This window comes from Flavobacterium haoranii, assembly GCF_009363055.1.
GTDB classification, from domain to species: domain Bacteria; phylum Bacteroidota; class Bacteroidia; order Flavobacteriales; family Flavobacteriaceae; genus Flavobacterium; species Flavobacterium haoranii.
In genome coordinates, this window is the sequence record NZ_CP045292.1 from 2018501 (window position 1) to 2133843 (window position 115343).

Annotated in this window: 101 protein-coding genes, 2 tRNA genes and 7 pseudogenes (2 of these 110 running past the window's edge); 64 read left to right on the top strand and 46 right to left on the bottom strand. The window is 31.5% G+C overall.

All coding sequences use genetic code 11. From position 1 onward, the window contains the following. Together GCU34_RS09650 and GCU34_RS09655 are read right to left on the bottom strand one after the other, a co-directional pair. Window positions 1-296 carry the 5' end (the start) of a 1-acyl-sn-glycerol-3-phosphate acyltransferase gene (locus GCU34_RS09650; RefSeq protein ID WP_072782864.1) on the bottom strand. 844 nt of this gene lie to the left of the window's left edge, so 296 of the gene's 1140 nt are visible here — the first part of the coding sequence; it begins with the start codon at window positions 294-296; the stop codon falls past the left edge of the window. Window positions 297-354: 58 nt separating this feature from the next. Continuing rightward, window positions 355-1125, bottom strand: coding sequence for a TatD family hydrolase (locus tag GCU34_RS09655; RefSeq protein ID WP_072782861.1), 771 nt, complete (start codon window positions 1123-1125; stop codon window positions 355-357). Window positions 1126-1277: 152 nt separating this feature from the next. Between GCU34_RS09655 and GCU34_RS09660 the strand changes: the two are divergent. Then, window positions 1278-1714, top strand: a pseudogene (locus GCU34_RS09660) (retropepsin-like aspartic protease). Window positions 1715-1791: 77 nt separating this feature from the next. Here GCU34_RS09660 and GCU34_RS09665 read toward each other — a convergent pair. The 5 genes from GCU34_RS09665 to GCU34_RS09685 all read right to left on the bottom strand — a co-directional run bounded on the left by GCU34_RS09665 (window position 1792) and on the right by GCU34_RS09685 (window position 10530). Next, window positions 1792-2802 (bottom strand): RCC1 domain-containing protein, encoded by a 1011-nt coding sequence (locus tag GCU34_RS09665; protein ID WP_317162536.1) that lies wholly within the window; start codon window positions 2800-2802, stop codon window positions 1792-1794. Continuing rightward, entirely contained in the window at window positions 2757-4421 is a 1665-nt protein-coding gene (locus tag GCU34_RS09670; protein ID WP_152378443.1) for a fibronectin type III domain-containing protein, read from the bottom strand. Before GCU34_RS09670 ends, GCU34_RS09665 begins: the two co-directional genes overlap by 46 nt. 147 nt (window positions 4422-4568) lie before the next feature. After that, the gene (locus GCU34_RS09675) at window positions 4569-6272 is read right to left on the bottom strand and encodes a helix-turn-helix domain-containing protein (protein ID WP_072782852.1); all 1704 of its coding nucleotides are present in this window, start codon (window positions 6270-6272) and stop codon (window positions 4569-4571) included. A 208-nt stretch (window positions 6273-6480) separates the two neighbouring features. Next, entirely contained in the window at window positions 6481-7701 is a 1221-nt protein-coding gene (odhB, locus tag GCU34_RS09680; protein WP_072782849.1) for a 2-oxoglutarate dehydrogenase complex dihydrolipoyllysine-residue succinyltransferase, read from the bottom strand. A 57-nt stretch (window positions 7702-7758) separates the two neighbouring features. Beyond that, a complete protein-coding gene (locus tag GCU34_RS09685; protein WP_072782846.1) occupies window positions 7759-10530 on the bottom strand; it encodes a 2-oxoglutarate dehydrogenase E1 component in 2772 nt (923 codons plus the stop codon). Between the two features lie 116 nt (window positions 10531-10646). On the opposite strand from GCU34_RS09685, the gene GCU34_RS09690 reads away from it, so the two are divergent. Further along, window positions 10647-11192 carry a hypothetical protein gene (locus GCU34_RS09690; protein ID WP_072782843.1) on the top strand — a complete coding sequence of 182 codons (546 nt, stop codon included), beginning with the start codon at window positions 10647-10649 and terminating at the stop codon, window positions 11190-11192. Here the strand turns inward: GCU34_RS09690 and GCU34_RS09695 are convergent. Together GCU34_RS09695 and GCU34_RS09700 are read right to left on the bottom strand one after the other, a co-directional pair. Continuing rightward, window positions 11176-11526: a hypothetical protein gene (locus GCU34_RS09695; RefSeq protein WP_072782840.1), complete on the bottom strand. Its 351-nt coding sequence runs from the start codon at window positions 11524-11526 to the stop codon at window positions 11176-11178. The two genes, GCU34_RS09690 and GCU34_RS09695, sit on opposite strands and share 17 nt — an antisense overlap. Next, the gene (locus GCU34_RS09700; protein WP_072782837.1) at window positions 11519-12493 is read right to left on the bottom strand and encodes a polyprenyl synthetase family protein; all 975 of its coding nucleotides are present in this window, start codon (window positions 12491-12493) and stop codon (window positions 11519-11521) included. The genes GCU34_RS09695 and GCU34_RS09700 overlap by 8 nt, the downstream gene beginning before the upstream one ends. A 179-nt stretch (window positions 12494-12672) precedes the next feature. Between GCU34_RS09700 and GCU34_RS09705 the strand changes: the two genes are divergently transcribed. The 4 genes and pseudogenes from GCU34_RS09705 to GCU34_RS09720 all read left to right on the top strand — a co-directional run bounded on the left by GCU34_RS09705 (window position 12673) and on the right by GCU34_RS09720 (window position 18854). Further along, on the top strand, window positions 12673-13269 hold the full coding sequence (locus GCU34_RS09705) for a TetR/AcrR family transcriptional regulator (protein WP_072782834.1): 597 nt from the start codon (window positions 12673-12675) through the stop codon (window positions 13267-13269). Between the two features lie 3 nt (window positions 13270-13272). Next, a complete protein-coding gene (locus tag GCU34_RS09710; RefSeq protein WP_072782832.1) occupies window positions 13273-14592 on the top strand; it encodes a TolC family protein in 1320 nt (439 codons plus the stop codon). A gap of 5 nt (window positions 14593-14597) precedes the next feature. Further along, window positions 14598-15659, top strand: a complete 1062-nt coding sequence (locus tag GCU34_RS09715) for an efflux RND transporter periplasmic adaptor subunit (RefSeq protein ID WP_072782829.1) — start codon at window positions 14598-14600, stop codon at window positions 15657-15659. Window positions 15660-15666: 7 nt separating this feature from the next. Continuing rightward, window positions 15667-18854 (top strand): annotated as a pseudogene (locus GCU34_RS09720) (efflux RND transporter permease subunit). Window positions 18855-18935: 81 nt separating this feature from the next. Here the strand turns inward: GCU34_RS09720 and GCU34_RS09725 are convergent. Together GCU34_RS09725 and GCU34_RS09730 are read right to left on the bottom strand one after the other, a co-directional pair. Further along, the gene (locus tag GCU34_RS09725; RefSeq protein ID WP_072782824.1) at window positions 18936-19277 is read right to left on the bottom strand and encodes a toxin-antitoxin system YwqK family antitoxin; all 342 of its coding nucleotides are present in this window, start codon (window positions 19275-19277) and stop codon (window positions 18936-18938) included. Between the two features lie 156 nt (window positions 19278-19433). Beyond that, window positions 19434-20429, bottom strand: a complete 996-nt coding sequence (locus tag GCU34_RS09730; protein ID WP_072782821.1) for a TlpA family protein disulfide reductase — start codon at window positions 20427-20429, stop codon at window positions 19434-19436. Window positions 20430-20553: 124 nt separating this feature from the next. On the opposite strand from GCU34_RS09730, the gene aspS reads away from it, so the two are divergent. From aspS to GCU34_RS09745, 3 genes are all read left to right on the top strand, one after another. Continuing rightward, a complete protein-coding gene (aspS, locus tag GCU34_RS09735) occupies window positions 20554-22299 on the top strand; it encodes an aspartate--tRNA ligase (protein WP_072782797.1) in 1746 nt (581 codons plus the stop codon). A 43-nt stretch (window positions 22300-22342) separates the two neighbouring features. After that, entirely contained in the window at window positions 22343-22576 is a 234-nt protein-coding gene (locus GCU34_RS09740) for a hypothetical protein (RefSeq protein ID WP_072782794.1), read from the top strand. 73 nt (window positions 22577-22649) lie between these two features. Further along, window positions 22650-22850, top strand: a complete 201-nt coding sequence (locus GCU34_RS09745; RefSeq protein ID WP_072782792.1) for a cold-shock protein — start codon at window positions 22650-22652, stop codon at window positions 22848-22850. A 75-nt stretch (window positions 22851-22925) separates the two neighbouring features. Here GCU34_RS09745 and GCU34_RS09750 read toward each other — a convergent pair whose 3' ends face one another. Next, window positions 22926-24107: an Lcl domain-containing protein gene (locus GCU34_RS09750; RefSeq protein ID WP_072782790.1), complete on the bottom strand. Its 1182-nt coding sequence runs from the start codon at window positions 24105-24107 to the stop codon at window positions 22926-22928. Window positions 24108-24359: 252 nt separating this feature from the next. Beyond that, window positions 24360-26177, bottom strand: a complete 1818-nt coding sequence (locus GCU34_RS09755; RefSeq protein ID WP_072782775.1) for a TonB-dependent receptor plug domain-containing protein — start codon at window positions 26175-26177, stop codon at window positions 24360-24362. Window positions 26178-26245: 68 nt separating this feature from the next. Here GCU34_RS09755 and GCU34_RS09760 point away from each other — a divergent pair, with 68 nt between their 5' ends. Next, on the top strand, window positions 26246-27742 hold the full coding sequence (locus tag GCU34_RS09760) for an aminotransferase-like domain-containing protein (protein WP_072782773.1): 1497 nt from the start codon (window positions 26246-26248) through the stop codon (window positions 27740-27742). A 45-nt stretch (window positions 27743-27787) separates the two neighbouring features. Here GCU34_RS09760 and GCU34_RS09765 read toward each other — a convergent pair whose 3' ends face one another. Together GCU34_RS09765 and atpD are read right to left on the bottom strand one after the other, a co-directional pair. Next, window positions 27788-28069 carry a F0F1 ATP synthase subunit epsilon gene (locus tag GCU34_RS09765; RefSeq protein WP_072782770.1) on the bottom strand — a complete coding sequence of 94 codons (282 nt, stop codon included), beginning with the start codon at window positions 28067-28069 and terminating at the stop codon, window positions 27788-27790. 74 nt (window positions 28070-28143) lie between these two features. After that, window positions 28144-29655, bottom strand: a complete 1512-nt coding sequence (gene atpD / locus GCU34_RS09770) for a F0F1 ATP synthase subunit beta (protein WP_072782767.1) — start codon at window positions 29653-29655, stop codon at window positions 28144-28146. A gap of 348 nt (window positions 29656-30003) precedes the next feature. On the opposite strand from atpD, the pseudogene GCU34_RS09775 reads away from it, so the two are divergent. Next, window positions 30004-31338 (top strand): annotated as a pseudogene (locus GCU34_RS09775) (ammonium transporter). Window positions 31339-31383: 45 nt separating this feature from the next. After that, window positions 31384-32418: an aldo/keto reductase gene (locus GCU34_RS09780; RefSeq protein WP_072782764.1), complete on the top strand. Its 1035-nt coding sequence runs from the start codon at window positions 31384-31386 to the stop codon at window positions 32416-32418. A 35-nt stretch (window positions 32419-32453) separates the two neighbouring features. On the opposite strand, the gene radA is transcribed toward GCU34_RS09780, so the two are convergent. From radA to panC, 5 genes and pseudogenes are all read right to left on the bottom strand, one after another. Next, on the bottom strand, window positions 32454-33815 hold the full coding sequence (gene radA / locus GCU34_RS09785; RefSeq protein ID WP_072782761.1) for a DNA repair protein RadA: 1362 nt from the start codon (window positions 33813-33815) through the stop codon (window positions 32454-32456). A gap of 2 nt (window positions 33816-33817) precedes the next feature. Then, window positions 33818-35068, bottom strand: a complete 1251-nt coding sequence (locus GCU34_RS09790; RefSeq protein WP_072782758.1) for an alpha/beta hydrolase — start codon at window positions 35066-35068, stop codon at window positions 33818-33820. 33 nt (window positions 35069-35101) lie between these two features. After that, the gene (locus GCU34_RS09795; protein WP_072782757.1) at window positions 35102-36070 is read right to left on the bottom strand and encodes a lysylphosphatidylglycerol synthase transmembrane domain-containing protein; all 969 of its coding nucleotides are present in this window, start codon (window positions 36068-36070) and stop codon (window positions 35102-35104) included. Next, window positions 36070-36420, bottom strand: coding sequence for an aspartate 1-decarboxylase (gene panD, locus GCU34_RS09800; RefSeq protein ID WP_072782754.1), 351 nt, complete (start codon window positions 36418-36420; stop codon window positions 36070-36072). Before panD ends, GCU34_RS09795 begins: the two co-directional genes overlap by 1 nt. A 64-nt stretch (window positions 36421-36484) precedes the next feature. Continuing rightward, window positions 36485-37329, bottom strand: a pseudogene (gene panC, locus GCU34_RS09805) (pantoate--beta-alanine ligase). 107 nt (window positions 37330-37436) lie between these two features. On the opposite strand from panC, the gene GCU34_RS09810 reads away from it, so the two are divergent. The 3 genes from GCU34_RS09810 to glmS are packed head-to-tail and all read left to right on the top strand — an operon-like array spanning window position 37437 to window position 41715. After that, the gene (locus GCU34_RS09810; RefSeq protein WP_072783410.1) at window positions 37437-38243 is read left to right on the top strand and encodes a glycogen/starch synthase; all 807 of its coding nucleotides are present in this window, start codon (window positions 37437-37439) and stop codon (window positions 38241-38243) included. A 3-nt stretch (window positions 38244-38246) separates the two neighbouring features. Continuing rightward, on the top strand, window positions 38247-39860 hold the full coding sequence (locus tag GCU34_RS09815) for a DUF4270 domain-containing protein (protein WP_072782749.1): 1614 nt from the start codon (window positions 38247-38249) through the stop codon (window positions 39858-39860). Between the two features lie 7 nt (window positions 39861-39867). Beyond that, a complete protein-coding gene (gene glmS / locus GCU34_RS09820; protein WP_072782746.1) occupies window positions 39868-41715 on the top strand; it encodes a glutamine--fructose-6-phosphate transaminase (isomerizing) in 1848 nt (615 codons plus the stop codon). A gap of 86 nt (window positions 41716-41801) precedes the next feature. Here glmS and GCU34_RS09825 read toward each other — a convergent pair. The 4 genes from GCU34_RS09825 to GCU34_RS09840 all read right to left on the bottom strand — a co-directional run bounded on the left by GCU34_RS09825 (window position 41802) and on the right by GCU34_RS09840 (window position 45392). After that, window positions 41802-41875 (bottom strand) — tRNA-Asn (locus tag GCU34_RS09825). A gap of 40 nt (window positions 41876-41915) precedes the next feature. Continuing rightward, window positions 41916-41989, bottom strand: a tRNA-Asn gene (locus GCU34_RS09830). A 73-nt stretch (window positions 41990-42062) separates the two neighbouring features. After that, complete coding sequence (gene rseP, locus GCU34_RS09835) at window positions 42063-43388, bottom strand: RIP metalloprotease RseP (protein ID WP_072782743.1); 1326 nt, start codon at window positions 43386-43388, stop codon at window positions 42063-42065. A 78-nt stretch (window positions 43389-43466) separates the two neighbouring features. Next, window positions 43467-45392 carry a M1 family aminopeptidase gene (locus GCU34_RS09840; RefSeq protein WP_072782740.1) on the bottom strand — a complete coding sequence of 642 codons (1926 nt, stop codon included), beginning with the start codon at window positions 45390-45392 and terminating at the stop codon, window positions 43467-43469. 140 nt (window positions 45393-45532) lie between these two features. Here GCU34_RS09840 and serS point away from each other — a divergent pair, with 140 nt between their 5' ends. The 10 genes from serS to GCU34_RS09880 all read left to right on the top strand — a co-directional run bounded on the left by serS (window position 45533) and on the right by GCU34_RS09880 (window position 52853). Beyond that, window positions 45533-46804 (top strand): serine--tRNA ligase, encoded by a 1272-nt coding sequence (serS, locus tag GCU34_RS09845; protein WP_072782737.1) that lies wholly within the window; start codon window positions 45533-45535, stop codon window positions 46802-46804. A 71-nt stretch (window positions 46805-46875) separates the two neighbouring features. Beyond that, entirely contained in the window at window positions 46876-47061 is a 186-nt protein-coding gene (locus GCU34_RS13980) for a hypothetical protein (protein WP_227658672.1), read from the top strand. A 314-nt stretch (window positions 47062-47375) separates the two neighbouring features. Further along, window positions 47376-48368, top strand: a complete 993-nt coding sequence (locus GCU34_RS13985) for a tetratricopeptide repeat protein (protein WP_227658673.1) — start codon at window positions 47376-47378, stop codon at window positions 48366-48368. Between the two features lie 11 nt (window positions 48369-48379). Next, a complete protein-coding gene (locus GCU34_RS13990) occupies window positions 48380-48646 on the top strand; it encodes a tetratricopeptide repeat protein (protein ID WP_227658674.1) in 267 nt (88 codons plus the stop codon). A 39-nt stretch (window positions 48647-48685) separates the two neighbouring features. Beyond that, window positions 48686-49012, top strand: a complete 327-nt coding sequence (locus tag GCU34_RS09855; protein ID WP_072782731.1) for a DUF4286 family protein — start codon at window positions 48686-48688, stop codon at window positions 49010-49012. Then, entirely contained in the window at window positions 49013-49792 is a 780-nt protein-coding gene (rsmA, locus tag GCU34_RS09860) for a 16S rRNA (adenine(1518)-N(6)/adenine(1519)-N(6))-dimethyltransferase RsmA (protein ID WP_143146185.1), read from the top strand. It abuts the gene before it with no gap. Continuing rightward, on the top strand, window positions 49782-51134 hold the full coding sequence (gene mgtE / locus GCU34_RS09865; protein WP_072782725.1) for a magnesium transporter: 1353 nt from the start codon (window positions 49782-49784) through the stop codon (window positions 51132-51134). Before rsmA ends, mgtE begins: the two co-directional genes overlap by 11 nt. Before the next feature lie 42 nt (window positions 51135-51176). Then, window positions 51177-52133: a 2-hydroxyacid dehydrogenase gene (locus GCU34_RS09870; RefSeq protein WP_072782722.1), complete on the top strand. Its 957-nt coding sequence runs from the start codon at window positions 51177-51179 to the stop codon at window positions 52131-52133. A 2-nt stretch (window positions 52134-52135) separates the two neighbouring features. Further along, window positions 52136-52534 carry a VOC family protein gene (locus GCU34_RS09875; RefSeq protein ID WP_072782719.1) on the top strand — a complete coding sequence of 133 codons (399 nt, stop codon included), beginning with the start codon at window positions 52136-52138 and terminating at the stop codon, window positions 52532-52534. 46 nt (window positions 52535-52580) lie between these two features. Beyond that, a complete protein-coding gene (locus tag GCU34_RS09880; RefSeq protein ID WP_072782716.1) occupies window positions 52581-52853 on the top strand; it encodes a TM2 domain-containing protein in 273 nt (90 codons plus the stop codon). A gap of 33 nt (window positions 52854-52886) precedes the next feature. Here the strand turns inward: GCU34_RS09880 and GCU34_RS09885 are convergent, their stop codons facing one another. The 3 genes from GCU34_RS09885 to GCU34_RS09895 all read right to left on the bottom strand — a co-directional run bounded on the left by GCU34_RS09885 (window position 52887) and on the right by GCU34_RS09895 (window position 54216). Beyond that, window positions 52887-53330 carry a hypothetical protein gene (locus GCU34_RS09885; RefSeq protein WP_072782713.1) on the bottom strand — a complete coding sequence of 148 codons (444 nt, stop codon included), beginning with the start codon at window positions 53328-53330 and terminating at the stop codon, window positions 52887-52889. Between the two features lie 119 nt (window positions 53331-53449). Then, window positions 53450-53770, bottom strand: a complete 321-nt coding sequence (locus tag GCU34_RS09890; RefSeq protein WP_072782710.1) for a single-stranded DNA-binding protein — start codon at window positions 53768-53770, stop codon at window positions 53450-53452. Between the two features lie 77 nt (window positions 53771-53847). Further along, entirely contained in the window at window positions 53848-54216 is a 369-nt protein-coding gene (locus tag GCU34_RS09895) for a four helix bundle protein (protein WP_072783409.1), read from the bottom strand. 187 nt (window positions 54217-54403) lie between these two features. Between GCU34_RS09895 and GCU34_RS09900 the strand changes: the two genes are divergently transcribed. The 4 genes from GCU34_RS09900 to GCU34_RS09915 are packed head-to-tail and all read left to right on the top strand — an operon-like array spanning window position 54404 to window position 57689. Beyond that, the gene (locus tag GCU34_RS09900; protein WP_072782708.1) at window positions 54404-55930 is read left to right on the top strand and encodes a bifunctional GNAT family N-acetyltransferase/carbon-nitrogen hydrolase family protein; all 1527 of its coding nucleotides are present in this window, start codon (window positions 54404-54406) and stop codon (window positions 55928-55930) included. Between the two features lie 57 nt (window positions 55931-55987). After that, on the top strand, window positions 55988-56473 hold the full coding sequence (locus GCU34_RS09905; protein WP_072782706.1) for a DUF6265 family protein: 486 nt from the start codon (window positions 55988-55990) through the stop codon (window positions 56471-56473). Between the two features lie 2 nt (window positions 56474-56475). After that, window positions 56476-56826, top strand: a complete 351-nt coding sequence (locus tag GCU34_RS09910; RefSeq protein WP_072782703.1) for a DUF2116 family Zn-ribbon domain-containing protein — start codon at window positions 56476-56478, stop codon at window positions 56824-56826. A gap of 53 nt (window positions 56827-56879) precedes the next feature. Next, window positions 56880-57689, top strand: a complete 810-nt coding sequence (locus GCU34_RS09915; RefSeq protein WP_072782686.1) for a Rossmann-fold NAD(P)-binding domain-containing protein — start codon at window positions 56880-56882, stop codon at window positions 57687-57689. Window positions 57690-57832: 143 nt separating this feature from the next. Here GCU34_RS09915 and GCU34_RS09920 read toward each other — a convergent pair whose 3' ends face one another. Beyond that, entirely contained in the window at window positions 57833-59899 is a 2067-nt protein-coding gene (locus GCU34_RS09920) for a M13 family metallopeptidase (protein WP_152378444.1), read from the bottom strand. A 67-nt stretch (window positions 59900-59966) separates the two neighbouring features. Continuing rightward, entirely contained in the window at window positions 59967-63347 is a 3381-nt protein-coding gene (locus GCU34_RS09925) for a T9SS type A sorting domain-containing protein (protein ID WP_072782681.1), read from the bottom strand. 104 nt (window positions 63348-63451) lie between these two features. Here GCU34_RS09925 and GCU34_RS09930 point away from each other — a divergent pair, with 104 nt between their 5' ends. From GCU34_RS09930 to GCU34_RS09950, 5 genes are all read left to right on the top strand, one after another. Then, window positions 63452-64108, top strand: a complete 657-nt coding sequence (locus GCU34_RS09930) for an SCO family protein (RefSeq protein ID WP_072782679.1) — start codon at window positions 63452-63454, stop codon at window positions 64106-64108. Between the two features lie 69 nt (window positions 64109-64177). Continuing rightward, window positions 64178-64417 carry a FeoA family protein gene (locus tag GCU34_RS09935; protein WP_072782676.1) on the top strand — a complete coding sequence of 80 codons (240 nt, stop codon included), beginning with the start codon at window positions 64178-64180 and terminating at the stop codon, window positions 64415-64417. 3 nt (window positions 64418-64420) lie between these two features. Further along, the gene (gene feoB, locus GCU34_RS09940; RefSeq protein WP_072782673.1) at window positions 64421-66514 is read left to right on the top strand and encodes a ferrous iron transport protein B; all 2094 of its coding nucleotides are present in this window, start codon (window positions 64421-64423) and stop codon (window positions 66512-66514) included. Between the two features lie 37 nt (window positions 66515-66551). Continuing rightward, window positions 66552-67370 (top strand): hypothetical protein, encoded by an 819-nt coding sequence (locus tag GCU34_RS09945; protein WP_143146184.1) that lies wholly within the window; start codon window positions 66552-66554, stop codon window positions 67368-67370. A 3-nt stretch (window positions 67371-67373) separates the two neighbouring features. Then, window positions 67374-67505 (top strand): FeoB-associated Cys-rich membrane protein, encoded by a 132-nt coding sequence (locus tag GCU34_RS09950; RefSeq protein ID WP_143146183.1) that lies wholly within the window; start codon window positions 67374-67376, stop codon window positions 67503-67505. On the opposite strand, the gene GCU34_RS09955 is transcribed toward GCU34_RS09950, so the two are convergent. Next, window positions 67502-68320 carry a ZIP family metal transporter gene (locus GCU34_RS09955; protein WP_072782668.1) on the bottom strand — a complete coding sequence of 273 codons (819 nt, stop codon included), beginning with the start codon at window positions 68318-68320 and terminating at the stop codon, window positions 67502-67504. The genes GCU34_RS09950 and GCU34_RS09955 overlap by 4 nt on opposite strands. A gap of 2 nt (window positions 68321-68322) precedes the next feature. Then, complete coding sequence (locus tag GCU34_RS09960) at window positions 68323-68970, bottom strand: metal-dependent transcriptional regulator (RefSeq protein ID WP_072782665.1); 648 nt, start codon at window positions 68968-68970, stop codon at window positions 68323-68325. Between the two features lie 80 nt (window positions 68971-69050). On the opposite strand from GCU34_RS09960, the gene GCU34_RS09965 reads away from it, so the two are divergent. The 7 genes from GCU34_RS09965 (at window position 69051) to GCU34_RS09995 (ending at window position 76707) form a co-directional block, all read left to right on the top strand. Continuing rightward, on the top strand, window positions 69051-71312 hold the full coding sequence (locus tag GCU34_RS09965; RefSeq protein ID WP_143146182.1) for a TonB-dependent receptor: 2262 nt from the start codon (window positions 69051-69053) through the stop codon (window positions 71310-71312). 109 nt (window positions 71313-71421) lie between these two features. After that, window positions 71422-71832 (top strand): BrxA/BrxB family bacilliredoxin, encoded by a 411-nt coding sequence (locus GCU34_RS09970; protein WP_072782662.1) that lies wholly within the window; start codon window positions 71422-71424, stop codon window positions 71830-71832. Between the two features lie 81 nt (window positions 71833-71913). Then, entirely contained in the window at window positions 71914-72297 is a 384-nt protein-coding gene (locus GCU34_RS09975) for a hypothetical protein (protein ID WP_072782659.1), read from the top strand. Window positions 72298-72423: 126 nt separating this feature from the next. Then, window positions 72424-73155 (top strand): lysophospholipid acyltransferase family protein, encoded by a 732-nt coding sequence (locus tag GCU34_RS09980; RefSeq protein ID WP_072782644.1) that lies wholly within the window; start codon window positions 72424-72426, stop codon window positions 73153-73155. A 12-nt stretch (window positions 73156-73167) separates the two neighbouring features. Further along, window positions 73168-74154 carry an acyl-ACP desaturase gene (locus GCU34_RS09985; RefSeq protein ID WP_072782641.1) on the top strand — a complete coding sequence of 329 codons (987 nt, stop codon included), beginning with the start codon at window positions 73168-73170 and terminating at the stop codon, window positions 74152-74154. 42 nt (window positions 74155-74196) lie between these two features. Next, complete coding sequence (locus GCU34_RS09990) at window positions 74197-74832, top strand: HD domain-containing protein (RefSeq protein WP_072782638.1); 636 nt, start codon at window positions 74197-74199, stop codon at window positions 74830-74832. Between the two features lie 144 nt (window positions 74833-74976). Beyond that, a complete protein-coding gene (locus tag GCU34_RS09995) occupies window positions 74977-76707 on the top strand; it encodes an alkaline phosphatase D family protein (RefSeq protein ID WP_072782635.1) in 1731 nt (576 codons plus the stop codon). A 57-nt stretch (window positions 76708-76764) separates the two neighbouring features. Here the strand turns inward: GCU34_RS09995 and GCU34_RS10000 are convergent, their stop codons facing one another. From GCU34_RS10000 to hemH, 6 genes and pseudogenes are all read right to left on the bottom strand, one after another. Next, entirely contained in the window at window positions 76765-78363 is a 1599-nt protein-coding gene (locus GCU34_RS10000; RefSeq protein ID WP_072782632.1) for a hypothetical protein, read from the bottom strand. 17 nt (window positions 78364-78380) lie between these two features. Then, complete coding sequence (locus GCU34_RS10005; RefSeq protein WP_072782628.1) at window positions 78381-79157, bottom strand: enoyl-CoA hydratase/isomerase family protein; 777 nt, start codon at window positions 79155-79157, stop codon at window positions 78381-78383. Window positions 79158-79159: 2 nt separating this feature from the next. Beyond that, window positions 79160-80584 (bottom strand): sensor histidine kinase, encoded by a 1425-nt coding sequence (locus tag GCU34_RS10010; RefSeq protein ID WP_072782624.1) that lies wholly within the window; start codon window positions 80582-80584, stop codon window positions 79160-79162. A gap of 60 nt (window positions 80585-80644) precedes the next feature. Then, window positions 80645-81198: pseudogene (locus GCU34_RS10015) on the bottom strand (CopD family protein). Beyond that, a pseudogene (locus tag GCU34_RS10020) lies at window positions 81198-82537 on the bottom strand (MATE family efflux transporter). The pseudogenes GCU34_RS10015 and GCU34_RS10020 overlap by 1 nt, the downstream one beginning before the upstream one ends. A 4-nt stretch (window positions 82538-82541) precedes the next feature. Next, the gene (gene hemH, locus GCU34_RS10025) at window positions 82542-83564 is read right to left on the bottom strand and encodes a ferrochelatase (RefSeq protein ID WP_072782615.1); all 1023 of its coding nucleotides are present in this window, start codon (window positions 83562-83564) and stop codon (window positions 82542-82544) included. Window positions 83565-83781: 217 nt separating this feature from the next. Between hemH and GCU34_RS10030 the strand changes: the two genes are divergently transcribed. The 6 genes from GCU34_RS10030 to GCU34_RS10055 all read left to right on the top strand — a co-directional run bounded on the left by GCU34_RS10030 (window position 83782) and on the right by GCU34_RS10055 (window position 88662). Next, window positions 83782-84516 (top strand): hypothetical protein, encoded by a 735-nt coding sequence (locus GCU34_RS10030; RefSeq protein WP_072782612.1) that lies wholly within the window; start codon window positions 83782-83784, stop codon window positions 84514-84516. A 46-nt stretch (window positions 84517-84562) separates the two neighbouring features. Further along, window positions 84563-85315, top strand: coding sequence for a hypothetical protein (locus GCU34_RS10035; protein WP_152378445.1), 753 nt, complete (start codon window positions 84563-84565; stop codon window positions 85313-85315). Window positions 85316-85331: 16 nt separating this feature from the next. After that, entirely contained in the window at window positions 85332-86159 is an 828-nt protein-coding gene (locus GCU34_RS10040; RefSeq protein ID WP_072782606.1) for a hypothetical protein, read from the top strand. A 97-nt stretch (window positions 86160-86256) separates the two neighbouring features. Beyond that, window positions 86257-87045 carry a hypothetical protein gene (locus GCU34_RS10045; RefSeq protein ID WP_072782603.1) on the top strand — a complete coding sequence of 263 codons (789 nt, stop codon included), beginning with the start codon at window positions 86257-86259 and terminating at the stop codon, window positions 87043-87045. Window positions 87046-87056: 11 nt separating this feature from the next. Next, window positions 87057-87827: a hypothetical protein gene (locus GCU34_RS10050; protein ID WP_072782601.1), complete on the top strand. Its 771-nt coding sequence runs from the start codon at window positions 87057-87059 to the stop codon at window positions 87825-87827. 10 nt (window positions 87828-87837) lie between these two features. Further along, window positions 87838-88662, top strand: a complete 825-nt coding sequence (locus tag GCU34_RS10055) for a hypothetical protein (RefSeq protein ID WP_072782581.1) — start codon at window positions 87838-87840, stop codon at window positions 88660-88662. Window positions 88663-88715: 53 nt separating this feature from the next. Here the strand turns inward: GCU34_RS10055 and GCU34_RS10060 are convergent, their stop codons facing one another. Then, on the bottom strand, window positions 88716-89573 hold the full coding sequence (locus GCU34_RS10060; RefSeq protein ID WP_072782579.1) for a helix-turn-helix domain-containing protein: 858 nt from the start codon (window positions 89571-89573) through the stop codon (window positions 88716-88718). Window positions 89574-89801: 228 nt separating this feature from the next. Here GCU34_RS10060 and hemA point away from each other — a divergent pair, with 228 nt between their 5' ends. From hemA to GCU34_RS10115, 12 genes and pseudogenes are all read left to right on the top strand, one after another. Then, complete coding sequence (gene hemA / locus GCU34_RS10065; RefSeq protein WP_072782577.1) at window positions 89802-91049, top strand: glutamyl-tRNA reductase; 1248 nt, start codon at window positions 89802-89804, stop codon at window positions 91047-91049. Window position 91050: 1 nt separating this feature from the next. Beyond that, window positions 91051-91971, top strand: a complete 921-nt coding sequence (gene hemC, locus GCU34_RS10070; protein WP_072782574.1) for a hydroxymethylbilane synthase — start codon at window positions 91051-91053, stop codon at window positions 91969-91971. Between the two features lie 10 nt (window positions 91972-91981). Next, window positions 91982-93724 carry a TrkH family potassium uptake protein gene (locus GCU34_RS10075; protein ID WP_072782571.1) on the top strand — a complete coding sequence of 581 codons (1743 nt, stop codon included), beginning with the start codon at window positions 91982-91984 and terminating at the stop codon, window positions 93722-93724. 11 nt (window positions 93725-93735) lie between these two features. Beyond that, window positions 93736-94443, top strand: coding sequence for a potassium channel family protein (locus GCU34_RS10080; protein ID WP_072782568.1), 708 nt, complete (start codon window positions 93736-93738; stop codon window positions 94441-94443). Then, window positions 94443-94823 carry a uroporphyrinogen-III synthase gene (locus GCU34_RS14110; RefSeq protein WP_262884243.1) on the top strand — a complete coding sequence of 127 codons (381 nt, stop codon included), beginning with the start codon at window positions 94443-94445 and terminating at the stop codon, window positions 94821-94823. Before GCU34_RS10080 ends, GCU34_RS14110 begins: the two co-directional genes overlap by 1 nt. Before the next feature lie 11 nt (window positions 94824-94834). Continuing rightward, entirely contained in the window at window positions 94835-95095 is a 261-nt protein-coding gene (locus tag GCU34_RS14115) for a uroporphyrinogen-III synthase (protein WP_394367537.1), read from the top strand. A gap of 1 nt (window position 95096) precedes the next feature. Continuing rightward, window positions 95097-96122, top strand: coding sequence for a uroporphyrinogen decarboxylase (gene hemE, locus GCU34_RS10090; protein ID WP_072782562.1), 1026 nt, complete (start codon window positions 95097-95099; stop codon window positions 96120-96122). Between the two features lie 63 nt (window positions 96123-96185). Continuing rightward, the gene (hemF, locus tag GCU34_RS10095) at window positions 96186-97088 is read left to right on the top strand and encodes an oxygen-dependent coproporphyrinogen oxidase (protein ID WP_084656838.1); all 903 of its coding nucleotides are present in this window, start codon (window positions 96186-96188) and stop codon (window positions 97086-97088) included. A 33-nt stretch (window positions 97089-97121) separates the two neighbouring features. Further along, window positions 97122-98120 carry a porphobilinogen synthase gene (gene hemB / locus GCU34_RS10100; protein ID WP_072782555.1) on the top strand — a complete coding sequence of 333 codons (999 nt, stop codon included), beginning with the start codon at window positions 97122-97124 and terminating at the stop codon, window positions 98118-98120. 144 nt (window positions 98121-98264) lie between these two features. Beyond that, the gene (locus tag GCU34_RS10105) at window positions 98265-99329 is read left to right on the top strand and encodes a CNNM domain-containing protein (RefSeq protein ID WP_072782552.1); all 1065 of its coding nucleotides are present in this window, start codon (window positions 98265-98267) and stop codon (window positions 99327-99329) included. 90 nt (window positions 99330-99419) lie between these two features. Further along, the gene (gene dprA, locus GCU34_RS10110) at window positions 99420-100520 is read left to right on the top strand and encodes a DNA-processing protein DprA (protein WP_072782549.1); all 1101 of its coding nucleotides are present in this window, start codon (window positions 99420-99422) and stop codon (window positions 100518-100520) included. Window positions 100521-100553: 33 nt separating this feature from the next. Next, window positions 100554-103126 (top strand): annotated as a pseudogene (locus GCU34_RS10115) (phosphoenolpyruvate carboxylase). Window positions 103127-103156: 30 nt separating this feature from the next. Here GCU34_RS10115 and trpS read toward each other — a convergent pair. After that, the gene (gene trpS, locus GCU34_RS10120) at window positions 103157-104125 is read right to left on the bottom strand and encodes a tryptophan--tRNA ligase (RefSeq protein ID WP_072782545.1); all 969 of its coding nucleotides are present in this window, start codon (window positions 104123-104125) and stop codon (window positions 103157-103159) included. An 86-nt stretch (window positions 104126-104211) separates the two neighbouring features. Between trpS and GCU34_RS10125 the strand changes: the two genes are divergently transcribed. Then, entirely contained in the window at window positions 104212-104937 is a 726-nt protein-coding gene (locus GCU34_RS10125) for a lysophospholipid acyltransferase family protein (RefSeq protein ID WP_072782523.1), read from the top strand. Between the two features lie 92 nt (window positions 104938-105029). Here the strand turns inward: GCU34_RS10125 and GCU34_RS10130 are convergent, their stop codons facing one another. From GCU34_RS10130 to GCU34_RS13660, 7 genes are all read right to left on the bottom strand, one after another. Beyond that, window positions 105030-106742, bottom strand: coding sequence for a hypothetical protein (locus GCU34_RS10130; protein WP_072782520.1), 1713 nt, complete (start codon window positions 106740-106742; stop codon window positions 105030-105032). After that, on the bottom strand, window positions 106739-107287 hold the full coding sequence (locus GCU34_RS10135) for an RNA polymerase sigma factor (protein ID WP_072782517.1): 549 nt from the start codon (window positions 107285-107287) through the stop codon (window positions 106739-106741). The genes GCU34_RS10130 and GCU34_RS10135 overlap by 4 nt, the downstream gene beginning before the upstream one ends. Before the next feature lie 11 nt (window positions 107288-107298). Next, window positions 107299-107706, bottom strand: a complete 408-nt coding sequence (locus GCU34_RS10140; RefSeq protein WP_072782514.1) for a hypothetical protein — start codon at window positions 107704-107706, stop codon at window positions 107299-107301. 92 nt (window positions 107707-107798) lie between these two features. After that, a complete protein-coding gene (gene recA, locus GCU34_RS10145; RefSeq protein WP_072782511.1) occupies window positions 107799-108800 on the bottom strand; it encodes a recombinase RecA in 1002 nt (333 codons plus the stop codon). A gap of 33 nt (window positions 108801-108833) precedes the next feature. Beyond that, the gene (locus GCU34_RS10150) at window positions 108834-110312 is read right to left on the bottom strand and encodes a glycosyltransferase family 9 protein (protein ID WP_152378446.1); all 1479 of its coding nucleotides are present in this window, start codon (window positions 110310-110312) and stop codon (window positions 108834-108836) included. A gap of 38 nt (window positions 110313-110350) precedes the next feature. Continuing rightward, on the bottom strand, window positions 110351-110884 hold the full coding sequence (locus GCU34_RS10155) for a hypothetical protein (RefSeq protein WP_152378447.1): 534 nt from the start codon (window positions 110882-110884) through the stop codon (window positions 110351-110353). Between the two features lie 3 nt (window positions 110885-110887). Continuing rightward, on the bottom strand, window positions 110888-111142 hold the full coding sequence (locus GCU34_RS13660) for a hypothetical protein (RefSeq protein WP_072782505.1): 255 nt from the start codon (window positions 111140-111142) through the stop codon (window positions 110888-110890). 155 nt (window positions 111143-111297) lie between these two features. On the opposite strand from GCU34_RS13660, the gene trhO reads away from it, so the two are divergent. The 4 genes from trhO to GCU34_RS10180 all read left to right on the top strand — a co-directional run. Beyond that, entirely contained in the window at window positions 111298-112665 is a 1368-nt protein-coding gene (gene trhO, locus GCU34_RS10165; RefSeq protein ID WP_072782503.1) for an oxygen-dependent tRNA uridine(34) hydroxylase TrhO, read from the top strand. Further along, on the top strand, window positions 112665-113906 hold the full coding sequence (locus GCU34_RS10170) for a peptidase U32 family protein (RefSeq protein WP_072782500.1): 1242 nt from the start codon (window positions 112665-112667) through the stop codon (window positions 113904-113906). The genes trhO and GCU34_RS10170 overlap by 1 nt, the downstream gene beginning before the upstream one ends. Continuing rightward, the gene (locus tag GCU34_RS10175) at window positions 113906-114136 is read left to right on the top strand and encodes a ferredoxin (protein ID WP_072782496.1); all 231 of its coding nucleotides are present in this window, start codon (window positions 113906-113908) and stop codon (window positions 114134-114136) included. The genes GCU34_RS10170 and GCU34_RS10175 overlap by 1 nt, the downstream gene beginning before the upstream one ends. Window positions 114137-114293: 157 nt before the next feature. Beyond that, on the top strand, window positions 114294-115343 hold the 5' portion of the coding sequence (locus tag GCU34_RS10180) for a PSP1 domain-containing protein (protein ID WP_072782493.1). It continues 156 nt past the right edge of the window; the window shows 1050 of its 1206 coding nt (coding positions 1-1050); it begins with the start codon at window positions 114294-114296; its stop codon lies off the right edge, out of view.

Sequence of the window (115343 nt, forward strand, 5' to 3'; positions counted from 1 at the left end):
TCGCGATGATTCGAAATAAAAAGATAAGAAGTATTAGGTTCTAAATTTTCAAAACCTGAAGTTGATAAACCATCAGAACTCTTTTCTAATACTTTTTTTAAAGCATTATAAGCAAAATTAATTTGGAAATCACGAATGGAATGCGTGCGTTTTAATTGCTCTTGCCAAACCTCTTCAGCTATTCCAGGATAAGCAAAATTCATAATAGCTTTCATCATAGGATGATTGAGCGAAGAAACAACAGCTTCATTCACTTCTGAATCATAAAACGGACGAATTGCATCAAATTTTGACATATCAATAATTTAGAAACACAAATGAACAAAAAAATGACAATTTGTGATAAAATCTTCGTTAAATTCCGAAAATGTCTTTTGAATTTTGAGTAGTTTTTTGTGCAATTTCCTCAATAGAAAGTTGGTAAATTTCAGCTAATTTTTGGGCTACTAAAACAGTATAACTGCTTTCGTTTCTTTTACCACGATATGGCACAGGAGCTAAATATGGCGAATCGGTTTCTAAAACAATATGTTGTAAATCAATCTGATTCAAAAATTGATCTATTTTCCCATTCTTAAAAGTTGCCACACCACCAATTCCTAATTTCATACCTAAGGCTGTTACTCTATTAGCTTGTTCTAAATCGCCAGTAAAGCAATGAAAAATTCCGAATAAATTTTCATCATATTCGCTTTCTAAAACTTCAAAAACTTCATCAAAAGCATCTCTACAATGAATATTGATACCTAAACCTAATTGTTTTGCCCATTGAATTTGCTTTTTAAATGCAATTTTTTGAATCTCCAAAGTAGATTTATCCCAATACAAATCAATTCCAATTTCGCCTACCGCATAATATTTTCTCGAAAATAATTCTTTCTCAACATGTGCAAGTTCGGCTTCAAAAGTATCAGGCTTTACATAACAAGGATGCAATCCCATCATCAAAAAAACATTTTCTGGATATTGCTTTTCTAAATCGAACATTTTTTTAGTATAAGTTGAATCAATCGAAGGAATAAAAAAACGAGAAACTCCAGCGTTAATTGCTCTTGTAATCATTTCATTTCTATCTTCACTAAATTCTTCAGAATATAAATGGGTATGGGTATCGGTTAAAATCAAGGTTAATTGTTAATGGTTAATTGTTAATGGTTAATTGTTAATTGTTAATTGTTAATTGTTAATGGTTGCAAATTTAAAGTTTTTATTTGTGAAATTGTCCCCTTGAGGGGACTTTAGGGGTGTTTGTTGTATTTTTATGAAAAATTTTATTAATGGAAGATTTACAAGACTTTTTGCAAAAGAAAAAATACAAAAAGTAAAATTTAAGGTTTTAAAAACACAACATTTATTAATTACTGCCAAAATTAATGGCATAAAAGGAAATTTTATTTTAGATACCGGCGCTAGTAATAGTTGCGTTGGTCTGGAAGGAATTGAAAAATTTCAACTTAATACTGAAATTTCTGATACCAAAGCAGCCGGCGCTGGAGCAACTGGAATGGAAACACAACTTTCTAAAAGTAATTTGGCTCAATTGAACAGATGGAAATTTGACACTCTTAACCTTGTTATATTTGATATGTTTCATGTGAATTTAGCACTAAAACAATATAAAATGAAACCTGTTGATGGCATTATTGGCGCTGATGTTTTACTAAATGGAAAAGCAATTATTGATTATTACAATCACTATTTGTATTTGAAATAAACAAAAAAACCCAAATTCGATGAATTTGGGTTTTTAAAATTAAAATAATCAAACGAGACACTCTCAAACAATTAAACCTATTGTTTAATCAATTTTATTGTTTTAATAGCGTCATTTATCATTACTCGAACAAAGTATGTTCCTGGTAATAAATTTGAAACATCAATAGACCTTTCATTTTTTTCAAATTTTTTGATTAAAACTTCTTGACCTATCATATTGTAAACTGAAACAATTGCAAAATCTCCAATAAAATCAACATTTAAAATATTGTTTACAGGATTTGGATAAATATTAACCTTTAATACTGAATCAAAATTTTCATTTGATAATGTATTCGTAGGACACTCAAGTAAAATTAAATTGGAACTATTATTTGTTGTTCCATCACCTAATCTTCCTTGTCCGTTTAATCCACAAGCACTCAAAGAATCATCATTGTTTAATGAAAAAGTATGATATGCTCCTGCAGAAATTAGCTTATGATTATTGGAGTTTGTTACACTAATAAAATTAGAATTATTAGTTGTTCCATCTCCTAATTGTCCAAAATTATTTTGCCCAGTGTAAAACATGTTTCCATAAGTAGTGATAGTTCCAACTGTATAATTCCATCCGGCATCTATATTTTCTACTTGATCAAAAACTGAAACTGGCGCTAATCGATTAACATTGGTACCATCTCCAAGTTGTCCGTAAGTATTATTTCCCCATGTAAGAAGAAGTCCGTTTAACTTTTTACCCACAGAATGATTGTATCCAGCAGCTACATCAGCCCAGTCATTATCTGTGCCTATTTGAGTTGGAACTATTGCGTTATTAGTCGTTCCATTTCCAAGTTGACCATCAGAATTGTTACCCCATGTCCAAAGTGTACCATTCATTTTAGTTGCTAATGAGAAACCATTTCCTGCGGCAATTTTTAACCAACTAGTATCTGTTCCAATTTGTGTAGGCACTATTTTATTAACAGTGGTTCCATCACCTAATTGACCGAAATTATTATTTCCCCAAGCCCAAAGTGCACCATTATCTCTTATTGCTAAACAAATCCCTCGCCAGTAGCAACCCTGATCCAGTTTGTTGATGTCCCTATTTGTGTTGGAGTGATTTTATTTGTTGTTGTTCCGTCACCTAATTGACCAAAGGTATTATTCCCCCAAGCCCATAATGTTCCATCTGCTTTTATTGCTAAAGTAAAACCACCACTTGCTGAAACACTTTGCCAATTATTCGCTGTGCCTATTTGAGTTGGACTACTTTTGGCAATTGTTGTTCCATCTCCCAACTGTCCATAACCATTATCTCCCCAAGCCCATAATGTTCCATCGGTCTTTATTCCTACTGAATGAGTGTAACCTGCACTGATAGTTTCCCAACAGCCTGATGCGTTTGAAAGTGTTGTGAATGAGCCACAATACACCCATTGTGTTTGATCGTTACCACAAACAGAAGCAACCCACCAATGATAATCTGTATTTGGAGATAAGTTGTCAATATTAGTTGAAGTTGAAGTTGTATTGCCATCGATTCCACCAATTGTAGGTTCGGTATTATATAAATACAAATATGTGTCAGGTGTTGGCGTCACAGATGTCCAGTTAAGTACTGCAGTTGTTGCTGTAATATTATCTGCCCAAAATTGTCCAGGAGGATTACAAGGCGGAGTGCTATCCTGACATTTTATTGAACGAACTCTGTTTGTTTCTTGAGTACCACAATTAGCATTTGAATGTAAAAAATATCTAATAACTCCAGATGTTGCAATAGAATCCCAAACCAAAGGTGTTTGTCCACTTGCTAAAACCACCGTCCCATCTGCATTGGTGATGGTAATGTAATCAGTAGATACAGAACTTGTAAAAGTATATTCTTTATTTGACAAAACATTTACATTTGAATATTCTCCAGCGTAAGCATCTGCAACGATTTGTTCAGTACTTCCTGTACAAGCAGGAGTAAAAGTTGCATTAGGGTACAATCCATAAATAGCACCATTACAAGTTAAAGCAGCTGGCGAAGTAAAACTCCCACCAGAAACCCACATTCCAGTTGTAGCACCACAGTTAGAGCGTATCCAATAGTAATAGGTTGTGCCTGCTGCAATATTTAAATATAAAGTGGTAGTTAAGTTAGTTGTAGTAAATAACGTAGGAGTAGAATTTGCATTAGGAGCACTATTTGTAGTAACTATATAAATATCATAATTAGTAGAAGGCACTGGTGATGCAGCTGTCCAAGTCATTTTACAAGAATTGGATGTTATATTTGATACCACTAGATTTGAAGGTGGTGCGCAGTTTGACGCATCCGCACATCGAATATAGCGTGACCTATTCACTTGTTCACTACCACAACTAGCATTTGAATGAAGGTAATAACGAATAACGCCTGTGGTACTTCCAGAATCCCACATTACAGGTTGAGTTCCACTAGCATAAACAACAGTTCCTGAATCATTAGTAATTGTAATATAATCAGTTGTAACTGAGCTTGAGAACGAATATTGTTTGTTTGCAATTACATTCACATTGCTGTATTCGCCAGTCCAACCTTGATTAGTTATTGTCTCATAGTTTCCATTACAGCTTGGTGTAAATGCATTACTTGGAAATATTCCATTCGGTGCAGTAGTACATTGTGCAACAGCATTAGGAATGAAACATAAAAATGCCAATAGGCAAAATAGAGTAATTGTTCTTTTCATTTTTTTATATTTTGATGATTTGAAGCTTAAATTGATTAAATTATAGTCAAAACTATGAGATATGAAGAGTTAGACCAATTTGTTTATTGGACTATTTATAAATAATCAAAAGATCTAACACTATTTATTTACTTGATTAACAAATACTTAATCTGTATTTTCTAATTTTTCAATGTAATAATTAGGAGAAAGTCCAGTTTGCTTTTTAAAAACGCGAACAAGTGTATTAGCATCTTTATAACCTACTTCTTCTGCAATGGCTTGCAAAGTATATTTACGGAAATAAGGAGCATCTTTTAGTCTTTGAAGTACATAATGAATTCGTAATTCTTGAGTATATTCTGAAAAGGTTTTTTGCATTACCTGATTAAAATATTGTGACAAATAGGCTGTATTGGTATTTAATTTTTTTGCTACAAAAGCCAACTTAAAGTTAGGATCTAAAAAAGTTTCTTTTTGTTCTAGTTTTTTTAAACCTACTGTTATTTTTTCAATAAGATCTTCATCAATTGATTGTTTTGGTTGCGTTTCAATTTTATCAATCTGTAGATTATTATTTGAAGCATGAGTTTCTTTTAAATTTTGAATAATCTTTAAAAATCGATAATGTTTTTCTTTCTGATTTTTGTAATAGTAATAAAAACTACAAACCACTACAGCAAAAAGAATCAAAATACCAAAAAGCGATATTTTAAAATAATTCTTTGATGCAATAACTTTATTTGATTCTTCTTTTATTTTGTTTAAATCGTAATTGTGAAGAAAATTTAAAGATTTACTTTTAATTCCCTCTATTGATTGAATTAATTCTAAGCTTTTTTTGGCATAGCTGTATGCATTTTTAGTATCGTTCTTCTCATTATAACACTGTGTCATAATATTATATGCCATTAATAAATTTTCATTAGAAACTTTAGTTATTTTATAACCTTCAATGTATTTCTTACAATAAAAAAGTGACGAATCAATTTGTTTTAAATTATAAAAACAATCGGCCATTCCTAAATCAAACAATTGTTCTGTTCTTATATTATCCTGAATAATAGGATACTTTTTTCGCTTTCTGTATAATGATAAAGATTTCTCGTAATTTCCTGCTAAAGCGGCACTTTTTGCTTCACGCATGCTCAATAATGCTTTGGTGTATTCGGGCTGAAAATTATCTTGTAACATCATTGTTGCTGCTACATTAAAATAATGATTTGCAGAATCTAACAACACGGTTTTCTTCGACTGAATATAATACTTTTGATAAGCTTCCCCAATAATATTGTATTTATCTGCAAACAGTTTTTTATTCATTACTTTTTTTTCACCTACTCCTAATTTTAAGTGATGAGAAGTTTTTAATTCTCTCTTTAGTAAAGCAATTCCATTAACATAATCGCCCATAGCTACTTTTATGGAACCATATTGCGCGTTAAAATGATTATTAGGCACACTGTTTTTATATTTATCAAGATAAAACAAGGCTAAATCGTATTCTCCTAAATTTTTATGAATATAAAATAGTTTGTTAACACACATACTTAGCAAATCTTGATATACTTTGCTCATTTTATCAATTTCACTTTTCTCAATATCTTCTATAACAGCTATTAGAATTTTCTTTGAATGAGTAAACTCGGATTTGTTATAAAAATAATTCGCTTCATAATACTTACCATAAAAACGAAACAATTCATTTTTAGAATTACTAATTTCTATGGCTTGAGCGTAAGCCTTTTCTGGATTTGAAATAAGATTTTCTTGAATACTTCGGGTTATATTAATTTCTGATTCACTCAATTCTTGAGCAAATATCAAATTAATGAATAATGATAGTATGATAGAAAAAGTAAATTTGTGCATCTTGAAAATTTAGCAACTCAACCTAAAAATTATAGTGTGCTAAAATATGAATAAAACTATATTGTTTAGTATCTTATTGATAAGATTAACTTTTACATTTCCCAACAATATCTAAACTTATAATTTTTAATAAAGAAAAATCCCAAACTCTATGAATTTGGGATTTTGTTATTTAGAATCTGAAACAAGTTCAGATTGACAAAGTCATTTATAATTCTAATGCTTTTTTCACATTACCACCCATTAAAATTTCTGCTGGGTTTTCTAATGCTTCCTTAACCGCTACTAAGAATCCTACAGACTCACGTCCGTCGATGATTCTATGGTCGTATGATAATGCTACAAACATAACTGGAGCGATAACAATTTGACCGTTTTTAACGATAGCTCTATCTACTACATTGTGCATTCCTAAAATTCCTGATTGAGGAGGATTGATAATTGGTGTAGATAACATACTTCCGAAAACACCACCATTAGAAATCGTAAATGTACCACCTGTCATTTCGTCAACAGTGATTTGTCCGTCACGAGCTCTTAAAGCCAATCTTTTAATTTCAGCTTCAACACCTCTGAAAGATAATGTTTCTGCATTTCTCATTACTGGAACCATTAATCCTTTTGGACCTGAAACCGCTACTGAAATATCACAGAAGTCGTAAGAAATTTTCTCTTGACCATCAATCATAGAGTTTACATCTGGATACAATTGTAAAGCACGAGTTACGGCTTTAGTAAAGAACGACATGAAGCCCAGTCCTAAACCATGTTTCGCTTTGAACTCTTCTTTATATTGGTCTCGAATAGCATAAATTGCCGACATGTCAACTTCGTTGAAAGTAGTTAACATCGCCGTTTCATTTTTAGCTGAAACCAAACGCTCCGCTACTTTTCTACGTAACATAGAAAGCTTAGTTCTTTCTGTTCCGCGGTTTCCTCCTGTTGGAGTTCCCATAGAAGGCACCGCATTAATTGCATCTTCTTTAGTAACTCTACCAGCTTTTCCAGTACCCACAACCTCTGAAGGTTGAATGTTTTTTTCTGCTAAAATTTTCTTTGCAGCTGGAGAAGCACTTCCTGTAGCATAAGTTTCAGTTTTTGCTGGAGCTTCTGGAGCTGGTGCAGCTTCTACTTTCTTTTCTTCTGCTTTTGGAGCTTCAGCAACAGGAGCAGCACCACCTTCTGGTTTAGCTGCACTTGTATCAATTAAACAAACTACTTGTCCCACTGCCACAGCATCACCTTCTTCTGCTTTTAAAGTGATAATTCCACTTGCTTCTGCAGGTAATTCTAAAGTAGCTTTATCTGAATCTACTTCTGCAATTGCTTGATCTTTTTCAACATAATCGCCATCTTGAACTAACCAAGTTGCAATTTCAACTTCGGTAATTGACTCTCCCGGTGAAGGGACTTTCATTTCTAATATCATAACTCTAAGTTGTTTTAATTTTGTCTCTTTTAGAGAAAACGTATTTTATATACTAAATTAATTAAATAAATCTTTATCAAAAACCATTGCAATAGCATTTGCATGACGTTTTTTAGAACGCTCATAACTTCCTGCTGCAGGCGCACTATATGCTTTTGGCGAAGCCAATCTTAATTTTACTAAATCAAAATTCATTAACATAAAGCTGTATGCTCCCATGTTTTTAGGCTCTTCTTGTGCCCAAACATAATCTTTTGCATTTGGATAACTTTCAATAATTGCTTTGATTTGGTCTACAGCTAATGGGAACAATTGTTCTAAACGAACTACTGCAACATCATTACGTCCTAATTCTTCACGCTTAGCAATGATATCGTAATAGAATTTACCTGTACAGAAAACTAATGTTTTTACTGCTTTTTTATCAGCAACATTTGGATCGTCAATTACTTCTTGAAATTGTCCACTAGCTAATTCTTCTTTTGTTGAAACGGCTAATGGATGACGTAACAAACTTTTTGGAGAAAATACCACTAATGGTTTTCTAAAGTTTGTTTTCATTTGTCTTCTCATTAAGTGGAAGAAGTTTGCAGGTGTCGTACAATCGGCAACATACATATTGTGTTTTGCGCACAATTGTAAATAACGTTCCATACGAGCTGAAGAGTGTTCAGCACCTTGGTTTTCATAACCGTGTGGCAATAAAAGCACTAAACCATTTTGGTTATTCCACTTATCTTCACCCGCAGAAATATATTGGTCAATCATAATTTGGGCTCCATTAGAGAAATCTCCAAACTGTGCTTCCCAAATTGTTAATGTTTTTGGAGATGCTAAAGCGTAACCATACTCGAAACCAACTACACCATACTCCGATAAGTGCGAGTTATAGATATGGAAGTTTCCTTTTTTATCTTGTATGTCATTTAGTAATACTATTTCTTCTTCAGAATCTTCTACTTTAACTACTGCATGACGGTGTGAGAAAGTTCCACGTTCTACATCTTGCCCAGACATACGAACATCATAACCTTCTGTTAATAAAGAACCATAAGCTAATAATTCTCCCATTGCCCAATCTAATTGATTACGCTCGAAGTACATTGCTTTACGATCTTCTACTAAACGAGAGATTTTATTGATAAATTTCTTGTCAGCAGGTAATTCAGTAATTACAGATGCAATTTTATCTAAACTTTCTTGGTTAAAAGATGTATCAAATTTTTCTAACATTACATCGTCAGAAACTTGTACATATCCTTCCCATTCATTTTGCATAAATGGAGTGATCACTGTTAAATCTTTTGTTCTTGAAATCTCAAGATTCTCATCTAACTTTGCTTTGTACTCATCTTCTAAACCTTTTACATAACCTGCGTCGATAACGCCTTCAGCTTGTAATTTAGCTGCATAAATATCACGAGGGTTTTTATGTTTAGAAATTGCTTTATAAAGTTTTGGTTGTGTAAAACGAGGCTCATCACCTTCGTTATGTCCGTATTTTCTATAACCTAAAAGATCGATAAAAACATCTCCACCAAATTCCATTCTATAATCTAAGGCAAACAACATAGCATGTACAACAGCTTCAGCATCATCTGCATTAACATGTAATACTGGCGATAAAGTTACTTTAGCAATATCTGTACAATAAGTAGATGAACGAGCATCTAAATAATTTGTTGTAAAACCAACTTGGTTATTGATAACTAAATGAATAGTACCACCTGTTTTATAACCATCTAATTTTGCCATTTGGATAATCTCATACACAATACCTTGACCTGCTACAGCAGCATCACCGTGAACAGCGATAGGTAAAACTTTTGAGAAATCATTTGGATAATTTCTATCTTGTTTAGCTCGAGCAATTCCTTCTATTACTGCACCTACTGTTTCTAAGTGAGAAGGATTTGGCGCTAAATTTAAATTAATTTGTTTGCCTGAATTTGTTAATCGATCTGATGTTAATCCTAAGTGATATTTAACATCTCCATCAAAATACATATCATCATCATAATCTTTTCCATCAAATTCAGAGAAGATATTTTGCGTGTTTTTACCAAAAATATTAGCCAAAACATTTAAACGACCACGGTGAGCCATACCCATTACAAATTGCTCAACTCCTCTATCTGCAGCTGCTTCAATTAAAGCATCTAAAGCTGGAATTGCCGCTTCACAGCCTTCTAATGAGAAACGTTTTTGTCCTACATATTTTGTGTGTAAAAAAGTTTCAAAAGAAATAGCTTCATTTAATTTTCTTAAAATGTGTTTCTTTTGATCAACATTAAATTTTGGTTGATTATCGTTAATGTCTAATCTATTCTTTATCCATTCTTGAACCTTTGGATCGCGAATATACATAAACTCAACACCAATAGACTGACAATAAACACTTTCTAAATGTTTTACAATTTCAGTTAAAGTGCTAGGCTTCATATTTACAATTTTAGCTGCATCAAAAACAGTATTTAAATCTGCTTGTGATAAACCAAAATTTTCAAGAGCTAATGTAGGCGAATATGCTCTTCTTTCTCTAACAGGATTTGTTTTTGTAAACAAATGCCCTCTTGTTCTATAGCCTTCAATAAGTTTTAAAACATTAAATTCTTTTTGAAGCTTCTCTGTAACATGTTCACAAGAATAATCTCCAGACGCAATAATCTGCCCTACTTCTTCTGAACCATAATTAGCTTGTGCAAAATCAAATCCTTGAAAAAAACTTCTCCAGCTTGGTTCTACGCTATCTGGATTTTGAAGATATTGTTCATATAAATCGGCAAAAAAAGCCGTATGCGCAGCGTTTAAAAAGGAAAACCTATCCATAGTTGTGTCTTACTGACAAATTTGGTTAAAAAATTTTTATGCAAAAGTAAAACATTTGTAATAATCTTCTAAAGAAATTTGTATTTTTATAACATTAATTTTTCTGAAATGGTTTTATGAAAAAGAATTTCGCAAACAATTTAACATTTTTAGCTCTTTTTGTATTTTTAATTAGCGCAATTAATTTAGTTTCTGCTCAAAATAGCGAAGAAAACAAAACAAAATCTAATTTTTGGAATAAAGTTCAATTTGGTGGCGGACTTGGACTTGGGTTCGGAAGTGGTTATACTAACTTTTCTATTTCGCCAAGTGCTATTTACAATATTAATAACTATTTTGCCACAGGAGTGGGCCTACAATATGCTTATGTAAGAGAGAAAAACGTTTACACCGCTAATTTATATGGCGGAAGTATAATCGGGCTTTTTAATCCACTTGAAGAAATACAACTTTCAGTAGAAGTTGAACAACTTAAAGTAAACAATAGTTTTAATACTGATTACGGAAAAGTTCATGATGACTTTTGGAATACTGCTCTTTTTCTAGGAGCTGGTTATAGAACAAGCAATGTAACTATTGGAGCAAAATACAATGTTCTTTACAAAGACAATCAAGGTGTTTATGCGGATGCTTTAATGCCTTTTATTAGAATTTATTTCTAAACCAAACTTTTTGCCATTCCCGTTTTAAAACCAAAAAAGTAACTTGCTCTGAAAGTTGCACCAAATCGGAACCATCTAATTCCTTCACCTCATTTTCAGGCACATCTATTATATAGAGTAAATTTAAATACTCTGTAAATTTGTGCTGTATTAAAAAATAGATTTTTTCTTGCACACGGTTTTTAAAATCGAAAGGAAAAACACTTGTAGGAACATCTAAACTTTCATTTGCCAAAGAAAAATCTTTATTAGTTTGTTCTATTAATTTGAAATACAAATTCTCTTCCTCTGCTTGAGAAATTAAAACATCAATATTTGCAGGAGGATTATACATTTCGATTCATTAAATTTTCTCCAAAAGTTTTTAAGACACCTTTTTTACTACTCTCTATTTGCAGTTTTTCAAGAGTTTCAAATGCTTTTTCAGTATACAATTTTATTGCATTTTGAGTTTCTTGAGCCGATTTTGTTTCAATAAAAATTTTCTTAACCGATTCTATTTTGTCTGCATTATCAACAGGTTGAATTGAAAACAAATGCAACAATTGTTCTTTTTGCTCACTATTTCCAAAATCTATTGCTTTTAAATATAAATAGGTTTTTTTGTTTTCGATAATATCGCCTCCAACTTGTTTTCCAAAAGTTTTAGGATCGCCAAAAGCATCTAAGTAATCATCTTGTAACTGAAACGCAATTCCTAAATTTAATCCAAAATCGTAAATTAGATTTGCATTTTCTTCTGAAGTTTTTGCAACAATAGCTCCCATTTTCATAGCTGCACCTACTAAAACTGCTGTTTTATATTCAATCATTTTTAAATACTCGTTTATCGTTACGTTATCACGAGATTCAAAATCGACATCATATTGTTGTCCTTCACAAACTTCTAATGCTGTTTTACTAAAAATTTTTGCAAGCTTTTGAAAAATTTGAGGTTCATAATTTTCAAAGTATTGATAAGCTAAAATTAACATGGCATCACCTGAAAGAATTCCTGTATTCAAATCCCATTTTTCATGAACAGTTTCCTTGCCTCGTCTCAAAGGCGCATCATCCATAATATCATCGTGAATCAAAGAAAAGTTATGAAATACCTCAACTGCAGTAGCCGCATTTAATGCTTCTTTATAATCGGTATCAAAAATTTCTGAAGCCATTAAAGTTAAAACCGGACGTATTCTTTTTCCGCCTAAACTCAATATATAATCTATTGGTTCATATAACCCTTTTGGCTCCTTATTGTTTTTTATTTGACTGAAATGATTAGCAACTATCTCTTGGTACTCTTGTAAAGAATGCATTCTGTTAATTTTTAGAAGCACAAAGTACGCTAAAAAAACGCTGAAATGATAGTTTTTTACATTCAAAATACATGCAATGTTAAAAAAATGTAAAAACTTAGGAAACTTTTTTAGCATTAAAAGTTTCCTAAGTATATTTGCATTCGAATTAAGATTAAAAAAAGTGCCTTTATAAAATAATGAAAGAGAAAATCATTGAAAAAGCTTGTGAGCTCTTTTTAAAATTTGGTTTCAAAAGCGTAACCATGGACGATATTGCAGGAGAAATGTGTATTTCTAAAAAAACCATTTACAAATACTTTTGCAACAAAGAAATTCTTGTAAAAGAAACCACTATAGTTGTACGAGACCAAATAAACGAAATTATTCAAAAAATTATCTCTGAAAATCACAATGCAATTAAAGAGAACTTTGAAATAAGAAAAATCTTCAAAGAGATGTTCAAATCTTCTGATGACTCATCGGTATTTCAACTTAAAAAACATTACCCAGAAATTTATCAGAACATTTTCAAAAGTGAAATACAAAAACACAAAAAAATTTTCAGTGATAATATTAATAAAGGAATAAAAGAAGGCTTATATCGTAAAGACTTAAATATCAATAATTACGTTGACTTCTATTACTATTTAATATTTAATATTCATGAAGATACAACATCTGAGATTGATTGTCAAAAAATCGAATTAGAAGCTTTGGAATATCATACTCGAGCTATGGCTACTTCAAAAGGCATTAAAGAATTAGAATCACATTTATACTCTATTTATCAATAATTTATGAAACGAATACTATTCGTAGTGGCAATACTAACAGGTCTAACCGTAAGTGCCCAAGAAAATGAGCAACTAAGCCTTAAAGAGGCAATCAATTTTGCTCTAAAAAATAAAGCAGAAGCTATAAAAGCTAATCTGGAAGTCAAAAATAGTGAACTAAAAATCAGCGAAGTTAGAGCAAGTGCTTTGCCGCAAATTAATGCTAATGGCGACTTAACTTACAACCCAATTTTACAACAAAGTGCGATAGATTTCGGTGGTGTAACACAAATTATAACCATGGGACAACCTTGGCAATCAACGGCTTCGGTTTCGTTAAACCAACAATTGTTTAATTTAGCTGTATTTACTGGATTAAAAGCCGCAAAAACCACGCGTGAATTTTATCAAATTAATGCAGATTTAACTAACGAACAAGTAATTGAAAAAGTAGCCAATAGCTATTATGAAGTTTACAAAACAAAATCTCAATTAAAAACTACCGAACTTAATTTAGCCAATACTAGCAGAGTGCGCGATGTAATTGCAGATTTACACAGAAATGGTTTGGCTAAAAAAATAGATTTAGACCGTACCAATGTTACGCTAAATAATGTTAAGAGTACGCATTTACAACTTATCAACTCTTTACAATTACAAGAAAATGCATTAAAATACCTAATTGGTATGGACATCAATACTACTATCAACTTACCAGAAAGCACCTTTGAAATTACAGCCAATGCTTTTTCAACAGATGGTGATTTTACTGATAATCGCACCGAAATTAAGCTTTTAGAAAAACAAACTGAATTACTAGAACTAAACAAAAAAGCTACTCGAGCTGAAGGCTTACCAAGTTTAAGCCTAAAAGCTAGTTACGGATATTTAGGTATTGGTGAAGAATTCCCTTGGTTTCAATCTTATCCTGGGGCTTATTGGTCGGATTATTCTGCAATCGGATTAAACCTAAACATACCTATTTTTAACGGCGGTGTTGTAAGATCAAAAACTAAACAAGCGCAAATTCAGATTGATATGTTAGAGGCTGACAAAAAAGATACTCAATTAGCATTAGATTTAGATTTTAAAAACGCTGTGGCACAAATTAATAATTCACTTATAGCAGTAAATACTCAAAAAGAGAATGTGACATTAGCTAAAGAGGTTTTAAGCAATATTGAAAACAATTACAAAAATGGATTGTCATCATTAACCGATTTATTAGATGCCGAAACTTCTTACACAGATGCTCAAAATAATCTTACAAATGCTTTATTAAGCTACAAATTAGCAGAAATTCAATTAATAAAATCAAAAGGAGAACTTAAAAGTTTAAACTAACTAAAATGAAAAAGAAATTAATATACGTAATAGTAGCTGCCGCATTAGTAGGTTTGGCAGGATATAAAATTGCTAGCAACAAAGAAAAACAACAACAGGAAGTAGCCGAAGTAGCAAAACAAGTTGATAAAATTAATGTAAACGTAATTACGGTTTCCAAAGAAGAAATAAATACAAATTATGTTTCAAACGGTACTTTTTTACCAAAACAAGAAATTAATCAATCTGCCGATATTTCTGGTCGCGTTGTAAATGTTCTGGTTAAAGAAGGTTCTAATGTAAATGCCGGACAAACATTAGCTACCATCAAAAGAGATGCAATTGAAGTCGATTTAACTCAGGCGCAAAACAATTTACAAAACGCAATTGACGACAACTTACGTTATGAAAACGCATACAAAACTGGCGGTGTAACAAAACAACAATTAGACAATTCAAGATTACAATTAAAAAATGCTCAAGCAGCACTTAAAGCTCAAAAAGTAAGAGTGAGCGATACACAAATTAAAGCTGGCATAAGCGGAACGATAAACAAAAAGATGGTAGAACCTGGAATGGTTGTATCACCTGGCACTGCTTTATTTGAAATTGTAAATATCAACTCCCTGAAACTTTCAGTTTTAATTGATGAAAGTCAAGTTGGTAAAATTGCTTTAGGTCAAGCTGTAACGATTAATGTAAACGTTTTACCTGATGAAACTTTCAGTGGTAAAATTACCTTTATTGCTCCAAAAAGTGACAGTTCTTTAAATTTTCCTGTAGAAATAGAAGTTCAAAATAAAGGAAATCTTAGAGCCGGTATGTATACAACAGCAACATTCAAAACCAATAATGGTACTGAAACACAAAAAATGTTAACTGTTCCTGCAGAAGCGTTTGTAAACGGCGTTAGCTCAGGACAGTTATTCATTGTAAACAATGGAACTGCAAAATTAATTAAAATTCAAACAGGAAAAGTGTACGGAAATAAAGTACAAATTTTAAGTGGATTAAATGAAGGTGAACAAGTAATTACATCTGGACAAATCAACTTAGATAATGGTTCAAAAATAAATATCATAAAGTAAAACCAACATGAAGTTAGCAGAAATATCAATTAAAAGACCTTCGTTGGTCATCGTATTATTTACGATACTTACGTTAGGCGGATTATTAAGTTACTCTATGATGGGGTACGAATTAATACCTAAGTTTGAGACAAACATGGTGACTATTTCTACAGTTTACCCTGGAGCTTCTCCGAGTGAGGTAGAAACTTCGGTAACAAGAAAGATTGAAGATGCAGTTGGTTCTTTAGAAAATGTAAAAAAAGTAGAATCATCATCATACGAAAGTTTATCGGTAATTATGGTTCAATTAAACACAGGAGCCGATGTAAACTATGCTTTGAATGATGCTCAAAGAAAGGTAAATGCTATTTTAGCAGACCTTCCAGAAGATGCTGATCCGCCGTCACTCCAAAAATTTTCTTTGGATGATTTACCGATTATGACCTTAAGTATTTCAAGTGATAAATTAAATAATAAAGAACTTTATGACCTGTTAGATAAAAAATAGAACCTATTTTTTCGAGAGTAAATGGTGTTGCTCAGGTTGATTTGGTTGGAGGACAGGAAAGAGAAATTCAAGTTAATTTGGATGAAAAGAAAATGCAAGGTTATGGAATAACCATTTCAGAAGTTCAGCAAACAATCCTTACATCTAACTTAGATTTCCCTACAGGTGCTTTGAAAACTAGAACATCTAGATCTACCATTAGACTTTCTGGAAAGTATAAAAATATAGCAGAGATGAATAATCTTGTAGTCTCAAGTAAAAATGGTCTACAGGTTCGTTTATCAGATATTGCAACGGTTTTTGATACTCAAAAAGATGTTGAAAAAGTTGCTAGATACAATCAATTACCAACCATTCTACTTCAAGTAAAAAAACAATCTGATGCAAATGCTGTAACTGTATCAGAATCGATTAAAAAAACCATTACAGATGTTCAAAATAATTATAAAACTCAAGAAATTAAAGTTAATATTGTAGATGACACTACTGACTTTACTTTAGAAGCAGCAGATCACGTAATCTTTGATTTGTTTTTGGCTATTATTTTGGTTGCTGTGGTAATGTTATTATTCCTTCACAACATCAGAAACGCATTTATCGTTATGGTTTCCATCCCAATGTCATTGATTGCAACTGTAATCGGAATGTACTTAATGGGATATACCTTAAATTTGATGAGTTTATTGGGACTTTCACTAGTTGTAGGTATTCTTGTGGATGATGCCATTGTGGTTTTGGAAAACGTGTACCGTCACATGGAGATGGGGAAAAGCAGAATTCGAGCAGCATATGATGGAGCTTCTGAGATTGGATTTACTGTAACAGCTATTACCTTAGTAATTGTGGTAGTTTTCTTGCCAATTGCAATGAGTTCTGGTTTAGTTTCAGACATTTTAGCACAATTCTGTGTAACCGTGGTTATTGCAACAATGTTCTCTTTATTAGCTTCATTTACAATTATCCCTTGGTTATCTTCAAGATACGGTAAATTAGTTCATCTTTCTGGAAAAAATCCTTTTGAGAATTTTATTCTTTGGTTCGAAAAACAATTAGAAAAATTTACACATTGGATTACTGAAATATTAGAATGGTGCCTAAAATCTACATTTAGAAGAATAATGACGGTAATTGTGACCTTTATTATTTTGATTTCTTCATTCATGTTAGTGGCATTTGGATTTATTGGAGGTGAATTCTTCCCGAAAATGGATAGAGGTCAATTCCTAGTTCAAATGGAATTACCAAAAGATGCTTCAGTAGAAAAAACTAACCAAATAACTTTAGAAGTTGAAAAATTCCTTAGAAATGATAAGGATGTAGTAAATATGATTACTACAGTTGGTCAACAATCTTCAGGTTTTGGAGGGGCACAAGCAACTTTATACCAGTCGGAAATCCAAGTTATTTTAACAGATAAATCTGAGCGTGATGAAAGTACAGATATTAAATCTGCTAAAATTAAAAGAGCGTTAGAAGAAAAATTTACTGGAGTCGAATTTAAAACCGCACCAATTGGTTTGATGGGAGCAGATAACGCACCTATTGAATTGGTCGTAACAGCTCAAGATAACGAAACTGCCAACAAAGAAGCTAACAGAATTCTCGAATTGTTGAAAAAAGTTCCTGGTTCTGTAGATGCTGAATTATCAACTGACTCTGGAAATCCAGAAGTTCAGGTAAATATAGATAGGGATAAAATGGCCACTTTAGGTTTAAATCTTTCAAGTGTAGGACAAACCATGCAAACAGCATTCAGTGGAAATACTGACGGTAAATTTAGAGCTGGAGAATATGAATATGACATAAACATCCGTTTTGGAGATGCAAATAGGCAATCCATTGAAGATGTAAGAGATTTAAAATTCACAAATTCGCAAGGAGAACAAATTAGACTAAGCCAATTTGCAGAAGTAAGAATGGGTTCAGGTCCGAGTTTGCTAGAACGTAGAGACAAATCACCTTCAGTAAAAGTAAAATCAAAAGTAGTGGGTCGTCCTGTTGGAGATGTTGCAAATGAATGGGCAGCTCAATTTATGGAAAATGAAAAAACAAAACCTGCTGGAGTAAGCTACATTTGGAGTGGTGACATGGAAAATCAAACAGAAGGTTTTGGTACTTTAGGAATTGCTTTATTAGCTGCAATTATATTGGTATATTTAGTAATGGTATCACTTTACGACTCATTTGTTTATCCATTTGTAGTTTTGTTCTCAATTCCTTTGGCTTTAATAGGTGTAATGGTTATTCTAGCAATTACTGGGAATTCATTAAACATCTTTACTATGCTTGGTATGATTATGTTGATTGGTTTAGTAGCAAAAAATGCCATTATGCTTGTGGACTTTACTAATATGCGAAAAGCAGTTGGAGAAACAACACATAATGCCCTAATTCAGGCTAATCATGCACGTTTACGTCCGATTTTAATGACCACTATTGCGATGATTTTTGGTATGATTCCAATTGCAATTGCTAAAGGAGCTGGTGCTGAAATGAATAACGGTTTAGCATGGGTAATTATTGGCGGATTAACTTCTTCGTTATTCTTAACTTTAATTATTGTACCTGTAGTGTACTCGCTGTTTGATTCTATTTTAAGAAGAATGGGTAAACATGAAAAAATTGACTACGATGCTGCTATAAAAGCCGAATATGATCACAAAGAATTAAGTGAAGATGGTTTCACACCTAAACATGAAATTTAATATATATAGACAATAAACTAAAAAATCCCGCAAATTGCGGGATTTTTTAGTTTTGGGTTAGTTATGATATTTTTAAAAAAATTAGTTTTTAGCTAAAGTTTCTCTTGACCATTTTTTTACATCCGCAATGCGACTATTAGAATAATCAACTTCACTTAATGAATTTTCATTCCAAAAGAACCATTTTCCAGTTTTCATACCATTGCTGTATTCACCCATAGTTAATTTAGTTCCATCTTCGTTAAAAGACGACCATTTTCCATGAAGTTTTCCATCTAAGTAAAAACCTTGTTCTTTAATTTGTCCGTTATCGTGATAATATGTTGCTTTTACCATTTGGTCAACCACTTCGAATTTTGGTTCAACTTGAGCAAACATTACTCCAGAAACCAATAAAACCGCTACAATCATTACTTTTTTCATATCCTTTTCAATTATTAGGTTAACATTTATATAACAAATATAAAAATATTTTTACACTAAACAAACTATTTCTTAACAATTTGGTAACATTGAGAAGGTTTAACATAAAAAAAGACCATTGGTTACCCAATGGTCTTTGTAAATAAACCTAATATATTACTTTAGTAATGTATCTATTGTCTGGTAGATATCCTCTGCAGAAGGTCTTGGAGCATCAGCATTTACAATTTCTCCTTTTGGTCCAATGATAATAAATCTCGGAATTCCATTTATTTGATAACCTTTTACAAAATCTGAATTCCAATCTTTATCTGCAAAAAGTTGAACTCCTCCTAATTCTTTATCTTTTACAAATTTTTTCCATTTATCATGATCTTTAGCTTGATCGATAGAAATACTAACAAAAACAATCTCTTTTTTACCATGATAATGTTCTTCTAATTTCTTTAAAGCTGGAATCTCTGCACGACAAGGTCCGCACCAAGTTGCCCAAACATCTACATAAACATATTTGCCTTTAAAATCATCTAAGCTCGTATTTCCCCCTTTGTAATTTTCATAATTAAATGTTGGCGATTTTTGCCCATTAAGTTTTCGCACTTTTAAACTTTCGTTATAATAAGCTTGTAAACCCGCCATACTTTGTTCAAAATCTTTTTTATAGGCGTTTACAAAGTTTGTTTCTAAATCTTTGCCTTCAAATTTATTTAGTGTAAATTCTTTTCTTTTTTGTAATAATTGTGGAAATTCTGTTTCCGATGCTTGTAACATACCTGCATAATCAAACTTTTCATCATCTAGAGCCATTTCAGCTAAAAAATTGTTTTCATTTGCACCATCCCCTTCAAAGATTATGCTTTCATCAAATTTCTCAGCATTTAGAGACATCCTTAAATCATATCCGTTTTTTAAATATAGTTTTGCATATTCTGCTCCATCAAACAATTGATAAAATCCTTCTTCCACAGAGAATTCATCACTAAAATTTCCTTCCTTATCTGCTACAACAATTTTATTAAAAGATCTTGATCTAATAACTAAAGTATCACTATGCCTGTTTTCAATCGTTGCTCTAAACCTAACCTTATCATTATCAATTTTTGTAAATGATAATGTAATAAGAGCAACAAAAAGTAATGCTATTTTCTTCATAAATTTATACGTTTCGGTAAATATACTTTTTTAAACTAAAACTAAAGCAAAATAATTATGGATTATCCTGATGTGAAACGTTAAAATTTGATTTTTGTTGTTATTTTTGCAAAAAATTATTCTAATGTATAGAAGTCATTCTTGTGGCGAATTAAATGCTACACATATAAATAATGAAGTAACACTTGCTGGTTGGGTTCAAAAAACTCGTGATAAAGGTTTTATGATTTGGGTTGATTTGCGTGATCGTTACGGAATAACTCAATTAATTTTTGACGAACAAAGAACAGCAAAAGAAGTTTTTGAAAAAGCAAAAACACTTGGTAGAGAGTTTGTAATTCAAGTTAAAGGAACAGTTATTGAGCGTGAATCTAAAAATAAAAATATTGCAACTGGTGATATTGAAATATTAGTTTCTGAATTGACTATCTTAAACGAAGCAATGTTACCACCTTTTACAATTGAAGATGAAACAGATGGTGGTGAAGATTTAAGAATGAAATATCGTTATTTAGATATTCGTAGAAATCCTGTAAAAAATAACTTATTATTCCGTCATAAAGTTTCTATGGAAGTAAGAAAATATCTTACAGACCAAGGGTTTTGTGATGTGGAAACACCCTATTTAATTAAATCTACTCCAGAAGGTGCTCGTGACTTCGTTGTGCCTAGTAGAATGAACGAAGGGCAGTTTTATGCATTACCACAATCGCCGCAAACTTTCAAACAATTATTGATGGTAGGCGGTATGGATAAATACTACCAAATTGTTAAGTGTTTCCGTGATGAAGATTTACGTGCCGACCGCCAACCTGAGTTTACTCAAATTGACTGTGAAATGGCATTTGTGGAACAAGAAGACATTTTAAACATGTTTGAAGGTTTAACACGTCATTTACTAAAAGAAATAAAAGGCATAGAAGTAGAAAAATTCCCTAGAATTACTTACGACTACGCTATGAAAACTTACGGAAATGACAAACCAGACATTCGTTTTGGAATGAAGTTTGGTGAGTTAAATGAAGTTGCACAACATAAAGATTTTGGAGTTTTCAATAACTCAGAATTAGTTGTTGGTATTGCTGTTCCAGGATGCGCTTCTTTTACTAGAAAAGAAATCGATGCGTTAATTGATTGGGTAAAACGTCCACAAGTTGGTGCTAGTGGAATGGTTTACTGTAAATATGAATTAGACGGAAGTTTAAAATCTTCTGTAGATAAATTCTACGACCAAGAAGATTTAAAAAAATGGGCTGAAGTTACAGGTGCACAACCTGGAGATCTAATCTTAGTACTATCTGGAAATGCAGATAAAACGAGAACACAATTATCTGCTTTACGAATGGAATTAGGAAATCGTTTAGGTTTACGTAAACCAGATGAATTTGCTCCATTATGGGTTGTAGATTTCCCACTTTTGGAATGGGATGAAGAAAGCGGACGTTATCATGCGATGCACCATCCATTTACATCGCCAAAACCAGAAGATATTCATTTAATTGATTCAAACCCTGGAGCAATTAGAGCAAATGCTTATGATATGGTGTTAAATGGAAATGAAATTGGCGGTGGTTCTATTCGTATTCACGATAAAGGATTACAAGCTAAAATGTTTGATTTATTAGGTTTTACACCAGAAGAAGCAGAAAATCAATTTGGTTTCTTAATGAATGCATTCCAATTTGGCGCACCACCACACGGAGGTTTGGCTTTTGGTTTAGATCGTTTGGTTTCTATTTTAGGTGGACAAGAAACCATTCGTGATTTTATTGCGTTCCCTAAAAATAATAGCGGTAGAGATGTGATGATTGATGCGCCTTCTGTAATTGACAACCACCAATTAGATGAATTACATATTCAATTAAAATAAGCAAAAAGGACTCAAATTGAGTCCTTTTTTTAACTTTAAAAACATGAAATACTTTATATTAAGTTTATTGATTTTGTTTTTCGCCTTTGTAGGATATGGTTCTTATTTGAATTCAGAAATTGCAAAATCTGGAGATAAATGGATTGGGATTGGAGTGTTATTAATTGCATTCGGAATTATGCCACTTTTTATAATTCATAGATATAAAAAAAGTAAATTAAAGGAATACTTGAATTCTCAACTCGATAAAAACAGCGAAAAAACTGAAAATCAGTAAATTTCTTAAAAAAAAACTTTGTCACGTCATTAATAAAACTATCTTTGAACATTATTAATTTTATTTTTTATTTATGCGAACAGGCAAAGTAAAATTCTTCAATGAAGAAAAAGGTTACGGTTTCATTACTGATGATGCAACTGGAAAAGACATTTTCGTACACGCTACAGGTTTAAGAGTAGAGAAATTAGAGCAAGGTGATGCTGTAAGTTACGAAGAAGAAGACGGAAAAAAAGGTAAAGTAGCTGCTCAAGTAGTAGTTATCGAAGACTAATATAGATTACGCTTATTATTTTTTGATTACCTAGGTAAAAACAAAAATCCCGAGCAGTGCTCGGGATTTTTGTTATTAATAACCGCTAAAAGTTCTAATAGCAATTACACTATTTGATATGTCTTTATTTTCTGAAAGCTGTGTCCCATTTGAATTAAATGTTTGAGACCATGCCTTTTGACTATCATATTGGGTTGATGACCAAATTTTTTTATCTTGAAGGTCCGGCAAGTAACCTTGTAAATAACAATCATATAAAGCATTTAACTCATCCTTAGAAGGTAAATACCAATCATTATAACCACCTTGAGTTAAGTTCAAACACATATTAACTGCAAAATTTCCATTACATGCGGCATTAATATGAGTATTGTTAATTTTATCTGAATTAAATTCTCCCTGAAAGACATCATTAAATGTATTTAGAACATTTACACCTAAACAACCCCAATTAACTAAATCATTACCATCCATTACTGCAACTACTAAACCAGTATGAAGACCAGTAGTTAAAAAAACTGTTCCGCCTCCAATTTGATCTCCAATATATATTATAGGAGGAATATATACTTCTAAAACATTACCATAAGATGTTCCTTGTGAATTTGTCGCAAAAGCCCTAACACTTATATAACTTCCAGTAAACATAAAAGCACTAATTAATGAATAAAAACTTCCAATTGAAGTATTTGTATTATTAATTGAAATTCCATTATTTAAGTTAAGATTAATATTTTGAGAAGCTTGGCCTTCATTATAAACAAACCCACTTGTAATTATTGGAATTCCATTATCTGTAATAATTTCACCTCCAACTTCACATTGAAGATTATAAATATAATCCAAAGAAATAGTATTAACAACAGGTAAAATTAGTTGATTTGTAGTAAATGAAATTTGATTTCCATAAGATGTTCCTTCACTATTTGTTGCATAAGCTTTTATATAATAAGTAGTATTTGGTTCCAAGTTAGTAATTGAAGATGTAAATTCACTTACAGATAAAACATCTGTTGTTTTAAAATCATTAATTGTAGGATTTTCATTTGTACTCCAAACTACTCCACAAGAAATAATAGAAGTCCCTCCATTTGAAATTATACTTCCGCCACTCTCAACACTATTATATGTTAGATTATCAATTTCTAATGTAACCACAGAAGGCAAACTAAGGTTATCATTTGAACTATCTTTACTACATGAAATAATAAAAACTGAAAATATTATAACTAAACAATTGTAAACTTTAAATTTCATATTTTACTTATTAGAATTCTGTGCTTGTAAGTTTCTTTCTATTGTATGTCATGAGCAAATCCATTTTGGTTTTTCACCTAAAAACTGGTATTGCTAATATCAAATTTCAACCGTTCAAGCTGCATCCATCAAAAAATCAAACATATTGAAAATTATTTACAACTCAAAACTTATTTCACATTCAACAAAAAACACAAAAAAAAGAGATTACAAAACTGCAATCTCTTTCCAAATTTAAACTTTTAAAACTTACTAAAAAAAGTATTTTAACCCAAATAGTGCATTTCCTTTAGGCATCGGTATCATTCCTGATTCTACATATTCTTCATTAAAAATATTATTAGCAAACATAGAAAATTCGATTGCTTTAATTCTGTAACTAATATTGGTATCGTAAACATTGTAGCTAATTCCCGAAGTACGTTCTACATATCTATATGCAAATGTTGTATTAAACCCTTTAAAGAAATTAAATTGTAAACTACTTGTAAACTGATGTTTCATTGAGTTAATTGAATATTGTGAAAAATTTGCATCACTCTCTTTAACATCATTATCTAAATACGCGTAACCTAACTGAATTTTTTGCTGTAAATTATTTAATGAAAATAAATAATCCATTTGCGTTTCGTATCCTTTAGTGTTTACACTTTGAATATTTTGTGCTTGCCAAGCATCTGTAGTGTTTTCACGAACATAATCAATTAGATTGTCTGCATCTCGATTAAAAACTGCAACCGACATGTTGAACTTTTTACTTAAATATTTTAATCCAAGCTCTTGCGAAAAAGCTTCTTCAGTATTCAAATCTGTATTACTAATTGTCGTTGGCGAAGTATAGTATAAATTTGTATAAGTTGGTACTCTATAAGATGTTCCAATGTTTCCGTAAGCTCTAAATTTATCAGAAATTTTAACCCCTAAATCTAAACCTGGAAAAACTTGGTTGTCAAAATCTGAAAAATATGATACTGAAATTCCTGGCGTAACATCTAAAATATTGTTGAAAAACTGAAAACGATGTTCTAAAAACAAACTTGCAATTTCTCTTTGATTATCACCTAATCGGTTACTACCAATGTAATATTTAGAAAACTCTACACCAAAACCAGTAATTCCTATTTTTGATTGATACGATCCATTTAATTCGGCAGCAACTTTATTTGTGATGTGCATATTTCTGTAAGCCGATGGATTACTTCTAATGTATAAATATAAATCCTGGTTTCTTCTCCAATATACTTTTGGTTTCCAAGTAAAATTGCCTTTTTTAATCGTTGTTGAAAAACCAATTAAACTTGCCTGAGTTTCTTCATATTGTTCTGTTGCCGAAGCAATTCCGTAAAACCCATTGGCTCCAAATTTTCTTTCACTAAGTGTAGCAATGAAATCAATTGGCAGCTTATCTTTATTAAACTGACTTTTCACAAATACATTCGTATTATCAAAATCAGTATTATGACGATACCCTTCAGAGAAATTTTTACTCACATGAACTAAATGGCTCGATTTCTCCATGTTGATTGTACCTGTTACTTCACCTAAAAACTGATTAAAAGAACCTCCTTGCACCTTAGCAACTAATGAATTATCTGGTGCATCTTTAGTAACAATATTAATGGCTCCACTATATGCATTTTGACCAAAAATACGAGCGGCCGGACCTTTTATTACTTCAATTCTTTTGATAACTTCAATAGGCAACTGTAAATTCATCGTATGATGTCCCGTTTGTGCATCATCTACTTTAATACCATCTATTAATAACAAGGTTTGATCAAAACTTCCACCTCTTATGTATAAATCCGATTGCATTCCGTTAACACCTTGACGACGCACATCAATTCCTGCAATTTGTTGTAAAGCATCGGCAACATTTGTCACACCTAACTTTTTAATATCTTCAGCAGATATAATTTGAATGGTTCTTGAATTTTCTTTAAATGGTAAATCAATTCTAGAAGATGTGACTACAACTTCTTTTAAAGTATCCGTTTTCTGAATATCTTCCTGAGCATTTCCTTTTAAAACCGCAAAAACTAACGGTAATAAAACACCAATTTTTTTCATTTGTAAAAATTTATTTCTTTAAAACGGTGCAAAAGTCGTAACTTTCCGGACTACTAAAATAGTCCAGTTTGAAAAATACAGATAGTCCGGTTGTTGCTATTTTAAAAAAAATCATTCAGTTTGAAAAGACAGCTGAGAATCCTGTATTTATTCAGATTTCCCAACAGATTATAAATGCAATTCAACGCGGAATTTTATTAAAAGGAACTGCATTACCTGGAACACGAATTTTAAGTCAGGCTTTACATATTCATCGCAATACTGTAGTCGCAGTTTATGAAGAATTAGCCTCGCAAGGTTGGGTTGAAATTATTCCAAATAAAGGCACTTATGTTTTAATTCCAGAACTTAAAACTGCATCAATTAAAGCAATTCATGAAAGTAAAAATACAGCTAATGAATATGCAAAAACAACTGGTTTTACCTTTCAAACTTCGTTTCACTTAGCCTCTACAGATGAACACAATAATGCAAGTTTAAGTATTAATGATGGTCAACCCGATTTAAGATTGCATCCTATATATCAGTTTTCAAAATGGTACAGTGCTTCCATGAAAAGGAAAAATTTAATTACTAAATGGAACAAAACAAATTCCTATTCCAACTTTGAAGTACAATTAGCCAATTATCTTAACGCTACTCGCGGGTTTAAAATAAATCCGAACAATATTATGAACACGCGTAGTACCGAAATGAGTTTGTATATTATCTCGCAATTATTACTAAAAAATGACGATATGGTTTTGGTTGGCGATTTGAGTAATTATGCCGCCAATATGATTTTTCAGCAAGTTGGAGCAAAAATTAAAACTGTAAAAACGGATGAATTTGGTTTAAACATTGAACAAATTGAGAAACAATGTAAAAAACAAAAAATACGAAGTATTTATGTTTGTTCTAATAGACATTATCCTACAACAAATTCCTTAAGTCCTGAAAGAAGATTACAATTGTTAGAATTGGCTAACCAATACAAATTTGCTATTATTGAAGACGATTTTGATTATGACTTTCAATTTGAAGGAACGGCTAAACTTCCTTTAGCATGTTCTGATATAAACGGCCAAGTTATTTATTTAGGAAAATTAGGACAATCACTTTTTCCAAGTTTTCAAACAGGTTTCGTAATAGCGCCAGAAAATTTGATTTTAGAAGCTAAAAACTACTTACAAATTCTAGACAAACAAGGTGATTTAATTCAAGAACAAATGCTTTCGGAATTAATTTATGAAGGCGAAATCCACCGACTAATTAAAAAGAATATCCTTATTTATGAAAAACGTTTGGAATTTTTATGCCAACTTTTAGACCAACATTTTAAAGATACTATCACTTATAAAAAGCCGAATGGTGGACTTGCGATTTGGTTAGAATTTACTCAAAAAATCTCGTTGGTTAAACTTGCTGAAGAAGCTTTAAAACTCGATTTACATTTACCAAAGAAAATTTTGTATCAAGATAAAAATGTTTGCGCCATTCGATTTGGTTTTGGACAATTAAACGAAGAAGAGTTAGAAATTGCGATTCAAAAATTGAAAGAAGCTTACGCTGAAGTTTTGAAATAAAAAAGTCCCGCAATTGCGGGACTTTTTAAGTATTATTTTACTGTCTTAGTCTGCTAAAACAATAATCTTGTTTTCATTCATTTCTATTGTACCAGAAGTAATAGGTAACCAATAATTTTGCTCGTTTACTTTATTAAATTTAGAAGCAAATTCCTTCTCAATTTTAATGTTTTGAGCATTGATTTTCACATTCCCTTTTGTTAACAACGACACAATAGGCGCGTGGTTATTTAACATTTGGAATTCACCATTAACTCCAGGAACCGCTACAGAAGTAACTTCTCCTTTAAATAATGTTGCTTCGGGTGAAACTATTTCTAAAATCATTTTTATTTAGTTTATGGTTTAACGTTTATGGTTTATGGTTAACAATAAACTACAAACAACAAACTATAAACATATTACGCTTCAGCTAACATTTTCTCTCCAGCTTCGATAGCTTCTTCGATAGTACCTTTAAGGTTGAAAGCTGCTTCTGGTAAGTGATCTAATTCACCATCCATAATCATGTTGAAACCTTTGATAGTATCTTTAATATCTACTAATACCCCAGGGATACCTGTAAATTGTTCCGCAACGTGGAAAGGTTGAGATAAGAAACGTTGTACACGACGTGCTCTAGCTACAGCTAATTTATCATCTTCTGATAACTCTTCCATACCTAAGATTGCAATAATATCTTGTAATTCTTTGTAACGTTGTAAAATCTCTTTTACTCTTTGTGCACAAGCATAGTGCTCTTTACCTAAAATTTCTGGAGTTAAGATACGAGAAGTAGAATCTAATGGATCTACCGCTGGGTAAATACCTAACTCAGCAATTTTACGAGATAATACTGTAGTAGCATCTAAGTGCGCGAAAGTTGTAGCTGGCGCCGGGTCAGTTAAGTCATCCGCAGGTACATATACCGCTTGTACTGAAGTAATTGATCCTCTTTTTGTTGAAGTAATACGCTCTTGCATTGCACCCATCTCAGTTGCCAATGTTGGTTGGTAACCTACCGCTGATGGCATACGTCCTAATAACGCTGATACCTCAGAACCTGCTTGTGTAAAACGGAAGATATTATCAACGAAGAATAATACGTCTTTACCTTGATCTTCACCAGCACCATCACGGAAATACTCAGCAATAGTTAAACCTGATAAAGCAACACGTGCACGAGCTCCTGGTGGTTCATTCATCTGACCGAAAACGAAAGTAGCTTTAGAATCTTTCATTCCGTTTTTGTCAACTTTAGTTAAATCCCATCCTCCATTTTCCATAGAGTGCATGAAATCTTCACCATATTTAATAATACCAGACTCTAACATCTCTCTTAAAAGGTCATTTCCTTCACGAGTTCTTTCACCTACTCCGGCAAAAACTGATAAACCTCCGTGACCTTTAGCAATATTGTTAATCAACTCCTGAATTAATACTGTTTTACCTACACCAGCACCACCAAACAAACCAATTTTCCCTCCTTTTGCATAAGGCTCAATTAAGTCGATTACTTTAATACCTGTAAATAAAACTTCAGTTGAAGTTGATAAATCTTCAAATTTTGGAGCTGGTCTATGGATAGGTAAACCATTTGCACCTTCTTTAGGTAAATCTCCTAAACCATCGATTGCTTCTCCAATTACATTAAATAAACGACCAAAAACTTCTTGACCGATTGGCATTTGAATTGGCGTACCAAGAGCAACAACTTCTTGACCTCTTGATAATCCATCTGTTGAGTCCATTGAAATTGTACGAACAGTATCTTCACCAATGTGTGATTGAACCTCTAATACTAATTTAGAACCATCAGCTTTAGTGATTTCTAATGAATCATAAATTTTTGGTAACTCGGCATTAGTAGTATCAAAAACCACATCTACTACCGGCCCGATAATTTTTGCAACTTTTCCTGTGAATTTAGACATTGCTTATGTATTTATTTAATAGCTATTTACGTTTCGAAAAACACTATAGTTTTTCAGGGTGCAAAGATAGTTTTTTTATAAGCAATTTTGCAATTAATTTTTTGAATTTTTTCTATTTAAATGTATTTTAATGCATAATCTACAAGCAAAAATCTAAAATTAACATCTTTTATTGTCAACTATTCATCTTTTACGAAAAATAATTTATTTTAATTTGAGTAAAATTTACTAATCTTTTGAATTAATTCTATATTAATAAAACAAATTTTAACAACACACCCCTATTTTTTTAAGGGTTAAAATGAAAAATTTAATATTTTTGTCAAACAAACCCTTAATTAAGTTGATATGAAGATTGAAAAAAGATGGATTATTTCCTTTGCACTAGTTACCATCCTTGCAGTTTTGAGTCTTTTTTGGGAAAACTCTAATAATTTAGCAAGCGAATTTACCACAGAAGCCGAAATAAATCATGCAGATGTAGCCTGGTTATTAACTTCATCTTCATTTGTATTACTAATGACTCCAGGCTTATCCTTCTTTTACGGAGGAATGGTTGGTAAAAAAAATGTTATTTCAACCATGCTTCAAAGTTTCATTTCACTTGGGGTTGTAAGTTTATTATGGGTTGTTGTAGGTTTTAGTTTGTCTTTTGGGCGACCAATAGGTTTTGAAATTGATGAGACTTTTTATGGAATAATTGGTAATCCTTTCGATTTTTTATTTTTCAATAACGTATCATCACTCCCACATAAAACTCTTGCAGGAACTATACCTTTTATACTTTTTGCTTTATTTTAAATGAAATTTGCAGTTATTACACCAGCAATTATAACAGGTTCATTTGCCGAAAGGGTTCGCTTTGTATCCTATTTATTATTTATCTGTTTATTTATATTGGTTATTTACGCCCCATTATGCCATATGGTTTGGCATCCAAATGGTTTATTAGGAAGTTATTTTGGGGTTAAAGATTTTGCCGGAGGAACAGTAGTTCACATGAGTGCAGGATTTGCTGCTCTTGCCGGAGTAATTGTATTAGGCAAAAGAAAAAATAGAGAACATATTCCTACAAACATTCCTTTTGTGTTATTAGGAACTGGAATGTTGTGGTTTGGTTGGTTCGGATTTAATGCTGGCTCTGCACTAGCAGCAAATGGAACTGCTGCTATGGCTTTTGCTACTACTACTATAGCGTCTGCTTCTGCAATGATGACTTGGATTTTCTTCGACAGAATTAACGGACGTAAAGTTTCAGCAATGAATGCTTGTATTGGAGCAGTTGTAGGATTAGTTGTGATTACTCCTGCAGCTGGTTTTATTTCAGTGCCAAAAAGTATTTTCTTCGGATTTATAGCTGCAATTGTTTCAAACTTAATGGTAAATTGGAAAAAATTAAAAGCCATTGACGACACACTTGATGTATTTGCTTGTCATGGCGTGGGTGGTATTATGGGAATGATTTTAACTGCAATTTTTGCCGAAGGAGAAAATGCAAGTTTACTTCATGGCGGATGGAATGTGTTTTCGCACCACATGATTGCATTAGTTTTAGTTTCTGGTTTTACATTTTTTGGCGCATTGGCTCTATACAAATTAACAAACATCATAATTCCATTGAGAGTTTCAGACGAATCGGAAAGAGTGGGTCTAGATTTATCACAACATAACGAATCTATGTAGCTATTAAAAATAGTATTTGTAAATTTGGGCTACAAAAAATAAAAAATGGAGTTTACATATTTACCTAATAGTGAATTAAAAGTTAGCAAAATTTGTTTGGGAACCATGACTTTTGGAAACCAAAACACTGAAGCCGAAGCACATTCGCAATTAGACTACGCTTTAGAAAGAGGAATAAACTTTATCGACACTGCCGAAATGTATCCAATAGGTGGAAATGCTCAAATTTTTGGAAGCACTGAAAGACACATTGGTAGTTGGATAAAAAAATCAGGAAAAAGAGACCAAATTGTTTTGGCAACTAAAATTGCCGGACCAAATAGAGGAATGGAATACATTCGTCAACCTTTAGATTTTTCCAAAAAAAGCATTACTGAAGCAGTTGAGCTGAGTTTAAAAAATTTACAAACCGATTACATTGATTTATATCAAATGCATTGGCCAGAACGTGTTATGAATATGTTTCAAAAGCGTGGTGTACAAGAATTAGATACTCAATGGCAAGACAATATTTCGGAAGTTTTAACTGTTTTTGACAGCATTATAAAAGAAGGGAAAATTAAAAACATTGGTGTTTCAAATGAAAATCCTTGGGGTGTAATGAAGTTTTTAATGGAAAGTGAAAAGCATGGTTTACCAAGAATCTCAACCATTCAAAATCCTTTTTCATTATTAAACAGATTATACGAAGTAGGGCTTTCTGAAATTACAATGCGTGAAAATGTAGGGCTTTTAGCTTATTCTCCACTAGGTTTTGGTTTTTTATCTGGAAAATATTTAAACGGAATGGAACCGCATTATAGAATGGCTATGTTTCCAAATTTTAAACGTTATACTAATGAAAATTGCTACAAAGCAACAAAACTTTATAAAGAATTGGCTGAAGCAAACCAGTTGACACTTACTCAAATGGCACTTGCATTTGTAAACAGGCAAAAGTTTGTAACTTCAACAATTATTGGCGCTACGACTTTAGAACAATTAAAAGAAAATATTGATGCTTTTAGCGTTGAGTTGACTCCAGAAATTATTTCGGAAATAGAAAAAATTCAAGAATTAATTCCGAATCCAGCACCTTAAAAAATAAAAAAAGCTTCAATTTCTTGAAGCTTTTTTTATCCAAATAACTCACTTACTACATCTTCAATTTTTGAAACGAGTACCATTTTAATTTTGGTGTTTTTAAGTGAAATTTTATTGTGTTTAGAAACTAATATTGTTGTAAAACCAAGTTTTTCAGCTTCTTGAATACGCTGATCTATTCTATTAACTGGTCTAATTTCTCCTGAAAGTCCAACTTCACCTGCAAAACAAAATCCTTCTTCGATAGCGATATCTTCATTTGAAGATAAAATTGCCGCAACAACAGCCAAATCAATCGCAGTATCATCAACAGAAATTCCTCCTGTAACATTTAAAAAAACATCTTTGGTTCCTAATCGAAATCCTGCACGTTTTTCAAGAACCGCTAAAATCATGTTTAAACGTTTCGCATTATAGCCTGTTGTGCTTCGTTGCGGAGTTCCATAAACTGCTGAACTTACTAAAGCCTGAATTTCAATCATTAACGGACGCATACCTTCTAATGTACAAGCAATCGCAGTTCCCGACAATTCTTCTTCTTTATGAGAAATTAGAATTTCAGATGGATTTTCTACTTCACGTAAACCGTTGCCGAGCATTTCATAAATTCCCAATTCGGCAGTAGAACCAAATCTATTTTTAAGCGAACGTAAAATTCGATACACATGATTTCGATCGCCTTCAAACTGAAGAACAGTATCGACCATATGCTCTAGAATTTTTGGCCCTGCAATAGTCCCATCTTTAGTAATATGACCAATAAGAATTACTGGCGTATTGGTTTCTTTTGCAAATTTTATAAGTTCGGCAGTACATTCTCTAATTTGAGAAATACTTCCTGGAGAAGATTCAATGTAATCGGTATGTAATGTTTGAATAGAATCAATAATTACAACTTCAGGATTAATATCTCCAATTTGTTTAAAAATATTTTGTGTTTTTGTTTCGGTTAAAATATAGCAATTATCGCTATTTGGTAAAATACGTTCGGCACGCATTTTAATTTGCTTTTGACTTTCTTCGCCAGAAACATAAAGCGTTTTATAAGGCAACTTTAACGAAATTTGCAACAATAATGTACTTTTACCAATACCTGGTTCACCACCTAAAAGCGTTAAAGAACCGGGCACAAGTCCGCCACCAAGAACACGATTTAATTCATTATCGGTTGTATTTAATCGGACTTCCTGATCAGAATCAATTTCTTTTATTAACAGTGGCTTCGAAACTCGAGAAGTTTCTTTCTCATTGTTTTTCCAAGCAACCTTGTCTTCTTTTTGAATAATTTCTTCAACTATGGTATTCCATTCTTTACAAGCATAGCATTGGCCTTGCCATTTAGAATAAGAAGTACCACAACTTTGACAAAAAAACGACGTTTTAACTTTACTCATTATTATTCGCCGCCTTCCTTATTTTCGTTGCTTCCGCCATTATCATTATTTTCTCCTTCAGGATTATCTTGAGCTTGAGGATCAGCATATTCCTCAGTTTTAGATTCGTCTTCTTTTCCTTTTAATCTTTCTGCTCTATTTAGCATAAATTCAACTGTTAACTCACGAATTGGCTCTCTAGTGAATCCTTTATTATATTCTTTGATTGCTTTTTTAAATTCGCCCATTTTTTCATAATACAACGCTTGGTGATACACACTCAAAGTTGTTTTAGGGTAATTTTTTTCAGCATATTTAGAAAGTTCCTGAAGTTCAGGATACGCTTTGTTTTTTAAGATTGCCGCTTCAATTGCTTTAAAATCAGTTAAACGAGGTAAAATCTTTAAGCCTAATTTTTCTTCAATGTTTTTATATTTATCTATAATATATTGAGTATAACCCTTGTCTAATTTTACTATTTTATTTTGATATTCTACCATTGAAATTGGTTGATATCCGTCAAATATAAAATACAAAGCATGAGGCACCGCTTGAGCTACAAGTGAATAATGCGATGCGCCTTTAAAATCGTCGTATTGGTAACGGAAATTTTTGTTTGGAATTGCATTTATATTTTGATCTAAAGCTTGAGTTTTTTCTCTTAATTCATCTAAATCTCCTTCACCACTAGCTTGATAATACATGATTGGCTTTGTAGTTACAGCTAAACGCTCTGCGACTCTTTTTTCCATATCTAAAGCCATTTCTGGAGCTAAAGAAATATAACCATTAAAAACCGGATTATCTTTGTATAAATAACAATTTAAAAATCCTGCTGTTGTATCGTGACCCGCAATAACTCTAAACGGCTGTACTCTATATTTACCTTCAACATAAGGCAACATTTCCATGCCTAAAAATTCAAAGAAAGCAGCACCAGTTCCTTTTGGCAAACCAGTCTCTTCATCTAACTCACTGTCTTTGAAACGTTGCTCACCATAATTTTGATTAACCGAAACTATAATCATTTCGGGAAGATCATCCCAATAGTTTCCATACTTTAAAGTTCCTTCAAATAAACCTGATAAATATTCTCCATCTAACACCACTAAAACTGGATATTTTTTACTTACATTTTGCTCGTAATATGGTGGAAGAATAACTGAAAAATTTCTTGTTTCTCCTAATTTTTTAGATTGAATAGATTCAGGAATTGTTTGAGAAAAACCAAAAAAAGTACTTAAGGTTAACAAAAATAGTAATACCGCTCTCATATTAGATTTTAATTAAATTTTGAAAGCAATATACTAATTAATTTCTTTTTTGTTGAATGTTGGTAAAATTAAAAATGCTAGTCCGCCTAAAAAAACAGTGATGATTAATTGCGAAGTCCAAGATACCCATCCAAAAGCATAGCCCGACGCAAAAGGAACACTATATAAAACTAAAATTTCAGCAATTAACTTTTGAAAGAACCCAAACCCTCCATTTGTAAAAGCAATTGTAAGACTTCCTATAACAAAAGCGACTAAAACAGTTCCGAAAGAAATCATCCTTGTTTCTTCTAATGCGAAAATTACAAAGTAAAACATCAAAACATAAGAAGTCCAAATGGCTAATGTTTGCAAAAAGAACGCCCATTTATTCGGCATTTTAAAAACACTTAAAACTCCTTCTGTTAAACCAGAAATTTTGCTTTTAATTTTTAAAATAAATGCGTTTTTTGAATAAATTAATAAATACAAACCAAGAATTCCAAATAAAAATCCAACGATTAAAATTGTAACTAATGTTTGTACAGGAATATATTTTAATAGAAATTCTTTTAACGTTGAGAATTCAATTACTACTGCCAATAAAACAAAAGACATTAATATAAAGAAATCTACAATGCGTTCTGCAATTATAGTTCCAAATCCCTTATCAAAAGGAACTCCTTTGTACTTTGCTAGCAATGCTGCTCTAGAAATTTCACCTGATCTTGGAATGGTTAAATTCAAAAAATAAGCAATACTTATTACAGTTAAATTAAATTTAAAATCCGACTTATAACCTATGTATTCTAGAGTATAACGCCACCTATATGCTCTAAAAACATATCCCAAAAACGCCATCAAAGCAGACAATAAGATAAAAGTAATGTCGGCATTTTTAACGATATCCAAAACGTGATTTAATTCTTCAGGAGTAAACTTTTTGTATTCGTATATAACTAAAAAAGCTCCCAATAAAATTGGGAGCAATATACCAAGAGTATTTTTAAGTTTTTTATTCACTAAGTAAGTGAGTTGTCTTTTTCGTTTGGAAACACCAAAGTTGGCCTAAATTTTTTAGCTTCTTCGAAGTCTATAATCCCATAAGATATAATGATAATAATATCACCTCTATGAACTTTTCTGGCAGCCGGTCCATTTAATGTGATTTCACCAGTATCTTTTGGCCCTTTAATTGCATATGTTTCTAATCGTTCCCCATTGTTAACATTAACAATTTGAACTTTTTCACCTTCTACTATATTTGCAGCCTCCATTAAAGCTTCGTCAATAGTAATACTACCTATATAGTTTAGATCGGCACCAGTTACTGATACTCTGTGAATTTTTGATTTAACTACTTGAATTTGCATGGTGCAAAGGTAACTAATTATAGAAAATTACAATAATTTTTTTCAGTTGAAAATTAACTTTGAATTACAGTCCAATATTATCTATAAGTCTGATATCTTCGATAAAAACCGCTACAAAACCTCTGTATTTCTTTTTTTGCTTTTTCTTATACAAGGCAAAAGCGTTTTCTCTTCAGCAATATCAAAATATTCTAATTTAAAATCTTGGTGTTTGGAAAATTCCTTCTCAACAAATGATTGGGTAGCTAAAGCAGAATGCTCTTCGAAATATTTTTTCCCTGCTTTTAAAATTTTAAAAATAATAGTTGCTTTTTCTTTTGCCTCTTTGGATAATCTTTCATTTCTAGAACTCATTGCTAAGCCACTTTTCTCTCTAAAAATAGGACAGCCTATTACGTTTACAGGAAGATTAACTTTTTCGACCATTTTCTTAACAATTTGTAATTGTTGAAAATCTTTTTCACCAAAGTAAGCATTTGTAGGTCTAATAATTTCAAAAAGCCTTTTTACAATAGTTCCTACTCCATCAAAATGTCCTGGTCTATATTTCCCTTCCATTTGATTTTCTAAACCATCAAAATCAAAGTTTTCGGAAGTTACATTGTTTTTATAAATATCTGAAACAGAAGGTGCAAATATTAAAACATTTTTATTAAAAGCTTCTACTTTGCTAACATCACTTTCTAAATTTCTAGGATATTTTTCTAAATCTTCAGGATTGTTAAACTGAGTTGGATTCACAAAAATACTCATTACCGTTACATCATTTTCTTTCAATGATTTATCTAATAACGATAAATGACCATCATGCAATGCACCCATTGTAGGCACAAAACCAATCGTTTTTTTTTGAGCAATTAATGGTTCTAAAAAAGAAACAATTGCTTTTCTTTCATTAAAAACAAGCATTCTACAAGCATTAGTTTATCAAGCAAACTTACTACATTAATGGTGAAATCCATAAATTTTTGTATTTTTGCATGTTTTTTAAACACAAACTGATAAACAAAAAAATTATGGAAGACAAGAGGATATTATATGTATCATCTGAAGTGGTGCCTTATTTAGCCGAAAATGAAGTTTCTATACAATCTTATGAATACCCTAAAATGATTAATGATTTAGGAGGACAAATAAGAATTTTCATGCCAAGATATGGTAATATTAACGAAAGAAGACACCAATTACATGAAGTTATTCGTTTATCAGGAATGAATTTGGTAGTTAATGATATGGATATGCCATTAATTATTAAAGTTGCCTCGATACCGAAAGAACGAATACAAGTTTACTTTATTGATAACGACGAATATTTCAAAAGAAAAGCAACTTTTACAGATGAAGAAGGAAATTTATTCCCAGATAATGATGAACGTGCTATCTTTTTTGCAAAAGGTGTTGTTGAAACGGTTAAAAAATTAAATTGGGTTCCTGATGTTATTCATGTTCACGGATGGATGGCAGCAATGTTACCCGTTTATCTAAAACACTATTATAAGAACGAAGGGATTTTTGCTGATACTAAAATTATATCTTCTGTTTACAATCTTGGTTTTGATGGAATTTTAGATGAAAACATGGATAAAAAACTTGCTTTTGACAATATTCCTGACGAGGTTTCAAGTGTAATTAACGAACCAAATTTTGAGAACTTAATGAAAGTAACTATAGACCACTCAGATGCAGTAGTTATTGGTTCTGAGGGTTTAAACCCAACTTTAACAAAATATATAGAATCATCTAAAAAACCTTTTTTACCTTTCACCCCGAAAGAATCATTACAAGAAGTTTACATGAGCTTCATTAAAGAGAACGTTTTATAATCTATGAAAAAGTACATTTTTATTATTTCGGCAGTATTTTTAACTTTACTGTCTTGCGATAAAGACTATAACTCAATAGGATCAAATATTATTGGTGAAGGGAATTATAATTTTGAAAAATATGAAGCTCAAAACATTAAAGCCTACACAAAACCTACTGGAGCTGTTCAATCTAACAACCTACCTATTAATGCATTAGGCGTATTTCAAAATCCATTTTTCGGCCAAAATGTTGCAAGTTTTGTAACACAAGTTGAACTTGATGATACAGATCCAATTTTAGGATATGATATTGAAATGCAAAGTATAGATTCTGTTTACCTATACATACCTTATTTTAGTCATTTGGATCCAAACAATGATGCTGTAGGCAATGATCCTAATTTATACATTCTGGATTCTATAAGTGGTGATTCACAATTGCCTTTTGATCTTAAAATTTATGAATCTGGATACTACTTAGCCAATAATGATGTAAACGACCCAACTCAAGGCCAAAAATATTTTTCCGATGAGAAAAGTACGATTGAAAATAATTTGGTAAGTACGCCGTTGAATAATTCTAGTGATGTTCTTCAAAACAACAACTTTCTTTTTTCAAACGATGAAATTATTATTTATGAAACCGATGGTAATGGACAAAAAGTGGATAATGAAGGTAATCCTGTGACCGACCCTGCCGATTGGGTAATTAAAGATAGAATGGACCCTGGAATGTGGTTAGATTTAGACAAAAACTTTTTTCTAAACAAAGTTTTATTAGCTAACTCTAACAATTTATTAAACAACAACAATTTTAAAGAATACTTCAGAGGATTATACTTTCAAGTAAATCCAATTGCAAGTAACGCTGCTCAAGCCCAAATGGACTTTTCAAAAGGCTACATAGTAATTCAATATCATTCTAAAGCTGATACGAATTCGACCACAGAATTAAAGAAAAAAACTTTAAAACTTAATTTAAAAGGAAACACTATAAATTTCTTTGAAAACACAAATTCATCTAATTATCAAACTATATTAGATGCTTCTGATCCAGTGAATGGTGATGCAACTCTTGCTTTAAGAGGTCAAGTAGGTTCTGGCGCTTTTATTGAACTTTTTGATCAAAATGAACTAGACAATTTAAGAAGTAAGAATTGGTTGATCAACGATGCTATTTTAACAATTAATGTTAAAGATTTAGGACAAACAAACGCTTCAAGAATCTATCTTTATGATGCTACAAACAACACTTACATTTATGACTATTACTTAGATCCAACAACTAATTATGATAATAAACTTAATAAATATACATTTGGAGGTTTATTAGAAAATAATTCTGAAACTGGTGAAAAAAAATATAGAATAAAAATTACATCTCATATTAGAAATCTTTTAAATACAGATGTTGATGAATTAGCAGAAAATGTATTGTTAGGACTTGTTGTTACTGAAGATATTAACGTTTCAACTTTAAGATCTATAAAAAACACTACAACCTTTGGCAACGAATTAATTCCAACGAGTTCAATTATGGGACCTACTGGTACCGTTTTATATGGTACAAATGTTTCAGCTGCTGACATTGCAAAAAAGATGAAATTAGACATTTACTATACCGAACCTAAATAATAATATTATGTGTGGAATTGTTGGATATATTGGACATAGAGATGCTTACCCTGTTTTAATTAAGGGATTAAAGCGATTAGAGTATAGAGGATATGACAGTGCTGGTATTGTTCTATTTGATGGAAGTAATTTAAAACTATCTAAGACAAAAGGCAAAGTCTCTGATTTAGAAGCAAAAGCTGAAGCCGAAAATACTAAAGTTGGTAAAATTGGTATGGGACATACACGTTGGGCTACACACGGAGTTCCTAACGACGTTAATTCGCACCCACATTATTCTAATTCAGGTAATTTAGTAATCATTCATAATGGTATCATTGAAAACTATGAGCCGATTAAGAAAGAGCTTATCAATAGAGGTTATACATTCAAATCGGATACTGATACTGAAGTATTAATCAACTTAATTGAAGACGTAAAAAAGAAAGAAAATGTACAGCTAGGAAAAGCGGTTCAAATTGCTTTAAATCAGGTTGTAGGAGCTTATGCGATTGCAGTTTTTGATAAAGAAAAACCGAATGAAATTGTTGTCGCTCGTTTAGGTTCTCCGTTAGCAATTGGTATTGGTGACGATGAATTTTTCATTGCTTCTGATGCTTCACCTTTTATAGAATACACTTCAAATGCCATTTATTTAGAAGATGAAGAAATGGCTGTGGTACGCTTGCATAAACCAATGATTGTTCGTAAAATTAAAGATGACTCTTCTGTAGATCCTTATGTACAAGAACTTCAAATGAATCTTGAACAAATTGAAAAAGGTGGTTACGAACATTTCATGTTAAAAGAAATATACGAACAACCTAGTGTTATTAAAGATACTTACAGAGGCCGACTTTTAGCCAATAAAGGCATTATCCAAATGGCAGGAGTAGAAGATAACTTAGAACGATTTTTAAATGCGAAAAGAATTCTAATTGTTGCTTGTGGAACTTCATGGCATGCTGGTTTAGTTGCAGAATATATTATAGAAGAATTTGCGAGAATTCCAGTTGAAGTTGAATATGCTTCTGAGTTCAGATATAGAAATCCAATTATTTACAAAGACGATATCGTCATTGCTATTTCACAATCTGGTGAAACTGCTGATACTCTTGCCGCTATTAAACTTGCAAAAGAAAATGGAGCATTTGTATTTGGAGTTTGTAATGTTGTAGGTTCATCTATTTCAAGAGAAACTCATGCTGGTGCCTATACGCACGCTGGTCCAGAAATTGGTGTAGCTTCTACTAAAGCATTTACTACACAAATTACAGTGTTAACTATGATTGCTTTGCGCTTAGCTAAAGCTAAAGGTACTATGTCTAACTCTGACTATCAAAGACATTTATTAGAGTTAGAATTAATTCCAGAAAAAGTTCAAGAGGCTTTAAATAGCAATGAAGTTGCAAAACAAGTTGCATCAGTATATCAAAATGCTACGAACTGCCTTTATTTAGGTAGAGGTTATAATTTTCCTGTAGCTTTAGAAGGGGCTTTAAAACTAAAAGAAATATCATATATTCATGCTGAAGGATATCCTGCAGCAGAAATGAAACATGGACCAATTGCGTTAATTGACGAACAAATGCCAGTTATTGTAATTGCTCCAAATAAAGGTCATTATGACAAAGTAGTAAGCAACATTCAAGAAATTAAATCTAGAAGCGGTAAAATCATTGCAGTGGTTACTAAGGGTGATACACAAGTTAAAGAACTTGCAGACCACGTAATTGAAATCCCTGAAACAAATGAGGCTTTTACTCCACTTTTAACTACAATTCCATTACAATTACTTTCATATCACATTGCCGTTATGAGAGGATGTAATGTTGACCAACCAAGAAATTTAGCAAAATCAGTTACAGTAGAATAAATTAAAAAGGCGTTTTAAAAAACGCCTTTTTTTAAATTATCATAATTAAAAAAGCCTAGTAAAAAATTACTAGGCTTTTTTATTTGCTCCCCCTCTTGGGCTCGAACCAAGGACCCTCTGATTAACAGTCAGATGCTCTAACCAACTGAGCTAAGGAGGAATAACCTTAAAGGTTAAATTCCGTGTTACAAAAAAGTTAGCTCCCCCTCTTGGGCTCGAACCAAGGACCCTCTGATTAACAGTCAGATGCTCTAACCAACTGAGCTAAGGAGGAAGGTGTGTAACCTTTTTTGCGAGTGCAAATATAACTTGATTTTTTATTTACACAAACTATTTTTGAAAAAATATTAGAAAAATTTATCTGCTATCAATTCAAATATATCTTTTCCAAAAGTTAAAGCCATCAATGTTAGCAATATAATCATTCCAGCAGTTTGTACATAACCTGCTGCTTTATCGCTTAAAGTTTTTCCTGTAATCATTTCAACAATTGTAAAAAGCGCATGACCACCATCTAATCCTGGGATAGGTAATAAATTCATAAAAGCCAAACCAATTGAAAATAATGCTGTGAAGTTCCAGATAAATTCCCAATTCCATTCGTCTGGTAACTGACGTGCAATTCCAACTGGACTTTTTACTTGTTTATATGCTCCAGTAGATGGTCTTAAAATCAATTTAAAACTCTTTACATTATAAACTAATAACGCCCAAGATTCTTTTACAGCTTCAGGAATAGCTTCAGTAAAAGACATTTTTTGATCTACAACATAATCATCTTTTAAATATGACGAAAACATAAATCCTAATTTTCCTACTGAATCAACTTTAGCTCTTATTAACTCTTCTTTATTGTTTCTTATAACTGTTATAGAAACCGAATCATTTTTAAATTTAGACAAACGAGAAGAAAATTCATCAGTAAATTTAAATTTCTGATTATTTAAACCAACTATAGAATCTCCTTTTTTTAATCCCGCTGAAGAAGCATTTGAACCTACCCACACTGAATCAATTTTTGCAGCTTGTAAACGTGGCGCAATAAAACTTCTTCCTTCTTTTGCTAAAATGTCTCCAATTTGCTCATCTGTCAAATTTAGTTTTACTTCTTGTCCGTTTCTTTCAACTACAACTTCATGACTGAATAAAATATCCATTACCATTCTATTGAAGTTTTCTTGAAACTTACCGTCAACCGAAACAATTTTATCTCCATTTACAAAACCTGCATTTTGACCAACTTCACCAAAAGACAATCCGTTTTTTTGAATAATTTCAGTAGAAACATATTTTTTACCTACAGTTGAGTACATAACACTGTAAATAAACCACGCTAAAAGAATATTTACAATGATTCCTCCAAGCATAATAATTAATCTTTGCCAAGCTGGTTTCGATCTAAATTCCCAAGGTTGCGCTTCTTGTTTCATTTGTTCGGTATCCATACTTTCGTCTATCATTCCCGAAAGTTTTACATAACCTCCTATTGGTAACCAACCTATTCCCCATTCTGTTTCACCAATTTTCTTTTTTACCAAAGAAAAACCAGCATCCATAAATAGATAGAATTTCTCTACTCTTACTTTAAACCATTTTGCAGTAATATAATGACCAAATTCGTGGAGAATCACTAAAACTGAAAGAATAAATATTATTTGTGCTAATTGAATCATATTAGAATTTCTTTTACTTATATAAACGACAAAAGTAAGGTTTTCACCTTACTTTTTATACATCATTTTAAAACGGACTTAATTTTTTATAAAATTTTTATGAAAATGTCCTTCACTCGTTTCAATTTTCAAAATATAAACTCCCGTTTGTAAACGTTCTGTTGAGAAGTTTGAATTTGATGTTTCCATAACTTTTTGTCCTAAATTATTATAAACTTCAGTTTTAACTAGTTGAACTGTGTTAGGTAACTTTATAAACAATTCTTTATCAGAAGGGTTAGGATAAACTAAAACTTGGTTATCAAAAGCAAAAGAATTAGCACCTAAAACTGCATTATTATTTTTTGAAATAATATGTCTATTAGGATCAAACTGAACACTAGCAACCGTAAATGGCACTGAAACTATAAATTCTTGCCCATTAAAAGTATTATCTACAATAACATCATAAATGTTGTTAGCCGCATCTTTTAATCTAATTTCAAGTGGCATTTCAAAATAAGAAACTGATGGATGAGATTGCGTTTGGTTTACTATAATTTTAGCTTGACCAGCACCCCAATTACTGACCGATATATTGTATGTAGGATAACCTTGGTTATAAACCCAATCGTTAAAAAACTCGTTTAAACTACTGCCGTAAACCGCCTCTAAATGAGCTTGCAATTGTGGCGTTAATGCATACGCATAAGCTAAATTAGAATCTGCTAAATAATTTCTCATAGCTTGAAAAAAAGCTGTATCACCTAATTTCCATCTCAACATATGAACAACCATTGAACCCTTGTTGTAAGTTAAACGACCACTAAAAATTCTGTTTACATTTAAAGCTTCAGCATCTGTCAAATAAAGAGCTCCGGCCGGTTGCGAAGTAATATTTAAAATTTTACCTTCTTTCCAATTAACAAAACTTGTAGCACCATCAAGATGTTCGTAAACTAATCCTGAAAGATATTCTGCAAAACCTTCATTCAACCAAATATCTTTCCATGTTCCGCAAGTAATTTTATCACCAAACCACTGATGTCCTAATTCATGAGCAATTAAACTTCTACTAAAATTGTACATTGAAGACATCGTAGCATGTTCCATACCTCCACCCCATCCAAACTGAACGTGGCCATATTGCTCATTACGATAAGGATAATCTCCAAATCTAGACTCAAAAAAATTAATTATGGGTGTCGTTTGATTAATTTGTGCCTGAACTGAAGTACTATTAGTTTCAGGATATAAGTAATTATTGATAGGGAAAAATGGACTTGCAGTTGTTCCTAATCCTCCTTGTATATTATAGGTTACATAATTTGTAACATTTATACTTATCAAATAAGCAGGAATAGGATAGCCATGATGAAAATGCCTTGTAATATTTCCTGCGTTAGTAGTTTCACTTTGTAAAAGACCGTTTGAAACACCTATATAACCAGAAGGACAAGTAATGTAAACATCAATTGAATCTACTTTATCATTTAAATCTTGTTTACATGGCCACCAGTCTCTTGCTCCAAAAGGCTCAGAAAGTGTGTATATAACAGGAGTTCCATTGTGAGTACTTGCTGTAAAAGCCTGTTCATCGGTATCAGGAGCACCTGAATAATTTATAACAACCGTTGAAGAAGTTCCACTAGTTATTGTTGATGGAAAATCAATCACTAATTCTTCTGTTGCTAATTGACTAAAAGTTAAAGAAGTCGCTCCCATTGTAACAGAACTAACTGTTAACACATCTGTTAAATCAAATGTAATGGTATTCATATCTTCTAATGCGGTAAAAGTAGTTGTAACTTGACCTACAATATTGTAAACAGCAGGATCTACAGTAAAACGCAATTCATGATATGTGATATCGTAATTTTGAGTATTTGGATTTACTTGAAAATTTTGAACCGATGCAGCCGATTTCATTTCAGCTTCAACCATTTGCTCAAATTGTTCTTTTTCATTTTGAGAAAAAATAAAAAAAGAATTAAGAATAAGGAAGAATTGGGTAATTTTTCTCATTTTAATTTAAAATTTTGCTAATGTAACAAAAAATAGCTTTTTGAATGTACAATTATAGCTAATTCCTTCATTATTTTGATATTTTATATTGTTAATCTAAGATTTAATTTCATTAAATTTGCCGTTCAAAAAATCAAAATATGTTACAGGTAGCTTACATTAGAGAAAACAAAGAAGAGGTTATCAAAAAATTAGCAAAAAGAAATTTAGACGCTAATGAATTGGTTAACCTTGTGGTAGATTTAGATGAAAAAAGAAGAACAACTCAGGTTGAACTTGACAACATTTTAGCTGAATCTAACAAGCTATCCAAAGAAATTGGTGAGTTTATGCGTTCTGGCGAAAAAGAAAAAGCAGAAGCAAGCAAAGCTAAAACAGCCGATTTAAAAGAAAAAAGCAAAGAACTTACAGAAGTATTAAATGAAGTTACCGCTTCATTACAAGAAGAATTATACAAACTACCTAATGTTCCTAACGAAATTGTTCCAGAAGGAAAAACTGCTGATGACAATTTAAACGTGTATCAAGATGGTGAAATTCCTACTTTATTTGAAGGAGCAATGCCACATTGGGAGTTAGCAAAAAAATACGACATCATTGATTTCGATTTAGGTGCAAAAATTACTGGCGCTGGTTTTCCAGTTTATAAAGGGAAAGGTGCTCGTTTACAACGTGCTTTAATCAATTATTTTTTAGACAAAAACACCGCTGCTGGCTATCAAGAAACTCAAGTTCCACACTTAGTTAACGAAGCATCTGGATTTGGAACAGGACAATTACCTGATAAAGAAGGACAAATGTATTTTGTAGGTGAAGATAATTTATACTTAATTCCTACTGCTGAAGTTCCGGTAACTAACATTTACCGTGATGTTTTATTAAACGAAAGTGATTTACCTATTTTATGTACTGGTTACACGCCTTGTTTCCGTAGAGAAGCTGGTTCTTATGGCGCTCATGTTCGCGGTTTAAATCGTTTACATCAGTTTGACAAAGTAGAAATTGTGCGTATTGAACATCCTGATAAATCTTATGAAGCTTTAGATGGAATGGTTGAGCATGTAAAAGGAATTTTAGAAGATTTAAAATTACCATTCAGAATTTTAAGACTTTGTGGTGGCGATATGGGCTTTACTTCAGCATTAACATATGATTTCGAAGTATTTTCAACAGCACAAGATCGTTGGTTAGAAATTTCTTCTGTTTCAAATTTTGAAACTTTCCAAGCAAATAGACTAAAACTACGTTTTAAAGACAAAGAAGGTAAAAATCAATTGGCACATACATTAAACGGAAGTTCATTAGCTTTACCAAGAGTTTTAGCAGGTATTTTAGAAAACTATCAAACTCCTGAAGGAATTGTAATTCCAGAAGTATTAAGACCTTACACCGGATTTGACATTATCAACTAATCGTTAATCTTATACAAAACAATGCACTATTTTAACGCAAATGTGTTAACTTAGTGCATTATTTTTTCTACATGCAAAGGCTTTATTTCATTATATTATTACTTTTTCAAACTTTTCTTATTGCTCAAAACGAACAATTAGCTTTAAACTATATCGATTCGGGCGAATATGAAAAAGCTATAACTATTCTAGAAACCTCTTCACAAAAAAACAATCAGTTTTATAGTGACAAATTACTTTTTGTTACCAACAATTAAAGCAATACGACAAAGCACTTTCATTAATTCAAAACAAAAAAAAGACATCAAATTTACCTTCGTTACTTGTAGACGAAGGCTATATTTATCAATTACAAAGCAAACAAGATTTAGCAAATAAAAAATACCAAGAAGCATTAAATGCAATAAATGAAAATGCAAATTATGCTTACAATTTAGGTAATGTTTTCGAAAAAAAATCTTTATTAGAATGGGCATTAAAATCTTACGAATTAGGTCAAAAAGTAAATCCTAATTTAAATTTCGATTATCAAGTTGCTTTATTAAATGGTCAGCTTGGTGATTTAAATGGAATGATTAACAAATTACTCGATTATAGTTTTGCTAACCAAAACAACACTGTAATGGTTCAAAATTATATGTCGCGTTTTTTAATTGAAACAGCATCGGATAGTTTTATTGATGGATTAAAAAAGAATTTAATTCTACGCACTCAAAAAAGTCAAGATGTGTATTGGAACGAATTTTTGAGTTGGTTTTATGTACAACAAAAGGAATTTGGCAAAGCTTTCATTCAAGAAAAAGCCGTTTTTAAAAGAGAAGCCAACAATATTGAAAATATAATCGCATTAGGAGAAATGGCTGTTGATAACAATCAAAAAGATGCCGCACAATCTATATATGAATTTATAATTGAAAACAATCAAGATATTGGTTTACAAGTTTACGCTTACCAAGCTTTAATGAAATTGAAAATTACCAATGCTGAAGAAAAAGATTATGCAACTATTAAGACAGAATTAGATAAGTTAATTACCGATTTCGGAATTAATGAAAACACTGTTGATTTACAACTTTTGGTAGCTCATTTTTATTGTTTTAATCTTGGTTTACCAAAAGAAGCAACCAACTTACTCGATCAAACCTTAGCATTAAATTTAAACACGCGAAATAACGCGAAAGTTAAATTAGAATTAGCAGATATTTTACTTTACAACGAAAAATTCAATCAAGCTATTTTATATTATGTTCAAGTTGAAGATAATATGAAAAATGACGAAATGGCTCACGAAGCGAGTATGAAAATGGCAAAAGCTAATTATTACAAAAATGACTTCGATTGGGCTTTAAAACAGGTAAAAGTTTTAAAACAATCGTCGAGTCTTTTAATAGCTAACGATGCTTTAGAGATGTTTTTATTAATTCAAGACAATTCAGTTGAAGATTCACTTCGATCAGCATTAAAAGATTTCTCAAAAGCAGATTTTAAATTATACCAACACAAAAAAGAGAAGCTTTACAAGATTTTAAATCCATTCTTACTAAATACAAAGGAAACACTATAGAAGATGAAACTTTGTATAAAATTGCTAAAATTGAGGAAAATTTTAAAAATTACAACGAAGCTTTAAAGAACTACAATACTATAATTGAATCGTTTAACGATAGTGTTTTAATAGACGAAGCATTATTCTTTTCGGCAGAAATTTATAGAACTATTTTTAACGAAAATGACAAAGCGAAGCAACTATACGAGAAAATAATTTTTAATCATCAAGATAGCATTTACTTTACCGAAGCTCGAAGACAATATCGAATTTTAAGAGGAGACACCAATATCTAAAGAAAAAATTTCACTGAAAACTAACGAATAATAAAAAACATGATTATATATAACGTTACAATAAACATAGACGAAAGCGTTCACGACAAATGGTTAACTTGGATGCAAAACAAACATATAAGCGATGTTTTAGCAACTGGTCTTTTTACAAGTGCACGTTTAGTAAAAGTTTTAGTAGAAGAAGAAATGGGTGGTGTTACCTATTCGGTTCAATATTTTGCACCAACGAGAGAAAACTTGGAAAACTACTATAAAAATCATGCACCACGTTTACGCCAAGAAGGTTTACAATTGTTTGCAGATAAAATGCTTGCTTTTAGAACAGAACTTGAAATTATGGACGAATTTTATCACGAAAGCAACTAAATTATGACGGTACGTGCCAAAAAACATTTAGGTCAACATTTCCTTACCGATGAAAATATTGCAAAGCGAATTGCCGATACCTTAACGCTAAATGGTTATAAAAAAGTTTTAGAAATTGGTCCAGGAATGGGTGTACTTACAAAATATCTTTTGGAAAAACCAATTGAAACTTTTGTAATCGAAATCGACACAGAATCCGTAGAATATTTAGAAGCGCATTATTTAAAATTAAGAGGCAATATTATTTCTAAAGATTTTTTAAAATACAATTTAAATGAAGTTTTCAATGGAGAACCTATTGCTATAATTGGAAATTTTCCCTACAACATTTCGTCACAAATTGTTTTTAAAACATTAGAAATGCGCGATCAAATCCCTGAATTTTCAGGAATGTTCCAAAAAGAAGTAGCAGAACGAATTTGCGAAAAAGAAGGAAGCAAAACTTATGGAATACTTTCTGTATTAACACAAGCGTTCTATAATGCCGAATATTTATTTACCGTTTCAGAACATGTTTTCAATCCGCCACCAAAGGTTAAATCTGGTGTAATGCGATTAATTCGTAAAGAAAACTACGAACTACCTTGCGATGAAAAATTATTTTTCTCGGTTGTAAAACAAGCCTTTAACCAAAGAAGAAAAACATTACGAAATAGCTTAAAAAGTTTTATAAATTCTGATATTTTAAAAGAAGATAGTATCTTTGACCTCCGTCCGGAACAACTTTCGGTAGAACGTTTCATTGAACTCACTCAAAAAATAGCCGCCCATGGAGTTTAAAATCAGTAGAGAGCTTATTCAAGAACTTGAATTATTAATTCAGGAAAGTAAGGAGCAAGAAGTATTAGACTTGCTTCAGGATATGCACTATGCTGATGTGGCTGAAATCATGGAAGAATTAAGTGATGAGCATGCTATTTATGTTTTCAACACTTTAGATTCTGAAAAAACAGCTGAAATTTTATTAGAACTTGACGATGAAACACGTGTCAAAATCTTAAAAAGTTTAACTCCAAAAGAAATTGCTGACGAGCTTGACGAGTTAGACACCGATGATGCTGCCGATATTATTGCCGAACTTCCTCAGGCTAAAAAAGAACAAGTAATTTCGGAACTTGAAGACGTTGAACACGCTAAAGACATTGTCGATTTATTGCGTTATGACGAAGATTCTGCAGGTGGATTAATGGCGAAAGAACTTGTGAAAGTTAATGAAAACTGGAACGTTCTCACCTGTGTAAAAGAAATGCGTGCGCAAGCGGAAAATGTTACTCGAGTTCATTCCATTTATGTAGTTGATGATGAAAACAGACTAAAAGGCCGCCTTTCATTAAAAGACTTATTAACTACTTCTACAAAAACCCCAATTAGCGAAGTTTACATTCCAAAAGTAGATTATGTAAAAGTTAATACCGAAAATGTAGAAGTTGCACGTATCATGCAAAAGTATGACTTGGAAGCTATTCCAGTTGTTGATGAATTAGGAAGATTAGTAGGTCGTATTACAATTGATGATATCGTAGACGTTATTAAAGAAGAAGCTGACAAAGATTACCAGTTAGCTGCCGGTATCTCGCAAGACGTTGAAGCCGATGATAGTATTCTTGAACTAACAAAAGCACGTTTACCTTGGTTAGTTTTAGCATTATTAGGAAGTTTTATTGCGGTAACTATTGCTAGTAATTTTCAAGAAGCTATAAATAAATTTCCGGTAATTTTCTTCTTTACACCACTTATTGCCGCAATGGCGGGAAACGTAGGTGTACAATCTTCAGCGATTATTGTACAAGGTTTAGCCAATAATACCATTAGCGGTTCTCTTTGGAATCGTTTATTAAAAGAATTAAGTTTAAGTCTATTAAACGGGTTAATTTTAGCAGTAATCCTTATTTTAGGTAGTCACTTTATTATTGGAGTAGATTATGAAGTAGGTGTTACCGTTGCTGTTTCTTTAGTTGCAGTTATTATTATTGCGGCACTTGTAGGAACTTTTATCCCTATTATGTTGAATAGATTTGGTATTGACCCCGCTCTTGCAACCGGACCTTTTATCACTACTAGTAATGACATCTTTGGAATCTTAATTTACTTTTCAATTGCTAAGTTAATTTTAGGATTCTAAATATCTCAAGTTTTAATTACATTTGTTAAAAACGATTAAGACTTGAACACTTCAAATATTAAAATCCTTCATATCGATAGCAATCATTCTTTACTTTGGAAGCAATTAGAAGAAAGTGGCTTTCAAAATGAAGCTGATTTCTCTTCTAGCAAAGAAGAAATTGAAACAAAAATTGAGAACTATCATGGCATTGTAATCCGAAGCCGATTTAAAATTGATAGAAACTTTATCGACAAAGCCAAAAACTTACAATTTATTGCAAGAGTTGGTGCTGGTTTAGAAAGCATCGATTGTGATTATGCTCTCTCAAAAAACATTCATTTAATTGCCGCTCCAGAAGGAAATAGAAACGCAGTGGGCGAACATGCTCTTGGTATGTTACTTTCGTTATTTAACAACTTAAATAAAGCCGACAAAGAAGTTAAAAACGGATTATGGCAACGAGAAGCTAACAGAGGTCACGAATTAGACGGTAAAACGGTAGGGATTATAGGTTACGGAAATATGGGTAAAGCTTTTGCAAAAAAACTTAGAGGTTTTGATGTAAAAGTTTTGTGTTATGATATTTTACCGAATGTTGTCGATGAAAATGCCATTCAAGTTTCTTTACAAGAATTACAACGAGAAGCAGATGTTTTAAGTTTACATGTTCCTTGGACACCTGAAACAGATAAAATGGTAAATTCGTTTTTTATCAATCAATTCGCAAAACCCTTTTGGTTGTTGAATTTAGCGCGTGGAAAATGTGTTGTTACCAAAGATTTAGTCTTAGCGTTACAATCTGAAAAAATTTTAGGAGCTGGATTAGATGTTTTAGAATATGAAAAATTATCATTTGAAAATTTATTCGATAAAGAAAGTAAAAATCCTGACTTTGAATATCTTCGTAATGTAGATAATGTTTTACTTACACCACATATTGGAGGCTGGACATTTGAAAGTCATGAAAAATTAGCCCAAACTATAGTTGACAAAATAAAACAACTTTATATTTCATAATTATGAACGAAAAAGAACCTAAAAGAGTTACAGGAATTGGTGGTTTATTCTTCAAATGTCAAAACCCTGAAGAAATTAGAAATTGGTACGCTAACCATCTAGGATTAGATACTAATAATTATGGAGCAACATTTTGGTGGAAAGATGAAAATGGTAACGAATGTTCTACACAATGGAGTCCTTTTAAAGAAGACACTTCTTACTTTAAACCTTCTGAAAAGGCATTTATGCAAAACTTTAGAGTGGAAAATTTAGAATGGCTTTTAGAAAAATTGAAAGAAGAAGGTGTAACTATTGTTGGCGAAATGGAGACTTATGAATATGGAAAGTTTGCTTGGATTATAGATCCTGAAGGAAATAAAATTGAACTTTGGGAACCTGTTGATACTTCTTTGAAATAAATTATTATATTTATAACCAATCAATAAACTATATAAAAAATCAAAAATGGAAACAACTAGACAAACAGAAACTTGGAATAACCCACCTCAAGAAAACAAAAAAATTGTTGCAGGTATTTGTGCAATATTAATTGGTGGTATTGGGGTACACAAATTTATTTTAGGCTATACAAAAGAGGGTGTCATCCAGATTATCTTATCACTCATTAGCTGTGGTGTTCTTGGTATAATTCCTTTTATTGAAGGAATTATTTACCTTACAAAATCAGATGCCGAATTTTACGAAACGTATCAAGTAAATAAAAGACCTTGGTTTTAATATTAAAAAAAGAGAAGTTTTCACTTCTCTTTTTTAATTCATGTAAGTCCAGTTAACACCATCACTTATTACAATAACAGTCCTCAAATTTCCTTCATACATATACAAATTTGAACTACCTGTTGTGGAATTCTTAGGAAAAAGCATTCCAGAGGTAGTGGTTAATTGTGCAGTAACCGAGTTTTGAATATTTCTAATAATATAAATTCTCCCAGGAAAAAGTGTTGGATCTGGCAATTGAAATTTATCATCTGTAGCTAAAGGTCGAACCGAAATGTATACTCCATCATTAATTAAAGTTGCCGCACCTCCGCCTCCAGTATTAGTACCATTTAACGTCATAACCTTTAAAGAAACATTTCCGTTAATATCTAATGTACTTAAGGGCGTGATTGTATTGATTCCTACTTGAGCATTAATCTTTGAAACAACTAAAACAATAATCAAAAAAATGCAATATTTCAATTTTTTAACCATATCATTAATAATTTAATAAAATAAAGTTAACATATTGGTTTTTAAATAAAAAAATGTAATCTTTACGAAAACGTTTTAGTGTTGATAAATAACAAAAAAAGAGACTTTCGTCCCTAATTTTACTTCCCTAATAACATAATTTCATTTACCAAAACTTCTGTGACATAACGTTTATTACCGTCTTTATCGTCAAAACTTCTATGAGTTAATTTACCTTCTACAGCAATTTCTTTTCCTTTAGTAACAAATTTTTCAATAATTTCTGCTGGTTTTCCCCAAGCGGTAACTCTATGCCATTCGGTTTGTTCTACTTTATCTCCTTTTTCATTGTAATAATAATCATTTGTAGCGATAGTTAAGTTGGCTACTTTTTTGTTGTTTACTGTTTTAATTTCAGGCACTTGACCTACGTGTCCGATTAATTGTACTTTGTTTTTCATGGCGTTTAAATATTTAATGTTAATAATTATGTTATTTTTTAGTCGCAGTCGCAGTGTTCAGTCTCAGCTATTTAATTTTATAATTTACAACCAAATTTTGTTGGATTGAGAATCATATAATTAATTAGTCTACCAATTTCTTCAGATTTAATTACCATATCAATATGCTGTTCTTTTGATAAATAATTACACTCTAATGCAAAATCTAACCAAACAGACGTTTCAGAATTTTCACCATCAGAATCAGTTAGCTTACTAATAAAATGATTTATATATCTTCTTTTTCTGTAAGCTTCTGCAATGTTTGCACATACACTTCTTGATGATCTTCTAACTTGATCTGTTAATGCAAATTTTTCTTCTTTTGGAAATAAATCAGATATTTTTTTAATTTCCATAGCTAATAAAAAAGCTTTTTGATAGGCTAATAATTCTTTAAAATCCATTTTTTCCATTTTTTTCTGAAAACTGTGACTAGAAACTGCAACTAGTAATTTGTTCAGTTTGACAGTGCAAAGATTCTACAGTTTCAAAACTTTATTCGGTTATTATCTAATTAATTTCGGTTGTAAATATTTGTAACCGTTTGCAAACGGAATTTATTTTTTGTAAATTTGAGAAAATCAAATAATTATGCGCCAAGAAATTAAAAAAGTCGAATTGCGAAATTTGCAAATTGAAGATTACAAGCAACTTAAAAAATCAATGATTGAAGCTTATCCTGATATGGAAAATTCCTATTGGGACGAGAAACATATTGAAAAATTACTCGAAAAATTTCCTGAAGGACAATTGGTAATTCTAGCCGATGACATTGTTGTAGGTTCTGCACTTTCAATTATTGTTTCAGAAAAAAATGCTTATAAAGTCCATACTTATAAGGAAATTACAAGTAACTACACTTTTAAAACCCATAACGATGATGGAGAAATTCTTTACGGTATTGATGTTTTTGTACACCCAAAATATCGTGGTTTACGATTAGGAAGAAGACTATATGATGCTCGAAAAGAACTATGTGAACAACTTAATTTAAAAGCTATCGTTTTTTCAGGAAGAATTCCAAATTATGCTCAATATGCAAATGAATTAAACCCAAAAGAATATATTGAAAAAGTAAACAAAAGAGAACTTTTTGATCCTGTTCTAACCTTTCAATTAAGTAATGATTTTCAGCCCGTTCGAGTAATGCGAAATTATTTAGAAGGCGATAAAAGTTCGCAAGATTTTGCAGTTTTACTCGATTGGAACAACATTTATTATGAAGAAAAAAAGAAACTAATTAATGTTGACAAAAGTGTTATTCGCTTAGGCTTAATACAATGGCAAATGCGTTCCTTAGGAAATTTAGAAGCGCTTTTTGAACAAGCCGAATTCTTTATTGATGCAGTTTCAGGTTATGGAAGTGACTTTGCATTGTTTCCAGAATTATTTACCGCTCCATTAATGGCTGATTATAACCATCTTTCTGAAGCAGAAGCCATAAAAGAATTAGCAAAATATACCGATGCTATAAAAAAGAAAATGCAAGAATTTGCTATTTCTTACAACATCAACATCATATCTGGAAGTATGCCCTACTTAGAAAACGGACATGTATATAATGTCGGTTTTTTATGTAGAAGAGACGGAACCAGCGAAATGTATCGCAAAATTCATATTACACCAAATGAAGTTTTCCATTGGGGAATTACCGGCGGAGATGTCATTCAAACCTTCGATACAGATTGTGGTAAAATTGGTATAGTAATTTGTTACGATGTTGAATTTCCAGAATTATCACGTTTAATGGCAGATCAAGGAATGAATATATTGTTTGTGCCTTTCTTAACCGATACGCAAAATGGTTACACTAGAGTAAAACATTGTGCACAAGCTCGCGCTATTGAAAACGAATGTTACGTAGCTATTGCGGGTTGTGTAGGAAATTTACCAAAAGTAAACAACATGGATATTCAGTATGCGCAAGCTGCTGTTTTTACGCCTTCAGATTTTGCTTTTCCAAGTAATGGAATTAAAGCGGAAGCGACACCTAATACTGAAATGACACTTATTGTTGATGTCGATCTAGATGTGTTAAAAGAACTGCACGAACACGGAAGTGTTCAAATTATGAAAGACCGTAGACACGATTTGTACCAATTAAAAAAACTTAAATAAATTTTTATCACTCTGACTTCTCGACTCCGTTCGAAGTGACAGCGCTAAAGAATGAATATGAAAAAAATACTTTTTTTATTTACAGTTATATTATTGTCATTCAATTGTAAAGCACAAAACACTTTACATTATAATGATGAAAAAGGTTCGCCAAAAGCAACTTTAAATGAATTAAAATGGCTTTCGGGAAACTGGAAAGGCACTTCTTCAATGGGAGAATTTGAAGAAAATTGGAGTTTAGCTTCAGCAAAAACTATGTTGTTTTCATTTAAAATGTGGAAAAATGATGACGTTTACTTTTATGAAATAGGACACATTGTAGAAAAAGATAAAAGTTTAGTTTTAGAATTAAAACATTTTGATAAAGATTTAAAAGGCTGGGAAAAACAAGAAGAAAAAGAGAGTTTTCGTTTGGTGAAAATCGATGGAACAAAATTTTATTTTGATAAAATTACTTACGAAAAAATTGATGACAATCACATGATTGTTTATGTTTTAATGGAAGAAAGTGGCGAAGAATTAATTTTTAATTTTAAGAAATAAAAATGAGTAAAACCTGTTTAGAATGTGGCGATAAAATTGTAGGTCGCGAAGACAAGAAGTTTTGCAGCGATGCTTGTCGGAATGCTTACAATAATAAAATGAACAAAGATCAAAACAATTTAATGCGTAACATTAACAATAAACTACGCAAAAATTACCGCATCCTTTGTGAATTAAATCCCGAAAATAAAACCAAAACTACTCGAACAAAGTTATTAGCAAAAGGTTTCGATTTTGAATTTGTAACTTCAGTTTATGAAACCAAAAACGGAAATACTTATTATTTTTTATACGACCAAGGCTATATGGCAGTAGAAAATGATGGTTATGTTTTGGTTAAAAAGGATAGTTAGTTTTAAGAGAAAAAATATCTCGACTAAGCTCGATATGACAAATAATAAATTAAATGAATAAAAAAATATCTATATTAGGTTGTGGTTGGTTAGGATTACCATTAGCCCAACAATTTGTAACCAAAGGTTATGAAGTAAAAGGTTCTACAACTTCCATATCTAAACATCACGAACTAAAAGAGCAAAATATTCAACCTTATATTGTTGAATTACATGAAAACGAAGTTTATGGCGATTTTGACCAATTTTTAGAAGGAAGCGAACTTCTGGTTATTAATTTTCCGCCAAAATTAAATGGCGAAAGTCCAGAAAGTTTGGTAAAAAAAATAAAAAAGTGTTTACCTTTTATAGAAAAATCAACAGTTAAAAAAGTAATATTTGTAAGTTCTACAGCTGTTTTTCCTGATAGTTTTCCTATGAAAACCATTTATGAAGATACACCACCTCAACCTAATGATGAGCGAGGCAAACAACTATTAGAAAGCGAAAATCGTTTGAGATATAATACTCATTTTGAAACCACAATTTTACGTTTTGGAGGTTTAATAGGTGAAGAGAGACACCCAATAAATTTTATCGCTGGAAAGAAAAATATTGACAATCCTGAAGCTCCTGTAAATTTGATTCACCAACAAGATTGCATCAATCTTATCTTTCATATTATAGATCATAATTTATGGGGGAAAGCCTTAAATGCGACCTATCCTAAACATCCTAAACGCAACGAATATTATACTGAAAAAGCAGCAACTCTTGGTTTAGAAATTCCTGAATTTAAAACAAATACTATTTCTAAAGGAAAATATATAAGTTGTAAATATTTGCGTGAAAAATATGGATTTGAGTTTTTGAATGAAATTTAGAATAAATAAAAAACTGTCATTCTGAATGAAATGAAGAATCTTTTTTTACTGTTAAGATTTTTCGACTTCGCTCAAAATGACAGTATAATCTTTTTAAGTTCTCGATACATTCCAATTTCATTGGAATACTCGAACTGACGAGATTACCAAATTTTAACTCGGTCTGCAGGTTTTACATACATTCCGTCTCCTTCTTTAACTCCAAATGTATTATAGAAAGCATCCATGTTTTTTAATGGTTCACTAGCTCTATACATTCCTGGTGAATGTGGATCTGTTTTTACTTGATTTTTAATTGCTTCATCACGCATTTTTGTTCTCCAAATAGTTGCCCAAGAAATAAAGAAACGTTGATCTGGAGTATAACCATCTATTAAACCAGGATTTCCTTTTTCTTTCAAATAAATTTGTAAACCATCATAAGCGGCGTTGATTCCACCTAAATCTCCAATATTTTCTCCAAGTGTAAATTTACCATCAACGTAAATACCAGGTAATGGCTGTAAGTTTGAATATTGAGCAGCTAAAGCACCACCAAGTTCTGTAAATTGTTTTAAATCTTCATCACTCCACCAATTTACTAAGTTTCCGTTTGAATCGTAACGAGAACCTGAATCGTCAAAACCATGAGAAATTTCATGTCCAATTACCGCTCCAATTCCACCATAATTAACCGCTTCATCAGCTTTGTAATCATAGAAAGGAGGTTGTAAAATAGCCGCTGGGAACACAATCTCATTATTTGACGGATTGAAATATGCATTTACAGTTTGAGGTGACATTCCCCATTCTGTTTTATCAACTGGTTTTCCTAATTTATCTAAATTCTTTTGGTGCGACCACAATGAATATTGTCTAGAATTTTCAAAATAAGTTCCGCCGTTCTCTGGGCTAGTAACTGTTAATTTTGAGTAATCTTTCCATTTATCAGGATATCCAATTTTAACTGTTAATTTGTTTAACTTCAATTTTGCATTTTCCTTAGTTGAAGGCGTCATCCAAGGTAAATTATCAATTCTATTTTCAAAAGCCTTCATAACATTTGCAATCATAGCTTGTGCTTTCGCTTTTGCCTCTGGAGGGAATTTTTTAGCTACATATAATTTACCTAAAGCTTCACCTAATCTACCATTTACTGTTGCTAAAGCTCTTTCTTCTGCTGGACGTTGTTTAACTGCTCCTGTTAAAGTTTTACCATAGAAATCCCAATTTGCATCAGCAATTTCAGTTGATAATACTCCTGAAGCATCGTTTAATAAAGTCCAACGTAAATATGCTTTCCAAGAAGCTAAATCTCCTTCTTTGAAAATTGCTTCAACTCTTTCTAAATATTTTGGTTGCGAAACTACAACTGAATCAATCTTTCCAATTCCAACACCTGTTAAATAATTATCCCAATTAACTGTTGGTAAAACTTTACCTAATTCAGCAACTGTCATTGGATTATAAGTTTTTCTTCTATCACGACGTTCTACTCTATCTAACATCGATTCTGCCATTTTAGTTTCTAGTGCTAAAATTTGCTCTGCTGAAGTCTTAGCTTGAGCTTCAGAATCTCCTAAAAATTGTAACATTCTTGTTACGTGCGCTACATATTTAGCTCTTTTTTCTTTAGTATCTTCTGCATCAGAAACATAATAATCTCTGTCTGGTAATCCTAAACTTCCGTTACCAATATAAACTACATTTCGATTACTGTCTTTAGCATCTGTATAAATATAACTTCCGAAGAAACCAATACTAGCTTCTGGTTCTAATTCAGTTGTTAAAGCAACTAAATCTTTTGCGTTTTGAATTTTATCAATTTTAGCTAAATATGGTTTTAATGGAGAAATACCCATTTTGTTACGGGTAATCGTATCTAAAACTGATTTGTACAAACTTAATGCTTTTCCTTGATCAGAGTTTGGATCAATCGATTTATCTGCTAAAGCTTCTTTTAAGATTGCCATTACATCATCGTCAGTATTTTTACGAAGTTCATCAAAACTACCCCAACGCGTTCTATCGGCTGGAATTTCGGTTTTGTCTAACCACTTTCCATTTACATAACGAAAGAAGTCGTTACTTGGACTTACTGATGTATCCATGTATTCTGTGTTAATACCTGGACTTGATTTTTTTGTTTCTGTTTTTGCCACTTCTTGATTTGACTTACAAGAATTTAATAATGACAATAAAAAAAGGAAGCCTAAGCTTCCTTTAATCATATTTTTTTCATTTCATTTTGGTTAAAGAAAGTTATCATACAAATATAACTTTTCAAAATGTTTATTTTTATTCTTTAACAATTCTTTTTACAACGTTTTTACCTTCAGCAGAAACTTTAACAAAATAAATTCCTTGTGAAGCAGCACTCAAATCGATCGAAGTTTCAAAATTAGAAACGTTTAATTTATCTTTTGAAAGTACTAATTTTCCAGTTACATCGTAAACCTCAACCTTTTCTGGGGTTTTATTTCCTAAAGAAATATTGAAAACACCTTTAGAAGGGTTTGGATAAACCATAACCGTATTTGAATTAAAATCACTTGTAGATAAAGTACCTTCTATTACAAAGTTATCAATATAAACACCTGCTTGATTCTCAGCTTCATCTGAATGGAAGACAATTCTAAAAATTACATTAGCTTGTCCAACTAAACTATTTAATGAATAAAAATAATTTGTTTGAGTTGTATTGGTGCCAGTCCATTGAGCGCCTGGACAGTTAAAACAATCGTTCCCTGTAGTAAATTCAGTTCTATTACTATTGTACCAGTTTGGTCCCATTTGTCCTAAAACTGTCCAAGTTGAACCAAAATCTGTTGAATACTCCACATAAGTTACATCCCAATCTTGCTCTAAGTCATACTTCATGTCAAACTTAATTTGCGGATTTACAGCATAAGTTAAATCATAACATTGAGATACTAAATAAGCTTTTGTTAAATCGGGATAATTACCTGATAAATTAGTAGCATATACTGAATTCGTTCCACTTGAAATTGTGCCTGTAGTAATTCCTATTTGCCATAAAGCTCCATTAGCACCTTCTATATAACTAATTAATGCGTCGTTTGGAGTTGTAGTAAAAGGATTAACTTGCCCGATAGTACCTGCATCATTCACATAAAAAGTTGTCGACAAATTATTATTATCAGGATATGCATCATTTACAATTGTAGTTGTAATATCTATAGTATGTGTTCCTCTTGTTAAAGAATTTAAAGTTGGTAAATTAATTACTTGAGAACTTCCTACATTGATTGATCCATTCCAAGTAATATTATTAGGATTTCCATCTACAATATAATCTACTTGAACAGCATTAATAACATTTTGTCCGTTGTTTTTAACTTGAATTGACGGAGTAACTGACCCACAAGAAACATTTATTGGATTGCTTATATTTTCTAATTTCACATCATTATTTGGTACTTCAACTGGGATATCTGTTTGCCAAACACCTCTACCATATGTTCCTGCAATTAATTTAGAATCTTCTAAATTAATCTCCAAATCTCTAACATCTACATTTGGCAAATTAGTATCGAAAGGTTCAAAAGCTGACATCGTATCATCTTTGTAGTATACTCCTAAAGTAGTACCCACATAAATTGGATTTAAAGAATTTCTTCCTTGGTGTACAATAATTCTTTTCCCAATATTAGGAATTCCATTTGTAATATCAGTAAAAGTTGTACCTCCATTGTTTGAAACTAAAACTTGTCCATAAGTATATTTAGTTGTTAAGTACACAATATTACTATTTGAAGAGTGTACATCAATTGACTCAATTGGCGTAGAAGCAGTATAAACTAAATTAAAAGTAATTCCTTTATCTGTACTTTTATATAAATTTCCGCTATTTTTAAGAGAAACATACATGTTATTGTCGTTCATTGGATCTATAGCGATGCATATTATATTTCCTGAACCAATGGTTGTACTTTGTTGTACCCAAGCATTGTTAACCAATTTATAAAGTTTTGTAAAACCAGCAAATAACTCTCCTTGAGAATTCATTGACATAGGTGTTACCCAGTCTCCTTGTTCACCACTTGGTCCTGAAACTGCTGAAGATAAACTTACTCCTGCATCATTACTTATATACATGTTTTGACCATAGTAAATAAATCCATAATATTGATTAGGGTTCAAAGGATTAATCGCATTATCCATACCATCACCTCCATGATAACCTCTCCAAGTATTATTGTTATAGGCAAAACCTCCATTATCTTGAAGTCCACCAGCTATATTGTTAGCGCTTTGTTTAGCTACAGAAATCTTATAAAACTGCCCTATTTGAGCTTCTCCAGTTAAATCTGAAAAACTAGCAGCATTATTATCAGACATGTAAATACCTCCATCACTTCCACAGTATAGCTTATTTCCATGAAAACCTAAATAATGAATATCGGCATGCGTAAATGTTGCATTATATGTACTCCAGTTATTTATTTTTGTAGATGAAGCGCCACCATTAGTAGATTTCCATACATTTAGACACCCCGTATAAACCTCTTCCGCATTTGTTGGTGATGCAGCAAAAGCTAAATCATACCAAGCTTGAGAAGATTCTAAAATATTGGTAGTATTTGAAACTTTAGTGAAATTTGTACCCGAATTAGTAGACTTATAAATACCCAAAAAGGCACTTGAAGTACTTGCTCCTAAAACATAAACGTAGTTTGCATTTGCAGGTGTAACATCTAAAATTAATCTACCAGCACTTAAGGGCATTCCTGAAGTAACAACTGTAAAACTATCACCAGAATTAGTAGATTTATAAAATCTATTATTTGTAGTTGCATAAACTACTGATGGATCATTTGGTTTTAATCTTATAGAACCCTGAGAAAAATCACCTGTTTGAACCATTGTCCATGAGGTTCCAGCATTTACAGTTTTATACAAACCTACATTTGTTGCACACCATAAAATTTGATTATTTGTAGGATGAATTACAATATCACCTGCAAAACTAGATGTATTTGTAAACGTTAATCCTGTTGTATTCCAAGTTACACCACCATCGGTTGATTTTAATACACCAACTGAATAAGTGTCTGATGCATCTTTATCTCCAGTTGCAATATAAATTGTATTAGAATTAGAATAATCTACTGCAATACCTGATACACCTAACTGTGGTAAATAGTCAGACATTGGAGTCCAGGTTATTCCTGCGTCTGTAGATTTCCAAATTCCACCTCCAGGAGTGCCAAAATAAATTGTATTTGGATTACTAGGATCTACATGAACAATATTAACTCTTCCTCTAGCCATTGTAGAATTAGGCTGAGCATTTTGAGTTGGACCTATTGGCTCCCAATTACTTGGCGGGGCAGCCATAGTGCTTTTATTGTTAGCTTTTGCAATATTTTTTTCTCTCCAAGCATCCCAAAGTTCTTGAGGAGTAATTAAATATCCCTGCTCATTTACGTTATTACTCCATTGATATTCCCATCTTTTAAATGGTTTAAATCCAGAGCCTTTTTTTCTCCAATCATGAGTTGACCAATATTGTTCAAACTCATCTACTAATTGGTTAATTGTTTGGTCTTGTTGTCTACCTTGAGAGTTTGAGTTTCTCCAAGGCGCATTTGAATTAAATTGCGCATTACCCAAAAAGGTAATTAATAAACTCGCAATCAGAAAATTAGATTTCATTTTGGTTAGGTTTTTTGTTGTGTTGCGAATATACTATTTTTTTAAAAGAATCATAATTTAAATTATCAAATTCTAAATAAAACTTTAATTTTGCATTAAAAAAGATGAAATCCTTCAATAAAAAATATTATTTCTTACTAACAATTGTACTAATCCTAGTTTTTTTTGGTATATATTACTCATCAACACCGAAAAAAAGTTTACCAATTTTCACTCCACGCGATGTTAATCCAGAATTAGTAGATACAACAGTTCAACATATTGGTTACAACCATATTATTCAAGATTTTGAATTTACGAATCAAAATGGCAAAAAAATCACGCAAAAAGATTATGAAAATAAAATTTATGTAGCCGATTTTTTCTTTACTACTTGTCCAACAATTTGTCCTAAAATGACTGACAATATGGTTTGGTTACAAGAACAAATAAAGAACAATCCAAAAGTTATGTTGTTATCGCATTCGGTTACTCCAGATATCGATACTCCTGAAGTTTTAAAAAATTATGCACTTGAAAAAGGAGTGATTGATAGTAAGTGGAATTTAGTTACTGGTGACAAAAAAGACATTTATTATATCGCTAGAAAATCTTACTTAGTAGTAAAAACTGGTAAACCAGAAGAACTATATGATATGGTGCATACAGAAAATTTTGTTTTAGTAGATCAAAAAAGAAGGATTCGTGGTTTTTATGACGGAACCAACATAGAAGAAGTTAAAAAATTACTAGAAGATATTAATTTCTTATCACAAGAATAAAATTGATATTTATCATTTTCGTTATTAAAAATATAGCTACATTTGTATTTTAATTCAATCTAAATAAGGATGTCAATTCTGTTATCAGATTTAAAAATTGGTGATAAAGCTATAATAGTCGATGTAAACATTGAAGAAATTCCATTAAAATTATTAGAAATGGGATGTTTACCTGGCAACACTATAGAACTTATTCAAATTGCGCCTTTTGGAGATCCTTATTATTTTAACATAAATGATTCACATGTTGCTATTCGTAAAGAAACAGCAAATGAAATTAATGTTGTTATCGAAAATCAGTTGGTATAATACATGTCAAATTCAATTATAAAAGTTGCTTTAATTGGAAATCCTAATGTAGGGAAAACCTCCGTTTTTAATCAACTCACAGGTTTAAATCAACAAGTAGGAAATTATCCTGGAATTACTGTTGAAAAAAAACAAGGAATTGCAAAAATTTCAAATGACGTTAAGGCAAAAATTATCGATTTACCAGGAACTTATAGCTTAAATGCTAGTTCCATTGATGAAAATGTTGTTATTGAATTATTACTAAACAAAAACGATGCAGATTTTCCAGATGTAGCTGTTGTGGTTACTGAAGTAGAAAATTTAAAGCGAAACTTACTTCTTTTTACTCAAATTAAAGATTTAGAAATTCCCACCATATTAGTTATCAATATGGCGGATAGAATGTCTTTAAAAGGAATTGAGCTAGATCTTGAAGTTTTAGAAAGAGAATTAAAAACCAAAATTGCTTTAGTGAGTTCTAGAAAAAAAACTGGAATCGACACACTAAAAGAGCTTATTCTTAATTATAAAGAAATTCCAACCGAACCTTGTTTAAATGCTTCAAGCATTGATCCTGAATATTTTGATAAATTAAGACGAGCATTTCCAAATCAATTACTTTATAAACTTTGGTTAGTAATTACACAAGATGTTAACTTTTTAAATTTGGAACGAAATGAAATTAAAAGTTCATTTACAAAATCGCATTCCGATTTAAAAAGGTTACAACAAAAAGAAACAATAAAGCGTTACCAATTTATTAACGACACTCTTAAAATTGGTCATAAAATAGATCAATCTAAAGCGACCGATATACGCGCAAAAATTGATCGTGTTTTAACACATAAAATATTTGGTTATGTAATTTTCTTCGGAATATTACTATTGATTTTTCAGTTTTTATTCGATTGGAGTAGTATTCCGATGGATTTTATAGACGAAACATTTGCCAACTTAAGTTCGTTTGCCAAAACAAATTTACCAGAAGGAAAATTTACCGATTTAGTATCAGATGGTATCATTCCCGGAATTGGTGGAATTGTAATTTTTATACCTCAAATTGCATTTCTTTTCTTATTTATTTCGATACTAGAAGAAAGTGGTTACATGAGTCGTGTTGTCTTCTTGATGGATAAAATAATGCGTCGATTTGGATTGTCAGGTAAAAGCGTTGTGCCTTTAATTTCAGGGACTGCTTGTGCAATTCCGGCAATAATGGGAACGCGAAACATTGAAAACTGGAAAGAACGTTTAATTACAATATTAGTAACTCCTTTTACAACATGTTCGGCTCGTTTACCAGTTTATGCAATTTTAATTTCGCTAATTATTCCCGAAAAAAGATATTTTGGATTTTTAAGTTTACAAGGTTTAACCTTAATGACATTATATCTACTTGGTTTTGGAATGGCAATACTTTCTGCATACATTTTAAACAAAGTTTTAAAGCTAAACTGCAAATCATATTTTGTAGTAGAAATGCCGTCATACAAAATTCCAATGTTTAAAAATGTTTCTATTAATGTAATTGAAAAAACAAAAGCTTTTGTAGCTGGGGCTGGTAAAATTATTTTGGCACTATCTGTAGTATTATGGTTCTTGGGCTCACATGGACCATCAAGTTTTAACGATGCCGAGAAAATTATAGTAGAAAGTAATCCAAATGCAAATGCAGAACAACTTGAAGATATAATCAATTCTTATAAATTAGAAAACTCCTACATTGGTATTATGGGTAAAACCATTGAGCCTTTAATTAAACCATTAGGTTACGATTGGAAAATAGGTGTTGCTGTTGTAAGTTCATTTGCTGCTCGTGAAGTTTTCGTAGGAACATTGGCAACCATTTATAGTGTTGGAAGTCATAGCGAAGAAGAAGTTACTATAAAAAATAGAATGGCTGCTGAAGTTCATCCTACAACAGGAACAAAAGTTTTCAATTTTGCAACTGGAGTTTCATTACTTTTATTTTATGCTTTTGCTATGCAGTGTATTTCAACTTTAGCTATTGTAAAAAAAGAGACTAACTCTTGGAAATGGCCAATAATTCAACTTGTAGTTATGAGCGGATTTGCCTACGTTGTTGCTTTAACTGCTTTTCAAATTTTAAAATAAAGAGGCGTAATTTTTGATGTTTTTTAGTAAAAAACTAATGAAAAAATCATTTCTCATATTAGTTATAATTCTGTCTTTTAACAACTTATTTTCTCAACGAGTTGATAAATCTAAAAGTGAATTAAATTCAGGAAAATCCTCTGGAACAAGAAGTAGTTCCAATGGCTCAAGTTCAGCTAGAAGTTCATCAAATGATTATGGAATAGCAAGCTTATTTGCAGAAACGTTTTTATATGTTACTTTTTATTCTACTATTGGCGATTATAGAAGTGAGGAACATCTTTACAATTCATTATCTAAATATCCTTATTTTGATGGAGAATCGGGAAATTTTCAAACCTATAACGACAGCATCGGAAATGGTAATTTAATGCGATTTGATATAGAAGATCATTTACTTTATAACAATCGCAATTTATTTGGAAATCATTTAAAAGCAAAATTTAGACCATTTCAATTTTTTTACATACAAGCAGATTACCGCGAGTTAATAGAAAAAAATTTATTTACAAACCAATTTTCAAATCTTTCGGTATTTCAATTTAATTTGGCTTATGATAGAATTCGTTTTAAAAAATTTAATTTCGGATGGACACTTGGCGCAACATATATAGGAAATAAAGTTCAAAAAATTGGTTTTTCATACGGATTAAATGCAGATGTTTTTATTGTAAAAAACATTAGTTTTAACAGCGCTATGCTTTGGAGTAATATAAACGGACTTCCAGTAAATTCATTTGAATTAAGAGGAAAATACCATAAAAAGAAATACTTCTTTTCTATAGGATATGAGCATTTAAAAATTGCATCACCAAATTATAATTTTGTAACTTTAGGAACTGGAATTTATTTTTAAAACATGGATATTCAAGAAATTTTAGCTTACCTTTCTTTAGCCATTGCTGTAGGGTTTTTGGTTAAGAAATTCTTTTGGAAAAAAACTGCAAAAAAGAACTCAAAATCTTGTGGAGACGATTGTAGTTGTCATTAGCCCAAAGCAACATCTAAACTCATCATTACTATAAAACCTGCAATCAAACCTAAAGTAGCAATATCAGTATTTTTATCTTGTTGTGTTTCTGGTATTACTTCTTCTACAACAACAAATATCATAGCTCCAGCTGCAAATGCTAATGCGTAAGGTAAAATTGGAGTAAAAAAAGTTACTGCAACTGCGCCCAAAACTCCAGCCATAGGTTCAACTAAAGCCGATGCTTGTCCGTACATAAAACTTTTTCTTCTGCTCATTCCCATTCTTCTTAAAGGCATTGAAACGGCAATTCCTTCTGGAAAGTTTTGTATACCAATACCAATAGCTAAAGTAACCGCACCAGCTATTGAAGCTTCTGGAATTCCTGCTGCCACTCCACCAAATAATACTCCAACCGCTAAACCTTCAGGAATATTATGTAGCGTAATTGCCAAAACTAATAAGGTAGTACGTTGCCAAGGTGATTTTATTCCTTCCGATTCTTTAAAATTAATATGTAAATGCGGTAATGTTTTATCTAATGCAAATAAAAACAAAGCTCCCATTAAAAACCCAATTGAAGCGGGCATTACTTTTACAAAACCTTCTCCATCGCTCATTTCTATAGCTGGCGATAAAAGACTCCAATAGCTCGCTGCTATCATCACACCGCCTGTAAAACCAAGCATTCCGTCTAAAACCGCTCGATTCATATTCTTGAAGAAAAAAACGAAAGACGCTCCAAGTGCTGTTAAAAACCACGTAAATAAAGTAGCATAAAGTGCTGCTAAAATGGGATCTATTGATTCAAAGTAGGTTATTATTGTATTGAACATAATTATTGTATGTATAAATTATTGGCAATTTTATTTGATAACGTTATTATTTTATCTGAAATTACTATTTGTAACGATTCATCAAAAGGTTCTTTGTTTTTAATAATAATTTCAGTCCCTAATGAAATTTTATGCTTGTCTAAATATTGTAAAAACTCTGTCGATGAATCTTTAACACCCACACAAGTAACTTTTTTATTTAATGGTGCTTCACTCAAAAGTAATTTAGTCATTTTAACTATTTCTCCTTTTGCGTTTGGAATTGGATCGCCATGTGGATCAACTGTTGGGTTTCCTAGAAAATCATCTAAACTATTAATTAATTTTTCAGAATGAATGTGTTCTAATTCTTCCGCAATTTCATGTACTTCATCCCAAGAAAACTTTAATTTTTCAACTAAAAAAACTTCCCACAAACGATGTTTTCTTACTAACATTTTAGCAGCTAAAAGCCCTTGCTCTGTTAGTTTTACTCCTTGATACTTTTGATAATTAACCAATTGCTTTTCTGATAATTTTTTCATCATATCGGTTACAGATGAAGCTTTTGTATCTAACATACTGGCAATAGCATTCGTATTAACTCCTTTTGGACTTACTACCGATAAATGATATATAACTTTTAAATAATTTTCTTCAGAAGTGGTCATTAACTTAGTTTTAGTGCTACAAAAATAATAAATTTTAAGATACAAAATATTATTTTTAGATTTGTCTAAAAATTAATTTAATGTTTATTAAAAAAATAATTTCAGTTGCACTTTTTTTTATAAGTAATTCAATTTGTGGGCAATACAGTTTGGAAGGTATTGTTATGAACAAACAAGAACCTATAGCTTTCGTTAATATATATTGCAAAGAACTAGACAAAGGAACTTCAACAAATGAAAAAGGCTATTTTAAAATTGATTTTACTTCCTCTGGAGAATACCATATCACTATATCGTATGTTGGGTTTCAAACTCTACAACAAAAAATTATAGTTTCAGAAAATCACGCAAATCAATTTAAAGAATTTCAATTAGAACCAGAAGCTTCTGTACTTGATGAAATTGTAGTTTCTGGAACTTTAAAAGCTGTATCACGATTAGAAACCCCAGTCCCTGTTGAAATTTATTCCGTTACTTTTTTAAAGAAAAATCCAACGCCTAATATTTTCGAAGCTATGCAAAATGTAAATGGCGTTCGTCCCCAAGTTAATTGTTCTATATGCAATACTGGCGATATTCACATAAACGGTTTAGAAGGACCTTACACTATGGTGACAATTGATGGTATGCCCATCGTAAGCGGACTATCAACTGTTTATGGTTTGTCGGGAATACCGAATTCATTAATTGAGCGTATTGAAATTGTGAAAGGACCGGCCTCAAGTTTGTATGGAAGTGAAGCAGTTGGCGGATTAATTAACATAATAACAAAAGATGCCTCAATTGCTCCAAAAGTTTCATTTGACATATTTTCTACATCTTGGTTAGAACATTCTATAGATTTGGGATTCAAAAAAAATTTTGAAAAATCTTCTTCATTATTAGGAATCAGTTTTTTCAACTATCAAAATCCAATAGACCACAACCACGATAACTTTACTGATGTAACACTTCAAAATCGTATTTCAATATTTAACAAATGGCATTTTGATAGAAATAACAACAAAAATTTTCAATTGGCGGCTCGCTATTTTTATGAGGATAGATGGGGTGGCGAAATGCAATGGAATAAAAATTATAGAGTAGGAAATGAAGTTTATGGTGAAAGCATTTATACAAATAGAGCCGAATTATTAGGTCAATATGAATTACCAATGACTGAGAAAATGTTACTTTCATTTTCACTAACGGGTCACGATCAAAACTCAGCCTATGGAACCACAATATACAATGCGCAACAATATATTGGTTTTGGACAATTAACTTGGGACAAAGAAATAAAAAAACATGAATTATTATTAGGAACGACTTTTCGTTACCAATTTTATAATGATAATTCTATGGCCACCAAAAATGCAGATAAAACTACAATTACAAGTTTATTTATTCAAGACGAATGGAAATTTTACAACAAACAATCTCTTTTAGCTGGAAGCAGATTGGATTATAATTCTAATCACGGAATTATTTACACACCAAGACTAGCCTATAAATGGAAACCTAAAACCAATTCAATTTTTAGAATTAATGCAGGAACAGGATTTCGTATCGTAAATTTATTTACTGAAGAACATGCTGCTTTAACTGGAGCAAGAGAAGTGGTAATTCTTGAAGATATAAAACCCGAACAATCTTATAATGTAAACCTAAATTATTTATACAAAGGCAAATTTGCTCAAAATAATCATTTTACAATTGAAACCTCATTATGGTATACTTATTTTACAAATCAAATTGCACCAGATTATGATACAAATCCTAATCAAATTATATATTCAAACCTAAATGGTTATTCGGAATCTATTGGCGGTTCAATAAACTTAGATATTATAACATCTTATGAAATAAAAGCGAATATTGGAACAACACTTATAAAACCAACGCTTCATAGAGATGGAATTTCCACGGCTCCTATTTTAACAGAAAAATGGAGTGGAACCTGGGGAATTAGTTATATAACTAAAAAAGGAATTTGGTCATTCGATTACACGGGAAACATCTATGGTCCAATGCGTTTACCACTAGCAAGTGCGTTGGATCCAAGAAAAGAATATTCACCCGTATGGAGTATTCAAAACATTCAAACTACTTATAAAGGATTTCAGCATTTTGAAATTTATGGAGGAATTAAAAATTTATTGAATTGGACACCTGCAAAAAACAATCCTTTTCTGATTGCAAGAGCAAACGATCCGTTCGACCAAAACGTTCAATATGACACAAATGGAAATGTAATTCCTTCAACAAATAACCCTTATGCTTTATCATTTGATCCAACTTATATTTACGCTCCTAATCAAGGAATTAGAGCTTTTATAGGTATTCGACACTCGTTAAACTAAACCTAATAGAGAAAATAAAATAAGCGATAGTTAAACTTTATACAACTACAAATTAATTAATCTAAAAACTTTGTAAATTTGCCTGATTATTAATTTAAAAAAGATTGTTATGTATCCAGAAGAAATGGTAAAACCAATGCGCGAAGAACTATCTGTTGTTGGTTTTCAAGAATTATATACAGCAGAAGATGTAGAACAAGCATTAGCAAAAGAAGGAACAACGTTAGTGGTAGTAAACTCTGTTTGTGGTTGCGCTGCTCGCAATGCCCGTCCTGGTGCAAGAATGAGTTTAGACAATGCAAAAACACCTACACAATTGGTAACAGTTTTTGCAGGAGTTGATAAAGATGCTGTTTCAAAAGCTAGAGAACACATGTTCCCTTTCCCTCCATCATCGCCAAGTATGGCATTATTTAAAAATGGTGAATTAGTACACATGCTAGAACGTCATCACATTGAAGGAAGACCTGCAGAAATGATTGCAGAGAATCTTAAAGATGCTTACAACGAGTTCTGTTAATTATATAAAGCCTTAAACAATGTTTAAGGCTTTTTTTTGCAACCAATTTCATTTTTTTGCATCTACTACAAAAAAACAATTATGAAAAAAATCGTTCCGTTTATTTTAATTCTCATTGCATTACAAAGCTTTCAGTGTGAAAATGATAATCAAAATGATGTCATTACTGAAGAAATGTTGAACAATAAAAGAACTGAAATAACAAATTACATTGGTCAGTTTTCTTGTAGTGCTACGTCAACTTGTAACTTTATTGCATTAGGTTCAAAACCTTGTGGTGGTCCGCGAGAATATCTTGTTTACTCCAATAATGTGGACCAAAATGAATTGCAACAACTAGTTAGTGAATATTACACAATGGATTCTACACGAAATGTTCAAACAAATGCTATCTCAGATTGTAGTATAGTAATGCCTCCAGAAAATATAAATTGCATAGATGGTGTGTGTACAATAATTAATTAAAACTGCTCTTAAAAGTAATTGTAAATTTTACTATGCAAGCATATAGAAAGACCACCTATAATGGTGGTTTTTTCTATTATAAATGTACTTTTGTCTAATAATTAGCGTTATTTAATATAATACAAAATGCAAAAAATAATTTCATATCCACTTACGGTTCTATTTTATTTAGTTTTTGGTTTATGGTTAATCATTTTTCAACCCATTCAATGGATATGTTATAATGTATTTGGATATAATGCTCACCGATTGAGTGTTGCTTTTTTAAACTTCTTTCTATTAAGAACAACTCATATTTTAGGAACAACTTATGTTGTAAAAGGAAGAGAAAAATTGCCACCAAATAAACCTTTGATTTTTGTAGCTAATCATCAAAGTTTATATGACATCCCTCCATTTATATGGTTTATGAGAGCTTGGCATCCAAAATTTATTAGTAAAAAAGAATTAGGAAAAGGAATACCAAGTGTTTCGTATAATCTAAAATATGGCGGAAGTGCTCTAATTGATCGTAAAGATCCTAAACAAGCATTACCTGAAATTAAAAAATGTGCCGAATTAATTAACAACAACAATTACTCGGTAGTAATATTTCCTGAAGGAACAAGAAGCAAAACTGGCACGCCAAAACCATTTTCGGTTAATGGTTTAAAAATGTTATACAAATTTGCTCCTGATGCCTATTTTGTTCCTGTAACAATTGAGAATTCATGGAAAATGACCCGTTATGGACAATTTCCATTAGGAATAGGAAACAGATTAAAATTTACTGTTCATGAGCCTTTAAAAATTTCAGAATATAATTTTGAAGAAATTTTCGAAAAAACAGAAAAAACTGTAAAAAATAACTTAACCTAATAAAAAATTACAATGTCTATTAAAAATGTACGCTTGGAAGTAATGCAGTTTCTTGAAAAGAAGATAGATTCTTTTATGGAAGAATTCTTGATTCCTGTAGAGAAAATTTGGCAACCAAGTGATCTTTTACCTAGTTCTGAAAATGAAAATTTTTTGGAAGAAGTAAAAGAATTAAGAGCAATTGCTAAAGACTTACCTTACGATTTTTGGGTATCTTTAGTAGGTGACACGATAACAGAAGAAGCTTTGCCAACCTATGAGTCTTGGCTTATGGAAGTTGAAGGAGTCGATAATGAAGGAAGAAATGGCTGGAGCAAATGGGTGCGTCATTGGACTGGAGAAGAAAATCGTCATGGAGATGTATTAAACAAATATCTATATCTTTCTGGAAGAGTAAATATGCGCGAAGTTGAAATGACAACACATCATTTAATTAATGATGGTTTTGATATTGGAACTGGAAAAGATCCGTATAAAAACTTTGTTTACACTTCTTTTCAAGAACTTGCAACTTATATTTCGCACAACAGAGTTGCTCAAATTGCAAGACAATTTGGTGATAAAAAATTGTTTAAAATGTGTAATTTAATTGCTGGAGACGAAATGCGTCATCATTTAGCTTACAGCGAGTTCATTAATCAAATTTTCAAAGTTGACCCAAGCGAAATGATGTTGGCTTTTGAACATATGATGAAAAGAAAAATTACAATGCCTGCACATTTTTTAAGAGAGTCAGGTGAAAAAATCAGTACTCTTTTTGAAGAATTTTCTAATTCGGCTCAACGTATAGGGGTTTATACTTCAAACGATTATGTTGAAATTTTGGAAAAATTAATTGTAAAATGGGAAATTGACAAAATAAATGGTTTAAATGACCAAGCTGAGAAAGCTCGAGATTACATCATGAAATTACCAACACGTTTAAAACGCGTTTCTGAAAGATTAGTAGTGCCAGAAAATCCATATTCTTTTAAATGGATCGAAGCTGGAGCTATGTAATATAAAATTAAATCCTTTCCTTTGTGAAAGGATTTTTTTTGAATGATACTTAGTAGAACCATACAATTTGTAAAACAAACTTTAGAACACGCAGAAGGTGGCCACGATTGGTTTCACATAGAGCGTGTTTATAGAAACTCAGTAAAAATTGCTGAAGACGAAGACTGTAACCTTTTAGTAGTACAACTTGCTGCTTTATTACACGATATTGCCGATTCAAAATTTCATAATGGTGATGAAACCATAGGGCCAAAAGTAACTCGCAATTTTTTGGAACAAGAAAATGTAGATTCTGAAACTATTAATGATGTAATTGCGATTATCGAGAACATTTCTTTTAAAGGCGGTAATTTTGAAAAAAAATACAGTTCTATTGAACTAGATATAGTTCAAGATGCAGATCGCTTAGATGCTATTGGTGCTATTGGAATTGCGAGAACATTTAATTATGGTGGTTTTAAAAACCGAGCACTTTATGATCCAAATATTGCTCCAAAAACTAACATGACTAAAGAAGAATATAAAAAAAGTGAAGCACCAACAATTAATCACTTTTATGAAAAATTATTGCTATTAAAAGATAAAATGAATACTAAAACAGGTAAAAAAATGGCTGAAGAACGTCATCGTTTTATGGAATTGTTTTTAGCACAATTTTATTCGGAATGGGACAGTTAATTTAACTTTTTAGTTTACATAAATTAAATTTTAACCCGTTTTAAATAGTTATTTATAATTTAAACTTTACAAATTTTTAATTTTTAATTGAAGGCCAGAAAAAAATAGAATTCGAATTTTGAACAACAAAATAATTCTATCTCAATGAGCCAAAATTCAATTTCAAGAAGACGCTTCTTATTTAATTCTTTACTTACAACTGGTGGGGTTTTACTAGCTCCAAATATTATAAGTTGTAGCAACGATTATGAAGTTTACGACATTCCTTCAACCTATACAAACGATAGCTTTTTATATGGGGTTGCCAGCTTTGATCCAAGTCATGATCAAGTAATTATTTGGACAAAATATGAATCTTCTAAAAAAGAAGCAAAAATATTTTGGCAAGTTGCTTACGATTCATCATTTAAAAATGTTGTAAGAAGTGGTGAAGCTATAGTCGATTTTACTACAGATTATACACTTGCAGTTGAAATTCAAAATTTAGAGCCTAACTCAAAATTATTTTATCGTTTTTTTAGCGTAGAAGATAATAGCGTTTCAGTTGTTGGAGAAACAATTACACTTCCTTTAAATGCTGACGAAATTAAATTAGCTGTTTGTTCATGTGCAAACTATCAAGCAGGTTTATTTAATGTTTACGGCGCTATGGCAAATTCAAATGCCGATATAATTGTGCATCTTGGCGATTACATTTACGAATATGGTGAAGGTGAATATGGCACAAATGAATACACAGCCAGTATAGGAAGAAATCATAAACCTTCAACAGAATTATTTACTTTATATGATTATAGAGAACGCTACAAACAATATCGTTCTGATAAAAACTTACAATTAGCACATCAAAAAAAACCTTTTATATGTGTTTGGGACGATCATGAAATCGCAAATGATACTTTTAAAGATGGAGCGGAAAATCACCAAGTTAATGAAGGGAGTTTTACTGAAAGAAAAGAAGCGGCTATTAGAGCTTATAGCGAATATTTACCAGTAAAAACAAGTGATAAAAACATTATTTATAGAAGTTTTAATATTGGAAACTTAGTTAATTTAATTATGCTTGACACGCGTGTTATTGGTCGAGATCAACAATTAAATTATGCAAATTATTATGATGCTTCAGGAAATTTCAATGCAGGAGCTTTCCAAAATGATTGGTTGAATCCAAACAGAAGTATTTTAGGTTCAACACAACGCAATTGGTTAATTTCTGAACTTAACAACAGTACAACTACTTGGCAAGTTTTAGGTCAACAAGTATTAATGGGAAAAATGATGTTACCTGCAGAAATGTTAGGAACACTTGCAACTGTGGAAGCTGAAGTGAGTGCAACGGGTTCTGCATCACCAAGTACAATGGTATATTTTCAACAACAAATTACAGAATTGGTAACTATAAAATTAAAAATGGCTAACGGAATACCTGTTACTGCTGAAGAGCAAACTCGAATTTCAACCGTTTTGCCTTATAACCTTGATGCTTGGGATGGATATCCAATTGAAAGAGAAGTTTTATATGCTAATTTATCTGGTAAAAAAGTAATCTCTCTTGCAGGTGACACTCATAATGCTTGGTATAACAAACTTTCAGATAGTTCAAATAATATCGTAGGTAGAGAATTTGCTACCTCCTCTGTAACTTCTCCAGGATTAGAAAATTATTTAGGAATTGACCCTAGCACTATAAACAGTTTTGAAGATGCTATGCAAATTTTAGTAAACGATTTAGATTATCTAAATGCTGTAGATAGAGGCTTCTTAGAAATTCGCTTCACACCTTCTAGTGCTGATGCCGAATGGAAATTTGTATCATCCGTTTTCAGCGACGGATACTTCATTTCTACTGATAAAACAGAAAATTATTCAGCTTAATTTCTTCTTATTTAAATTCTATCTACAAAAAAGGTCGCTAAACGCGACCTTTTTTTATTATAACTCAATTTTAGCAATTCGCTTATCTCTTCCCTTATTACCTTCTAAAAATATAGCTGAAAATTTATTTGAAAAAAGTCCTCCATTAGTTCTATAAGTAACTTTTGAATCTTTATCACTAATTAAAATTTTATAATTAAAATCTCCGTTTGGTTCAATTTCTATAACATATAAATTCATTTTTTTTACACTTGCTTGCGCAAATGCAATTCGATTATCTTTTAATTTCTTTACATCATCATCACCATTTAAAAACAAATACATTTTCCCATCTTTAACACCCGATGTAAAAGACAAATAATCAGTTAATCCAGAAGTAGCTTGTCCTTTATTAATTGTTCGCATCCAAATCATCTCCCCTTCAAAATTAAATTTACAAGAATAAATATCATTGTAATGATAAACTGTTCTTGTCGAAGTTTGTCCGTTTGGCCCGAATGTAGTGTGCGTTGTTATATAAAATTCTTCTGCATTAAAATAAATTTCATTATTATCAGAAATAAAAAAGTCTCGATATACAACATCACTAATTTCTTTTTTCTTGTCAGATTTCTTTTTCCCTTTTTTTTCACCATGTTTATCAATCATAAATTGTTCAGAAAAAGGAGTCATTTTTGTTTTTTGAACTGTTAATTCATTTTTATCTAATTTGTAATAAGCAAAACCTCTAAAATCATTAGAATTTTTTTCAGAATACATTCCTATGCAAAACAATCCTTTTTGATTTAATAAAACTTCAAGCGAATTTATATAAGTATCGTTTGTTTCGAAAGATTTAGAATTAACTCCAGAATTGTTGATACTGTATAACTTGTAAGTGTAATTAATTTGATCGTCTACTCTATCTTTAAAACTTTCATTTTTATAAGCTTTTCCTAAAAAGTAAACTGTTCCATCTTCATCACTTACCTCAAAAGAATTATATTTAAAATATTTATCCTTTATGTTCTCAGAAAATTCTTTTTCATAAACTTTATTCAATTGATTATCATATACTAAAACTCGATGCGTTTCTTGCTTTTTGTTTTTGATATCAAAATTAAATGCTATGTATTTTCCTGTTGCTGATATTCTTACTTCTCCATATGGATCGTGATCAATCTGAGAAAAATTTGAAAAGAAGAAAAGACCTACTCCAATTGCAAATGGACTTCTAACATTATCTTTGCCAATCGAAAAAATATTATTTTTAGTAAAATTAAAATCAGAAAGACTTCCTTTTATTACGTTATATTCTATAGTTTCTTCACTCTTGTTAACAATACACTCAATTAAATTTACAGTGTTGTCTTTAACAAACATCCCTTTAATTCCAGATTTTTTATCTTCGAACTCTTTTTGATTGACAAGTTTTAAATTTTCATCATAATATTCTAAGATATATCCTCTTGAATTCATTCCAAGTTTACTATACAAATGTCTTAGTAAAACCAAGCCTCCTTTATCATCGCTAGCTGAAAAAGCTAAATCAGAATTTGTGTTTTTATCTTTAAAAATTTCACTTTTGGTAACTTTAAAATCTGTAGATTGACCAATAGCAAAATTTGCACTTAATACAATTAGTAAAAGAGCAAAAAAAATTGATTTAAAATTCATTTATTATTTATAATTAATTATTTACCTGGAAAATTTGCTTTACGTTTTTCTAAAAATGCAGTGGTGCCTTCTTTAAAATCTTCAGTACCAAAACAAGCTCCGAAGTTTTTAATTTCAACCTCATAACCATTAACACCATCTGTATAGTTAGCATTTACAGATTCGATTGCTTTTGCAATAGCAACACTAGAGTTTTTAGTAATCTTTGAAGCAATTCCTTTAGCAAAATCTACTAATTCATTTTGTGGTACTACATGATTAACTAAACCATAGTTCAAAGCTGTTGAAGCATCTACCATTCCTGCTGTCATAATCATTTCCATAGCTCTGCCTTTACCTACTAATTGTGCCAAGCGTTGTGTACCTCCATAACCTGGAATTACACCTAATGTTACTTCTGGCAATCCCATTTTTGCATTATCTGATGCCACTCTAAAATGACAAGCCATCGCCAATTCTAGTCCGCCACCAAGAGCAAAACCATTAACAGCTGCAATAACGGGTGTGCTCAAATTTTGAACGAAATCAAATAATACTTCTTGTCCTTTTGCTGCTAATTTTCCACCTTCTTCTACTGAAAAATTTGCAAATTCAGAAATATCGGCACCTGCAACAAATGCTTTTTCACCGCTTCCTGTTACAATGATAACTTTTACATCAGTATCATTATTTAACATTTTAAAACCTTCGTGTAATTCTTCAATTGTAGCTTTATTTAAAGCATTTAATTTTGTTGGTCTATTAATTGTTACCAAAGCAATGTTTTCGCTTTTTTCTATTAAAATATTTTCCATGGTTAATTATTTTCTTTATTAATAATTGGGAACATTACGATAAAAGTTGTTCCTGAACCTTTTTGGCTTTCAAAGTTAATGGTTCCATTATAATTCTCAATTATATTTTTTATAATTGGTAAACCCAATCCCATCCCGCTAGATTTAGTCGTAAATTTTGGTTCAAAAATTCTTGCTTTGTTTTCTTCTGAGATTCCTTTTCCGTTGTCGGTAACTGAAATTTTAACTTGATTCCCAATTTGCTCTACAACAACAACTACTCTTTTATCTGCTTTTTCTTCTGGAATTGCTTGTATGGCATTTTTAACCAAGTTTGTAATCACACGAATTAATTGTGTTCTATCTATTTCGGCAATTATTTCATCTTTTTCGTGAACAAACTCAATAAAATCTTCATTGAAAATTTCTAATGCTAATTGCACGATCTTAACTACATTAAGTGTTTCGTTTTGTTGTGCCGGCATCGATGCAAAATTTGAAAAAGCATTTGCAACGGCACTCATGGTATCTATTTGCTGGATTAAAATACTTGAAAAATCGGCTAATTTTTGCTTAATATTAGGATCATTTTCATCAAATCTTCTTTCAAAGCTTTGAACCGTTAAGCGCATAGGTGTCAACGGATTTTTAATTTCGTGTGCCACTTGTTTCGCCATTTCTCGCCAAGCTTGTTCGCGTTCACTTTGTGCTAGTTTATTAGCACTATCTTCTAATTGGTCTACCATTTTATTATAGGAATCAATTAGAATATTTATTTCTCTACTTCCTTCTTGTAAAACAATTTTTTGGTTTTTATTGGTAAAATTGGTTTCCCTTATTTTATCACTAATAATTTGAAGCGATTTAGTAATATAACTCGATAAAAAGTAAGAAAGAATAATCGCAATTAGAAACATTAATAGATAAACCTGACCAAAACGCATTAAAAAGCTCTTTACTTCATTGTCATAAAAACTTGTGTCTTCTTCGTAAGGCAAATTTAAAATGGCTAATGGTTTAAACTTATTATCTTTTACATAAGAATAAGACGAACGATATTGTTGCCCATCAATTTTTACAAATTCAACGTAACGTTTCTCGATTGTTCCTTGTAAAATTCGTAAAGTTGCAGGGTCAATTTTGGGTAAAATACTATCTACTTTAAAAACTGCTTTTGAAGAAATTAATAAGTTTCCTTTTAAATCATAAAAGTTAATTTCCATACTATGAATATCGGCTAATTCATGGATTCTTTCTTTGAATATTAAAGGAATATTTTCTGTAGTAAGTGGATAAGTTGTAGTTTGAAGTACATAATTAATATGACCTACAATAGAATTTTCTTTTCTTTCTAATCTATCTTGATGGTATTCTTTTGCCTCTTTTCTAAATTGATAAATAGATACTAGTGCTATTAAAACAGAAGCTATTAAGGTTAAAAATATCATGGCTAAAAATATTCTTACCCTTAAGGAAAGTTGTTTTAAATTTAGTAATCTATAATACATTTAAGAGTTATTCTTTTCTCTAATTTTTTTATAAAACTTATAACCTAACATTAAAAGTACGGAAAAAAGAATAATTCCGATAACACCAAAAATCCAGTTCACAGCATTCTTTAAAATAACCAAAAAAACAACTGCAAATAAAATTATAGTAGCTCCTTCATTCCATAATCTAAAAAAGCCAGAGCTATTTTTGACTTCATTTTTTTGCAATTGCTTGAATATTTGATGGCATTTTAAATGGTATAAATACAATAAAAAACAAAAAGTAATTTAACATGCATCCATGGTTGTTGTAACCAAACTTGACCAACTTCGGTAAAAAACAACATCCAAAAAGCAAAAAAACTTGCTAAAACTGCACTTGGCCAAGTAATAATATACCACAACCTATATTGCATTAATTGATATTGCTTTATTAAAATAGACTGTTCTGGTTCTGGTTTTGTTTTTGCTTCTGCGTGATATACAAAAAGACGCACCATATAAAACAACCCTGCAAACCAAGTAACTACAAAAATTAAATGTAATGCTTTTATATAATTGTATAATTCCATTAATATTCTATTAATTTGGTTTTAATTTCTCGATTTAAAAAATATGCTGTTACTAAAGTCGATAATAAATCGGCTATAGGAAATGCAATCCACACGCCATGTATTCCAAAATACTTAGGCAATAATAAAACCAAAGGTATCAAGAAAAATCCTTGTTTTGTTAAAGTTAGTAATAATGCTGGAATTGCCTTACCTACTGCTTGAAAATAAGCCGCGCCAATTAATTGTAAAGCTATAATAGGAGTAGCCGCAAAAACGAAAATTAAAGCTTGAGGTGTTATTTTTAAAATGTCAACATCAGTCGTAAAAACCCTTACAATAGGTTCAGCAAAAAAATAAATAACTACAAATATGCAGGTTGCCATTACTGCCGCGGCTACAATCGATTTTACGATTGTTTCTTTAACCCGATGAAAATTTTTAGCTCCATAATTATATCCAGCAATTGGTAGAAACCCTTGGGTAATTCCTAAAATAGGAAAATAAGCAAACATTAGCATTCTATTTATAATTCCATAAACTGTTACGCCATGTTCACCTCCATAAACAAATAAGGTTTGATTCACTATAATTGCCAATAAACTCACAACTCCTTGACGCGCAAAAGTCACAAATCCTAATGCTGTAATTTCTTTTACTAAAACAGGATTTGGTTTAAGATGATGCCAACTTATTTGCAGTTCACTCTTATAAATAAAAAACCAGAGTATAAACAAAAAGCAAAGTAAATATGATATTGAAGTAGCTAATGCAGCACCAAACATTCCCCAATTTAAAAACTTAATAAAAAAACATCCATTATAATGTTTCCAAAAGCAGGAATAATCATCGCATACATAGCAAACTTAGCCTTACCTTCGGCTCTTATTACAGTATTTCCCATCATGCAAAGTGCCAAAAATGGAACACCTAATAAAACAGGAAGAAAAAATTCTTTTGCGGGTTCCAATATCTCTCCATTAGCTCCAAATAAGATCAAAACTTTATCAAAAAAAGCAAAACCTAATGATACTGAAACTAAAGCTAAAGTTAAGCTCATCATAATTTGGTTCCCAAAAGTATGTAACGCTTTCTCTTTATCTTTTGCTCCAAGTGCTCTAGAGATAATGGAACTTCCACCAATTCCTATTGCCATTCCTAATGAAGAAATTAAAAACGAAATAGGTAATACTACAGATACTGCTGCAATGGCAAGCGAACCAATCCATTGTCCTACAAAAATGGTGTCGATTAAAATATTAATTGACATAAACAAAATTCCTATTGAAGCTGGAACAGATTGTTTAATCAATAATTGTTTTATATCTAAACTTCCCAGTTCTTCTAAAGTTACTTTCATAAATTTAATTTTGGATTGCCCATTGGTCAATCCATCTACTTAATGTTTTCACCCAATCGTCATTATCATTTAAACATGGGATTGTTAAAAAATCTTCTCCTCCATTTTCTTTAAAACTATGTGCTGCCTCTAAACCAATTTCTTCTAATGTTTCCAAACAATCTGAAACGAATGCTGGGGTTACAACTGCTAGTTTTTTTACACCATTTTTTGCAAAACCATCAATAGTAGCATCTGTGTAAGGCTGTAACCAAGGATCTTTACCTAATCTAGATTGAAAAGATGTACTATAAGTTCCTTCTTTGAGATTTAAAAATTTAGCAACCTGTTTTGTTGTTTCATAACACTGATGTCTATAGCAAAATTCATGAGCTTTTGAAGGTGTATTACAACATGAACCATCAATTTTACAATGCGATTTTGTAACATCGGATTTTTTAATATGACGTTCTGGTACTCCATGATAAGAAAACAATAAATGTTCCGCATCAAAATTATTTAACTCTGTTTGAATTGAGTTTGATAAATCTCTTATATAATCTGGTTGATTGTAAAAAGCAGGTAAAATAGTAAAACTCATGTTTGGAAATTTAGTTTGTCTAATTTTTTCTGCTAATACTAAAATAGTTTCTGTAGTTGCCATTGCAAACTGAGGATACATTGGAATTAACAAAACCTCATTTACTCCTTTTTCATGCAGTTCTTTTAAACCTGCTTCAATACTTGGATTACCATAGCGCATAGCTAAAACAACTGGAACAGAAACATTATCTTGTACTTTATTTTGAAGTCTTTTTGATAATACAATTAATGGAGAACCCTCATCCCACCAAATTCTCTTGTAAGCTTTTGCAGATTTTTTAGGTCTAGTATTTAAAATTATACCTTTTACAAGTAGAACTCTCAATAGATATGGAACATCTATAACCCTTTCATCCATTAAAAATTCATCTAAATATTTCTTAACATCTTTAACTTCAGTACTTTCAGGCGAACCTAGATTTACTAATAAAACTCCTTTTTTCACTTTATACTTTTTTTCAAAGTTACTAAAAAGCAGTTAAATTTTAGATTTGTAACATTCTTCTTAATAAATTTTTAAATTATAACAATTTTTATTACAGATTTTATGTACCTAATGTTAAATTTTTATTTTTTTTAATAAAAAAGTCGTTTTTGATTAAATTTTTTATAATTTAGAGGCCCCTAACATAAGTGTCCAACCCCCAAATTTATGATTGCTTATGACAAAAATCTACCTACCCATTATTTTCTTATTTTTAATAAGTCTTTCTACTGCTGCGCAAGTTTCTGGAGTAGGAATAAACGAGACAGTTCCTGAACAAACTTTACATCTTGGTACACCTACGGGAACCATTAGAGTTGAAGGTCTCGATGAAAACAATAATATTTACAATAACGGTCCCGCACACACTTATCCACTATTTGTTGATGAAAAAGGTGACATGACACTTTATAATCAAATTTTGTACAATAGTGATGGTAATGATGCATTTGACGATACTAATATCAACACATCTACCGCTGTTATTCTTGATGGAGACAATGATGGATTAGAAACAGTAAGAATTTATAGTTTTACGATTTCTGTAAACAGACCTTCACTACTACTTGTTAAATACAATTTAAGTTTTGAAGTTTTTAGAAATACTGAAGAAGTTGAACTTACCGATAAACTTTCAAGAAGAATAAATACTTATTTCAGGTTAAATGGCTCTACTAGAAAGTATTGCCATGTATCTAAGTGTTATACTGGTGGAGACAATAGAGGCAACGTAACTGGAATGTTTTACAACATGTCTTCTTCATACATTGTCATTCCAGCTGCCGGAACCTATACAATAGAAATGTTTGGAGAAGTTTCTTCGGGACTAAAAGCAAGCAACCCAAACACTGGACTTGCTACTTGTGTAATTTTTGGAAGAGGAGATGACACTTTAATGTGTAAATTGAACTAACCCTAAATCTTAATACCATGAAAAAATTTACTTATTGTTTATATGGGTGAGTTATATCTCATTTGGACAGGTTGGAATTGGAACTCAAACACCTCAACAAGATTTACACGTTGCAGGAAGTAATTCTACAATTAGAATTGAAGGATTGGATGTAATTAATAATGTTGAAAACAACGGTCTAGAATTAACACCTGTTTATGTTACCAATAAAGGAAATTTAACTTTAACTCCACCTACTTATATTTCAGGAGGAACAGGCTATGAACTTCCTTTAATCATTTTAATGGATACTCCTAATTTTGTGCCCGATAATATACTGTCGTTACCTGTACCCTATAATGACCACGGAAGAGTAATTAACAGCGACAATTCAACCGAATCAGTTACTGGACTTATACACAGTATCACCATTACAGTTCCATCAGCCTCAATGATTGAATTTAAATATGCTATGTCAATTTTATATTCGGCAACAGACTTATCATCAACGCCTTACGACCCAAGTTTTATAACCGACGAAAGAACAAGAAGCTACCAAACCTATTTTTGTATTGATTTATTCTCTGATGGTTTAGACGCTACTGAACTTGCAAAACATTATGGAACCAAAGGTCAATATTATGGAACCGCTAAAGGAGGTACTCGTGGTTACACCTACATGAACAGTCAAGCATATGCAACATTACCTTCAGGTACACATACAGTATATTTTTATGGTGTTGTAAACGATCCTCCTGACACTTATACAAGCATAGGATTTGGTGGAGCAAACGAATATCTAAAAATTAGAGTTTACTAATTAAATCTTTTTAGTTATGACAAAAAAATACTTTTACATACTACTTTTTGCAACATTAAATGTCATATCACAAAATGTTGGTATTAAAACAACAAGTCCAGAAGAAGAATTACATATTGCAGGAGCAACCTCTACAATAAGAGTTGAAGGCTTGAATGAAATAAATAATGTGAATAACCTTGGAACAAACTCTACTTCAAAAGTTTTTGTAAATGAATTTGGTGATTTAGTTCTAGGAGAATTAAAAGATAATATTCAATTAATTTTTGATTCCGATAATTATTTAAGAGATGTTCAAAATCCTACCTCACTAATATTACAAACTGGTGAAGGATCAGGTTTTAGTGAGGCAGGAATACCAACTTTAGGTTTAGCTGCTTCTTTTACACTAACAGCACCAGCGGTAGTCGAAATCAACTATTCTGTTTCTTGGAACTTAGGTAAAAATGCTAGTCCAACTTCTAGAATTGACGATTATAGAGCTCGAGTTGTTCAAACTGGTGTTTATTTTAGACTAAATGATTATACAGGCCCCCCCGTTGTTAATGATTATTTTGGAAATCCTATAAATGGTGGTGCACTTTGTATAAATTCAAGTTGTACACAAGTAGCTGGCATGATTGGGATTAATGGCCAAATTTATAACAATGAAGATAAAGATGAGGGTGTTTGGAGTGGCTTTAGAAATTCTGCTTCTGATTATGTGATACTTGGACCTGGAACCTATACACCTATGTTTGCTGCACAATTAGAAGTAGGAGATACAAATGCCACGGGAGCTATAAAAATGTACCTAGGAGTCGAAAATGATGAAGTTCAGGTAATTGCACATTACTTTAATTAAGAAATGATTTTTATCATATGTTAAAGAAATTTAACATTTTAGTTGTGTAATATTATTTTTTTATTATTTGCATTAAAATCTATAAAAAAAATGCTAAATGGTAAGAAAAATATTACTCTTATTAACCTTTTTAACTTATTTAAATACATTTTCTCAAACTCAAGGAGTTGGAATTAACGAAAAGGTTCCAGAACAAACCTTACACCTAGGTTCCCAAACAGGAACCGTGAGAGTTGACGGTCTAAACTCAACAAACAACAGTTATAATGGCGGAGAAGCGGACAAAACTTACCCTCTATTTGTTGATGAAAATGGAGATATGACACTTCAAACATCTGCCTATAACAATAGTGATGGTAATGATGCCTATTTATCAACAGATCCCATAAACTCACAATTATCAATTATTCCTATTGTTCAGGCTAACGATGGTTATGAGTCTGTTGAAATTACATCGTATACATTTACAGTTAGTAGAAATACAGTTTTAGAAATCAAATATTCTTTAAGTATTGAGGTTTTTAGAAATAATTTATTACAAATCATTCAAGATCCATATGCAAGGAATATTACTAACTTTTTTACATTAGATGCAGCTACTCTAACATCTACAACGAGAAGGTATGCTGCACACTCTAAATGTTACTTTAACTTTAATAATCCTGCAACCAAGGGAAGTGGAGCTATAGATCCTTCAAAACCTAACTTAGCACTCCCAAATGCTTCAACAGGATACATTTACAATAGTGGAACATCATATATTTATTTAACCCCTGGTACCCATACACTTCGTTTTTACGGAACAGTATGTTCGGGAACCAACAACAGGGCTACTTTTGTTAGGTTTGCTGGTGGACCTGATGCTATTTTCTTACGTTTACACTAAAATAAAATTCTATGAAAAAAATTACTTTATATATAACAATATTTTTGGCTAGCAATTTTATGTTTGGGCAAGTCGGTATAGGAACCGATAATCCGCAACAAGAGTTACATATTGCAGGAGCTACATCAACAATACGAATTGAAAGTTTAAATAGCATTAATGAACCTATTTTAAATGATGGAGTAAAACTAGCACCAGCTTTTGTTACTGGAAATGGAGACATTACAATAGATCCTTCTGGTTGGAATACAGGTGGAGGTCCTGGCACAAATGAACCTTTAAACTTTCTAATCAGTATTCCTAACTTTGTACCGAACGGCCCATATGGAGATGGTACAGTAGTAACAAACGACACTACAATTACTAGTGCAACAGCACAAATAGCTTCTGTTCCATTTACCAGTCCTCAAGATGCATTGATTGAAGTTCGATATGCTATGACTGTTGACTTGTCAAGCCAAGTACTTCCACAGCAATTTGCGTATACATTTTCAGATGTTTCTACAAGAACTATTCGTTGTTATTTCTATATAGATTTAAATAATGACGGTTTAGATACTACTGAATTATCTAAAGTTTATGGATTACACGGAGAAGCTTATACATCTTACGATCAAGGTTCTTTAGGATACGCCTTTATTCATGGTGTTGGATATGGAAACATCCCTGCAGGAAATCATGCTTTAGTCTTTTTTGGAGAAACAAATGATGGAACCAACTTAAATACCTATGTAGGATTTGGAGGTTCTTCTGATTATTTAAAAATTCGTCTTTACAATTAATTCACTAGCTATGAGAAAAATATTATATACTATTACAATTTTAGCAAATTCGATTGCATTTGCACAAGTTGGTGTTAATACAACTGCTCCTGCTGAAGAATTAAACGTTGCAGGACCAACTTCAATTATAAGAGTTGAAGGATTGAATGAAACTAACAACCCATTAAATCTAGGAAACAGACAAAATTCAAGAGTTTATGTAGATGCAGATGGTGATTTAGTACTTGCTGACACGCCAGCAGATATAGGCATTCTATTTAATCCTGCAAATTATTTAGATGATCCATTAGTAACTAGTGCTGGACCTCCAGGAAATCAAATTAATCAAACAGGTACCGGTTCCGGTTATTCATATGCAGGTTGGCCAAGAGTTATAGGGCCTGGAAGTTCAACTTTTACACTAACAAAACCAGCAATTGTTGAAATCAATTATTCTTTATCTTATCTAATTCAAAAAACGGGTGATCCAGTTGATGATTTTCATGCAAGAACAGCTCAGTTTTATTTATATTTAAGAAGTGGTAGTCATGTAGGTCCAATTGTAACAACAGATTATGATGGAGTTCCATTAAACTTTGCTGGTAATCCAGGAGCATTAGGCTATAGCGGTAATTTCTACACAAATGGTGACTCTACTGGAGCTGGAGGAACTGAAGGGTTTGATAAAGTTTTTTATGCTACAGGACATGATTATGTAAAATTAGGACCGGGAACATATAGTCCTGCTTTTGCGGGTATATTATTCGTAGCAGATACTGGTGGAACTGGAGCAGTTAAAATGCAAATTGGTCCTGGTGATGATGAAGTAATTATTGTAGCACACTACTACAACTAAAAAATAAATTTTATAATAAAAAAGCTCCTTAATCAAGGAGCTTTTTTTATTCACTAGTTCTGTAAATATTTTTTTGGCGTGGTACCAAATTTTTTCTTGAAAGCAGCTATAAAATGACTACCAGTACTGTAGCCAATTTTTAAACCAACTTCATTTACATTGTAAGAGCCGCTATCTAATAACTGCCTAGCATAATCTAACTTATAATCTAATAAGAAACCATAAACTGTATCGCCATAAATTTGTTTAAAACCTTCTTTTAGTCTTTTCAAATTTAACCCTACTTTTTCAGATAATTCTACTAAAGTTGGTGGTTCAGCCATATTCGCAATAATAATTTCTTTTGCTTTTCTAATTTTTAAAATATTTTCTTCGTCAATTAAAAAAGGACATTGCTCTGCATTTGGATCTTCAGATTTATTAAAAAATAAACTGATTAATTCATATCCTTTACCTTTATAATATAATTTCTTTATAGATTGGCTTAAATTATAATGAAACAATTGATTTAAAACTATTGCCATAGAAGGATTGATGTCATCTTCTTTATAGTATTTTTTATCGATATTATCTTGACTTAAAAAAGGAATATTTTCAGTATCACTGGAAAATAAACTGTGTAATTTTTTTATTGAAATAATTACTGAAATACACCATGAATTTGGCAACAATTCCAAATCTATTGGCAACTCTTTTTGCGGATTATAAAACAATAACGATTTTTCTTCTAATAAATCTAAAGTATAACTTCCTTGATTAAAAGTAAAAATGCCTTTACCCTTTATACCAAAATGAAATTGTATAAGACCTTGATTTACAGTTTTATTAAATCTGTAGCTTTCATTTGAATCATTTTGACATTTATATAATATAAAATCGTTTTCTATTTTAATTTCTTCAAAAGAACCCATAGCGATATTTTTTAAATTTGTAAAAAGAAAAATATTTGTTTTTTATTTAGAACTATTCTATATAAGAAACCTTGTAAAGCCTTGTTTTATTACAAAGTTATAAAGAATTAATTTTAAAGTGTGTTTTTTAAGGAAAATAACTTTAAGCGACATAAAAAGTTCTTCTAGCGTTGTTTTTATAAAGTAGTTCACATTACTTTTGTGTTACTTTTTAGGTAAGAGTACATTATGGAGAATACTTTACACGGCAAACAACTATCTTTTTATGTTGTTGGCCTTAGTTATAAAAAAGCAGACGCTGAAATGCGCGGTAAATTTAGTCTAGATGATGCATCTAAAAATAATGTATTACACCAAGCTAAAGATGAAGGTATAGAAAGTTTATTCTTAATCTCTACTTGTAATAGGACTGAAATTTACGGTTTTGCACAGCATCCCTTTCAACTAATAAAATTACTTTGCGATAATAGTCAAGGTACTGTTGAAGACTTTCAAAATGTAGCTTACATATATAAAAACAAAGAAGCTATTCAACATCTATTTAAAGTCGGAACTGGTTTAGATAGTCAAATTTTAGGTGATTTCGAGATTATCTCTCAAATCAAACAAGGTTTCGTCGAAAGTAAAAAATTGAACTTAGCGAATGCATATTTAGAACGTTTAACAAATGCTGTTATTCAAGCTAGTAAACGCGTTAAGAACGAAACCGAATTAAGCTCTGGCGCAACTTCAGTATCTTTTGCAGCGGTTCAATATATTATGAACAATGTTGAGAACATTGGCAATAAAAACATTTTACTTTTTGGTATTGGAAAAATAGGTAGAAATACTTGTGAGAATTTGGTAAAACATACCAAAAACGAACATATCGTATTAATAAATCGTACTAAAGAAAAAGCTGAAAAAATTGCTGGAAAGTTTAATGTAATCGTAAAGGATTACACAAACTTACAAGAAGAAATACATAAAGCCGATGTGCTTATTGTTGCTACGGGTGCTCAAAATCCAACTGTAGATGCATCTGTTTTAAATTTAAAAAAATCATTATTAATTTTAGATTTATCGATTCCTAAAAATGTAAATGAAAATGTAAAATCTATTGAAGGTGTTACATTGTTACATATGGATCATTTATCTCAAATTACAGATGATACATTAGAAAAAAGAAAACAATATATTCCGCAAGCAGAAGAAATAATTGAAGAAATAATTGAAGAATTTTCATCGTGGTCAAAAGCGAGAAAATTTGCTCCAACAATACATTCTTTAAAAGAAAAATTAGCTTCTATAAAACAAGCTGAATTAAATTATCAAAGAAAAAAACTCGAAAACTTTAACGAGGAACAAGCTGAAATTATTAGTAACCGAATTATCCAAAAAATTACTACTCATTTTGCAAATCATTTAAAGCAAGAAAACACTTCTGTAGATGAAAGTATTGAATGGATTGAGAAAGTATTTCAGTTAAACGACTAAGATTTTGAAAACTATACGAATAGGTACTCGCGATAGCGAACTAGCACTTTGGCAAGCAACAACCGTTGAGAAAAAATTAAACGATTTAGGCTATAAAACTGAAATAATTGCAGTAAAATCAACAGGCGATTTAATTTTAGACAAACCTTTATATGAATTAGGAATCACTGGCATTTTTACTAAAACATTAGATATTGCCATGATTAAAGGAGAAATCGACATTGCGGTTCATTCCATGAAAGATGTCCCTACACTACTTCCAAAAGGAATAAAACAAACAGCAGTTTTAGAACGAGCAAATGTCTTTGATATTTTAGTTCATAAAGGAAATGTAGATTTTTTAAACACCGAAGGAACTATAGCAACTGGAAGTTTAAGAAGAAAAGCGCAGTGGTTACACAAATTTCCAAATCATATAGTTGAAGATTTAAGAGGAAATGTGAATACTCGACTTCAAAAATTAAAAGATAACAATTGGAACGGAGCTGTTTTTGCAGCGGCTGGTTTAGAAAGAATCAATTTAAAACCCGATACTTTTATTAATTTAGATTGGATGATTCCTGCTCCAGCACAAGGAGCTATGCTAGTTGTTACCATGGAAGGAGATGCTTTTTGTGATGAAGCAATTTCAAAACTTAATCATTACGAAACTGAAGTTTGTACAACTATAGAACGTCATTTTTTAAGAACTTTGGAAGGTGGTTGTACGGCGCCAATTGGTGCTTTGGCACAAATAGTTAACAACGAAATTCAATTTGAAGGTGTATTGTTTTCATTAGACGGAAAACAAAATTATCATATCAAAAAAAGTTGTACTTTTGATACTTATAAATCTTTTGGTGAAAAATGCGCAAATGAAATATTGAATAATGGAGGCGCGCAACTAATGGAGGAAATTCGCAAAACACTAAAGGTGAAGTAATTTACTTATAATGGAAAGAGAATCCTTACTCAATTATATTATTCGGTTTTTTGACTTAATCGTTTTACTATTTATAGTTTTTGATTTTGGTTACGATTTTCAAGAAAACTTCAACACACCACATGTAATAGGATTAGTGTTTTTAACATTAGGCCTTCTTGGTTTCAATACTTTTAAATTCTTTAAATACAAATATAAAAGCAACCGAAAAGTAGCTTTTGTAAACATGGTTATTTTAACCTCTTTACTTTTTGTCTCTGGTATTATTGCTGTTTTAAATAGTGATTTTAGTGGTGATTATATACTTCAAAAAGCAAAGCCAATTCTAGAAGGCGGACTTATTTTCTATTTTTTATTACGCCTTTTGGTATTAGTTCGTCATATTTATGATATTTACTTTAATCCCGCAATTGTATTTGTAGGAAGTTTTATAATTCTAGCCTTAACAGGAGCATTTTTATTAATGCTACCTAGTGCAACAGCTCACGGAATCTCTTTTACAAATGCTTTGTTTACAGCAACAAGTGCAGTTTGTGTAACCGGATTAGCTGTGGTGGACACTGCAAATGATTTTACATTCGTAGGTCAATCTATCATTTTAGTAATGATACAATTAGGAGGAATTGGAATTTTAACCTTTACCTCTTTCTTCGCCTTTTTCTTTAGAGGTAGTTCAAGTTTTAAAGAAGGTTTAAATACTCGCGACTTTATTGCTCATGAAGGTTTAAAAGATGTTTTTAGAGCTGCATTAAATGTTGTGATTTTTACATTAAGTGTCGAAATTGTTGGAGCTATTTTTATTTACACTTCTATACTTGATGTAGATGCAATAGATAACAAAATTTATTTTTCAATTTTCCATTCTATCTCCGCGTTTTGTAATGCTGGTTTCTCTATTCTTTCTTCTGGCTTATATGATGAAAGTATTAGATTCCATTATTATTTCCAATGGATTATTATGACCTTAATTATTTTTGGTGGTTTAGGTCACAACATTGTATTTAATTTCTATCAATACATAAAAACATATTTCACAGAATTTTGCGACAGTAAACTTATTCATAAAGACATTAGAATTATTACGCTTAATACTAAAATTGTAATTTATACAACATTAATCTTATTAATTGGCGGTTGGATCTTTTTATACATATCAGAATACAACGATACCTTAATGATGCATAAAACAGTTTTTGGTAAACTTACAACAGCTGCTTTTAATTCGGTAACACCAAGAACTGCAGGGTTTAATGTAATCGATTTTACTCAAATGACATTGCCATCATTATTATTCATAATATTTTTAATGTGGATTGGTGCTTCGCCTGCGTCAACTGGTGGTGGTATTAAAACAAGTACCTTTGCAATTGCAACGCTAAATATTATTATGATTGCAAGAGGAAAAAGTAGAATTCAATTACTAGGTAGAAGAATTACTGCCGAATCTACTTTACGTGCATTTGCAATTTTATGTATTTCATTAATTGTTATAGGTGTTGCTATTATGGCGCTTCTTATTTTTGAACCAAAAGGAACGCCATTAATCACAGTAGCTTTCGAATGTTTTTCTGCATACAGTACCGTTGGTTTAAGTCTAAATTTCACACCAACATTAACTGAACCTAGTAAATATGTTCTTATTGCAGTTATGTTTATTGGAAGAATTGGTATGCTCAACTTAATGATTGGTTTATTACGTCAAATGAACCATCAGTTTTATGAGTATCCAAAAGAAAATATATTGATTAACTAATTACATTATATATGAAAATCATTGTTTTTGGATTGGGAAATTTCGGAATGTCGCTTTCATTAAGTTTGACAGAAACCGGAAATGAGGTGATTGGAATTGACAAAAACATGGAAAAAGTAAATCTGGTTAAAGATAAAATTTCCCATGCTATTTGTATGGATTCAACAAATGAATTGGCCTATGAAGCGGTTCCTTTAAAAGATGCCGACAAAGTAGTTGTTGCTATTGGTGAAAACGAAGGTGCTGCTATTATTACAACAGCTATCATTAAAAAGTTAAGCGATGTAAAAATTATTAGCCGTGCCTTATCTCCTATTCACGATACAGTACTAGAAGCAATGGGGATTCAGAGTATAATTCACCCTGAACAAGAATCAGCAGATCGTTTAACTAAACAAATAAATTTTAAATCGACACTAGAAAATTATCAGTTAGACGACAATTTTACGATTTCGGAAGTATTGGCAAAACCAGAGTTTTTTGGTAAAAATTTACAAGAATTAGATTCTATAGATAAATATCATTTAACCTTAATTACCATTATTCGCAAACGCGAAAAACGTAATTTAATTGGTAAAAAAACAATTAAAAAAGAAAGTATTGGACGACCAATGCCAGATACAATAATCGAACAAGGTGATATTTTGGTTGTATATGGAAACAATAAAAATATTGAGTTCTATTGCCAAGATCAAGAAGAACATGAAATAAGAAAATAATGAAAACCATTCTTTCCACTAAAAAACTTACAGAAAAACTCAAGGTTAAACTTGAAAACAAAGGTTTTTTGGTAGTCGAAAAGAAATTCATTAAAACAAAAACTATAAAGTTTTCCATAGAAAACCTCAACGAAAATTTAATTTTTACGAGTAAAAATGCAGTTAAAAGCATACTTACTCTTAAGAAAGAAATTAGCAACAAGAAGGTTTTTTGTGTAGGAAGCAAAACCAAAAAGTTATTAGAGAAAAATGGTTTTGAGGTAATTGCTTCTGCTGAAAATGCTAAAGACTTAGCCGAAAAAATAAGTCAAGATTTTTCTTCTTTACATTTTACTTTTTTTGTGGTACCATTAGAAAAGCAACGTTACCGCAAATACTAAAGAAAAACAACATAGAACTAAATGAAATTGTAGTTTACAAAACGGTTTTAAAACCACATAAAATAGAAACTAAAATAGATGGTATATTATTTTTTAGTCCTTCTGCCATAGAAAGTTTTTTACAAGAAAACGAACTAAACGAAACCATTTGCTTTTGCATAGGAAACACAACAGCAGAAAGCTTAAAAAATAAAACAGACAAAATTATCGTCTCAAAAAAGGCTACGATTGAAGCCTTAATTAAAAAATGTATAAAATATTATAAAGAGTAAAATGATACAAAACGATTTATTTTTAAAAGCCTTAAATAATGAAACTGTTGAACGTCCACCAGTTTGGATGATGCGTCAAGCAGGTAGATATTTGCCAGAATTTAGAGCATTACGCGAAAAATATGATTTCTTTACACGTTGTAAAACTCCCGAATTAGCTTCGGAAATTACAGTACAACCTATTCGTATTGTAAAGCCCGATGCAGCTATTTTATTTTCAGATATTTTAGTAGTTCCTCAAGCAATGGGAATTGATGTAGAATTAGAAGATGGAATTGGACCAATTATCCCAAACCCAATTCGTTCATTAAAAGATATAGAGCAAGTGCGCATTCCAGATATCAATGAAAGTTTAGGTTATGTAATGGATGCTATCGACATGACAAAAGAAATGTTGAACAACGAAGTGCCTTTAATTGGTTTCGCAGGTTCGCCTTGGACAATCTTTTGTTATGCTGTGGAAGGAAAAGGTTCTAAAAGCTACGATAAGGCCAAAGGGTTCTGCTTTTCAGAACCGGTTGCAGCACACTTATTATTGCAAAAAATAACCGATACAACAATTGCCTATTTAAAAGAAAAAGTGAAACACGGCGTAAATGCGGTTCAAATTTTTGATTCTTGGGGCGGAATGTTATCACCAACAGACTATCAAGAATTTTCTTGGCAATATATTAACCAAATTGTAGAAGCATTAGCGCCAGAAACGAAAGTAATTGTTTTCGGAAAAGGATGTTGGTTTGCCTTAAACGACATGGCAAAATCAAAAGCTTCTGCATTAGGTGTAGATTGGACGTGTTCGCCTAAAAATGCACGTTATTTAACAGGTGGAAAAATCACGTTACAAGGTAATTTCGATCCAAGTCGTTTGTTATCTCCAATTCCAACCATCAAGAAAATGGTTCATGAAATGATTGACGAATTCGGAAAAGACAATTACATCGTAAACCTTGGTCACGGAATTTTACCAAACATTCCTGTAGATCATGCTAAGGCATTTGTTGAAGCGGTTAAAGAATATGGAAAGTAGCAAAACAGTCTTGGTCTCAGTATTCAAAACTGCGACTGAAAACTGCGACTGAAAACTGAAAACATGAAAAATAAATTTTACGCCTACATACAACAATTACAAGATCAAATCTGTAAAGGATTAGAAGATATTGATGGCAAAGCCAAATTTCAGGAAGATCTTTGGGAACGACCAGAAGGCGGTGGCGGAAGAACACGTGTTATTGAAAACGGAGACGTTTTTGAAAAAGGCGGTGTAAATATTTCGGCAGTTCATGGTAAATTGCCTGATACCATGCAAAAAATGTTCGGTGTAGGAGAAGCCGATTTTTTTGCTTGCGGACTGAGTTTGGTGATTCATCCTAAAAGTCCGATGGTGCCAACAGTTCATGCTAATTGGCGTTACTTTGAAATGTATGACGAAAATGGTAATGTCATCAACCAGTGGTTTGGCGGTGGGCAAGATTTAACGCCTTATTATTTGTTTGAAGAAGATGCCAAACATTTTCACCAAACATGTAAAACCGCTTGTGATTATCACAACCCAGAATTTTATCCTTTGTATAAAAAGAAATGTGACGAATATTTCTGGAACACACACAGAAATGAAGCACGCGGAATTGGCGGATTATTCTTTGATTATTTAAAGGAAAGCGAAGACATGAAAATGGAAGATTGGTACAACTTTGTGACTGAAGTTGGGAATAGTTTTCTTGAAGCCTATTTGCCAATAGTTGAACGAAGAAAAGATTTATCCTATTCGGAAGCCAACAGAACTTGGCAAGAAATACGTCGTGGTCGTTATGTAGAATTCAATTTGGTGCATGATAAAGGAACCTTATTTGGTTTAAAGACCAACGGAAGAATAGAAAGTATTTTGATGAGTTTGCCTCCACATGTGCAATGGGTGTATAATCATCATCCCGAAACTGGAAGTGAAGAAGAAAAATTATTAAAAATTTTAAAAGAACCTATTGATTGGATATAATTATTCATTGTCAATTATAAATTATCAATTATTATGTTTCCATTACAAAGAGGCAGAAGATTAAGAATAAACGAAAGTATTCGTTCCATAGTTAGAGAAACCAGTTTAAGTCCAGCCGACTTTATGTTTCCTATGTTCGTTATGGAAGGCAAAAACAGTAAAGTAGAAATACCATCAATGCCAGGTATTTTTCGTCGTACACTAGATTTAACAGTTGAAGAAGTTAAAGAATTATATGCTTTAGGAATTAGAGCTGTTAATATTTATGTAAAAGTTAGCGATGATTTAAAAGACAATACTGGAAAAGAAGCTTGGAACGACAATGGTTTGATGCAAAGAGCCATTCGTGCCATCAAAGCGGCTTGTCCAGAAATGATTGTAATGCCAGATGTGGCTTTAGACCCTTATTCGATTTATGGCCATGATGGAATTATTGAAAAAGGCGATGTAGCAAATGATGCCACCAATGATGCTTTAGTAAAAATGGCGGTTTCACATGCACAAGCTGGTGCCGATTTTGTTGCGCCAAGTGACATGATGGATGGTCGTGTGTTGCGTTTACGTCAAGGTTTAGATGCTGCTGGATTTCATAATGTTGGCATTATGAGTTATTCAGCTAAATATGCTTCGGCATTTTATGGTCCGTTTCGTGATGCTTTGGATTCGGCTCCAAAAGATGCTGATGTAGAAGTACCAAAAGACAAAAAAACGTATCAAATGGATTACGCCAACAGAATTGAAGCAGTAAAAGAAGCACTTTGGGATGTGGAAGAAGGCGCCGATATGGTCATGGTAAAACCGGGAATTGCTTATTTGGATATCGTTCGTGAAGTAAAAAATGCAGTAGATGTTCCAGTAACGGTTTTCCATGTTTCGGGAGAATATGCTATGATTAAAGCGGCTTCAGAAAGAGGTTGGTTAGATCACGATAAAATTATGATGGAACAATTAATGTGTATCAAACGTGCTGGTGCTAGTTTAATTTCTACCTATTTTGCAAAAGAAGCTGCAATACTTCTGAACCAAAAATAATTACTATTTAATATCTTATAAATGAAACCTACAAGTAAATGAAACCTACAAGCCTTACTTGTAGGTTTTTTTATGAATGATTTGTTAAGTTATTTGAAATAATTTGAAAATTGAGTATTTTAGTTATCAGCAAATTTATCCTAAATGACACTCTTAATTTTATATGCCACAGTTTCAATTTTCTTCTCATTTTTATGCTCTATACTTGAAGCTGTTTTACTAAGTGTTACACCAACTTTCTTGAATGTAAAAAAACAAGAAGGAAAAACTTTCGCCTTTCAACTAGAAGAGTTAAAATCAGATATTGACAAGCCTTTAATTACTATTTTAACACTAAATACTGTTGCACATACTGTTGGTGCAATTCTCGTTGGAGTTCAAGCCGAAAAAGTATATGGTGATGGTAATAATGCTGTTGCAATAGTATCGGCAATAATGACATTTTTAATTCTAATTCTTTCCGAAATTATTCCTAAAACTATCGGAGCTAAATTTTGGAAACAATTGGCACCATTTACAACTAAAGCCTTACAAGTTTTAATTTTCCCATTAAAAATAACCGGAATTCTTTGGTCACTTCAACTTACTACAAAATTAATTGGTGGATCAGCTCACACAACTATGGTTAGTAAAGAAGATTTTAACACCATGGCAACAATTGCCGAAAAGGAAGGAATTTTTAAAACATCTGAATCTAAAATTTTAAAAAATTTATTGTCTTTAGATCGAGTTTTGGCAAAAGAAATTATGACACCAAGAACAGTTGTAAAAATTGCAGATGCTGATTTAACAATTCAAGATTTTTACAGCACAAATAAAAATATTCGTTACTCAAGAATTCCAATCTATTCAGAAAATCAAGACAATATCATCGGAATCGTTTTACGTACCGATATTCTAAATGCCATTATTACGGGAGATGGAAAAGAAAAACTAGAAAGTATTAAAAGACCTGTTTTACTTTCAAAACGTTCTCAACCTATTCCAATTCTTTTTGAACAACTCATTCAAACCAAAAATCATATGGCAATTATTATCGATGAATATGGTTCTTTTAATGGATTAGTTACACAAGAAGATGTTATTGAAACGCTTCTAGGACTTGAGATTATGGACGAAAGTGATTCTGTTGAAGATTTACAACAACTAGCTCGTAAAAATTGGGAAAAAAGAGCAAAAGGTTTAGGATATTCCAAAGACGAAGAATAAACCACTCGTTTTCACCTTTTTATTTGAGTTTTTCAAAAGAAAGTGTACATTTGTTTTAGAAATTTATACGCCAAATAATTATTACACGCCATGACACAGAACGATTTGTTCTTCACGCTTGCTTTGTTACAAGTGGAAGGAATAGGTGATATTACTGCAAAAAAATTATTGCAAAACTTAGGTTCTGCAGAAGCAGTTTTTAAAGCAAAAAAAACTTCATTAGCTAAAATTGATGGAATTGGTAAAAACACCATTCAAAATCTTAAGCAAACTTCTTCTTTTAAACTTGCCGAAGAAGAACTAAACTTTCTTGAAAGAGAAAATATAACCTCACTTTATTTTCTGAACAACGATTATCCAGAACGTTTAAAACATTGTTTTGATGCACCCATTTTATTATTTCAATCGGGAAATATGAATCTCGACAATTCTAAAATAATTAGCATTGTAGGCACAAGAAACATTACCACTTATGGAAACGAGTTTACGAAAAAATTCATAGAAGAATTAGCTCCATTAAATCCTATAATTGTTAGTGGTTTTGCTTACGGAGTTGACATTGTTGCTCATCAAGCAGCTATGGATCATAATTTACAAACTATAGGTGTTTTAGCTCATGGTTTAAATCAAATATATCCTAAGAATCACAAAAAATATATGGCAAAAATGGAACAAAATGGTGGTTTTTTAACTGAATTTTGGTCGAATTCAAATCCGGATAGAGAAAATTTTGTGAAACGAAATAGAATTGTTGCCGGAATAAGTGAAGCAACAATTGTTATTGAAAGTGCCGAAAAAGGTGGTTCGCTCATAACAGCCAATATTGCAAACGATTATAATAGAGAAGTTTTTGCTGTACCGGGAAGAACAACAGATAAATACAGTCAGGGATGTCATAATTTAATTAAAACTCAAAAAGCACAATTAATTACTTCAGCTGCCGATTTAGTCTATTTGTTAAATTGGGAAGTTCATAAAAAAGAAGAAAAAGGTATTCAAAAACAACTATTTGTATCACTTTCAGAAGAAGAACAAAAAATCTATAATTTCTTATTAAAAGGGAAAGAAATACTAGATATTATTTCAATAGAATGTAATATTCCTATTTTTAAACTTTCTGGCACATTATTAAACATGGAGTTAAAAGGGGTTGTGAAACCTTTACCAGGAAAAATTTTTGAAGCCATATAAAATTTGGCTAACTTTAAAAAAATTATTGTTCAAATGTACACAATTCCTCAAATTGAGCGATTTAAACAGCAAGTTGCATCAAAATATAATCTTTACAATAGTGTTTTCATCACTTTACCCTTTGATAAAATTGATAACACAGGAGTATTACTTCCGCTGTTCTCGAAAATTTGTGAAGACGGATTTAAAAATAATTTAAGTCCAAAGGAAATTGTTGCAGAATTTTTCTCTAAATATCTTGAAAACGCATCTGAAGAATTAAAAATTAGTTTATTCTTTCGTTTTATTCAATACGTAGAACGACAAGTTGTACTTTTTGATGCTATTGAAGATGCTGCTTTTTCTGTTATAAATAATTTAGAAGGAAGAGGTTCTTTAAGAGGAATTAAAGAAAATGCAGAACAAAAATTTCAGAAAGAAGAACTCGTTCACTTTTTAGAAAATTTTAGCGTAAAAACTGTTTTAACAGCGCACCCAACACAGTTTTATCCAGGATCTGTTTTAGGAATTATTACCGATTTAACGGAAGCAATCAAGCAAAACAATTTGGTTCAAATTGAGCAATTATTAGCACAATTAGGAAAAACACCATTCATCAAAAAAGAAAAACCAACACCTTTTGATGAAGCAGTAAGTTTAATTTGGTTCTTAGAAAACGTATTTTATGAAACTGTTGGTGATATGTTACAATACATTCAAAAGAATATCTCTAAAAATAAAGCATTAGAAAATGATATTTTTTCACTGGGTTTTTGGCCAGGTGGAGATCGAGATGGAAATCCTTTTGTAACTACTGAAATTACATTACAAGTTGGACAACGTTTACGTACTTCTATTTTAAAATGTTATTATTTAGACATTAGAAAATTAAAACGAAAATTAACTTTTGCTGAAGTTGACGTTTTAATTGCCGAATTAGAAAATAAATTATATCGTTCGGTATTTTATTCACAAGGAGAAATTTTCATCACACAATCTGAATTTGAAAGCTACTTACATCAAATAAAACAAATTTTAATTACTAAGCATCAAGGTTTATATGTAGATGAAGTAGATGTTGTTTGGAACAAATTTAACTCTTTCGGATTCCATTTTGCTTCACTTGATATTCGTCAAAATAGTAAAATTCACAAACAAGTTTTCGAGAATATTATAGAAAAAAACACTGATTTATTTGGTACCAATTTCAATGAATTATCAGAAGATGATAAGTTAAAAAATTGGTAACCATAAAAGGAAATCTAAAGGAAAATGACTTTGAAGATGAATTTACCAAAAGAACAATTACATCGATAAAAGCAATAAAGACCATTCAAGAAGAGAATGGTGAAAAAGGTTGCCATCGTTACATCATTAGTAATAATGAAAATGCACAAAATGTAATGGAAGCTTTTGCGTTATTTGGTCTTTGTGGATGGGAAAATCCTACTGTTGATATTGTGCCACTATTTGAAAGCGTAAGCGATTTGGAAAATGCCGCTCAAGTAATGGAAAAACTTTATTTATTACCAGAATATAGAGATCACTTAACCAGAAGAAAAAACAAACAAAACATTATGCTTGGCTTTTCTGATGGAACCAAAGATGGCGGTTATTTAATGGCAAACTGGGCAATTTATAAAGCTAAAGTTGCCTTAACCGAAATGTCTAGAAAATATGATATTGAAGTAATCTTTTTTGATGGTCGTGGTGGACCACCAGCTAGAGGAGGCGGAAAAACAAGTCAATTTTATGCTTCTTTAGGTCCAGAAATTGAAAACAAAGAAATTCAATTAACAATACAAGGTCAAACCATTAGTTCAAATTTTGGAACATTAGATTCTTGCCGCTTTAATTTAGAAAATTTATTGAGCGCTGGGGCAAACAACCAACTTTTTCATAAAAACGAAAATTTACTTTCTCAAAATGAAAAAGAAACCATGCAAGAGCTTTGTAACATTAGTTATCAAAAATATATAGATTTTAAAAACCATCCGAAGTTTGTTTCTTACTTAGAGGAAATGAGCACGCTAAATTATTATGCTAAAACCAATATTGGAAGTCGTCCTTCGAAACGCAAACAATCAGAAAAATTAAATTTAGACGATTTAAGAGCTATTCCTTTTGTAGGTTCTTGGAGCCAATTAAAACAAAACGTTCCAGGTTTTTTTGGAGTTGGAACTGCATTGGGTCATTTTGAAAAATCAAATAGATGGGAAGAAGTAACTGCATTATACAACAATTCTTTATTCTTTAAAACATTAATTGAGAATAGTATGATGGCACTAAGTAAAACGTTTTTTCCTTTAACAGCTTACATGAAAAACGATCCCGAGTTTGGCGCATTTTGGCAAATCATTTTTGAAGAATATGAAAACACTTTACGTCTTTTATTAAAACTTACTGGATTTACAACTTTAATGGAAAACCAACAAGCTGGGAAAGCTTCAATTGATTTGAGAGAAAAAATTGTTTTACCATTATTAACGGTTCAACAATATGCTTTAATGCACATTAGAGAATTAAAACAAGATCCTGAAAAAAATGCAAAAGCAATTGAAGTATATGAAAAAATAGTAACGCGATCGCTTTTTGGAAACATTAATGCAAGTAGAAATTCAGCATAATAAAAAGGAACTCAATTGAGTTCCTTTATTTTAATATCCTAATTTTACACGAACGCGTTTTAAAACTTCATTAGCAATTGAACTAGCTTTTGCCGCTCCTTCAAAAAGCAATTTATCTAGTTCTTCTAAATTATTCATGTAATAATTGTATGTTTCTCTTTCGGTTGCAAAACGTTCTAAAATCAATTCATATAAAGCTTGTTTTGCATGTCCGTAACCATAACCGCCTGCTAAATAATTTGCTCTCATTTCTTCAACTTGAGAAGGCGAAGCTAACAATCTATACAATGCAAAGCAATTACAAGTATCTGGGTTTTTAGGTTCTTCAAGTGGTGTACTATCTGTTTGAATAGCCATAATTTGTTTACGTAATGCTTTATCATCAACAAAAATATTAATGAAATTGTTACGAGATTTACTCATTTTTTCACCATCGGTACCTGGAATAATCATTACATTATCATCAATTTTAGCATCTGGTAAAACAAATGTTTCACCCATTTGATGATTAAAACGAGAAGCCACGTCACGAGTAATTTCTAAATGTTGTAATTGATCTTTACCAACAGGAACTATTTCGGCATCGTACAATAAAATATCTGCCGCCATTAACATAGGATAAGTAAATAATCCTGCATTAACGTCGTCTAAACGATCTGCTTTATCTTTAAATGAATGAGCTAATGTTAATCGTTGAAAAGGAAAAAAACAGCTTAAATACCAAGATAATTCGGTTACTTGAGGCACATCACTTTGGCGATAAAAAACAACCTTGTTAGTATCTAAACCACAAGCAAGCCAAGTTGCAGCTACACTATAAGTGTTAGCTCTTAATGTTGCACCATCTTTAATTTGTGTAATCGAATGCAAATCGGCGATGAATAGGAACGATTCATTATCCGGATTTTTAGTCATTTCAATAGCAGGTAAAATAGCTCCTAATAGATTTCCTAAATGAGGTGTACCTGTACTTTGAACTCCTGTTAATACTTTTGCCATTTTTAAATAAATTTCTGCAAAAATACGGTTTTCGGTAGGATTTCATTAATTAAATTTTAATTACTTTTGGGATAAATTGGCACTTAATGAAATATATATTTTGGTTTTTCTGGCGTATTTGGTTCTATATTTTAATAATGATTCCTATTATTATTTTATCACCTATTTTACTGATTTTGGTTAGTTCAGAAAAAACATATCCTCAGTTTTTTAGAGTAGCTCGCTTTTGGGGAAAATTTGTTTTATGGGGCATGGGGTTTTATTATAAAATAGATTTTGAAAAACCTCTTGAAAAAGGGAAAAGTTACATGCTTGTAGCAAACCATACTTCGATGACCGACATAATGTTAATGCTTGTTGTGGTTAAGGATAATCCATTTGTATTTGTTGGTAAAAAAGAGTTATCTAAATTCCCAATTTTTGGTTTTTTCTATAAACGTGTTTGTATATTAGTTGACAGAAGCAGTAGCAAAAGTAGGTACCAAGTTTTTGAAAGAGCTCAAAAACGCTTACACCAAGGTTTAAGTATTTGTATTTTTCCGGAAGGTGGCGTTCCAGATGATGAAAGTATCGTTTTAGATGAATTTAAAGATGGTGCTTTTCGTCTGGCAATTGAACACCAAATACCTATTGTACCTATGAGCTTTATTGATAATAAAAAACGATTCCCTTTTAGATTTTTTAGTGGTAAACCCGGTAGAATGAGAGTTAAAGTTCACACTCCTATTTCTACCGAAGGTATAACTCTAGAAGAAAAACATAAGATAAAAGAACGAGCTAGAACTGTTATTTTAAATGATTTAAAAAATTAAAAAAAGCCCCTTTAAAGGGGCTTTTTAAGTTTCGCCTTGTAAATAAGACTCGAAACAACTTAACTAAAATTTATTAACTTACTAAACTTATACTAAAATCTATAACTCAAACCAGAATAAACTCCAATAAAATAAGGTTTAAAATCTCCCGAGTTTTCACTAAATGTATTGAACTGATATTTGAACATGGGTTGGATTTCTGCTCTAAAATTCTTTAAAAACTTATAATTTAATCCAAAACCTAGATTGCTACTAAAGTTTGTATTATTTAGATTATTTGCTTTTCCTATTTCCATTTCCATACCTTCATCTAATAGCCAAATAGAATTACCATTTAATAAAAATGTACTGAAACCTCCTACTAAATCGATTCCAAATTTTTTATCGACCAACTTATAACTTAACTCTAATGGAATTTCAAAATACCTAATATCTTGTCTTAAATTACCCGAATGTGCAACATCGAAAGATTGAGTATCAACATCACTGAATAATGTTGTAGGCGAAATAACCGGTTTTTCTCCATAAATATGAATGTTTCTAGCATTAGCATTTTCATCAATATTTTGGTTAAAACCACTTGTAGACACTAGAGCTGTTTCATAATAAACGTTTTGAGTTTCATAACTTAAGTTTAAATTATTAATCCCCGCTTTTAGAGCTAATTTTGAAGAAAGTTGATATTGTAATCCAACACCATAACTCATGGTTAAATTAGATTTTTTTGTATTTGTTGCTAAAGATTGATCTATTGGGGAACCTTCGGAAATAGAATTGAAATAAATGGGCGAAGCATTTGTACTTACAGCCCATTTACTTACTTTCTCTTCTTTTTCTTTTTCATCAGCATCTTTTCCCTCTTCTTTTTCTTTAAGCAATTTTTCTAATTCGTTGAGTTCTTCATTTACGACAACTTGTATACTGTCATTTTGTAAAGAATTATTTTCAACGAGATTAGAATTATTTTTGAATGTTGAATCAATAATTGAAATGTTTATAGCTTCATTTACATCATTATTATTTTGAGAATTATCGACTAAATTTTTGCTCAAATTGTCTAATTTTTCATTATTTGCATTTATAACATCAGCAACTGAATTGCCTAAAAGACTATTTTGATTATTAGATTTTGTTGTCGAATTATTATCCACTACATTATTTTCTACTTCATTAGAAATAAATAACTCCGATTTATTTTTTGTTGAATTAATTATGCTTGTTTCATTTTTAATATTAGAACTTGATTTTTTAATCTTTCTTTTATTTTGAACTAAAACATTTTGTTCTCCATCTAAATCGAAATCATTATACTTTTTATCTTTTTTAGTATTATTCGATTTATTATTCACAAACGAGCCATTATCGTTTGAATCCTCAATTTTCTCTTTATTTAATTCAATTGATTTTGAAGAATTATTTGTATTGTTTTGTCTTTCTTTAGATTCTGTTACAACTTCATTAGAACGAATATGTTTCTGAATTACATCTTCTTCATTCTTAAATTTTTGATTTGTATTTTGTTCTAGTTGGTTTTCTTTTGAACTATTCACCTCTTCGTTAACTATTGCATCTTCAATAGAAATTGTAGTATCATTTCCTGAGTAATAATTAATTAAAAAACCTAAACCAATAACAAATACAGCTGCAATTCCAGATGTTTTAAACCAAAATGGAATAACACGTTTCTTTTTCTTCTTTTCATTTAATCGCGCTTCAATAAAATCCCATGATTCTGAAGGAGGTATTGCTTCAAAATCTTTAAATTTTTCTTGAAATAATCTTTCTATATTTTTACTCTCTTTCATTGAATTCTTTTGGTTTGACCAAAATTATTTTGATTCTTTTCTATTTTATCTTTCAAAATTGCTTTAGCTCGTGCTAAATTCGATTTTGAAGTACCAACATTTATGGACAACATTTCGGCAATTTCTTTATGCGAATAATCGTCTATTACATAAAGATTAAAAACCAAACGATAACGATCTGGTAATTCTTGAATTATTTTTGTTAAAAACTCAACAGAAACCGCATCTTCATCAACTTCAACATCTTCTTGATCGGGCATGTTTTCTGAAATTATTTCAAAAATCCCTTTCTTCCGATATTGTTGTAAAACATAATTAATTACAACTCTTTTTGCCCATCCTTCAAAAGAACCTTTAAATTGATAATGCTCTATTTTGTCAAAAATTAACAAAAAACCTTCTTGAAAATTATCTTGAGCTTCTTCATAATTGCGTGAATATTTAAGACACACAGCAAAAATACTAGAACTTAGATGCTTGTAAATTTGCTCTTGTGCCTTTCTATTTCCGCCCTTGCATTCATGTATAATTTGCTCAAGTATCAATCGTCAAAAAATTAATAAACTGGTATCTCTCTCTCTATAAAAGTATTCTCCCCTTCTGAATCTACACCTGTCCAGAATTTAAATACATAACTACCATTACTTAATACTTTAAAATTAAAAGTATCGCTAATTAATTCATCTGCTAAATCTGTACAATTACTTTTTTCTTCTACAATATTTTGCACAGCAAACGTTCTCTCATTTAGATTACTTTCGTAGTAAAAACCATCAGAAAAATGGCAAGTTGTTGGTCTATTATACCAAACTGTGATAGCGTATACACCTCCCAATTCAAAAGAATCAGGCATTTCAACTGATACAGCAGGCACCAACTCTAAATGAAACCTTGGTGTATCATCATTTGGACTACAACTAATAAATGCAGTCAATAAAACTAACAATAAAACTAATCTTCTCATTTCTTTATAACTCTATTTTATAGATGCTATCTTATTTAAAAGGTTGCGTTAATTTAATAAAAAAATCCCGAAAAATTTTCGGGATTTAATTTTTATGCTTGTGATTTAAGATACTCTTTTATTTTGGTTTCCAGTTCTTCCATCAATTCTGGATTATCTTTTATCAATGATTTCACCGCATCTCGACCTTGACCTAGTTTTGTTTCACCATAACTAAACCATGATCCACTTTTCTTGACAATCTCATAGTCTACCGCTAAATCTAAAACCTCACCCACTTTTGAAACACCTTCTCCATACATAATATCAAACTCAGCCGTTCTAAAAGGTGGTGCTACTTTATTTTTAACAATTTTTACTTTTGCACGGTTACCAATTACATTTTCACCATCTTTAATTTGTGACGATTTACGAATATCAACACGAACTGAAGCATAGAATTTTAAGGCATTACCTCCAGTTGTTGTTTCTGGATTTCCGAACATTACCCCAATTTTATCACGTAACTGGTTAATAAAGAAAACTGTACAATTTGTTTTGTGAATTGTACCCGTTAATTTACGTAATGCTTGTGACATTAAACGAGCATGTAATCCCATTTTACTATCACCCATGTCACCTTCGATTTCACTTTTAGGAGTTAATGCTGCAACCGAGTCAATTACCACAATATCAACTGCACCAGAACGAATTAAACTCTCAGCAATTTCTAAAGCTTGTTCACCATTATCTGGTTGAGAAATAATTAAGTTGTCGATATCAACACCTAATTTCTCTGCATAAAAACGATCAAAAGCGTGTTCTGCATCAATAAATGCTGCAATTCCTCCTGCTTTTTGAGCTTCAGCAATGGCGTGTAGTGTTAACGTTGTTTTACCTGACGATTCTGGACCATAAATTTCAATAATTCTTCCTTTTGGATAACCATTTACTCCAAGAGCAATATCTAATCCTAAAGAACCTGAAGAAATAGTTTCCACTTCTTCTACAGCAGAATCTCCCATTTTCATTACAGTACCTTTACCGTAAGTTTTGTCTAACTTGTCTAACGTTAATTGAAGGGCTTTTAATTTGGCTTCTTTATCTGAACTCATAACATATATATTTTGCGTAAAAATACAATTTTTTTATTCTCTAAATATTTTGGGAACCAAAAATAAAATGCCTTGTTCATAAAAAAACTGAAACACTTCATTTAGCTCTATAGATTCTTGAAAATGAACACTTTTAGAAAATAATTTTTCAACATAGACTTTCATTTCATCATTTTGAAATTCTAATAAAATTTCATTTTCATTCCAATTAATTAAGCAATCTCGAGTCTTTAAATCGTAGCTTAAATTAGGATTAATATAAATATCAAAATCCTCAAATTCATATGTCTTTTGCAACAATTTATATAAAGCTTCTAAAACTTTTTTAGGTGAAATCGACGACAAACAAACCCTATCTTTACAGTTTATGATAACATCATAATTACATTTTAAAGTACAATTTCCAGGCTTGCCCCAAACAATTTCATTTTGCTCCGAAAAACTTCCCCAAGAACCTGGACCCGTTGGCCCATAAATTCCAACTGTTGGTACATTAAAAGCTCCTGCAACATGTGTAATTCCTGCATCGTTCCCAATGTGAAAAACAGCACTTGCCATAGCTTCGCCTACTTCGTGTAAATCTCCGGTAATTAAATCAATATGTGAGTACTCTTTAGATAAAAATTTTTGTGGATTTGGGTCGTCTTTACCTAAAATAATTTTACATCGTAATTTTGGAAAAACAGCATGAATCTCTTCTATTAATTTTGCATAATTTTCTGTTGGCCAAATTTTTAATAAAAAACCAGCTCCTGGATGCAAAGTATAATGAAGGTTTTCAAAATTCGTTTCTCTTTCAAAATATGGAAAACCTAAATTTTTATTTGACAAATCTCTATGAAAACGGCAAACCGCATCGATATAATGCTGTATAGAATGTTGTTTCACTTTCTTACTAGTAATATACTCGATTTGTTCAACGCTTCTATCGAAAATTGGATAGTTCCCAAATTCGATAATTTTATCAAATTTAGTTTGATCTATTTGAGTTGCATCTACAACTTGAATTCCTTTTAAATGCTTTTGAAAAAAACTTACCAAACGTGGACTTAAACCATAAGTAACCGAATCTGAAACTTGTTTTAATTTATAAACTGCTGGTAGTGTAAAGAAAATATCACCAAGTCCGCCATAACTTTTTAAAACCAAAACATTTCCTAATGATTTTGAAACCGAACTTTGCACAGGAATATCTTTAATTTTACTCCAAAATTCCAAAATCGTAGATTGCATTTCTTGTTTTGCACGTTCTTTATCATCTGGATAAAAATCAAAAGACCATGTTCCTACTCTATCATTTGTAATTAATTTACAACCAGATAAAAATGCTTCTGCAGCTAATCTTCCTGATGGTTCCGGCCAAACAGGCTTGATAATTATTTCTTTGGTTTTACCTAAAACTTTTAAAACCTCAGTATTCTCGATTGGTTCTCTGAACTTAATATTTTTTGGAAGTTCTCTTCTTAATTTATTTTCACCAAAAACTACAAAGTTCTTATTCGGATGTTCCAAAGCATAATCTACAAATGCATCACCTCCTTTTAAATAACTTAACTCTCCAAAAAAGGAATCTCTTCAACTTTTTCTTCTGAAATACAAATGTTCTCCACATCTACTGTTGGTGGCATGATTAAATAATTATGCGAAATTGCTTCACCATAAAACTCGACATGAGATTCAAAGTGCTTTGGAGATTGAAAAATATTGAGTTGAGAATTTGCAAAAAGTGTTCGAAACAAATGAAATTTATCTGTATTGCAACAATTTCTAATATTTCTATCTAAAGTGCATAAAATATTTCTTCGAACGCAAAAGTTATAATCAAATTCTATCTTAGAAAAAGGAATTTTAGATTCTAAAACATAGTTTAAAATATCTAACTCAAATTTACATCTTGAGGTGTTACAAATAATTAGTAAATCGTGAGCTAAAATTGTAGTTTTTGTTTCTTCAAAATTTTGCAACAAACCTACTTCAACAAGAAAACCCAACTCCTTTCCTTTTGAAACTAGTTGGGCAATTGTTAACTCAGCTCCTCTTTTTAGCGTAAGAGCCGTATCATGTAAAAAAAGAATTTTTTTCAAATTTTATCCTCCGTAATAGCCATCGTCGTAGTAACCGTCGTCATAATATCCGTCGTCATAATATCCGTCATCGTAGTAACCATCATCATAATATCCGTCGTCATAATATCCGTCATCATAATAACCGTCGTCATAATAACCATTATTATAATTATCATCATCTGAAGAACAAGAAGCCATCAAATTACCTGTAATAACAATAGCCGAAGTAGCTAAAAGCACTTTTCCTGAATTCTTTAAAAAGTTACGTCTATTCATAATGTAAAAACTTTTGAACCGCCAATATAATAAAATTAAGTTAAAAACGAATTAAAAATTAGTTTATTGCTCAATTTAATCGATTATTATTAACTTTGCCCACGAACTTTTCCATTTAAAGTTCAAAAAAATATTTCTCACTTAAAAGTTATAGCATGCAACTGTACAACACTTTAAGCGCAGAAGAACGTGCCCGTTTAATCGATGAAGCGGGAAAAGAAAGAATCACACTTTCGTTCTATGCGTATGCCAAAATTGAAAATCCACAACAATTTCGCGACGATTTATTTTTAGCTTGGAATCCTTTAGAAGCTCTAGGTCGTATTTATGTTGCTCACGAAGGAATTAATGCTCAAATGAGTGTTCCGGCTGACCAATTTGAAGCCTTCAGAACCACTTTGGATGAATATGATTTCATGCGTGGCATTCGTTTAAATGTGGCTCGCGAACAAGACGATCATTCTTTTTTAAAGTTAACCATAAAAGTGCGTCACAAAATCGTTGCCGATGGATTAGACGATGCTACTTTTGATGTAACCAATAAAGGAATTCACTTAAAAGCGAATGAATTCAACCAATTATTAGACGATCCTAATACCATTGTGGTCGATTTTCGTAACCATTACGAAAGTGAAGTTGGTCATTTTAAAGGCGCCATCACACCTGATGTTGATACCTTCCGTGAAAGTTTGCCTATTATTAACGACCAACTAAAAGACTACAAAGAATCTAAAAACTTGTTGATGTATTGCACCGGAGGAATTCGTTGCGAAAAAGCTTCAGCTTACTTCAAACATCAAGGTTTTAAAAATGTGTACCAATTAGAAGGCGGTGTTATTGAATATGCACGTCAGGTAAAAGCAGAAAACTTAGAAAGTAAATTCATTGGTAAAAATTTCGTTTTCGACAATCGTTTAGGCGAAAGAATTACCGATGATATCATTTCGCAATGTCATCAATGTGGAAAACCTTGCGATACTCATACCAATTGCGCTAACGACGGCTGTCACTTGTTGTTTATTCAATGTGACGAATGTGCTGCCAAAATGGATCATTGTTGTTCTACCGAATGTCAAGAAATCATTCATTTGCCTTTGGTGGAACAAATTAAACTGAGAAAGGGACAAAGCAACAGCAATAAAATTTTCAAAAAAGGAAAATCGGAAGCTTTAAAATTCAAACATTCAGGTGCATTGTCTGATGTTTCTTTAGCTAAAGCAAAACCAGAAAACGATTTACCTATTCGTCAAAAAATTGCCACTAAAAAAGTTTTGGTGGGTAATGGCGAACATTATTATTCTAAATCGCAAGTCGCTTTATTTACACTTACGAATAAAGAAATCAATACCGGCGATTTACTTTTAATTTCCGGACCAACAACAGGCGAAGTTGAATTTACCTTGGAAAAAATGTTGGTTAACGGAGTTGAAAATACATTGGCAACTGCCGGCGATAAAATTACTATTGAATTGCCTTTTAAAATTAGAAAATCAGATAAACTATTTAAAATCACTAAGAAGTAATGACTACTACAGGAAAAATAGAATTAATGGCACCTGCTGGTAATTTTGAATCCTTACAAGCAGCTTTAGACAACGGATGTGATTCAGTTTATTTTGGTGTAGAGCAATTAAATATGCGTGCACGCGCTTCTATCAATTTTGTCTTAGACGATTTACCAGAAATAGCGCGCCGTTGCCAAGAAAAAAACGTTAGAACCTATCTGACTCTAAATACCATTGTTTACGATCACGATTTGTCGATTGTTAAAACTCTTTTAAATAAGGCAAAAGAAGCTAATATTACAGCGGTGATTGCATCTGATCAAGCGGTAATTATGACAGCTAGAAGCATTGGTATGGAAGTTCATATTTCGACACAAGTAAATGTAACCAACATTGAAACGGTGAAATTTTACGCCATGTTTGCCGATACAATTGTACTTTCTCGCGAATTGAGTTTACGTCAAGTAAAGAAAATTACGGAGCAAATTGAGAAAGAACAGGTTAAAGGACCAAGTGGCAATTTAGTGGAAATCGAAATTTTCGGTCACGGTGCTTTATGTATGGCCGTTTCCGGAAAATGCTATTTGAGTTTACATTCGCACAATTCTTCTGCAAATCGTGGAGCTTGCAAACAAAATTGTCGTAAAAAATACACGGTTATCGACCAAGAAACGGGTTTCGAAATCGAAATCGACAACGAATACATGATGTCTCCAAAAGATTTATGTACGCTTGATTTCTTAGACCAAGTGATTGATACCGGAATAAAAGTTTTAAAAATTGAAGGTCGTGGTCGCGCTCCAGAATACGTAGCAACCGTTGTCAAAACGTACAGAGAAGCTATTGATTCGTATTATGACGGAACATTTTCGCAAGAAAAAGTAGCCGAATGGATGGAAGCGCTAAATACGGTTTACAACAGAGGTTTTTGGAGTGGTTACTATTTGGGCCAAAAATTAGGCGAATGGAGTAAAGATCCCGGAAGTAATGCTACACAAAAGAAAGTATACATTGGAAAAGGAGTGCATTATTTCCCTAAAGCAAGTATTGCTGAATTTAAAATTGAGGCGTATGATCTTAAAAAAGGAGATAAAGTTTTAATTACGGGTCCAACAACGGGTGTACAAGAAATGGTTATCGAAGACATGATGGTTAACGACACTACTTGTGAAAAAGCGACAAAAGGCGACAGCTTAACGTTGAAACTTCCGTTTAGAATACGTTTGTCTGACAAAATGTATAAAATTGTAGAAGCTTAATGGTTATCATTACTTTACAACGAGATAAGTGTATAGGTTGCAATTATTGTGTTGAATTTGCCCCTAACCAATTCCAAATGTCTAAAAAAGACGGAAAAACGGTTTTAATAAAATCGATCAACACCAAAGGATTTCACACCTTAAAATCGCCCGATCACACCATTGTAGAAGCGTGTGAATTAGCCGAAAAAGCTTGTCCGGTAAATATTATATCGGTTAAAGAAACCTAAAAAATATCGGTAAAATACTATTTGAATACCTGTTTTCGTTATAAATGAAAGCAGGTTTTTCTTTTTAAACCATTCACAAATTTGTATTATCTTTACACACAAAATACACTTTTGACAAGTAGTTCCACTTAAGGAACGATCTATATATATTGAAACTATGGCATGTACAAATTGTTCCTCAGGAACGCAAGATGGCGCTCCTAAAGGATGTAATAATAAAGGTTCTTGTGGCACCGGAAGCTGCAACAAATTAACTGTTTTCGATTGGTTATCAAATATGAGTTTACCACAAGGTCAAGAATCATTCGATGTGGTGGAAGTTCGTTTTAAAAACGGAAGAAAAGACTTTTATAGAAATCATGAAAAAATGAGTCTTTCTATTGGAGATATTGTTGCAACAGAATCTTCTCCTGGCCACGATGTCGGAATTATATCTTTGGCAGGTGAATTAGTTAAAGTTCAAATGAAGAAAAAGAAAGTAGCTTTAGATGCTGAACTTTTAAAAATTTACCGAAAAGCTACACAAAAAGATATTGATATTTGGAGTGAAGCAAGAAAAAGAGAAGAGCCAGTACGCATGCGTGCTAGAGAATTAGCTATTGCTTTAAATCTAGAAATGAAAATTTCTGATGTAGAATTTCAAGGAGATGGTTCAAAAGCAACTTTTTACTATACTGCTAATGATCGTGTAGATTTTCGTCAGTTAATTAAAGATTTTGCCCGCGAATTTAGCATTCGTGTTGAGATGAAACAGGTCGGTTTCCGCCAAGAGGCTTCAAGACTAGGAGGAATTGGTTCTTGTGGACGCGAATTGTGTTGTTCAACATGGTTAACCGATTTTAGAAGCGTAAACACTTCTGCAGCTCGTTACCAACAATTATCATTGAATCCACAAAAATTAGCGGGACAATGTGGCAAGTTAAAGTGTTGTTTAAATTATGAATTAGACACATATTTAGATGCATTACAAAGCTTTCCTGATTTAGAAACAAAAATTAAAACTGAGAAAGGAACAGCAGTTTGCCAAAAAGTTGATATTTTCAAAGAATTAATGTGGTTTTCTTACGAAAATCAACCTGCTCATTGGTATGTTTTAAGTGTAGCTCAAGTAAAAGAAATGCTTGAAAAAAACAAGAAAAACAAACCTGTTTCCGCTATTGAAGATTTTGTAAATGAAACTGCAAAAGAGGAACCTAAAAACTTCCAA

Coding starts and splice junctions, on each gene's coding strand:
- GCU34_RS09670 (WP_152378443.1), bottom strand. CDS start 4,421: ATGAAAAGAACAATTACTCTATTTTGCCTATTGGCATTTTTATGTTTC.
- GCU34_RS09675 (WP_072782852.1), bottom strand. CDS start 6,272: ATGCACAAATTTACTTTTTCTATCATACTATCATTATTCATTAATTTG.
- odhB (WP_072782849.1), bottom strand. CDS start 7,701: ATGATATTAGAAATGAAAGTCCCTTCACCGGGAGAGTCAATTACCGAA.
- GCU34_RS09685 (WP_072782846.1), bottom strand. CDS start 10,530: ATGGATAGGTTTTCCTTTTTAAACGCTGCGCATACGGCTTTTTTTGCC.
- GCU34_RS09690 (WP_072782843.1), top strand. CDS start 10,647: ATGAAAAAGAATTTCGCAAACAATTTAACATTTTTAGCTCTTTTTGTA.
- GCU34_RS09695 (WP_072782840.1), bottom strand. CDS start 11,526: ATGTATAATCCTCCTGCAAATATTGATGTTTTAATTTCTCAAGCAGAG.
- GCU34_RS09700 (WP_072782837.1), bottom strand. CDS start 12,493: ATGCATTCTTTACAAGAGTACCAAGAGATAGTTGCTAATCATTTCAGT.
- GCU34_RS09705 (WP_072782834.1), top strand. CDS start 12,673: ATGAAAGAGAAAATCATTGAAAAAGCTTGTGAGCTCTTTTTAAAATTT.
- GCU34_RS09710 (WP_072782832.1), top strand. CDS start 13,273: ATGAAACGAATACTATTCGTAGTGGCAATACTAACAGGTCTAACCGTA.
- GCU34_RS09715 (WP_072782829.1), top strand. CDS start 14,598: ATGAAAAAGAAATTAATATACGTAATAGTAGCTGCCGCATTAGTAGGT.
- GCU34_RS09725 (WP_072782824.1), bottom strand. CDS start 19,277: ATGAAAAAAGTAATGATTGTAGCGGTTTTATTGGTTTCTGGAGTAATG.
- GCU34_RS09730 (WP_072782821.1), bottom strand. CDS start 20,429: ATGAAGAAAATAGCATTACTTTTTGTTGCTCTTATTACATTATCATTT.
- aspS (WP_072782797.1), top strand. CDS start 20,554: ATGTATAGAAGTCATTCTTGTGGCGAATTAAATGCTACACATATAAAT.
- GCU34_RS09740 (WP_072782794.1), top strand. CDS start 22,343: ATGAAATACTTTATATTAAGTTTATTGATTTTGTTTTTCGCCTTTGTA.
- GCU34_RS09745 (WP_072782792.1), top strand. CDS start 22,650: ATGCGAACAGGCAAAGTAAAATTCTTCAATGAAGAAAAAGGTTACGGT.
- GCU34_RS09750 (WP_072782790.1), bottom strand. CDS start 24,107: ATGAAATTTAAAGTTTACAATTGTTTAGTTATAATATTTTCAGTTTTT.
- GCU34_RS09755 (WP_072782775.1), bottom strand. CDS start 26,177: ATGAAAAAAATTGGTGTTTTATTACCGTTAGTTTTTGCGGTTTTAAAA.
- GCU34_RS09765 (WP_072782770.1), bottom strand. CDS start 28,069: ATGATTTTAGAAATAGTTTCACCCGAAGCAACATTATTTAAAGGAGAA.
- atpD (WP_072782767.1), bottom strand. CDS start 29,655: ATGTCTAAATTCACAGGAAAAGTTGCAAAAATTATCGGGCCGGTAGTA.
- GCU34_RS09780 (WP_072782764.1), top strand. CDS start 31,384: ATGGAGTTTACATATTTACCTAATAGTGAATTAAAAGTTAGCAAAATT.
- radA (WP_072782761.1), bottom strand. CDS start 33,815: ATGAGTAAAGTTAAAACGTCGTTTTTTTGTCAAAGTTGTGGTACTTCT.
- GCU34_RS09790 (WP_072782758.1), bottom strand. CDS start 35,068: ATGAGAGCGGTATTACTATTTTTGTTAACCTTAAGTACTTTTTTTGGT.
- panD (WP_072782754.1), bottom strand. CDS start 36,420: ATGCAAATTCAAGTAGTTAAATCAAAAATTCACAGAGTATCAGTAACT.
- GCU34_RS09810 (WP_072783410.1), top strand. CDS start 37,437: ATGGAAGACAAGAGGATATTATATGTATCATCTGAAGTGGTGCCTTAT.
- GCU34_RS09815 (WP_072782749.1), top strand. CDS start 38,247: ATGAAAAAGTACATTTTTATTATTTCGGCAGTATTTTTAACTTTACTG.
- glmS (WP_072782746.1), top strand. CDS start 39,868: ATGTGTGGAATTGTTGGATATATTGGACATAGAGATGCTTACCCTGTT.
- rseP (WP_072782743.1), bottom strand. CDS start 43,388: ATGATTCAATTAGCACAAATAATATTTATTCTTTCAGTTTTAGTGATT.
- GCU34_RS09840 (WP_072782740.1), bottom strand. CDS start 45,392: ATGAGAAAAATTACCCAATTCTTCCTTATTCTTAATTCTTTTTTTATT.
- serS (WP_072782737.1), top strand. CDS start 45,533: ATGTTACAGGTAGCTTACATTAGAGAAAACAAAGAAGAGGTTATCAAA.
- GCU34_RS13980 (WP_227658672.1), top strand. CDS start 46,876: ATGCAAAGGCTTTATTTCATTATATTATTACTTTTTCAAACTTTTCTT.
- GCU34_RS13985 (WP_227658673.1), top strand. CDS start 47,376: ATGATTAACAAATTACTCGATTATAGTTTTGCTAACCAAAACAACACT.
- GCU34_RS09855 (WP_072782731.1), top strand. CDS start 48,686: ATGATTATATATAACGTTACAATAAACATAGACGAAAGCGTTCACGAC.
- mgtE (WP_072782725.1), top strand. CDS start 49,782: ATGGAGTTTAAAATCAGTAGAGAGCTTATTCAAGAACTTGAATTATTA.
- GCU34_RS09875 (WP_072782719.1), top strand. CDS start 52,136: ATGAACGAAAAAGAACCTAAAAGAGTTACAGGAATTGGTGGTTTATTC.
- GCU34_RS09880 (WP_072782716.1), top strand. CDS start 52,581: ATGGAAACAACTAGACAAACAGAAACTTGGAATAACCCACCTCAAGAA.
- GCU34_RS09885 (WP_072782713.1), bottom strand. CDS start 53,330: ATGGTTAAAAAATTGAAATATTGCATTTTTTTGATTATTGTTTTAGTT.
- GCU34_RS09890 (WP_072782710.1), bottom strand. CDS start 53,770: ATGAAAAACAAAGTACAATTAATCGGACACGTAGGTCAAGTGCCTGAA.
- GCU34_RS09895 (WP_072783409.1), bottom strand. CDS start 54,216: ATGGATTTTAAAGAATTATTAGCCTATCAAAAAGCTTTTTTATTAGCT.
- GCU34_RS09900 (WP_072782708.1), top strand. CDS start 54,404: ATGCGCCAAGAAATTAAAAAAGTCGAATTGCGAAATTTGCAAATTGAA.
- GCU34_RS09905 (WP_072782706.1), top strand. CDS start 55,988: ATGAAAAAAATACTTTTTTTATTTACAGTTATATTATTGTCATTCAAT.
- GCU34_RS09910 (WP_072782703.1), top strand. CDS start 56,476: ATGAGTAAAACCTGTTTAGAATGTGGCGATAAAATTGTAGGTCGCGAA.
- GCU34_RS09915 (WP_072782686.1), top strand. CDS start 56,880: ATGAATAAAAAAATATCTATATTAGGTTGTGGTTGGTTAGGATTACCA.
- GCU34_RS09920 (WP_152378444.1), bottom strand. CDS start 59,899: ATGATTAAAGGAAGCTTAGGCTTCCTTTTTTTATTGTCATTATTAAAT.
- GCU34_RS09925 (WP_072782681.1), bottom strand. CDS start 63,347: ATGAAATCTAATTTTCTGATTGCGAGTTTATTAATTACCTTTTTGGGT.
- GCU34_RS09930 (WP_072782679.1), top strand. CDS start 63,452: ATGAAATCCTTCAATAAAAAATATTATTTCTTACTAACAATTGTACTA.
- GCU34_RS09935 (WP_072782676.1), top strand. CDS start 64,178: ATGTCAATTCTGTTATCAGATTTAAAAATTGGTGATAAAGCTATAATA.
- feoB (WP_072782673.1), top strand. CDS start 64,421: ATGTCAAATTCAATTATAAAAGTTGCTTTAATTGGAAATCCTAATGTA.
- GCU34_RS09945 (WP_143146184.1), top strand. CDS start 66,552: ATGAAAAAATCATTTCTCATATTAGTTATAATTCTGTCTTTTAACAAC.
- GCU34_RS09950 (WP_143146183.1), top strand. CDS start 67,374: ATGGATATTCAAGAAATTTTAGCTTACCTTTCTTTAGCCATTGCTGTA.
- GCU34_RS09955 (WP_072782668.1), bottom strand. CDS start 68,320: ATGTTCAATACAATAATAACCTACTTTGAATCAATAGATCCCATTTTA.
- GCU34_RS09960 (WP_072782665.1), bottom strand. CDS start 68,970: ATGACCACTTCTGAAGAAAATTATTTAAAAGTTATATATCATTTATCG.
- GCU34_RS09965 (WP_143146182.1), top strand. CDS start 69,051: ATGTTTATTAAAAAAATAATTTCAGTTGCACTTTTTTTTATAAGTAAT.
- GCU34_RS09970 (WP_072782662.1), top strand. CDS start 71,422: ATGTATCCAGAAGAAATGGTAAAACCAATGCGCGAAGAACTATCTGTT.
- GCU34_RS09975 (WP_072782659.1), top strand. CDS start 71,914: ATGAAAAAAATCGTTCCGTTTATTTTAATTCTCATTGCATTACAAAGC.
- GCU34_RS09980 (WP_072782644.1), top strand. CDS start 72,424: ATGCAAAAAATAATTTCATATCCACTTACGGTTCTATTTTATTTAGTT.
- GCU34_RS09985 (WP_072782641.1), top strand. CDS start 73,168: ATGTCTATTAAAAATGTACGCTTGGAAGTAATGCAGTTTCTTGAAAAG.
- GCU34_RS09990 (WP_072782638.1), top strand. CDS start 74,197: ATGATACTTAGTAGAACCATACAATTTGTAAAACAAACTTTAGAACAC.
- GCU34_RS09995 (WP_072782635.1), top strand. CDS start 74,977: ATGAGCCAAAATTCAATTTCAAGAAGACGCTTCTTATTTAATTCTTTA.
- GCU34_RS10000 (WP_072782632.1), bottom strand. CDS start 78,363: ATGAATTTTAAATCAATTTTTTTTGCTCTTTTACTAATTGTATTAAGT.
- GCU34_RS10005 (WP_072782628.1), bottom strand. CDS start 79,157: ATGGAAAATATTTTAATAGAAAAAAGCGAAAACATTGCTTTGGTAACA.
- GCU34_RS10010 (WP_072782624.1), bottom strand. CDS start 80,584: ATGATATTTTTAACCTTAATAGCTTCTGTTTTAATAGCACTAGTATCT.
- GCU34_RS10030 (WP_072782612.1), top strand. CDS start 83,782: ATGACAAAAATCTACCTACCCATTATTTTCTTATTTTTAATAAGTCTT.
- GCU34_RS10040 (WP_072782606.1), top strand. CDS start 85,332: ATGACAAAAAAATACTTTTACATACTACTTTTTGCAACATTAAATGTC.
- GCU34_RS10045 (WP_072782603.1), top strand. CDS start 86,257: ATGGTAAGAAAAATATTACTCTTATTAACCTTTTTAACTTATTTAAAT.
- GCU34_RS10050 (WP_072782601.1), top strand. CDS start 87,057: ATGAAAAAAATTACTTTATATATAACAATATTTTTGGCTAGCAATTTT.
- GCU34_RS10055 (WP_072782581.1), top strand. CDS start 87,838: ATGAGAAAAATATTATATACTATTACAATTTTAGCAAATTCGATTGCA.
- GCU34_RS10060 (WP_072782579.1), bottom strand. CDS start 89,573: ATGGGTTCTTTTGAAGAAATTAAAATAGAAAACGATTTTATATTATAT.
- hemA (WP_072782577.1), top strand. CDS start 89,802: ATGGAGAATACTTTACACGGCAAACAACTATCTTTTTATGTTGTTGGC.
- GCU34_RS10075 (WP_072782571.1), top strand. CDS start 91,982: ATGGAAAGAGAATCCTTACTCAATTATATTATTCGGTTTTTTGACTTA.
- GCU34_RS10080 (WP_072782568.1), top strand. CDS start 93,736: ATGAAAATCATTGTTTTTGGATTGGGAAATTTCGGAATGTCGCTTTCA.
- GCU34_RS14110 (WP_262884243.1), top strand. CDS start 94,443: ATGAAAACCATTCTTTCCACTAAAAAACTTACAGAAAAACTCAAGGTT.
- hemE (WP_072782562.1), top strand. CDS start 95,097: ATGATACAAAACGATTTATTTTTAAAAGCCTTAAATAATGAAACTGTT.
- hemF (WP_084656838.1), top strand. CDS start 96,186: ATGAAAAATAAATTTTACGCCTACATACAACAATTACAAGATCAAATC.
- hemB (WP_072782555.1), top strand. CDS start 97,122: ATGTTTCCATTACAAAGAGGCAGAAGATTAAGAATAAACGAAAGTATT.
- GCU34_RS10105 (WP_072782552.1), top strand. CDS start 98,265: ATGACACTCTTAATTTTATATGCCACAGTTTCAATTTTCTTCTCATTT.
- dprA (WP_072782549.1), top strand. CDS start 99,420: ATGACACAGAACGATTTGTTCTTCACGCTTGCTTTGTTACAAGTGGAA.
- trpS (WP_072782545.1), bottom strand. CDS start 104,125: ATGGCAAAAGTATTAACAGGAGTTCAAAGTACAGGTACACCTCATTTA.
- GCU34_RS10125 (WP_072782523.1), top strand. CDS start 104,212: ATGAAATATATATTTTGGTTTTTCTGGCGTATTTGGTTCTATATTTTA.
- GCU34_RS10130 (WP_072782520.1), bottom strand. CDS start 106,742: ATGAAAGAGAGTAAAAATATAGAAAGATTATTTCAAGAAAAATTTAAA.
- GCU34_RS10140 (WP_072782514.1), bottom strand. CDS start 107,706: ATGAGAAGATTAGTTTTATTGTTAGTTTTATTGACTGCATTTATTAGT.
- recA (WP_072782511.1), bottom strand. CDS start 108,800: ATGAGTTCAGATAAAGAAGCCAAATTAAAAGCCCTTCAATTAACGTTA.
- GCU34_RS13660 (WP_072782505.1), bottom strand. CDS start 111,142: ATGAATAGACGTAACTTTTTAAAGAATTCAGGAAAAGTGCTTTTAGCT.
- trhO (WP_072782503.1), top strand. CDS start 111,298: ATGCAACTGTACAACACTTTAAGCGCAGAAGAACGTGCCCGTTTAATC.
- GCU34_RS10170 (WP_072782500.1), top strand. CDS start 112,665: ATGACTACTACAGGAAAAATAGAATTAATGGCACCTGCTGGTAATTTT.
- GCU34_RS10175 (WP_072782496.1), top strand. CDS start 113,906: ATGGTTATCATTACTTTACAACGAGATAAGTGTATAGGTTGCAATTAT.